At 61.0% G+C, this 114,242-nt stretch carries 107 protein-coding genes, 3 tRNA genes and 2 pseudogenes; 63 read left to right on the top strand and 49 right to left on the bottom strand.

Going from position 1 to position 114,242, the window contains the following annotated elements:
* The first annotated feature begins 1 nt into the window (after position 1).
* From FS767_RS05815 to csrA, 6 genes are all read left to right on the top strand, one after another.
* Positions 2 to 1,078 carry a nitronate monooxygenase family protein gene (locus tag FS767_RS05815; protein ID WP_144964543.1) on the top strand — a complete coding sequence of 359 codons (1,077 nt, stop codon included), beginning with the start codon at positions 2 to 4 and terminating at the stop codon, positions 1,076 to 1,078.
* Positions 1,079 to 1,185: 107 nt separating this feature from the next.
* On the top strand, positions 1,186 to 1,938 hold the full coding sequence (gene modA / locus FS767_RS05810) for a molybdate ABC transporter substrate-binding protein (RefSeq protein WP_144964542.1): 753 nt from the start codon (positions 1,186 to 1,188) through the stop codon (positions 1,936 to 1,938).
* Complete coding sequence (modB, locus tag FS767_RS05805; RefSeq protein WP_144964541.1) at positions 1,938 to 2,618, top strand: molybdate ABC transporter permease subunit; 681 nt, start codon at positions 1,938 to 1,940, stop codon at positions 2,616 to 2,618. The genes modA and modB overlap by 1 nt, the downstream gene beginning before the upstream one ends.
* Before the next feature lies 1 nt (position 2,619).
* Positions 2,620 to 3,711, top strand: a complete 1,092-nt coding sequence (gene modC / locus FS767_RS05800) for a molybdenum ABC transporter ATP-binding protein (protein WP_144964540.1) — start codon at positions 2,620 to 2,622, stop codon at positions 3,709 to 3,711.
* A gap of 71 nt (positions 3,712 to 3,782) precedes the next feature.
* Positions 3,783 to 4,805 carry a DNA topoisomerase IB gene (locus tag FS767_RS05795; protein ID WP_027916115.1) on the top strand — a complete coding sequence of 341 codons (1,023 nt, stop codon included), beginning with the start codon at positions 3,783 to 3,785 and terminating at the stop codon, positions 4,803 to 4,805.
* A gap of 254 nt (positions 4,806 to 5,059) precedes the next feature.
* Positions 5,060 to 5,251 (top strand): carbon storage regulator CsrA, encoded by a 192-nt coding sequence (gene csrA / locus FS767_RS05790; protein WP_058637808.1) that lies wholly within the window; start codon positions 5,060 to 5,062, stop codon positions 5,249 to 5,251.
* Between the two features lie 41 nt (positions 5,252 to 5,292).
* On the opposite strand, the gene FS767_RS05785 is transcribed toward csrA, so the two are convergent.
* From FS767_RS05785 to FS767_RS05775, 3 genes are read right to left on the bottom strand one after another with little or no spacing between them, the layout of a single operon-like run.
* Positions 5,293 to 5,646: a response regulator gene (locus tag FS767_RS05785; protein WP_144964539.1), complete on the bottom strand. Its 354-nt coding sequence runs from the start codon at positions 5,644 to 5,646 to the stop codon at positions 5,293 to 5,295.
* Between the two features lie 11 nt (positions 5,647 to 5,657).
* Entirely contained in the window at positions 5,658 to 7,103 is a 1,446-nt protein-coding gene (locus FS767_RS05780; protein ID WP_144964538.1) for an ATPase domain-containing protein, read from the bottom strand.
* A 10-nt stretch (positions 7,104 to 7,113) separates the two neighbouring features.
* A complete protein-coding gene (locus FS767_RS05775) occupies positions 7,114 to 8,268 on the bottom strand; it encodes a nitrogen regulation protein NR(II) (RefSeq protein WP_144964537.1) in 1,155 nt (384 codons plus the stop codon).
* 291 nt (positions 8,269 to 8,559) lie between these two features.
* Between FS767_RS05775 and FS767_RS05770 the strand changes: the two genes are divergently transcribed.
* Positions 8,560 to 8,644: transfer RNA gene (locus FS767_RS05770), tRNA-Leu, on the top strand.
* A 59-nt stretch (positions 8,645 to 8,703) separates the two neighbouring features.
* Here the strand turns inward: FS767_RS05770 and FS767_RS05765 are convergent.
* A complete protein-coding gene (locus FS767_RS05765; RefSeq protein ID WP_144964536.1) occupies positions 8,704 to 8,895 on the bottom strand; it encodes a hypothetical protein in 192 nt (63 codons plus the stop codon).
* A gap of 435 nt (positions 8,896 to 9,330) precedes the next feature.
* On the opposite strand from FS767_RS05765, the gene adhP reads away from it, so the two are divergent.
* Complete coding sequence (gene adhP / locus FS767_RS05760) at positions 9,331 to 10,341, top strand: alcohol dehydrogenase AdhP (RefSeq protein ID WP_144964535.1); 1,011 nt, start codon at positions 9,331 to 9,333, stop codon at positions 10,339 to 10,341.
* Between the two features lie 101 nt (positions 10,342 to 10,442).
* Here the strand turns inward: adhP and FS767_RS05755 are convergent, their stop codons facing one another.
* Positions 10,443 to 10,676 carry a hypothetical protein gene (locus FS767_RS05755; protein ID WP_144964534.1) on the bottom strand — a complete coding sequence of 78 codons (234 nt, stop codon included), beginning with the start codon at positions 10,674 to 10,676 and terminating at the stop codon, positions 10,443 to 10,445.
* A gap of 365 nt (positions 10,677 to 11,041) precedes the next feature.
* On the opposite strand from FS767_RS05755, the gene FS767_RS05750 reads away from it, so the two are divergent.
* The 5 genes from FS767_RS05750 (at position 11,042) to FS767_RS05730 (ending at position 14,224) form a co-directional block, all read left to right on the top strand.
* Entirely contained in the window at positions 11,042 to 11,263 is a 222-nt protein-coding gene (locus FS767_RS05750) for a hypothetical protein (protein ID WP_144964533.1), read from the top strand.
* A 36-nt stretch (positions 11,264 to 11,299) separates the two neighbouring features.
* Positions 11,300 to 11,536, top strand: coding sequence for a hypothetical protein (locus FS767_RS05745; protein ID WP_144964532.1), 237 nt, complete (start codon positions 11,300 to 11,302; stop codon positions 11,534 to 11,536).
* Between the two features lie 129 nt (positions 11,537 to 11,665).
* Positions 11,666 to 12,652, top strand: a complete 987-nt coding sequence (locus FS767_RS05740) for a DUF1852 domain-containing protein (RefSeq protein ID WP_144964531.1) — start codon at positions 11,666 to 11,668, stop codon at positions 12,650 to 12,652.
* A gap of 27 nt (positions 12,653 to 12,679) precedes the next feature.
* On the top strand, positions 12,680 to 13,720 hold the full coding sequence (locus FS767_RS05735; RefSeq protein ID WP_144964530.1) for a methionine synthase: 1,041 nt from the start codon (positions 12,680 to 12,682) through the stop codon (positions 13,718 to 13,720).
* A gap of 69 nt (positions 13,721 to 13,789) precedes the next feature.
* Positions 13,790 to 14,224, top strand: a complete 435-nt coding sequence (locus FS767_RS05730) for an N-acetyltransferase (protein ID WP_144964529.1) — start codon at positions 13,790 to 13,792, stop codon at positions 14,222 to 14,224.
* A 123-nt stretch (positions 14,225 to 14,347) separates the two neighbouring features.
* Here the strand turns inward: FS767_RS05730 and hcnC are convergent, their stop codons facing one another.
* The 6 genes from hcnC to FS767_RS05700 all read right to left on the bottom strand — a co-directional run bounded on the left by hcnC (position 14,348) and on the right by FS767_RS05700 (position 20,092).
* The gene (hcnC, locus tag FS767_RS05725; RefSeq protein ID WP_144964528.1) at positions 14,348 to 15,586 is read right to left on the bottom strand and encodes a cyanide-forming glycine dehydrogenase subunit HcnC; all 1,239 of its coding nucleotides are present in this window, start codon (positions 15,584 to 15,586) and stop codon (positions 14,348 to 14,350) included.
* A gap of 1 nt (position 15,587) precedes the next feature.
* Entirely contained in the window at positions 15,588 to 16,982 is a 1,395-nt protein-coding gene (gene hcnB, locus FS767_RS05720) for a cyanide-forming glycine dehydrogenase subunit HcnB (protein WP_144964527.1), read from the bottom strand.
* A complete protein-coding gene (locus FS767_RS05715; RefSeq protein ID WP_144964526.1) occupies positions 16,979 to 17,284 on the bottom strand; it encodes a (2Fe-2S)-binding protein in 306 nt (101 codons plus the stop codon). The genes hcnB and FS767_RS05715 overlap by 4 nt, the downstream gene beginning before the upstream one ends.
* Positions 17,285 to 17,497: 213 nt before the next feature.
* Complete coding sequence (locus FS767_RS05710; protein ID WP_144964525.1) at positions 17,498 to 18,193, bottom strand: lipopolysaccharide kinase InaA family protein; 696 nt, start codon at positions 18,191 to 18,193, stop codon at positions 17,498 to 17,500.
* A 206-nt stretch (positions 18,194 to 18,399) separates the two neighbouring features.
* On the bottom strand, positions 18,400 to 19,674 hold the full coding sequence (umuC, locus tag FS767_RS05705; RefSeq protein ID WP_144964524.1) for a translesion error-prone DNA polymerase V subunit UmuC: 1,275 nt from the start codon (positions 19,672 to 19,674) through the stop codon (positions 18,400 to 18,402).
* Positions 19,664 to 20,092, bottom strand: a complete 429-nt coding sequence (locus FS767_RS05700; protein WP_144964523.1) for a LexA family transcriptional regulator — start codon at positions 20,090 to 20,092, stop codon at positions 19,664 to 19,666. The genes umuC and FS767_RS05700 overlap by 11 nt, the downstream gene beginning before the upstream one ends.
* A gap of 103 nt (positions 20,093 to 20,195) precedes the next feature.
* Between FS767_RS05700 and FS767_RS05695 the strand changes: the two genes are divergently transcribed.
* Both FS767_RS05695 and trbK read left to right on the top strand, forming a co-directional pair.
* Entirely contained in the window at positions 20,196 to 20,915 is a 720-nt protein-coding gene (locus tag FS767_RS05695; RefSeq protein WP_144964522.1) for an SOS response-associated peptidase family protein, read from the top strand.
* Positions 20,916 to 21,037: 122 nt separating this feature from the next.
* On the top strand, positions 21,038 to 21,283 hold the full coding sequence (gene trbK / locus FS767_RS05690) for an entry exclusion lipoprotein TrbK (RefSeq protein ID WP_058637826.1): 246 nt from the start codon (positions 21,038 to 21,040) through the stop codon (positions 21,281 to 21,283).
* A gap of 221 nt (positions 21,284 to 21,504) precedes the next feature.
* Here the strand turns inward: trbK and FS767_RS05685 are convergent, their stop codons facing one another.
* Entirely contained in the window at positions 21,505 to 22,764 is a 1,260-nt protein-coding gene (locus FS767_RS05685) for an MFS transporter (protein WP_058603394.1), read from the bottom strand.
* A gap of 348 nt (positions 22,765 to 23,112) precedes the next feature.
* Between FS767_RS05685 and FS767_RS05680 the strand changes: the two genes are divergently transcribed.
* The gene (locus FS767_RS05680) at positions 23,113 to 24,495 is read left to right on the top strand and encodes a VOC family protein (RefSeq protein WP_144964521.1); all 1,383 of its coding nucleotides are present in this window, start codon (positions 23,113 to 23,115) and stop codon (positions 24,493 to 24,495) included.
* An 81-nt stretch (positions 24,496 to 24,576) separates the two neighbouring features.
* The gene (locus FS767_RS05675; RefSeq protein WP_144964520.1) at positions 24,577 to 25,464 is read left to right on the top strand and encodes a LysR family transcriptional regulator; all 888 of its coding nucleotides are present in this window, start codon (positions 24,577 to 24,579) and stop codon (positions 25,462 to 25,464) included.
* A 75-nt stretch (positions 25,465 to 25,539) separates the two neighbouring features.
* Here FS767_RS05675 and FS767_RS05670 read toward each other — a convergent pair whose 3' ends face one another.
* The 4 genes from FS767_RS05670 to sohB form a co-directional block, all read right to left on the bottom strand.
* On the bottom strand, positions 25,540 to 25,740 hold the full coding sequence (locus FS767_RS05670) for a hypothetical protein (protein ID WP_144964519.1): 201 nt from the start codon (positions 25,738 to 25,740) through the stop codon (positions 25,540 to 25,542).
* 213 nt (positions 25,741 to 25,953) lie between these two features.
* The gene (locus tag FS767_RS05665; protein ID WP_144964518.1) at positions 25,954 to 26,673 is read right to left on the bottom strand and encodes an RHS repeat-associated core domain-containing protein; all 720 of its coding nucleotides are present in this window, start codon (positions 26,671 to 26,673) and stop codon (positions 25,954 to 25,956) included.
* 1,063 nt (positions 26,674 to 27,736) lie between these two features.
* Positions 27,737 to 27,810: transfer RNA gene (locus FS767_RS05660), tRNA-Cys, on the bottom strand.
* 151 nt (positions 27,811 to 27,961) lie between these two features.
* Entirely contained in the window at positions 27,962 to 28,981 is a 1,020-nt protein-coding gene (sohB, locus tag FS767_RS05655; protein ID WP_144964517.1) for a protease SohB, read from the bottom strand.
* Positions 28,982 to 29,176: 195 nt separating this feature from the next.
* Between sohB and FS767_RS05650 the strand changes: the two genes are divergently transcribed.
* The 4 genes from FS767_RS05650 to FS767_RS05635 all read left to right on the top strand — a co-directional run bounded on the left by FS767_RS05650 (position 29,177) and on the right by FS767_RS05635 (position 32,333).
* Positions 29,177 to 29,887, top strand: coding sequence for a histidine phosphatase family protein (locus FS767_RS05650; protein ID WP_144964604.1), 711 nt, complete (start codon positions 29,177 to 29,179; stop codon positions 29,885 to 29,887).
* Between the two features lie 56 nt (positions 29,888 to 29,943).
* Positions 29,944 to 30,261, top strand: a complete 318-nt coding sequence (locus FS767_RS05645; protein WP_027916140.1) for an SCP2 sterol-binding domain-containing protein — start codon at positions 29,944 to 29,946, stop codon at positions 30,259 to 30,261.
* 199 nt (positions 30,262 to 30,460) lie between these two features.
* Positions 30,461 to 31,528: a phosphotransferase family protein gene (locus FS767_RS05640; RefSeq protein ID WP_144964516.1), complete on the top strand. Its 1,068-nt coding sequence runs from the start codon at positions 30,461 to 30,463 to the stop codon at positions 31,526 to 31,528.
* 37 nt (positions 31,529 to 31,565) lie between these two features.
* Entirely contained in the window at positions 31,566 to 32,333 is a 768-nt protein-coding gene (locus FS767_RS05635) for an SDR family oxidoreductase (protein ID WP_144964515.1), read from the top strand.
* On the opposite strand, the gene FS767_RS05630 is transcribed toward FS767_RS05635, so the two are convergent.
* A complete protein-coding gene (locus FS767_RS05630; protein WP_144964514.1) occupies positions 32,334 to 33,155 on the bottom strand; it encodes a bifunctional 2-polyprenyl-6-hydroxyphenol methylase/3-demethylubiquinol 3-O-methyltransferase UbiG in 822 nt (273 codons plus the stop codon).
* 104 nt (positions 33,156 to 33,259) lie between these two features.
* On the bottom strand, positions 33,260 to 33,610 hold the full coding sequence (locus FS767_RS05625; RefSeq protein ID WP_144964513.1) for a hypothetical protein: 351 nt from the start codon (positions 33,608 to 33,610) through the stop codon (positions 33,260 to 33,262).
* 116 nt (positions 33,611 to 33,726) lie between these two features.
* Here FS767_RS05625 and FS767_RS05620 point away from each other — a divergent pair, with 116 nt between their 5' ends.
* The 3 genes from FS767_RS05620 to FS767_RS05610 all read left to right on the top strand — a co-directional run bounded on the left by FS767_RS05620 (position 33,727) and on the right by FS767_RS05610 (position 37,541).
* The gene (locus FS767_RS05620) at positions 33,727 to 34,017 is read left to right on the top strand and encodes an RcnB family protein (RefSeq protein WP_058603420.1); all 291 of its coding nucleotides are present in this window, start codon (positions 33,727 to 33,729) and stop codon (positions 34,015 to 34,017) included.
* 153 nt (positions 34,018 to 34,170) lie between these two features.
* A complete protein-coding gene (locus tag FS767_RS05615) occupies positions 34,171 to 36,000 on the top strand; it encodes an SLC13 family permease (RefSeq protein ID WP_144964512.1) in 1,830 nt (609 codons plus the stop codon).
* 119 nt (positions 36,001 to 36,119) lie between these two features.
* Positions 36,120 to 37,541 carry a GGDEF domain-containing protein gene (locus tag FS767_RS05610; RefSeq protein WP_144964511.1) on the top strand — a complete coding sequence of 474 codons (1,422 nt, stop codon included), beginning with the start codon at positions 36,120 to 36,122 and terminating at the stop codon, positions 37,539 to 37,541.
* A gap of 658 nt (positions 37,542 to 38,199) precedes the next feature.
* On the opposite strand, the gene FS767_RS05605 is transcribed toward FS767_RS05610, so the two are convergent.
* Positions 38,200 to 38,553, bottom strand: coding sequence for an SH3 domain-containing protein (locus tag FS767_RS05605; RefSeq protein WP_144964510.1), 354 nt, complete (start codon positions 38,551 to 38,553; stop codon positions 38,200 to 38,202).
* 212 nt (positions 38,554 to 38,765) lie between these two features.
* Here FS767_RS05605 and FS767_RS05600 point away from each other — a divergent pair, with 212 nt between their 5' ends.
* The 4 genes and pseudogenes from FS767_RS05600 (at position 38,766) to FS767_RS05590 (ending at position 41,733) form a co-directional block, all read left to right on the top strand.
* Positions 38,766 to 38,951 (top strand): hypothetical protein, encoded by a 186-nt coding sequence (locus FS767_RS05600; protein WP_144964509.1) that lies wholly within the window; start codon positions 38,766 to 38,768, stop codon positions 38,949 to 38,951.
* Between the two features lie 409 nt (positions 38,952 to 39,360).
* Positions 39,361 to 39,894 (top strand): annotated as a pseudogene (locus FS767_RS23410) (MCP four helix bundle domain-containing protein); the annotation flags it as partial.
* 84 nt (positions 39,895 to 39,978) lie between these two features.
* A pseudogene (locus tag FS767_RS23405) lies at positions 39,979 to 40,986 on the top strand (methyl-accepting chemotaxis protein); the annotation flags it as partial.
* Between the two features lie 219 nt (positions 40,987 to 41,205).
* The gene (locus FS767_RS05590) at positions 41,206 to 41,733 is read left to right on the top strand and encodes a ProQ/FinO family protein (RefSeq protein WP_144964507.1); all 528 of its coding nucleotides are present in this window, start codon (positions 41,206 to 41,208) and stop codon (positions 41,731 to 41,733) included.
* A gap of 76 nt (positions 41,734 to 41,809) precedes the next feature.
* Here the strand turns inward: FS767_RS05590 and FS767_RS05585 are convergent, their stop codons facing one another.
* The 7 genes from FS767_RS05585 to nicC form a co-directional block, all read right to left on the bottom strand.
* Entirely contained in the window at positions 41,810 to 44,026 is a 2,217-nt protein-coding gene (locus tag FS767_RS05585; RefSeq protein ID WP_144964506.1) for a TonB-dependent siderophore receptor, read from the bottom strand.
* 195 nt (positions 44,027 to 44,221) lie between these two features.
* Positions 44,222 to 45,514, bottom strand: coding sequence for an OprD family porin (locus FS767_RS05580; RefSeq protein WP_144964505.1), 1,293 nt, complete (start codon positions 45,512 to 45,514; stop codon positions 44,222 to 44,224).
* A 135-nt stretch (positions 45,515 to 45,649) separates the two neighbouring features.
* Positions 45,650 to 46,963: an MFS transporter gene (locus FS767_RS05575; protein WP_144964504.1), complete on the bottom strand. Its 1,314-nt coding sequence runs from the start codon at positions 46,961 to 46,963 to the stop codon at positions 45,650 to 45,652.
* 211 nt (positions 46,964 to 47,174) lie between these two features.
* Positions 47,175 to 47,816 carry an N-carbamoylsarcosine amidohydrolase gene (locus tag FS767_RS05570; protein WP_144964503.1) on the bottom strand — a complete coding sequence of 214 codons (642 nt, stop codon included), beginning with the start codon at positions 47,814 to 47,816 and terminating at the stop codon, positions 47,175 to 47,177.
* 15 nt (positions 47,817 to 47,831) lie between these two features.
* A complete protein-coding gene (locus FS767_RS05565; protein ID WP_058603431.1) occupies positions 47,832 to 48,584 on the bottom strand; it encodes an Asp/Glu racemase in 753 nt (250 codons plus the stop codon).
* Between the two features lie 13 nt (positions 48,585 to 48,597).
* On the bottom strand, positions 48,598 to 49,404 hold the full coding sequence (nicD, locus tag FS767_RS05560; RefSeq protein WP_144964502.1) for an N-formylmaleamate deformylase: 807 nt from the start codon (positions 49,402 to 49,404) through the stop codon (positions 48,598 to 48,600).
* Positions 49,401 to 50,549 carry a 6-hydroxynicotinate 3-monooxygenase gene (gene nicC / locus FS767_RS05555; RefSeq protein WP_058637900.1) on the bottom strand — a complete coding sequence of 383 codons (1,149 nt, stop codon included), beginning with the start codon at positions 50,547 to 50,549 and terminating at the stop codon, positions 49,401 to 49,403. Before nicC ends, nicD begins: the two co-directional genes overlap by 4 nt.
* 326 nt (positions 50,550 to 50,875) lie before the next feature.
* Here nicC and FS767_RS05550 point away from each other — a divergent pair, with 326 nt between their 5' ends.
* From FS767_RS05550 to FS767_RS05535, 4 genes are all read left to right on the top strand, one after another.
* Positions 50,876 to 51,928, top strand: coding sequence for a 2,5-dihydroxypyridine 5,6-dioxygenase (locus tag FS767_RS05550; protein WP_028686518.1), 1,053 nt, complete (start codon positions 50,876 to 50,878; stop codon positions 51,926 to 51,928).
* A gap of 69 nt (positions 51,929 to 51,997) precedes the next feature.
* On the top strand, positions 51,998 to 52,474 hold the full coding sequence (locus FS767_RS05545) for a MarR family winged helix-turn-helix transcriptional regulator (protein WP_144964501.1): 477 nt from the start codon (positions 51,998 to 52,000) through the stop codon (positions 52,472 to 52,474).
* Positions 52,475 to 52,672: 198 nt separating this feature from the next.
* Complete coding sequence (locus FS767_RS05540) at positions 52,673 to 53,146, top strand: (2Fe-2S)-binding protein (RefSeq protein WP_144964500.1); 474 nt, start codon at positions 52,673 to 52,675, stop codon at positions 53,144 to 53,146.
* Positions 53,143 to 56,706, top strand: a complete 3,564-nt coding sequence (locus tag FS767_RS05535; protein ID WP_144964499.1) for a molybdopterin cofactor-binding domain-containing protein — start codon at positions 53,143 to 53,145, stop codon at positions 56,704 to 56,706. Before FS767_RS05540 ends, FS767_RS05535 begins: the two co-directional genes overlap by 4 nt.
* Before the next feature lie 2 nt (positions 56,707 to 56,708).
* On the opposite strand, the gene FS767_RS05530 is transcribed toward FS767_RS05535, so the two are convergent.
* The 8 genes from FS767_RS05530 to FS767_RS05495 form a co-directional block, all read right to left on the bottom strand.
* Positions 56,709 to 57,347, bottom strand: a complete 639-nt coding sequence (locus tag FS767_RS05530) for a TetR family transcriptional regulator (RefSeq protein WP_058603438.1) — start codon at positions 57,345 to 57,347, stop codon at positions 56,709 to 56,711.
* Positions 57,348 to 57,704: 357 nt separating this feature from the next.
* Positions 57,705 to 58,349 (bottom strand): 3-isopropylmalate dehydratase small subunit, encoded by a 645-nt coding sequence (leuD, locus tag FS767_RS05525; protein WP_144964498.1) that lies wholly within the window; start codon positions 58,347 to 58,349, stop codon positions 57,705 to 57,707.
* A gap of 6 nt (positions 58,350 to 58,355) precedes the next feature.
* Positions 58,356 to 59,759 carry a 3-isopropylmalate dehydratase large subunit gene (leuC, locus tag FS767_RS05520; protein ID WP_144964497.1) on the bottom strand — a complete coding sequence of 468 codons (1,404 nt, stop codon included), beginning with the start codon at positions 59,757 to 59,759 and terminating at the stop codon, positions 58,356 to 58,358.
* A 191-nt stretch (positions 59,760 to 59,950) separates the two neighbouring features.
* Positions 59,951 to 61,282, bottom strand: coding sequence for an MFS transporter (locus FS767_RS05515; RefSeq protein WP_144964496.1), 1,332 nt, complete (start codon positions 61,280 to 61,282; stop codon positions 59,951 to 59,953).
* Between the two features lie 86 nt (positions 61,283 to 61,368).
* Entirely contained in the window at positions 61,369 to 62,304 is a 936-nt protein-coding gene (locus tag FS767_RS05510) for a hydroxymethylglutaryl-CoA lyase (protein ID WP_144964495.1), read from the bottom strand.
* On the bottom strand, positions 62,301 to 63,491 hold the full coding sequence (locus tag FS767_RS05505; RefSeq protein ID WP_144964494.1) for a CaiB/BaiF CoA-transferase family protein: 1,191 nt from the start codon (positions 63,489 to 63,491) through the stop codon (positions 62,301 to 62,303). The genes FS767_RS05510 and FS767_RS05505 overlap by 4 nt, the downstream gene beginning before the upstream one ends.
* Positions 63,492 to 63,598: 107 nt before the next feature.
* The gene (locus tag FS767_RS05500) at positions 63,599 to 64,507 is read right to left on the bottom strand and encodes a LysR substrate-binding domain-containing protein (RefSeq protein WP_144964493.1); all 909 of its coding nucleotides are present in this window, start codon (positions 64,505 to 64,507) and stop codon (positions 63,599 to 63,601) included.
* Positions 64,508 to 64,668: 161 nt separating this feature from the next.
* Positions 64,669 to 64,756: transfer RNA gene (locus FS767_RS05495), tRNA-Ser, on the bottom strand.
* A gap of 133 nt (positions 64,757 to 64,889) precedes the next feature.
* Between FS767_RS05495 and FS767_RS05490 the strand changes: the two genes are divergently transcribed.
* From FS767_RS05490 to FS767_RS05455, 8 genes are all read left to right on the top strand, one after another.
* Positions 64,890 to 65,561: a Bax inhibitor-1/YccA family protein gene (locus FS767_RS05490; protein ID WP_023534840.1), complete on the top strand. Its 672-nt coding sequence runs from the start codon at positions 64,890 to 64,892 to the stop codon at positions 65,559 to 65,561.
* Positions 65,562 to 65,789: 228 nt separating this feature from the next.
* Entirely contained in the window at positions 65,790 to 67,169 is a 1,380-nt protein-coding gene (locus FS767_RS05485; protein WP_058603443.1) for a nucleobase:cation symporter-2 family protein, read from the top strand.
* A 68-nt stretch (positions 67,170 to 67,237) separates the two neighbouring features.
* Positions 67,238 to 67,630, top strand: coding sequence for a sulfurtransferase complex subunit TusD (gene tusD / locus FS767_RS05480; protein WP_058637907.1), 393 nt, complete (start codon positions 67,238 to 67,240; stop codon positions 67,628 to 67,630).
* Entirely contained in the window at positions 67,631 to 67,990 is a 360-nt protein-coding gene (tusC, locus tag FS767_RS05475; protein ID WP_144964492.1) for a sulfurtransferase complex subunit TusC, read from the top strand.
* Positions 67,990 to 68,286, top strand: coding sequence for a sulfurtransferase complex subunit TusB (gene tusB / locus FS767_RS05470; RefSeq protein WP_058603446.1), 297 nt, complete (start codon positions 67,990 to 67,992; stop codon positions 68,284 to 68,286). Before tusC ends, tusB begins: the two co-directional genes overlap by 1 nt.
* Positions 68,283 to 68,618 (top strand): TusE/DsrC/DsvC family sulfur relay protein, encoded by a 336-nt coding sequence (locus FS767_RS05465; RefSeq protein ID WP_144964491.1) that lies wholly within the window; start codon positions 68,283 to 68,285, stop codon positions 68,616 to 68,618. The genes tusB and FS767_RS05465 overlap by 4 nt, the downstream gene beginning before the upstream one ends.
* Entirely contained in the window at positions 68,615 to 69,616 is a 1,002-nt protein-coding gene (locus FS767_RS05460; protein ID WP_144964490.1) for a glycosyl transferase family protein, read from the top strand. Before FS767_RS05465 ends, FS767_RS05460 begins: the two co-directional genes overlap by 4 nt.
* A 94-nt stretch (positions 69,617 to 69,710) precedes the next feature.
* Positions 69,711 to 70,673 (top strand): glutathione S-transferase family protein, encoded by a 963-nt coding sequence (locus FS767_RS05455; protein WP_144964489.1) that lies wholly within the window; start codon positions 69,711 to 69,713, stop codon positions 70,671 to 70,673.
* A 27-nt stretch (positions 70,674 to 70,700) separates the two neighbouring features.
* On the opposite strand, the gene FS767_RS05450 is transcribed toward FS767_RS05455, so the two are convergent.
* Positions 70,701 to 71,483: an SDR family NAD(P)-dependent oxidoreductase gene (locus FS767_RS05450; protein ID WP_058603450.1), complete on the bottom strand. Its 783-nt coding sequence runs from the start codon at positions 71,481 to 71,483 to the stop codon at positions 70,701 to 70,703.
* Between the two features lie 87 nt (positions 71,484 to 71,570).
* On the bottom strand, positions 71,571 to 72,602 hold the full coding sequence (locus FS767_RS05445) for a sigma-54-dependent Fis family transcriptional regulator (protein WP_144964488.1): 1,032 nt from the start codon (positions 72,600 to 72,602) through the stop codon (positions 71,571 to 71,573).
* A 158-nt stretch (positions 72,603 to 72,760) separates the two neighbouring features.
* Between FS767_RS05445 and FS767_RS05440 the strand changes: the two genes are divergently transcribed.
* Positions 72,761 to 73,684, top strand: a complete 924-nt coding sequence (locus tag FS767_RS05440; RefSeq protein WP_058637914.1) for a LysR family transcriptional regulator — start codon at positions 72,761 to 72,763, stop codon at positions 73,682 to 73,684.
* A gap of 329 nt (positions 73,685 to 74,013) precedes the next feature.
* On the opposite strand, the gene FS767_RS05435 is transcribed toward FS767_RS05440, so the two are convergent.
* Genes FS767_RS05435 through FS767_RS05425 form a run of 3 tightly spaced genes read right to left on the bottom strand, consistent with a single transcriptional unit; the run spans position 74,014 to position 77,729 of the window.
* Positions 74,014 to 74,805 (bottom strand): SDR family NAD(P)-dependent oxidoreductase, encoded by a 792-nt coding sequence (locus tag FS767_RS05435; RefSeq protein ID WP_058603452.1) that lies wholly within the window; start codon positions 74,803 to 74,805, stop codon positions 74,014 to 74,016.
* Positions 74,806 to 74,817: 12 nt separating this feature from the next.
* Complete coding sequence (locus FS767_RS05430) at positions 74,818 to 76,698, bottom strand: TRAP transporter large permease subunit (RefSeq protein WP_058603453.1); 1,881 nt, start codon at positions 76,696 to 76,698, stop codon at positions 74,818 to 74,820.
* Positions 76,698 to 77,729, bottom strand: coding sequence for a TRAP transporter substrate-binding protein (locus tag FS767_RS05425; protein WP_144964487.1), 1,032 nt, complete (start codon positions 77,727 to 77,729; stop codon positions 76,698 to 76,700). Before FS767_RS05425 ends, FS767_RS05430 begins: the two co-directional genes overlap by 1 nt.
* Positions 77,730 to 78,117: 388 nt before the next feature.
* Here FS767_RS05425 and FS767_RS05420 point away from each other — a divergent pair, with 388 nt between their 5' ends.
* The 5 genes from FS767_RS05420 to FS767_RS05400 all read left to right on the top strand — a co-directional run bounded on the left by FS767_RS05420 (position 78,118) and on the right by FS767_RS05400 (position 83,198).
* Positions 78,118 to 79,287, top strand: coding sequence for an acetyl-CoA acetyltransferase (locus FS767_RS05420; protein ID WP_144964486.1), 1,170 nt, complete (start codon positions 78,118 to 78,120; stop codon positions 79,285 to 79,287).
* Positions 79,284 to 80,864 carry an acyl-CoA synthetase gene (locus FS767_RS05415; RefSeq protein WP_218571726.1) on the top strand — a complete coding sequence of 527 codons (1,581 nt, stop codon included), beginning with the start codon at positions 79,284 to 79,286 and terminating at the stop codon, positions 80,862 to 80,864. The genes FS767_RS05420 and FS767_RS05415 overlap by 4 nt, the downstream gene beginning before the upstream one ends.
* Positions 80,861 to 81,412, top strand: a complete 552-nt coding sequence (locus tag FS767_RS05410; RefSeq protein ID WP_144964485.1) for a hypothetical protein — start codon at positions 80,861 to 80,863, stop codon at positions 81,410 to 81,412. The genes FS767_RS05415 and FS767_RS05410 overlap by 4 nt, the downstream gene beginning before the upstream one ends.
* Entirely contained in the window at positions 81,409 to 81,807 is a 399-nt protein-coding gene (locus tag FS767_RS05405; RefSeq protein WP_144964484.1) for a PPC domain-containing DNA-binding protein, read from the top strand. The genes FS767_RS05410 and FS767_RS05405 overlap by 4 nt, the downstream gene beginning before the upstream one ends.
* Positions 81,808 to 81,872: 65 nt before the next feature.
* On the top strand, positions 81,873 to 83,198 hold the full coding sequence (locus FS767_RS05400) for an OprD family porin (protein ID WP_144964483.1): 1,326 nt from the start codon (positions 81,873 to 81,875) through the stop codon (positions 83,196 to 83,198).
* Positions 83,199 to 83,487: 289 nt separating this feature from the next.
* Here FS767_RS05400 and cysG read toward each other — a convergent pair whose 3' ends face one another.
* The 6 genes from cysG to FS767_RS05370 all read right to left on the bottom strand — a co-directional run bounded on the left by cysG (position 83,488) and on the right by FS767_RS05370 (position 91,127).
* Positions 83,488 to 84,879 (bottom strand): siroheme synthase CysG, encoded by a 1,392-nt coding sequence (cysG, locus tag FS767_RS05395; protein WP_028686533.1) that lies wholly within the window; start codon positions 84,877 to 84,879, stop codon positions 83,488 to 83,490.
* Complete coding sequence (gene serS, locus FS767_RS05390) at positions 84,880 to 86,160, bottom strand: serine--tRNA ligase (RefSeq protein WP_144964482.1); 1,281 nt, start codon at positions 86,158 to 86,160, stop codon at positions 84,880 to 84,882.
* A 29-nt stretch (positions 86,161 to 86,189) separates the two neighbouring features.
* Positions 86,190 to 86,564, bottom strand: a complete 375-nt coding sequence (gene crcB / locus FS767_RS05385; protein ID WP_027916182.1) for a fluoride efflux transporter CrcB — start codon at positions 86,562 to 86,564, stop codon at positions 86,190 to 86,192.
* Positions 86,561 to 87,886: a replication-associated recombination protein A gene (locus FS767_RS05380; protein ID WP_058603461.1), complete on the bottom strand. Its 1,326-nt coding sequence runs from the start codon at positions 87,884 to 87,886 to the stop codon at positions 86,561 to 86,563. The genes crcB and FS767_RS05380 overlap by 4 nt, the downstream gene beginning before the upstream one ends.
* A 12-nt stretch (positions 87,887 to 87,898) precedes the next feature.
* A complete protein-coding gene (gene lolA / locus FS767_RS05375; protein ID WP_058603462.1) occupies positions 87,899 to 88,522 on the bottom strand; it encodes an outer membrane lipoprotein chaperone LolA in 624 nt (207 codons plus the stop codon).
* Between the two features lie 61 nt (positions 88,523 to 88,583).
* Positions 88,584 to 91,127 (bottom strand): DNA translocase FtsK, encoded by a 2,544-nt coding sequence (locus FS767_RS05370; protein ID WP_178102715.1) that lies wholly within the window; start codon positions 91,125 to 91,127, stop codon positions 88,584 to 88,586.
* 444 nt (positions 91,128 to 91,571) lie between these two features.
* Between FS767_RS05370 and aat the strand changes: the two genes are divergently transcribed.
* From aat to infA, 3 genes are all read left to right on the top strand, one after another.
* Positions 91,572 to 92,252, top strand: coding sequence for a leucyl/phenylalanyl-tRNA--protein transferase (gene aat / locus FS767_RS05365; protein ID WP_144964481.1), 681 nt, complete (start codon positions 91,572 to 91,574; stop codon positions 92,250 to 92,252).
* Between the two features lie 56 nt (positions 92,253 to 92,308).
* Entirely contained in the window at positions 92,309 to 93,016 is a 708-nt protein-coding gene (locus FS767_RS05360) for an arginyltransferase (protein WP_058603464.1), read from the top strand.
* Between the two features lie 101 nt (positions 93,017 to 93,117).
* Entirely contained in the window at positions 93,118 to 93,336 is a 219-nt protein-coding gene (infA, locus tag FS767_RS05355) for a translation initiation factor IF-1 (protein ID WP_002553999.1), read from the top strand.
* Positions 93,337 to 93,421: 85 nt separating this feature from the next.
* On the opposite strand, the gene clpA is transcribed toward infA, so the two are convergent.
* The gene (clpA, locus tag FS767_RS05350; protein ID WP_058603465.1) at positions 93,422 to 95,692 is read right to left on the bottom strand and encodes an ATP-dependent Clp protease ATP-binding subunit ClpA; all 2,271 of its coding nucleotides are present in this window, start codon (positions 95,690 to 95,692) and stop codon (positions 93,422 to 93,424) included.
* Between the two features lie 30 nt (positions 95,693 to 95,722).
* A complete protein-coding gene (gene clpS / locus FS767_RS05345) occupies positions 95,723 to 96,085 on the bottom strand; it encodes an ATP-dependent Clp protease adapter ClpS (protein ID WP_023534830.1) in 363 nt (120 codons plus the stop codon).
* Between the two features lie 230 nt (positions 96,086 to 96,315).
* Here clpS and cspD point away from each other — a divergent pair, with 230 nt between their 5' ends.
* The 12 genes from cspD (at position 96,316) to FS767_RS23400 (ending at position 110,577) form a co-directional block, all read left to right on the top strand.
* Positions 96,316 to 96,576: a cold shock domain-containing protein CspD gene (gene cspD, locus FS767_RS05340; RefSeq protein ID WP_144964480.1), complete on the top strand. Its 261-nt coding sequence runs from the start codon at positions 96,316 to 96,318 to the stop codon at positions 96,574 to 96,576.
* A gap of 462 nt (positions 96,577 to 97,038) precedes the next feature.
* Entirely contained in the window at positions 97,039 to 99,264 is a 2,226-nt protein-coding gene (locus tag FS767_RS05335) for an NADP-dependent isocitrate dehydrogenase (protein WP_144964479.1), read from the top strand.
* Between the two features lie 95 nt (positions 99,265 to 99,359).
* On the top strand, positions 99,360 to 99,800 hold the full coding sequence (locus FS767_RS05330; protein WP_144964478.1) for an NUDIX hydrolase: 441 nt from the start codon (positions 99,360 to 99,362) through the stop codon (positions 99,798 to 99,800).
* Between the two features lie 58 nt (positions 99,801 to 99,858).
* Positions 99,859 to 100,983, top strand: coding sequence for a tRNA 2-thiouridine(34) synthase MnmA (gene mnmA / locus FS767_RS05325; RefSeq protein ID WP_144964477.1), 1,125 nt, complete (start codon positions 99,859 to 99,861; stop codon positions 100,981 to 100,983).
* Positions 100,980 to 101,606, top strand: coding sequence for a high frequency lysogenization protein HflD (hflD, locus tag FS767_RS05320; protein ID WP_027916192.1), 627 nt, complete (start codon positions 100,980 to 100,982; stop codon positions 101,604 to 101,606). Before mnmA ends, hflD begins: the two co-directional genes overlap by 4 nt.
* 273 nt (positions 101,607 to 101,879) lie before the next feature.
* Positions 101,880 to 103,250, top strand: coding sequence for an adenylosuccinate lyase (gene purB, locus FS767_RS05315; RefSeq protein WP_144964476.1), 1,371 nt, complete (start codon positions 101,880 to 101,882; stop codon positions 103,248 to 103,250).
* Between the two features lie 81 nt (positions 103,251 to 103,331).
* A complete protein-coding gene (locus FS767_RS05310) occupies positions 103,332 to 104,498 on the top strand; it encodes a cupin domain-containing protein (protein WP_144964475.1) in 1,167 nt (388 codons plus the stop codon).
* On the top strand, positions 104,491 to 104,925 hold the full coding sequence (locus FS767_RS05305) for a GNAT family N-acetyltransferase (protein WP_058603472.1): 435 nt from the start codon (positions 104,491 to 104,493) through the stop codon (positions 104,923 to 104,925). Before FS767_RS05310 ends, FS767_RS05305 begins: the two co-directional genes overlap by 8 nt.
* Before the next feature lie 300 nt (positions 104,926 to 105,225).
* Positions 105,226 to 107,196 (top strand): DNA topoisomerase III, encoded by a 1,971-nt coding sequence (locus FS767_RS05300; RefSeq protein WP_144964474.1) that lies wholly within the window; start codon positions 105,226 to 105,228, stop codon positions 107,194 to 107,196.
* 81 nt (positions 107,197 to 107,277) lie between these two features.
* Complete coding sequence (locus FS767_RS05295) at positions 107,278 to 108,651, top strand: glutamine synthetase family protein (protein WP_144964473.1); 1,374 nt, start codon at positions 107,278 to 107,280, stop codon at positions 108,649 to 108,651.
* Positions 108,652 to 108,784: 133 nt separating this feature from the next.
* On the top strand, positions 108,785 to 109,564 hold the full coding sequence (locus FS767_RS05290) for a TSUP family transporter (RefSeq protein WP_144964472.1): 780 nt from the start codon (positions 108,785 to 108,787) through the stop codon (positions 109,562 to 109,564).
* 239 nt (positions 109,565 to 109,803) lie between these two features.
* A complete protein-coding gene (locus tag FS767_RS23400; protein ID WP_144964471.1) occupies positions 109,804 to 110,577 on the top strand; it encodes an RHS repeat-associated core domain-containing protein in 774 nt (257 codons plus the stop codon).
* Here the strand turns inward: FS767_RS23400 and nudC are convergent.
* Both nudC and FS767_RS05275 read right to left on the bottom strand, forming a co-directional pair.
* Entirely contained in the window at positions 110,574 to 111,404 is an 831-nt protein-coding gene (gene nudC, locus FS767_RS05280) for an NAD(+) diphosphatase (RefSeq protein ID WP_144964470.1), read from the bottom strand. The two genes, FS767_RS23400 and nudC, sit on opposite strands and share 4 nt — an antisense overlap.
* Before the next feature lie 35 nt (positions 111,405 to 111,439).
* On the bottom strand, positions 111,440 to 112,252 hold the full coding sequence (locus FS767_RS05275) for a crotonase/enoyl-CoA hydratase family protein (protein WP_144964469.1): 813 nt from the start codon (positions 112,250 to 112,252) through the stop codon (positions 111,440 to 111,442).
* 184 nt (positions 112,253 to 112,436) lie between these two features.
* Between FS767_RS05275 and FS767_RS05270 the strand changes: the two genes are divergently transcribed.
* Positions 112,437 to 112,997 (top strand): lipocalin family protein, encoded by a 561-nt coding sequence (locus FS767_RS05270; RefSeq protein ID WP_058603477.1) that lies wholly within the window; start codon positions 112,437 to 112,439, stop codon positions 112,995 to 112,997.
* 30 nt (positions 112,998 to 113,027) lie between these two features.
* On the top strand, positions 113,028 to 113,987 hold the full coding sequence (locus FS767_RS05265; RefSeq protein WP_144964468.1) for an MBL fold metallo-hydrolase: 960 nt from the start codon (positions 113,028 to 113,030) through the stop codon (positions 113,985 to 113,987).
* Positions 113,988 to 114,242: the final 255 nt, after the last annotated feature.

Below are 114,242 nucleotides of genomic sequence, written 5' to 3'. Positions count from 1 at the left end.
CATGAGTCAGTGGCCCGATCGCCGTATTCTCGATTTGCTGGGTATCGAAAGGCCCATCCTTCAAGCGCCGATGGCTGGGGCATCTGGCACGGCGATGGCCATTGCGGTCAGCCAGGCCGGTGGTCTTGGCGCCCTGCCTTGCGCCATGCTCACCCACCAGCAGGTACGCGAGCACATCGCGGCCTTTCGAGCCGCCAGCCCTGGCCGCCCCCTGAACCTGAACTTCTTCTGCCATCAGGTACCGGCTTGCGATGCCGACGCCCTGACCGCGTGGAAGCAGGTGCTCGAACCCTTCTATCGAGCATTGGGGGCTGATTTCGAAGCACCTGCACCGGTATCCAACCGCGCCCCTTTCGACGAACAGAGCTGTCAGCTGGTTGAGGAACTGCGCCCTGAAGTGGTGAGTTTCCACTTCGGCCTGCCTCAAGCTGACCTGCTACGCAGGGTCAAAGCCAGCGGGGCCCGGGTACTGTCCAGTGCCACCACTGTCGAAGAGGCGCGCTGGCTACAGGACCGTGGCTGCGATGCGATCATCGCCATGGGCTATGAGGCTGGCGGACATCGCGGCATGTTCCTCAGTGAAGACATCACCACCCAAATCGGTACGCTTGCGCTGGTGCCGCAAGTGGCCGATGCCGTCGATGTACCGGTGATCGCGGCCGGTGGTATTGCCGACCATCGTGGTCTGCTGGCCGCATTGGCACTGGGCGCGTCTGCGGTGCAGATCGGAACTGCGTACCTGTTCTGCCCCGAGACCAACGTGTCGTCGTTTCACCGGCAGGCGCTGGACAGTGCGCCGGCCAGCGACACAGCCCTGACCAACCTGTTCACTGGCCGCCCGGCCCGCGGCATCAATAATCGCCTGATGCGCGATCTGGGCCCCATGAGCGCGCAGGCACCGCGGTTTCCACTGGCAGGTGGCGCGTTGATGCCGTTGCGGGCGATCACTGAGGCCCAAGGCGACAGTGACTTCAGCAACCTTTGGGCGGGCCAGGCACTGCGCCTTGGTCGGCACATGTCCGCTGCAGACCTGACCCGTGACATTGCAGACAAAGCACTGGCTCGACTAAGCCGCTAGCTGGACCGCACGAAACTTGCTCCAACCTCTATTCAACAAAAACAGCTGCAGGCAACTGGCGAAGCGCTATATAGTCAGGCACATAACGAAAACCAGGAGCTGTCCCAATGCGTTCTCGCCTGCCCTATCTAGCCGCCCTCGCCAGCCTGATCACGCTGAACACTGCCTGGGCCGACGAGGTCCAGGTGGCTGTCGCCGCCAACTTCACCGCGCCAATCCAGGCCATCGCCAAGGATTTCGAGAAGGACACCGGCCATACGTTGATCGCAGCCTACGGCGCTACCGGGCAGTTCTATGCCCAGATCAAGAACGGTGCCCCCTTCGAAGTGTTCCTGGCAGCAGACGACAGCACCCCGGCCAAGCTCGAGCAAGAGAACGCCATCGTGCCGGGCTCACGCTTTACCTACGCCATTGGCACACTGGCCCTGTGGTCGGCCCAGCCTGGGTATGTGGATGACAAAGGCGCGGTCTTGCAAGGCAATGCCTACAAGCACCTCTCGCTCGCCAACCCGAAGACCGCGCCGTATGGCCTGGCGGCCACGCAAGTGCTGGAAAAGCTCAAGTTGACAGAGGCGACGCGCGCCAAATGGGTCGAGGGTCAAAATATCACCCAAGCCTTCCAGTTCGTATCTACCGGTAATGCAGAGCTGGGCTTTGTGGCGCTGTCGCAGATCTTCAAGGATGGCAAGGTACAGAGCGGTTCGGCCTGGATCGTCCCGGCTTCCTTGCACGACCCCATCCGCCAGGACGCAGTGATCCTGGAAAAAGGCAAGGACAACCCGGCTGCCAAGGCCCTGGTGGACTACCTGAAGGGCCCCAAGGCAGCTGCGGTGATCAAAGCCTACGGTTATGAAATCTGATGCCGCTCGATGCCAGTGACCTTGGCGCCATCTGGCTTACCCTGAAGCTGGCCAGCCTGACCACCCTGATCCTGTTGATCGTGGGCACACCCATCGCCTGGTGGCTGGCACGCACCCGGTCATGGCTACGCGGCCCGATAGGTGCCATCGTTGCCCTGCCTTTGGTACTGCCGCCTACGGTGATCGGGTTCTACCTGCTGATTGCACTAGGGCCGCATGGCTGGCTTGGCCAGGCAATTGGAGCACTGGGCCTGGACAGTGTGGTGTTCAGCTTCTCGGGCCTTGTGATCGGCTCGGTCATCTACTCGATGCCCTTTGTGGTCCAGCCGCTGCAAAACGCTTTTGCCGCCATCGGTAAACGCCCCATGGAAGTGGCGGCCACGCTGCGCGCCGGGCCCTGGGACAGTTTCGTGCATGTGGCGCTACCACTGGCCCGTCCTGGCTTCATCACTGCCAGCATCCTGGGTTTTGCCCACACCGTAGGCGAGTTTGGTGTCGTGCTGATGATCGGTGGCAACATTCCCGACAAGACCCGCGTGGTGTCCGTGCAGATTTTCGACCATGTCGAGGCGATGGCCTACACCCAGGCTCACTGGCTTGCAGGCGCCATGCTGGTGTTCTCTTTCATGGTGCTGCTGTTGCTGTACGCAGGCAAACGCGGCAATGCGGGCTGGAACTGACATGACGCATTCGATCGTGGCACGCCTGAAACTGGCACGCGACGCTTTCACGCTGGACGTCGACCTGCAACTGCCAGGGCGCGGTATCAGCGCCTTGTTTGGGCACTCCGGGTCGGGCAAAACCAGTTGCCTGCGCTGCCTGGCCGGCTTGGAGCGCCCTGGTCAGGCGTATGTGCAAGTCAATGGCGAGGTCTGGGAGGACACCGCTCGCGGCTTCTTTCTACCGCCCCACCGGCGCCCGGTGGGCTACGTGTTCCAGGAACCCAGCCTGTTTGCACACCTGAGCGTACGTAGCAACCTGGAGTTCGGCTGGCGCCGTGTCCCGTCGAGCCAGCGCAAGGTAAGCCTGGAACATGCCAGCGAGCTGCTGGGCATCAGCCACCTGCTGGCGCGCCGACCTTCGACGCTATCGGGGGGCGAGGCGCAACGCGTCGGGATTGCCCGTGCGCTGCTCAGCAGCCCCCGACTACTGCTGATGGATGAGCCCCTGGCCGCTCTTGACGGGCCCCGCAAGCGCGAAATCCTGCCTTACCTCGAGCGCCTGCACGAGGAGCTGGACATACCCGTGGTGTATGTCAGCCACGCGCAGGACGAAGTGGCGCGCCTGGCTGACCATGTCGTTCTCCTGGAGCATGGGCGTGTGGTGGCAAGCGGTCCGGTTGCGCCTACCTTGGCCCGTCTGGACTTGTCGCTGGCCCAGGGCGAAGACGCCGGTGTGGTGCTCGAAGGCCAGGTGACAGGGCACGACCCGCACTACGATCTGCTTGAGCTGCGCCTGCCTGGTAACAAAGGGCTCGTCTTACGTTTCGCACACCCCATGCGCGCCCTGGGCAGCGCCTTGAGGGTCAAGGTCCATGCGCGCGACGTCAGCCTGGCGCTCACTGCTGACGGCACCTCAAGTATCCTCAACCGAGTGCACGTTCAGGTGCGCGATACCCACGCTGCCGACAACCCAGCTCACCTATTGGTCAGCCTGGATGCCGACGGTAGCATCCTGCTCGCGCGTATTACCCGTTTCTCGGCGGACCAGCTTGGGGTGCACCCAGGCCAGCGCCTGTATGCACAGATCAAATCGGTAGCATTGTTGAGCTAACGCGCAGAAATGGAGCAACGGCCAAGCGGCTGTTGTCCATTGATCAGTGACTTGATCGAGGCTTGCCGCCCATGCTCGACTGCCCGCTTCCCGAAACGCTGCATTACGTCGACGACAGCCAGCCCGGCTTGACTCGCCGCCGCTGGCGCGACCGCTTCATCTACCTGGACGCTAACGGTGAACGGGTGCGCGACCCTGAAACACTGGCGCGTATCGCTGCACTGGTGATCCCACCGGCCTACACCGATGTCTGGATATGCGCCGACCCGCAAGGGCACCTGCAGGCCACTGGCCGCGATGCCCGTGGCCGCAAACAGTACCGCTATCATGCCCAGTGGCGTGAAACCCGTGACCAGCACAAGTACGGCCGCATGCTCGCCTTCGCGCAGGCGTTGCCAAAGCTGCGCTCACAACTGGAAACCCACTTGTCTCGACCGGGCCTTGACCGTGAAAAGGTCATGGCCCTGGTGGTCAGCCTGCTGGACCATACCCTCATCCGCATTGGCAACCAGCGCTATATGCGCGACAACAAGTCCTACGGGCTGACAACCCTGCGTAATCGACATGTAGAGGTCAAGGGCAGTACCATCCGCTTTCAGTTCCGCGGCAAGCGTGGTGTCGAACACGATGTAACGCTGCGCGACCGACGCCTGGCGGCCTTGCTCAAGCGTTGCATGGAACTGCCCGGCCAGGCACTGTTCCAGTATCTCGATGCCGATGGCCAGCGTCACAGCATTGGTTCGAGCGACATCAATCAGTTTTTGCAACAGCTTACTGGCGCCGACTTCACGGCCAAGGACTACCGTACCTGGGCCGGCAGCAGCCTTGCGCTGGACTTGCTCAGGCCCTTGGCCTGGGAGCCGGAAACCGAGGCCAAACGCCAGGTCGCTGCCATCGTCAAGCAAGTCGCCTCGCGCCTTGGCAACACCCCTGCGGTGTGCCGACGTTGCTATATCCACCCAGCGGTACTGGAGCACTATACGCTCGGGCGCCTGGCCGCCTTGCCCAAGAGCCGAGTACGTAAGGGGCTGGACCCTGAAGAGGTTGCGTTGCTGGTCTTTCTAAAGGCATTGGAACAGCAGGCCGCACATTGAGCGCGTCTATCCAAGCGATGATGCAAAGATATTTCCCATTGAACGGCGCCCCCACTATCCTTGCGAACAAAGCACCTTGTCCGACGAAGCCTACATCGGGTGCGTGGCTGTCCATATACCCGCTGCGTGCCACAGATTTTGACATTCTGGGAATTACTAGGCTTTGGAAGCGTCTTTACTGAGAAGGAAAAGGGATAGGCTCCCACCGCCGGCTCACATGGCCTGCGGACTTTTTTACCACCAAGGAGAAGTACATGCTGATACTCACCCGTAAGGTTGGCGAGAGCATCGTCATCAACGACGACATCAAAGTCACCATTCTGGGCGTCAAAGGGATGCAGGTGAGGATAGGCATCGACGCACCCAAGGATGTTCAAGTTCACCGCGAGGAGATTTTCAAACGCATCCAGGCCGGTAGCCCAGCGCCTGAGAAGCAGGACGATTGATACTGATCATTCAAGCGGGCTGCAGGGATGCGCCCACAGCCTCAGCCGCTCAGTAGGCCACGCACGGTCGCAATCATCTCGCCCATGTCGAATGGCTTGTCGAACACTGCCGCGAACAAGGTCGGGCATCCCTCGCTAGCCTGGGCGCCGCTCATGAGGATGACCGGCAGCGTTTGCAACGCAGGGTCAGCCCGCATGGCACGCACCAGTTCCTGGCCATTGAGCACGGGCATCATGTAGTCGGTAATGACCAGCTGCACCTGCACCCGGTTGAGTACCTCCAGCGCTTTCTGGCCGTTACTCGCCTTTTCGATCGCATACCCTTCGTCCTCCAAAGCAAAGCCCAAGATGTCGGCTATCAGGTATTCGTCGTCGACGATCAGCACGGTCTTCATGTAACAGAAACCTACAGGCTCCCTTGCGCCACGGCTGTGCCAGAGAGAGCCCCACTAGTGCCTTCGAACGCTCTGCGCAGCGTGATTCCAGAGGAGGCGATCACAAGCTCATGCAAAGACGCGTCGTGAGCACTGTCGCGCACCTTGAGGATTGAGAGCATCCGGCGCAAGGTGCCGTCATGCTCCACGAATCGCATCAGCACCAGATTGTCGACGATGCTGGACAAGTCGGGCGCCGGCGCGCTGATTTCCGCACCGAAGATATCGCGCATTTCCCAGGTCAGCATCACGCTCACCTGGCGAGCGCGCAGCTCCCCGGTCAGCGCGCGAAAGAAGGCATTCAGGCGCCCGGGTTCGGTGGCCAGGCGGCTTAACGCGCCCAGGCTGTCGATCAGTACTCGCTTGGCGCCGGTTGCCTGGACCTGTTCGATCAAGCGCGCACCCAACTGGTCCAGCAGCACCTGCGTACCGGGCTCCCAGTACAGCGTCAGGCTCTGGGCCTGCTCCATGGCTGCAAAGTCGTACCCCAGTGAAGCCGCCTTGCTGCGCAGGCGATCGGGTGACTCGTAGAAGCCGAAATGCAGGCCAGGCGCCTGGGGCGTGCTGGCCGCCAAAAATGCCATGCCGAGCGACGTCTTGCCAATGCCAGAGGGACCGATCAGCAGCGTTACCGATCCAGCGGACAGACCGCCATCGAGCATGTCGTCGAGCGTCGACACACCGCTGCTGATTCGTGATGCGGCTGCATTGCAGGGCGCAATGGGCTTGGCGAACAACGACTCCAGACGCGGAAACACCGTCACACCGCTATCGTCGATCAGGCACTCGTGGCGACCGGACAAGGCGCCACTGCCACGGGTCTTGCGCAACTGAATCGTGCGAACGGCGCGGCTACCCACCATTTGCTCACCCAGCTCGATCACGCCGTCGACCATCGTGTGCTCAGGGCTGCCTTCCTCAAGCCGCGCGCTGGTCAACAACAGTACGGTGCAGCCGGCGAAAGCCGCATGACCTTGTAGTGCCGAGACGAATTTTTTGGTATCGAGCGATGTTTCGGCATGTACGCGAGCATTGAGTACGCCATCGACGATCAGCAAACTGGCCTTGTGTCGACTGATCTCCTGCCTGAGCAACCGGACAACGGCATCAAGGCCATCCTGCTCCAGGATGTCGAAGGCGCTGACGACTTGAATCTGGTCGCCGACCATCGACGGGTCGAAGAAGTCCAGCGTGCCCAGGTACTGAAATAACCGCTCATGGGACTCGCTGAGCAAGGTTGCCACCAGCGCCCGGCCCCCCTTTCGTACGTGCTCGCAGGCCAGTTGGTTGGCAAGAATGGTCTTGCCTGCGCCAGGTGGGCCCTGCACGATGTACGACGCCCCTGCCACCAACCCACCTTTGAGCAGGGCATCGAGCCCGTCGATACCTGTCAGCAATCGCTTGAGTGTCTGAGTCATGCTACGCCCCTTACGGCTCGATACCTGGCTGGTTTGAATGAACTGGCAAATAAAGCCGCATGCGGGTGCCGACGCCCAACTCGCTGTGCACGCTGATGGCACCGCCGCTTTGCCGGGCGAATCCATACACCTGGCTCAGGCCCAGGCCGGTACCCTTGCCGAAGGGCTTGGTGGTGAAGAAGGGTTCGAAAATACGTGGTAGCACATCCGCCGCCATGCCCTCGCCGCTGTCTTGCACCTCGAAGCACACGAAGCGGCCATGCAGGCCGTCGACCTCGCCTGTCAGCAACACCGCTTCGACGGTCAGGACAATGCGGCCCTCCTCGGCAATGGCATCCCGGGCATTGAACAGCAAGTTGAGCAGCACCATTTGTAACTGACCAGCATCCACTTCGATGCTGGGTAGATCAGGCTGTACCCGCGCATCCAGTGTGACCGAACTGGGCAGTGCATGAACAAGCAATCCATGGGTAGCGTCGATCAATTTGGCCGGCTCGATACAGGTCACCTCAAGCTTGCGATGACGGGCAAAGCTGAGCAGTTGACGGGTCAGGTCGGTGCCGCGTTGGCCAGCCTCGAGAATATTGTGCAGCATGCGCTGAGCGCGCTCTGGGTCGGGTGCGGCAAGGGCCAAGCGCGCAGAGCTGAGAATGATGGTCAACAGGTTGTTGAAATCATGTGCCAGCCCCCCGGTCAGCTGACCCAGCGCCTCGAGCTTCTGGGCCTCGAACAACTGCGCTCTGACGGCGTCCAGCTGCATCGCCGACTCGCGTCGATCGGTGATGTCCCGCGTGACCTTGGCAAGCCCGACGATCTGGCCTTGATCATCGCGCACCACATCGAGGGCCACCAGTGCCCAGAAGCGCGTGCCGTCTTTGCGCTGGCGCCACCCTTCATGCCGCGACACGCCGTGTTCAAGCGCTTGACGCAGCAATTGCTCCGGCTTGCCTTCGGCGCAGTCTTCAGGCGTGAAGAACAGAGAAAAATGACGGCCCACCACTTCATCGGCGCTATAGCCCTTGATTCTCTGGGCGCCAGCATTCCACGAGGCGATATGACCGGTGGTGTCCAGCATGTAGATGGCATAGTCCACCACGGACTGGACCAATTGCTCGTAACGATGAGCAGGCATTTCTGAATTGACCTGGCAATCAGTTGAAACCATGCGAGCTCCACCGGTACGGCAGGTAAACATAATCCAAACGACTACATCTCAGGCATTGACACACGCTGTTCACCGTCGTTGCGCAGTCGTCAGCCCGACCATCACATCCAGTGACTTGGCTAACATTGGGCCAAGCTCATGACACTGTCAATCGGCTGCTCGTGATGGGATGTGATGTGCGGAATACGGCAGCCAAGGTTGACTCTGCTATAACGGTGGGTTATAAAGCCGCCTTGATTGCACAGCCCTTCTGTCTGAAGCGAGCCGGCCACCCGTGGCCCTTTCAAACGTGCGAGTGTGGTGGAATTGGTATACACAGCAGACTTAAAATCTGTCGGCGTGAGCCTTGCGGGTTCGAGTCCCGCCACTCGCACCACATCCTGAAGAAGGCGCCCAGGGCGCCTTTTTTGCTGCCTGCCTTTTGCTGGCCTGCCATTACTCATCATCGCAGTCGTCGAACCACGCAGGATGATTGCGCTCGTCCTCTTCGAGCTCCTCAAACGACGACTCCTCGATCTCGTCTTGCGCCCCGTGAGCATCCGGCTCGAACGCGTCTCGTTCGTCATGAAAAAACTCATGATCCAGCAAGTGATCATGTTCAGGTTCGTGCAGTTCGTCGTCGTGCATATGGGCCTCAATTCAAGTGGCACGCTTGTATAGGCTCAACTGCCTCTGAGGTCAACGCCGCAGTGACTTAATCCCAGGTTAATTCCATGCGTCCAACGTAGCGGCTCTCCCTTCAAAACGTTCTTGGCCCGCTGGTTCCTGGCGGGCGTTTTTTTGTCGGTCGGTCAGCAGGGCCTGCCACTGCCGTCTCGTACATTTTCTTGGCGCCCGACGCATCCATCACCTTCCCTTCACGAAATGATGACATTCACCTTGGCAATCTGAACCTGCTCCGTATGTTCTTGCAGCCCGCCGCATTCTTGCCGCGGGCTTTTCTTTTTGTCCCCGCCCTCCACGCCCCTGCCTTTCTATGACCTGCGGCAGTTTTCCACTTGCACGCTGGCGCTATTGTGCGTGGGCTATTTTCAAGTCAACCGGATAGACACGGAGGTTCGCATGAAAGCTGCTGTCGTAGCCCCAGGCGGTCGCGTTGAGGTGGTCGAAAAATGTATTCGCCCACTCGAATACGGCGAGGCGCTGTTGAAAATGCAGTGTTGCGGCGTTTGCCACACTGACTTGCACGTCAAGAACGGCGACTTCGGCGATAAGACGGGTGTTGTGCTGGGCCATGAAGGCATTGGCGTGGTGCAGCAAGTCGGTCCTGGCGTAACGTCCCTCAAACCAGGCGACCGCGCCAGCGTGGCCTGGTTTTATGAGGGCTGCGGTCACTGCGAGTATTGCACCAGCGGCAATGAGACGCTGTGCCGACAGGTCAAGAACGCCGGTTACACCGTAGACGGTGGCATGGCCGAAGCCTGCATCGTCAAGGCCGACTACTCGGTAAAGGTACCGGAGGGGCTAGGGTCCGCCGAGGCCAGCAGCATTACCTGCGCAGGCGTGACGACTTACAAGGCAGTAAAGACATCCAATATTCGTCCCGGCCAATGGATCGCGATCTACGGGCTTGGCGGGCTGGGCAACCTGGCACTGCAATACGCCAAGAATGTCTTCAATGCCAAGGTCATTGCGGTCGATGTCAACGACGAACAACTGCGCTTTGCGACTGAAATGGGTGCCGATCTTGCCATCAACCCTTCCAGCCAGGATGCCGCGAAGGTCATCCAGGCACAGACCGGTGGCGCCCATGCCGCTGTGGTTACCGCCGTGGCCAAGGGCGCTTTCGATTCGGCCGTTGACGCGCTGCGTGCCGGTGGGCGACTGGTTGCGGTAGGGCTACCATCGGAAGCGATGAACCTGAACATCCCCCGCCTCGTACTTGATGGCATTGAGGTCATCGGTTCGCTGGTGGGTACGCGCCAGGACCTGCAAGAGGCCTTTCAATTTGCTGCCGAAGGCAAGGTGGTGCCAAAAGTCAGCCTGCGTCCCATCGAGGACATCAACCAGATTTTCGAAGAGATGCTCGATGGGCGCATCAAGGGCCGAATGGTGATTCAGTTCGAGGGTTGAACCAGGGGCACTTCACTCAAGCTCTGCGCAATAGGCAGCGGCCCTGTCCGTCAGGGTCGCAGGCCACTGCGGTGGCGGTTGTAGACTGATGAGCGCCGCGCTCAACGGCCATGACTTCGAACCGCATAGGCTGACGTGGTGGCTTTACGGCTGCGCCCCTCGTATACCCACACTTGAGATACTGGCAGCTGTGCCATGACCTCGGCATCCTCCGCTTCGGTATGCGGCTTCTTACCTGTGTCCTTGGCCTTTACACACGCCTGCACACGCTCACGCTCGTCCGATGCCGCCTTGAGCATCTTGTTCAAAGATTCGACCATGCTGGAATAGTCCATTGCCTGACTCCTTTGCGGAAGGTGTTCACCTGATGAGCCTGATCATAGCGAGCCAACCTTTCAGAAACTGGCAACGCAAAACGCAATAAATCGTGGGTCTCTTACTTGATGACCCCTACTGCCGCGCGAGGTTCAGCCAAAGCGATCAACAGGTACCTTGAGACTAGCAGCCCTTGCTGTGTTTATCTGTCTCGACATCACATCAGCCCTGGTCTACCCCGGCCTCGAACAGCTATCAGGTCTGTTACGTTCGTCGGAGAAGGTCACCAAGGGCCACATATTGCGCTCTACTTAGACAGGCATCCCCGTTTCCGGTCCAGCATCCACGGAACGTGGACGTCTCTGATTCAACAGGAGTCATTGTCATGACAGAAGAAGAAGCGCGCGATGTTGTAGAACGAATCCAACATGAACTCAGCCACCAGGCGCGGGTTGCTACGCGCATTGAAATACATGATTTGGGCCTGTGGGCGCGTCTGGAGAAGGCGCACTTCACAACAAGCACTCACGGCAACCTGTTGTTCGAAAAACCGGTCGTAATTGTACCCAAGTGTGATGCGTCCTACACCATCCTCTACACCTGTTGAGCCCACTCATTCAACCGTTCAATACAGGAGTCTCGGATGAGTATCCGTAGTCTTACGAGGAACCTGCCTGCCGATCCTTACAATCCAGGGTGGGTACTGGGGTGGGGCGTATTGAGAGACCGTCATCCGTGGCACTTTGTCGACGTTTACGCTGATCAGCGTACGGCCTATATCGAAGCCCAGCGCCGAGGGACGGGGTATGTGGTGGAATATGGCGCTCATCGCCTGGGCTCGAACGAATTTGTCTGTGGTGTCAGCCTTCCTGAAGGCTGACACGTGCGCCTGGCTTCATGAGCAGTCTTGATCCTGTGCTGAAATCAATTCAGTAGGGACACGTGTGCGCTCACTCTAAGATGGTCCCACCTTTACAGGGACAGACTCGACGAGTGGACCTCAATACTCATGACGCCTCAGGACATTACCTACTCGCTCAAACGCACGCGCTTTGACGAACATTATTGCCCGTGCCAAAACACGCGGCTGACCACTAACTTTGCCAACCTGGCCAGGGGTTCACGCCGCGAACAGAACCTTCGCCAAACACTGGACATGATCAATAATCGCTTCAACGCGCTGGCGCACTGGGATAACCCTGCCGGTGACCGCTACACCGTGGAACTGGACATCGTATCGGTGCACATGCGTTTCACAGCCGGGGACACGAATACGCCGCTGCCCTTGATCGAAATACTGTCCACTACGGTGATCGATCATCATGCAGGCAAGCATTTACCGGGTGTAGTCGGCAACAACTTTTCGTCCTACGTGCGCGATTACGATTTCAGTATCGTGCTGCCCGCCTATAACACTCATCGCCCGAACTTCAGTGCCCCTGCCGATTTTGGAGCGCTCCACGGCAAACTTTTCAAAGGGTTTGTGGGCTCAACCGTTTACCAGCAAAACTTCATCAAGCCGCCGGTCATTTGCCTGAGCGTGTCAAGTAGCAGAACCTATGAGCGCACGGGGCATTATCACCCCGTATTAGGGTACGAATACCGGCAAGACGAATATTCTTTGACCGATGCGTATTTCCAGAAAATGGGCTTGCGTGTTCGTTATTTCATGCCTGCCGGCAACAGGGCGCCGCTGGCCTTGTACTTTTCCGGCGACTTGCTCAATGACTACACCCCCTTGGAGCTGATCAGCAGCCTGAGCACGATGGAGACTTTTCAGAAAATCTATCGCCCCGAGATTTATAACGCCAATGCAACGGCTGGCGCCACCTATCAGCCCAGCTTGCAACACGAAGACTACTCCTTGACGCGCATTGTTTACGACCGTGAAGAGCGCAGCCGTTTGGCCATTGAACAAGGAAAGTTTGCTGAAGCCCACTTCATCAAGCCTTATCACACGCTGCTCGAACAATGGTCTGCACACTTCGCAGACTGATCGCCTCCTCGCACAAGGTCGAATTTCATGAACAAATTGCTTCCCACCTCTACCGCTGGCAGCCTGCCCAAGCCGACCTGGCTCGCTCAGCCCGAAACCCTCTGGTCGCCTTGGAAACTGCACGGCGATGCCCTGCTAGAAGGCAAGCAGGACGCACTGTGCCTGGCGCTGCAGGAGCAGTCGAGCGCTGGGATAGACATCGTCAGTGACGGCGAACAGACGCGCCAACATTTCGTGACCACCTTTATCGAACACTTGAGCGGCGTGGACTTCGAGAATCGGCAGACTGTACGCATCCGTGATCGCTACGACGCCAGCGTCCCGACAGTGGTGGGTACGGTCGCCAGGCGCAAGTCAGTGTTCGTCGACGATGCCAGGTTCCTGCGTAAGCAGACTCGACAGCCCATCAAGTGGGCGCTCCCAGGGCCCATGACCATGATCGACACGCTGTACGACAGCCACTACAAGAGTCGCGAGAAGCTCGCGTGGGAGTTTGCCGTACTGCTCAACCAGGAAGCCAGAGAGTTGGAAGCTGCGGGTGTCGACATCATCCAGTTCGACGAGCCCGCCTTCAACGTGTTCTTCGATGAAGTGAACGACTGGGGCATTGCCACGCTCGAGCGGGCACTGGAAGGCCTCAAGTGCGAGACAGCCGTGCATATCTGCTACGGCTACGGGATCAAGGCCAACACTGACTGGAAGAAAACGTTGGGTGCCGAGTGGCGCCAGTATGAAAAGGCATTTCCCAAACTCCAGAAATCCAGCATCGACATCGTGTCGTTGGAATGCCAGAACTCGCGCGTGCCCATGGACCTTATCGAGTTGATCCGCGGCAAGAAAGTCATGGTCGGCGCAATCGATGTGGCCACGCACACTGTCGAAACACCCGAGGCCGTTGCCGATACGTTGCGCAAGGCGCTGGCATTCGTAGACGCCGACAAGCTCTACCCCTGCACCAATTGCGGCATGGCGCCCCTGCCCCGCTCGGTTGCACAGGGCAAGTTGCGGGCTCTGAGTGCGGGTGCTGCAATCGTGCGGCAGGAATTGTCCGGTGCACAGCAACGATAAGCGCACGTCAGCTTGCATTTGACGTTTGGGTCGCTTAGGGTCCTGCGGCGTCAAACAGGAGGTCATGACATGCTACGCCCCTATGTTTTGCCGGATACCGGTGCGGTGCTGCAGATCTGGCTCGATGCGTCAGTCCAAGCTCACCACTTCGTGCCTCGCGCCTTCTGGGAGGGCCAGCTCGAAGCGATGCGGACCGTCTACCTGCCCGCCTCAGAGACGTTCGTTTTCGAGCGGCACGCAACCGTCGAGGGCTTCATTTCCCTGCTCGGGGAAACGGTAGCTGCGCTGTTCGTCGCACCTGCGTCACAAGGCATGGGCATTGGTAGCCGCCTGCTCGAATACGCCAAGCAGCGCTCGGCGCGCCTGGAACTGAAGGTGTACAGCGCTAATGAAAGCGCGGTCGCGTTCTACCAACGCTCGGGCTTTTCAATCGTGGCCAGCGGCAAGGATGAACACACCGGTGCCACTGAGCTGACCCTTCAGTGGCTGGCGGCGACGCCTTGAATCAATGGCTTGTGCCCTACTGCCTGCCGCACCCTTTGCCATGGCTAAATCGATCAGCACATCTTGATGCATTGCCTGAGGCACAGCCTGGCGAGCGGCTTTCACACGGCCCGCCAGGCCCTCTCATGCCGGCATCGCCACCTTGCTGAACCGCTCCGCCAGAAACGGGGTGATGTCCAATGGCAACGCCTCCTCGTGGATCACCTTGTCCAGCATTACCCCCGTGATCGCCGAGGTCAGCACCCCGGTGCGGAAATGCCCGCAGGCGTTGAAGTAACCCTGCATGTCATCCACGGGCCCGAGGATGGGTAGCTCATCGGGCGAGCCTGGCCGCAGGCCGGCCCAGGTACGCTTGAGGTTGACCTGTTCGAGTGCCGGCACGCAGCGTATGGCGCCCTGGACCAAGCTGCTTATCTCCGGGAAGGTCGTGGTGACATCGAAGCCTTTCTCCTCGGTGGTGCTCCCGATGAGAATCTCCCCATTGTCCTTCTGCGCCATGTAGCAGTCACTGGTGGTGATGCAGCCATCAAGCAGCTTGGGTAGGCGCTCGGTCAATACGATCTGCCCCTTGACGGGTTTGACGGGGATGGAGGTGCCCGTGGCCCACTCGCTCAATTCGGCGGCCCAGGCGCCGGCAGCATTGATCAGTGTGTCGCAGTGGAAGTCACCGGCCTGTTTGGTACGAACTCCTTTGATACGTCCGCCTTGGTGCAACACGTCGGTGACACGCGTATTGAGATACAGATCGACGCCATTTTGCCGCGCGCCTTCCATGTACGCGTCGCCCAGGCGAAACGGGCTGAGCTGGTGGTCGCAGAGAAACTCCAGCGCACCGTGCGCGCTTTCGGTGATCGATGGCTCCGCCTTGCGCAGTGCCTGGCGGTCAAGCCAACGGATCTGCGACTGCAGGTGAGGGATGTGCTTGACGATGTGCTCGGCGTAAAGCTGATCTTCATCGTCCTGGATCACGTACTTGAGCCCAGTGCGCTCGAACTTGAAGTCCATCCCGTGGCGCTCGATCAACTCCTGGTGCAGTTGCGGGTAAAGCGCGTTGGACTGCAGCGCCAGATCGAAGAAGCATTGCGGCAGGATATGCGGTGTGCTCGAGTCCACGGCCACCGCCGCGCCGTGGGCCTGGCGCTTGGCCTGGGAAGACAGCATGCGAAAGAAAATCACCCCACAGCCCAGGCCCACCGATTCGCCGATGGCCCACAGCCCACCTGCCGAGGCACGCGTGGCATTGCCGGGGCGCTTGTCGTCGATCAGGGCGATGCGCAGGTTGCCGCGCTTGGACAGCTGGTACGCGCAAGACGCGCCAATTACACCGGCACCGGCAATCACAATGTCATAGGTCTTGTTCATGTCAGGCCTCCGTGCCCACGTGCTTGAATGCCGAAAACGGTACCGGGTCTACTGGGAATCGAGGACGCAACCAACCTACGTCAGCGCGGCCAGTGGCGGCGCGCAGTCGATCGCTGCAATAGCCCACGCACATGCGCCCCTGACAATCCCCCATGCTCACCCGCGTGCGCATCTTCAGCCCGGCCATGTCTTGAACCCCCTGCTCCAATGCCAGATCGATGGCGTCGCGCGTCACCTGCTCACAGCGGCAAATCACTGTGTCAGCCTGTGGCAACTCGACCTGCGCTGGCCCCCGCGCGGTATAGCGCTCGACGCCGGAGCGGAAACGCTTGATGCCTGCCAATTGGCCCAGGTAACGCTCGCGCCGTTCAATGGCCTGCGCAGCGTTCAGCACGCCACGCTGCTGCAGAATTGACACAGCTGCGATACGCCCGGTCAGCATGGCCGCCTCCCCTCCGCGGATGCCGGCCATGTCGCCTGCCAGATGAATATGTTCCAGGCTGCTTTGCTGCCATGCGTTGCACTCGGCGCGCAGATAGCCATCGGCGCTGTAGCCATGGGCAAGGCCCAATTGCTGGCTGAGCTGCGTACGCGGAATGAAGCCGTAGCCTACCGCCAGCGTCTGCACCGACTCGCGGCGCATCTGGGTCATGTCCGCCCTCCAGGCATCGTCGTAGGGCGCCACGCTGACTTCGGCCAACTCACCTTCGCCCCGCGCCTGGACCACGCCCCAGCCGTAGTGCATGGGAATGCCGTGCAACTTCAGGTAGGCCAGCATGCTCAGGCCGTCGAGGAACAGCTGGGGCTTGTTCATCAGCGCCAGGCTCTGGCGCGCGATACGGTTGAACGCACAGGCCTCGTACACCCCCGCCACCTTGGCACCGGCGGCGTGCAACTGGCAGGCAACCAACGGCAGTAGCGGGCCTGTGCCAGCGATCAGAGTCGTGCCCAGTGGCTTGACCACGTTACTTTTAATCTGTAGTTGCAACCCGCCGAGCAGAATGACGCCCGGCAGGGTCCAGCCTGGAAACGGCACATTGCGTTCATGGCAACCGGCTGCCAGGATCAGCTGCTCGAAGGCCAGCGGCTGCAACTGCTCCTGCTCGTCGAGCACTACCAAGCTACGGTCATCACCGCCCACGACACGGCTATTGAGCCGCAGGTCGATAGACTGCGCACGGGCGGCGAAGTCGGTGTGAAGTTTACTCAGGGCTTTGCTGTAGCGAGCGCCCAGGTAGCCCAGGTCGACACCTGCGCGCAGCGGGCCACGATAGACCACCCCGCCGGGGCGCGATGCCTCGTCGATCAGCGTGCAGCGTATGCCGGCGTCTGCCAGCTCGATGGCGGCAGCCATTCCCGCCGAACCCCCTCCGACAATCACTGGATGCCCACTCATACCCGCGCCTCCCCGACAATCGCATTGACCCGGGTCTCAATGCGCATGCCAGCCCGCACCAGCGTCTGACAGGCGCGCCGCTTGGGGCGTCCATCGATAGCGACCAGACAGCAATGGCACACCCCCATGCCGCAGAAGGCGCCACTGACCTGGCCATGGTCGTTGAGGGCGAGCTGACGCACGCCCACGGCATTGAGCACACTCAGAACTGTTTCGCCAGGGGCGGCAGTCACGGCCTTGCCGTTGATGGAGAGGGGGATTTGTTCAGCTGGGAGTGGCTGTATATCGAGGGTTCGTTCCATGGAATGTCGTCTGCCTTCCGTGATTGAAAGACAGACAGACTACGGGAGGCGTCAGGCCGAAAAATTGACCTGGGACCAGGTTTTACAGCTTTTTTCAGGCCCTTCTCGAGCGCTGTAAGCGACCCCGCCCCGCGCTGAGGAACGTCTGTAAGCGAAGTCACCTTCTGCCAGTGGAATCAACGCTTCGGAGCCCCTGACACTTCTAACATGGCGTCAGAGAAATCGCTCCACATCCATGCCGAACACTTGCCGATACCCCCTGCAAAACGCCTCCCATTCGGTCGTTGCCCAGTCAGACCTGCGCTTGACCTGTCGTAAGTCGTGACGGCTAGCTTTCATCGCGGTCAGCCGCTGCCTGGCCTTTTCGAAATCCAGCAGCGCGATCTTGATGCCAGACTCGTCGAAGGCGACGAACACATGCTTCAAATACAGGCAACCATGCTGCCAACGCCCGAGATTCAGCGTGGCCAGCGCACGCCCATACGCCTCGAGAATGTCGTGGTGTAGCTTGGGCTCGATGGTCTTGTCCAAGCCCTGGAGGTAGAAGTCTTCAAGCGATACATAACCATCCAGCCCTGCCGTGACCATCACCGCTCGCCACTCACCGTCCTGCTTGTGGACGTCACTGTGCAGCAGTAACGGCGTAGCGACGCCCAGCGCTGCAGCGGCGCGCAGCGCCTTGGCCTCGCGGGCCACCGTCGGATAGCCGAACGGGTGGACCAGGCTGCGGTAGATATGGCCGACCTGCTGCTTCTTGTAGAACGTGAAGCCGTCGAGCTCGACCTTCAATACACCGCTCTCGCCGCCCCTGCGGACATTTGGCGGCTCCACCCACACCCCAGGAGCACTCAGAATGGCCTGCACCGGTGGATGAGAAGCCTCAAGGCCAGACGCGCTAACGTGTTTCATTAAAACCTACTGAATATTGAGCCACACTGCGGCAAGGGGCGAAATATATCAGTCAAATCTGAAAGAAAGCGATTATTGCGACACGGCGTTGATCGTTTTTTACAGGCATGAACGGACAAAACTGCGGGCGCAATCGCCATTGTCAGACAATCCGGCAACCATAAGCTTCAGCCGCGCCAGTTTGCCGATGTCGAGCCGCCTCCCGCTCAACCCCTGATAGTCCATAGCTGATCGATTCGGGTGGTGTAGGACTGGCTCATCATCTCCCGTTTCATGCCCCAGTCCGGTGCGGCTGGCACGCTGGCCGCACGGACCGTCCCCCTGCCCCAACGCTCATTGATACTGTCCATTACTTCCATGAGCCGATCACAGGCTGCCGATTGCCTGGGGGCGAACAAGTCACCCGAAAATTCACCCGGCTGACGCAGGTCCATCAGCAACACCTCCGCCTTGCTGTAACGAAGCCCCGGCCGGAAGATCCGCTCCACGGCATCGGTAGCCAATCGGGTCAGCAGCAGCGTGTCGCAGGTCGGATAGGGGAGCTCCACCCATGCGCCTTGGGCATGGTGCACTTCGTTCGGGTTGAACATGCCCGTGCGGATGCTCACCCGCATGCGCTTGCACACCGACCCCTGGGCCCTGAGCTTCTCGGCAGCACGGCCGACATAGGTGGCCACCGCCTGCTTGATCGGCGCCAGCTCGCTAAGGCGCATGCCGAACATTCGGCTGCTGCAGATTTCCTGCTTGGGCGGCTCGACATCGTCCAGTTCCAGGCAAGGAGTGCCTGCCAGTTCCCTGGCCGTTTTTTCCACCACCACGTTGAAGCGCTGCCGTAACGTCCAGGCATCGGCGCGGGCCAGATCCATTGCCGTACGAATGCCCATGGCCTCCAGGTGCGCGGTCATCTTGCGCCCGATGCCCCACACCTCCTTGACCGCGGTATTGCGCAGCACCCAGTCCCGTTTGACCGGGTCGGTGATGTCTACCACGCCGCCAGTGTGATTCTGCAGCCGCTTGGCAGTGTGGTTGGCCAGCTTGGCCAGGGTTTTGGTGCGTGCGATACCCACACCCACAGGAATGCCAGTGCACTGGGCGATGCGCAAGCGCAGCCGGTGCCCGAACCGCGTCAGGTCCTGACCCATGCCAGTGAGCTCAGCAAAACATTCGTCGATGCTGTAGACCTCGGTAGCAGGCACCATCGATTCGATCAGCGTCATCACCCGCTCGCTCATGTCGCCATACAACGCGTAATTGCTACTGAATGCCACGACACCGTGCCGGCGGAGTTTTTCCCGCGCCTGAAAATAAGGCTCGCCCATTTTCACGAATGGCTTGGCGTCATAGGACCGGGCAATGACGCAACCGTCGTTGTTGCTCAGCACTACGATCGGCGTCTTCGCCAGATCGGGCCGGAATACGCGCTCACAGCTGGCGTAGAACGCGTTGCAGTCGATCAGCGCAAATATCGGCTCACTGTGCATGGTCGCGGACGCTATAGCGCACCACGCCCCAAATGAGCAGATCATCGCCCTCCATGACATAGCGCGGCGGGTAGGCTCGGTTCTCGGACTTCAAGATCACCACACCGTCACGTCGGTGCAGGCGTTTGCACACCGGCTCACTGTTGATGGCCGCAATCACGATATCCCCGTGCTCGGCCTCGCGCCCTCGGTCCACCACCACGATGTCGCCCGAATAGATGCCAGCGCCTTGCATGCTGTCACCCTCCACTTTCACCAGATACACATGCGGTGCGCGGATGTCGAATAACTCATCAAGGGATATGTGGCCTTCAAGATGATCCGCGGCAGGCGATGGAAAACCGGCCGGAACGTAGTACGAATAAATCGGGAGTGGTTCAGAGCTGCCACATGGCGCGCCCAGGAAGGTGATGGTCATGAGAGAAAGTCCAATGCAAACTGTATGCATATACAGTTAAACTGGCATCGGCGAATGGGTCAATCCTGAACGTGTGAATTTCTGACGGACGAGAGGTGGATACATGTGCGGACGCTACTCGATCTACGAGTCGATGGATCACTACTTGCGACAACTGGCGCTGGATCTGGTCGTGATCAACGGCTATGACCATGAACCGATCGATCGCTATAACGTGGCGCCCTCTACTCGTGTCGAAGTTATACGCCAGGCTGAGGATGGCCTGCATGTAGACAACGTGAAGTGGGGATGGTCGCCTCACTGGGCCAAAGGCAAGCGACTCGACCCCATCAATGCCCGGGCCGAAACCGTAACCACTGGCAAGTTCTTCAAGAGTCTGTGGCCACATGCACGAGCGCTCGCCCCCGCCAATGGCTGGTTTGAATGGCTGCCAGATGCGCAAAACCCCAAGCGCAAGCAACCCTACTACATCACCAGTGCCGACGGTGCACCGCTCTACTTTGCCGCGCTTGCCGAAGTTCACCAGACCCTTGAACCGGACGAGCGCGATGGTTTCGTGATCATCACGGCAGCCGCTGACCAAGGCTTGATCGATATTCATGACCGAAAGCCCCTGGTGTTGGCACCGCACCTTGCCAGGGAGTGGTTGGACCCTGCCACTTCCGCGCAGCGCGCCGAGGCGATCGTGGCGGCAGGCTGCCGTCCGGCCACTGACTTTCGCTGGCATCCGGTCGACAAGGCCGTTGGCAATGTTCGTAATCAGGGTGCGCAACTGATAAGGCCGATTGCCAAAGAGAGCAGGCAGGGTGATCTCGAGTTTTGAATAGAACGTCATGCGGGGGTGTGCGAGCCAATAACACAGCTAGCGTGATAGTCTGCGCACCCGCAGGCTGGGTAGCAAACAGCTTGCACGCACTTTGAAAGAGACCGACGAAGGATTACGTCATGGACCGCAAACGCTCCCACCTCCTCCCGCTTGTTGGGTTGATTACCCTGCTGGCAGGCTGCACCGAAGAAAAAGTGCCCGAGCCAACGGCAGACAACTGTGGCCCGCAGCTGTACGAAAAAAACCTTGCCAGTTTGTCAAAGGAAGCCAACCGCAAGGAATTCATTGCCAACTGCGAGAGCTTCCTGGCAGCGAAGAAAATGACGGAATGGAAGTTCGAGAAAAGTCCAAAGGGCAAGTACTGATCGGCTGGCCCAGGTGATTGCGGATCCGGTGATCTAGCGCAGGGTCGCCACGCTTACAAACAGCAACGCCGCTTTTACAGGCGGCGTTTTCTAGCAGAATCAGCTGTCAGGTCTTCGTACGAGCACGCATTTAGCAAAATGCGGTGACTGCACGTGATCATTGCTCGAAACGTGAGTCAAGGTTTATCGAGCAAGCGCCCCACCCTATCGACTTTCACCGATCATTCCCGAGCCGGGTCGAATTGCTTCTCGCGGATGCACAGCAGCGGAATCATGCCGCAAAGGAAATACGCAGCGCCGACGATCAGGAAACCGACGCCGATCGAGCCTTGGCTGGCGAAGAAGCCGATGGCAGCCGGCGAGACCGCTGCACCAATACGCCCGATATTGTAGGCCCCGCCAACCGCAGAGCCACGGAACTTGGCCTCGAAGCTTTCCGTCATGTACGTGGCGTTGACGCTGTAAGGCACGCCATAGAGGAAGCCGAAGACGATCAATAGCCAGAGAATGTTTTCCGGCTGGTTGAACAGGACGATGATCGGCAGGAACAGCGCCGTGCCCAGGCAACCAGCGGCAAATACCTTGCGCCGCCCAAACTTGTCCGCCGCCATGCCGGCGATGACCTTGCCGAGGATCGAAGCGGTGTAGGTGCCGACCAGGAACGTGGTCATCTGCTTGAACGCCATGCCCAGTTCGGTTTCCAGGTAGCTGGGCATCCAGTTGTTGACGCCATAGTTACCGAACTGCAGGAAGCCGGCGGTCAGTGACCAAAGGACGAACATCTTTGCGGCATTGGGGTTGGCGAAGATCTGTTTGTACTTGCCGCCCTCTACGCGCTCACGCGCCTTGCGCTCTGCGCGATCAGCACTCTGCAAACGGGTCCAGGTAGAAGGTTCCGGCACCATCTTGTGCATCAGCAGGGCCAGAATCACCGGCGTGACACCCACGAAGAACAACGTGCGCCAGCCGTAGCTTGGCAGTATCCAGGCAGCGAGCAGCGTTGCAACAATATAGCCGACCGACCAGCCCGCTTGCAGGCTGCCCAGAACGGTATTTCGAAACCGGGTAGGTACGTACTCGGCCATGAGTGTATTACATGCAACGTACACCGAACCCAGGCCCAGGGCCGAGACAAAGCGGATGATCGCAAACTGCACATAGTTCTCGGTAAAGCCCAACAGCCCCGTACCAAGACTGAACAGCAGCACACTGAGCACCACGGTACGTACCCGCCCGAGACGGTCGGTCGCCCAACCACCGTAAATGCCCCCAACAGCCATGCCGGCCAGGGTGCAACTGCCGAGCATGCCTGCCTGCAGGCCAGTCAGGCCGAATTCCGTTTTGAGCGTGGCCAGGCTATAGGCCAGGATCATGACATCGGCGCCATCGATGACCATCGTCAGGAAGCAAAACACGAAGGCTGTGATCCAGGTCCGCTCGGTGGACGCGGCGGTGACCCCGGCGGGGTTAGGGTTGTGCATGTTTTATCCTTATTATGGCGGGTTACGGCGTGCCTGTTCCGGCACTACACGGCGCTGCGGCAACAGCGCGAGCGGCGGGCACAGCCCACCGCCAAGGCCGTCACAACCTGCGGTAAAACCTGTATTCACGCAAACGAAAAAATATCGGGCCTGCATTCCCGCTAGGAATGGCCTGGTTTGCAAGGCGCAGGCCGCTGTCGCTGACGACTTGGCATGCCGTGATACAGCAGGTGCATGTACCTGAGGCCAGGCATGCGAAAAAGTCAGGCAGCGATTCGGTTAATTCGTTTGCCAGGACGGCGCGTCACCGTGATCAATGCAGGCCTCGAATTTCCCAGGAGGCTCACCATGGACCCGGTCCGTTTCATGCACCCCGACGCAATCCGCGCGCTTTTCAGTACCGCCCTGTCAGCGATGTACAAGCAGGAGGTACCGCTGTATGGCGATTTGCTGGACCTGGTCGCCGAGGTCAATACCCAGACCCTGGCCGCCCAGCCCGCGCTGGCAGAACGACTGCGTAGCAGCGGTGACGAGCAACGCCTGAGCGTGGAACGCCATGGCGCTATCCGTGTTGGAACGGCCGAGGAGCTGCAAGGCTTGCGCCGACTGTTCGCGGTCATGGGCATGTCGCCAGTCGGCTACTACGACCTGAGCATCGCCGCCGTGCCGGTGCATGCCACTGCGTTCCGACCGATCGAGGCCGCATCGCTGCGCGCCAATCCGTTCAGGGTGTTCACCTCGCTGTTGCGGCTCGAATTGATCGAAGACCCACAACTGCGTGAACAGGCCTGCCAGTTGCTGAACGAGCGGACCATTTTCACCCCTGGTGTACTGGCGCTCATCGATCGCCACGAACGTGACGGCGGGCTTACCGATACGGACGCTCAAGCGTTCGTCCAAGAGGCGCTGGAAACCTTTCGTTGGCACCAGAGCGCGACGGTCAGCGCCCAGCAATACCGCGCCCTGCATGATCAGCATCGCCTGATCGCTGACGTGGTGGCGTTTCGTGGGCCGCACATCAACCACCTCACGCCCCGCACGCTCGACATCGACCGCGCGCAGGCCCAGATGCGTTCGCGCGGCATGACCCCCAAGGCAGTCATCGAAGGGCCGCCGCCGCGCCAATGCCCGATCCTGTTGCGTCAGACAAGCTTCAAGGCCTTGCAGGAAGCGGTGACCTTCGCTGGTGGTGATGGAGCCCCCGGGCATCACACGGCTCGCTTCGGAGAAATCGAGCAACGAGGCGCGGCGCTGACACCTGCGGGCAAAGCGCTGTATGACCGGCTGTTGAGCCAAGCCCGGCAATCCTTGGGCGCGGCACCCTGCGCGGACAATGCCGAGCAGTACGCGCACATACTCAACACAGTATTCAGCGCGTTTCCTGACGACTACGCCTCGCTGCGCACGCACAAGCTCGCTTACTTCAATTACTACGTGAGGGATGCGAGCAAAGCGCATGGGACGAATCTGGAAGCACTGATCGAACAAGGTGCAGTCGGCTTCGAGCCATTGGTGTATGAGGACTTCCTGCCTGTGAGCGCCGCCGGGATCTTTCAGTCCAACCTCGGCGAAAGCGCCAAGGCCGACGCCATTACGCAAGGTAACCAGCAGCAGCTGGAGGCAGCGCTGGGCGCTCGTGTGATCGACGAAACGACCCTGTACGCCCAGGCCCAGGCGCAATCCATCGCGTCCTGCCTGCATGCGCTTGAAATCCCAGCGACCAGCGCATAGATTGGCCGACCGCCCAGCCGTCCTGGTCCAGGCGGCTCGTCCGGCCTGCCTGGCCATAGATTTAGGTGATGCCTGCAAGCCATGCACAAGAAATTGCTTCCGTCGATGATGTCGCTGCAGTGCTTTGAATCCACTGCCCGTCATGCCAGCTTCACCCTCGCTGCCCGTGAACTGAACCTGACGCAAAGCGCCGTCAGCAAGCAGGTCGCTCAACTTGAGCAGATGTTGCAGCGCCGGCTGTTCAATCGGTTGCGTGGCGGCTTGCAACTGACCGCCGTGGGCGAGCTGTACCTGAGCGAAGTTGGCAAGATCTTGAGCCAGACGGACATCTCGACGCGCTTCATCCTGACGTTCGATGGCCAGGCAGAAACCTTGAGAATCGCGACCCAGCCGACATTCGGCTCGCGCTGGTTGATTCCTCGGTTGCCGGCATTCAGCGCAGCGTTTGCGCACGTACGGCTAAGCGTGCGCAATGAGCTGGAGCCATTCGACCTGTTGCAGGCCAAGGCGGACGTTGCATTCTTCTATGGACGCGGCACCTGGCCCGGCGCCCAATGCGTCGAGCTGTTTCGCGAAGACGTCGTGCCCGTGTGCGCCCCTGCTCTGCTGCTGCACCGGCCGCTGAAGGCTATCGATGACATTCACAGCCATACGCTCTTGCAGTGCGTTTCGCGACCCGAGGCGTGGCATGACTGGCTGGGCGCCCAGGCAATGACGTCTAGAAACAGCTACAGGGGCCCGCAGTTCGACACCTTCGACCTGTGCATTCGCGCAGCGATCGCAGGCTTGGGTGTGGCCTTGGTACCCAGGTTCATGGTGACAGAAGAACTGCAGCGCGGGGCCTTGCTGATTCCCCTGCACTACTATGCACCCAGCCCGGATGCTCACTACGTGGCCTATGCAACCCAGAGTCACGATTCACCGAAGATTCGCAATTTCGTGGACTGGGTGTGCGACCAGACGCCTTGAGCGGACCAGCGACAGGCCCCCATGCGCCGCCACTGTTGCAGGTACAGGGCAGTCAGCCACCTTACATGACCGGGGTTACCACTTGTCCGCCATGTAAAACATGCCGCCACCCAGCGCAGTCAGGAACAGCCCTCCCAGCACGTCTGTCAGGGGAGCTTGGCCATGAATGTAGGCTTCGATTTGAGTGGCAAGAAACAACACGGCCAATACCAGAACTACGGCCGATATGCGTCGCTGAATCTTGAACCTGGATTTTTCGGGGCCGATCCACCACATGCGCGTTTTCCTTGGGCGGGGTGAGTACTGAACTTTAGCTACATCACGAGCCCTTGGCCAACGGCGAGAGGTGAACGCTGCTGGCCAGTGACATCGACGCTGCGTTCATTCTTCAGGCGATAGCTTACTAGAATATCGCCGCAATGAAATCATTGAGATATGAAAGCGAGTGATCGGCACCAGGGCAAAATCAAGCACAACGCCTATTACAAACTAAGAAAACATATCAACCCATGGATCATAATCTATAGGAATGTCCGAATTTCCGCCTCCGCGTACCCGTCGCGCAATCACACCCATATTTTTAAAGTGGTTGATTACTGGCGCCAAGGTGTCTTTTTCCAACATGCTCGAGTAGTAATGCCCCGTGGTGCTGGAAAAAACGACGACACCTTTCCGAACAGCCACATAGCCCGCAGAAACCACACCCTTTTCTCTCCCAGCAAAATAGGTGAGCATTGGGTGAGGGAAAGAGTCAACCTCTTGATTTCCCGTTATGAACTCACCAGCGTTTGTCAACACGAACTTCCGCTCTACCCCTTTTAAAGCACCAAGATCTTTTCTACGAATAATAACCCTAAAATCACTAGCTCGAACATCTCCCTTGGCTTTGTACCGACGCAGCGCGGCCACTCTGTCTTCAGGATGGGCGTCAGTGAGCGTCGGTAGATGCTTATTTACTTTTGTATTTATAGAGCCTGACCGAAATCGAGCGACCGCTTTGATCACAGCCATTGAATAATGCCCAGTGGGGTCAACGTTGTTCACAGGATCGCCCACGAAGGCCGCATAGGCGTTATAACCTCCGGCGCTGAAAGGACACAGATTATCGGGCCCGTAAAATCTTCCCAATACTGGACTGTAGATACGATAGCCATTGCCAAAAAAATATCCGGAAAGGCTTTTAATGAAGAGTTCACCTGCATATGCCAATCAAAGCTCCTTACTCAACTTGGAATGTCCATAGGGAGTAAAGGGGACCCATCGCACTGCCTCGGCCAGATTAGACATGTCCGCAGAAGTCTCAGTTGAGCCAAGCAATCGACTGCTAATCATATCGAGCCTCCAACTATATCCAGAATGGACAAGCCTGCATGTAAGATTCCAGGTGACGACCATAGACAGCAGATCGCATCTTTACAACTGATAGAAATGTCAGGCGCCGAGGCCATTCGGATGCCTTTGATAGCAATACACAGGTGGCTTAGTTCAAACACGCCAAGCCTTTCCATCCAGCCTACCACGCCAAGAGACGGATTTTATGATTTGGCTGTTCATTGACTTAGCTACTCAGACTGGAAAGCACTAGGCAACGTTGAATGTTAGACTCTAAAAACGACGCCTGCCGGAGGGATGATGATATTCCTGCGAGCACAATTAATTCGCTCCATTTAGGCTCAGTACTAAATTTGTAGAAACTTAGTTATCACCCCGCATTCTCAGGGGTTTTGTTAGATCCCCGGCCATCAACAGAAAAAAGTTCTGTGAAGGCGAAGTGGCGCGAAATCTCGGACGAGGCTTGGGGCAAAAAATTATGCAGCAGTGATGTCGCTGGCTCGCGCCATGGGGTGTCTACGACGCCTTATTTCGTACAGTGCCTAATTTTAATGTAGTCACGGCGCCGGCAGAGCAGTATCACAGGGTCGTCATAAGGTAAGCCGCAAAGCCCTTGGCCACGCGCCAGGGCTTCAAGGCGGACAAGTGGTCGAACACTCGACTGGAGTTGCCTGCCAGCCCTGCAAGTACAAGGTAAACGACCCACTTTCGCAGCGCCCTTGAGATTTTTCTTTTCATGACTCGAAACAAAGGGCACGCCTCGGGAAAATCCTGCCGCTTGAAGCGAAGAAGCCCACATCATGCTGGGTTCCAACGTTGCTCTTTTAATTGCACGGGCTTGGGTATGAATAACAACATCCGACCCATGGCAACCGAAGGGCAAAACCCATAGGCATTAAAAAAGCCCCGCAACCTCAATGGCTGCGGGGCTTTCGAATGGTGGAGGCCGAGGTCGGAATCGAACCGGCGTAGACGGATTTGCAATCCGGAGCATAACCACTTTGCTACTCGGCCTCAAAGTCAGGATCTAGCAGCTTACGCTTCGCTATCTCCCCGAAACACCGCACCTTTAAAGCTTGCTGCGTTTCGATGGGCGCCATTATGTCTACATTCACTTAACCGTGCAACCCCCTGAACGAAAAAAAATTTCAGCAGGTTCAAGGTGTTAGCGCAGGCGGCCAAGTTTGCTCCACAACCCCACCAGCGTATTCTCCACGGTGCCGCTGGCCGCCATGCCAATACGCTCCTGTAGGCTCTTGCGCTCTGCGAAGTGCAGGTGGAACAGGTTGGCACTTCGCGCACGCTCGCTGAGGTATTCATCGCTGGTCTGCAACGTATCCACCAGCTTGCGGTTCAGGGCTGCAATGCCTAGCCACACTTCACCGGTGGCTACTTCATCAATGTGCAGCTGGGGGCGGTAGCGGGCGACGAAGTCCTTGAACAGTTGATGGGTCACATCCAGGTCTTCCTGAAACTTCTCCCTGCCCTTTTCGGTGTTTTCACCCAGCACGGTGAGGGTGCGCTTGTATTCACCGGCAGTCAGCATCTCGACATCGATGTCGTGCTTCTTCAACAGGCGATTGATATTGGGCAACTGTGCCACGACTCCGATGGAGCCGAGCACCGCAAAAGGTGCGCTGATGATCTTCTCGCCGATGCAGGCCATCATGTACCCGCCGCTTGCAGCCACCTTGTCGATGCACACCGTCAAGGGGATGCCGGCCTGGCGAATGCGGGCCAGCTGGGAGGCAGCCAGTCCATAGCTATGCACCAGCCCGCCCCCGCTTTCCAGACGCAGTACCACCTCGTCTTGAGGGGTGGCGAGGGTGAGCAGTGCGGTAATTTCGTTGCGCAGGCTTTCAGTTGCAGATGCTTTGATGTCGCCGTCGAAATCGAGCACGAAGACCCTGGCTTTTTCTTCTGCCTTGTCCTTGCGGGTTTTCTTTTCGGTCTTGGCCTGCTGCTTGCGTAACGCCTTGAGCTGAGCCTTGTCGAACAGGCCTGATTCCAACCGCTCGCGCAGGTCCTTGTAGAACGCGTTCAAGCGGGTAACCTGCAATTGCCCACCCGGTCTGCGCCGCCCTTTACCGCGCAAGCCGGCAATGGCCGACAGCACGATGAGAACAGCGATGACCAGGGTGGCGGTTTTGGCGAGAAAGCTTGCGTATTCGGCAAGGAACTCCACGGTGACTCCTTCGATAGCTGCGCCAGAGGGCGCGTGAATGGTACAAGCATACCGGTGCACCTAAAGCGCTGCCAGGGGATGTAAACGCTGGCAATACCTTTCAAACGACCTTTTCAAACGCTTGTATGTTTTTCGTTGACAGCGCCGTGCACCGCACCCTAACCTCGGCAGCAACCTTCAATGGCGGAAGCGTTCGTGGGCAACCTCTACCTGATTCGACACGGCCAGGCCTCCTTCGGCGCACAGGACTACGATGTGCTGTCGCCCGTTGGCGTGCGCCAGAGTCAGGCGCTGGGTGAGCACCTTGCTCAGCTAGGGGTACGGCTGGAGCGATGTGTGGCGGGCGATCTGCGTCGCCAACAGGACACTGCCCGCCTCGCCCTTCAAGCAATGCAGGCCGGTGGCAACGCCGTGCCGGCTGTTGAGACCGACGCGGCTTTCAACGAGTTCGACGCCGATGGGGTGATCCGTGCGCTGTTGCCTGGTTTGTCGATAGACGAGCCCAACGCGCCAGCAATCCTGAGCAACGTCGCGCAGCACCGCAGCGAGTTTCAGCGCCTGTTCGCGCTGATGGTGCAACGCTGGCAGGCAGGAACCCATGGCAGCGACGAGCTGGAAACCTGGGAAGCGTTCACTGCCCGCGTGCGCGAAGGGCTGAACCGCGTGCTGGACAGCGCAGGCAGTGGCGACAACATTGCCATTTTCACCTCCGGTGGCACCATTGCCGCCTTGCTGCACCTGGTTTCAGGCATTACCCCGGATCAGGCATTTGCCTTGAACTGGCAGATAATCAACACGTCGCTGAGCCAATTGAAGTTCAGAGGCCGCGACGTGGCATTGGCTTCTTTCAACAGTCAAGCCCATGTGCAACTGTTGAGGACGCCGGAGCTCATCACCTATCGGTGAGCCCGGCCTGTTGTGTCCCTGCGGGGACGTGAAAATCACTCTATAAGGAATGCGCCATGACCTCCGTAGCTGATGCCGTCAAAAAGATGCAGGAAAAATTCAACCCATCCGCTGCCCAAGGCCTGGACCTGGTATTCGGCTTCAACATCACCGATGAAGACAAGCACTACGCCCTGATCGTCAAGGACGGCACCTGCCAATTGCAGGAAGGCGAGAACCCAGACGCCAACTGCACGTTGGTGATGGACAGCGAAACACTCAAGGGCATCGTCAGCGGCGAAACCGACGGCATGCAGGCTTTCATGGGCGGTAAGCTGCGCGTGGAAGGCGACATGATGCTGTCGATGAAGCTCAGCGAACTGTTCCCATCCTGAGCAGCATCCCTGGATGACCCTGAACCGAAGCCCAGAAGGCTTCGGTTTTTTTTGGTCCGGCGCATACCGGCACGGCAAGCATCAAAGGCGTTGATCGACCAGCAACACCCTGGCCAATAGCGACCTGGGACGCTTGTCCCAACCGAGCGCAAGCATTAAATTGCAAAATAGTCCGCGTGACCGAGAATAAGGAAAACCCATGACGCTCACCGACGAGTCCACGCAAGTACGCTCCGGCGAAGAGCTTGACCTGGCAGCCATCGACCGCTACCTCAAGGCGCACATTGACGGCTTGACCGGTGCGCCCGCCGTCAGCCAGTTCCCGGGTGGTGCGTCCAACCTCACCTACCTGGTCAAATACGCTGACCGAGAACTGGTCTTGCGCCGTCCGCCGTTCGGGCAAAAAGCCAAGTCGGCGCACGACATGGGGCGTGAGTTTCGTATTCTCAACCAGCTCAATAATGGGTTCCCGTACTGTCCCAAGGCCTATGCGTACTGCACCGATACCCACCTGATCGGCAGTGAGTTCTACGTCATGGAGCGCGTAAAAGGAGTCATTCTGCGCTCGGACATCCCCGCTGCACTTAACCTCGATACTGCACGCACCACGGCGCTGTGCAAAAGCTTCATTGACCGCCTGGTGGACTTGCATCGCGTGGACTACAACGCCTGCGGCTTGAGCGACCTGGGCAAGCCGGACGGTTACGTGCAACGTCAGATTGAAGGATGGGCCAGCCGCTACGACAAGGCCATGACCCCCGACGCCCCGCGCTGGGAGCAGGTCAAAGCCTGGTTGCGCGAGAAAATGCCTGCCGACCACGTCACACCTTCAATCGTGCATAACGATTACCGGTTCGACAATGTCATCCTGGATGCCGACAACCCGATGCGCATCATTGGCGTGCTGGACTGGGAAATGGCCACCCTGGGCGACCCCCTGATGGACCTAGGCAACAGCCTGGCGTACTGGATCCAGGCAGACGACCCGGCGCCGGTACAACTGATGCGCCGTCAGCCGAGCAACGCGCCGGGCATGCTTACCCGGCGCCAGTTCGTGGACTATTACGCCGAGCGTGCAGGCATCGACCTGGACAACTTCGATTTCTACTACTGTTACGGTCTGTTCCGTCTGGCCGGCATCGTCCAGCAGATCTACTTCCGCTATTTCCATGGCCAGACCCAGGACAAGCGTTTCGCCCAATTCATTCACATGAACCGGCTGCTGGAGCAGATGACCTTGCAGGTCATTGCCAAGTCCAGCCTCTGATCACCAACACACCTTACGACAACAAGGGACCAGCAGCATGCCGCAGACCCACCTGTTCGACCTTCAGGGCAAGATCGCTTTTGTTTCCGGGGCCAGCCGAGGCATTGGCGAAGCGATTGCACACTTGCTGGCGCAGCAAGGTGCACATGTAATCGTCTCCAGCCGCAAGCTCGAGGGCTGCCAACACGTTGCCGATGCCATCATCGCCGGCGGCGGCAAGGCCACAGCAGTGGCGTGCCACATCGGCGAACTGGAGCAAATCCAGCAGGTATTCGCCGGTATACGCGAGCAGTTCGGACGCCTGGACATCCTCGTGAACAATGCCGCGACCAACCCGCAGTTCTGCAATGTGCTGGACACGGATCCGGCGGCATTCCAGAAAACCGTGGATGTGAACATTCGCGGCTATTTCTTCATGTCGGTGGAAGCAGGCAAGCTGATGCGCGAGCACGGCGCCGGCAGCATCATCAACGTGGCCTCGATCAATGGCGTTTCACCTGGCCTGTTCCAGGGCATCTATTCGGTGACCAAGGCGGCGGTTATCAACATGACCAAGGTGTTTGCCAAGGAGTGTGCGCAGTTCGGGATTCGCTGCAATGCCTTGTTGCCGGGCCTGACCGACACCAAGTTTGCATCGGCACTGGTCAAAAACGAAGCCATCCTCAATACCGCGCTACAGCAAATCCCCCTCAAGCGCGTGGCAGACCCGAAGGAAATGGCCGGGGCTGTCCTGTACCTTGCAAGCGACGCCTCCAGTTATACAACCGGGGCGGCACTCAACGTCGACGGTGGCTACCTGTCCTGATCAGGCTTTGACGGCTGTCAGGGTATAGCTCAGCGGCAGGCGGGCCGGTTGCTCGCGCAGCCGCCACTCCCCGTCCGGGCCCTTGGCCATTTGCCCCGGCAGCGCTTCCCATGGCACGCTTTGGTGTTCTACCAGCGCTGTGAGCTGCAACCCGTTGGCCATCAGCGCGGTGATCAACTCGCCCAGCCCGTGGTTCCACTCATGGGTCTGCGTGTTGGTCAATCGCTGCGAGGTTGACACATAGGTCTCATCGCTCTGCCATACAGTTGGTTGCTCGCATTCGAAATAGGGGTAGTCGAGCTGCAGGCGGTCCTGATGGCCCTCATTGACTGCCCAGAGCATGGGGTGCCCCTCGCGCAAGAAAAGCCGGCCGCCGGGCTTGAGCAGGGCCGCCACGGTTTGTGCCCACGGCGCAATACGGGGGAGCCAGCACAGGGCGCCGATGCCGGTATAGACCAGATCGAAGGTACCTGCTGGTAACACCTGGGCTGCGCCGTACACGTCGGCCTGATGGTAGTCGATGGGCGTAGCGCACAGGGTCGCCAGCCGCCGGGCTTGCGCCAGGGAGGCCGGGGAGAAGTCCAGGCCGCACACATCGGCGCCCAACCGGGCGAGCGAGAGCGTGTCTGTGCCGATGTGACACTGCAGATGCACCGCCCTCTGCCCCTCGACATTGCCCAGCCTCGGCAGGTCGAACTGGACAGTCTGTGAAAGGTGCGCAGGGTCTTGGACGTACTGATCGAACTGGTAGTCCTGTGAGGCTGCGTGCAGCGGTGCACGCTCGTCCCAATTGGCCTGGTTCAGCTGTAACGAAGGGTTCACGGCGACATCCTTGATGGGCGATGGCACATGCTAGCGGCCGATGCCACGCACATGACAGCGTACGGATGCAAAAAAGTGTAAAGCCCTGGCTTGCCCTTTACCCATCAAAGACAGGTTGCGGCCGCCGCCCGGCGCTGCAACGAGACGCCGTTGTCGTTCTGTGAGTAGTAGTCGATACGCGTACCGCCGTCCTGCGGGTAGACATCGACGAACGTCTCGGCCTCGCGGGTATAAACCGTAAAGCCGCCTTGCTTGCGCGGCTCCAGGTAGCCGCTGGCGTCCTGGCCGAACACGCGCTCTTCCTGCCACCCGTACTGGATGCACTGGGCAACGCGTTCAGGCGCCTTGCGCGAGTTCATGTGCGTAGTGGGTTGGCCGCTGCGGGCCGCATCCATGGTCGCAGAAGCACAACCGACCAGCAGCACGGCTGCGGCCACGGGCAAAATCACACGCATGGTCCATCCTCTAAATCATTAAGAAGGAGGCGACTCTAGCACTGGCATGGACGAGAGTGAATTGTGGCGCGACTTCCGCTGTCCTAGCACAAACACCACGCAACAAGGAAACCGCCATGAAACTGCACTACCTGCTCCTCGCTGCCCTGCCCTGCCTGCCGATGGTCGCCACTGCAGCAACGTCCACCGACGATAGCGTGCAGAATTCGGCCACCCACAACCGTGAACTGAAAGAAGGCGACAAAGCCCCGGATCAATACAAGCGCGACGAAGCGGCCATCAAGGACTGGAAAGCCAAAGGCCTGCCAGCACCGGAAAAAGAAAGCCATTGGGTACGCATGGGCGATCGCTACGTCCTCGTACAAACTACCAATGGCGTGGTTCTGGCCATCCAGCACGTCAAATGACCCATTGCCCGGCGGGTGCCTGACACCCGCCGGGCAAGCCCCCGCGTCGCCCCTCCTCGTTAAACACTGCAATACATCAACACCTCGTACACGCTCAGGTGGCACACTACCGGCTATTGTTCATGTGCCCTGTGTGAAGGAACACCTCTCCCGATGAATCTAGAGCTGACATGGGTGCTGGCCCTGCTTGCCATTGTCGTCGTGCTGTTCATCATCAACCGTCCACGCATGGATGTCGTAGCGCTGCTGGTGATCGTAGCGTTGCCACTGTCGGGCGTGCTGACGATCGAACAAGCGCTGGCAGGTTTCAGCAACCCGAACGTCGTGCTCATCGCTGCCCTGTTCGTCATCGGTGAAGGCTTGGTGCGCACCGGTATCGCTTATCGCATCGGTGAATGGATGAGCGAACGGGCAGGCAACAGCGAGGCGCGGCTACTGGTACTGCTGATGGTCGCGGTGGCCGGCCTGGGTTCGGTCATGAGCTCCACGGGGGTAGTGGCCATCTTCATACCGGTCGTGCTGAGCATTGCTGCGCGCCTGAAGCTCTCGCCCAGCCGCCTGATGATGCCGCTGAGTTTTGCCGGCCTGATCAGTGGCATGCTCAGCCTGGTGGCGACCCCGCCCAACGTGGTGGTGCACAGCGAACTGGTACGCCATGGTGAACAAGGCTTCTCGTTCTTCAGCTTCACGCCCTTCGGGTTGGTGGTCCTGGTACTGGGTGTGGGCTACATGCTTCTGACGCGACACTGGCTCAATGGCGAGGTGCGCAAGGACGGACGTGTCGAGACCCGGCGCACTCTGCTGGACCTGGTTCTGGACTACAAGCTCAATGGTCGCGAGCGTCGCTTGCGCATTCGCCCCCATTCACCGCTGATCGGCCATACCCTGGGCGAGCTGGAGCTGCGTACCCGCCACGGAGCCAACGTCATCGGTATTGAACGTCAGCACAAGTTCACCACGCGCGTTATTGCGCCAGACTCCAACACCGTGCTGCACCAGGGGGATGTGCTGCTGCTGGACCTGTTTGCCAACCGCGACGATCTGCGCAGCCTGTGCCAGACCATGCAACTGGAACCCTTGCACTTCAAGGCCGCCTACTTCATCGACCAGTCGCAGGAGGTAGGCATGGCCGAGGTGTCCCTGCCGCCGGGCTCGCAACTGATCGGCAAGAGCATCCTGGAGCTTGGCTTTCGCTCGCGTTACGACCTCAACGTGGTGGGCCTGCGGCGCGACCAGGCGGCCGTGCAAGACCAGTTGGTCGAAGAAAAGCTGCGTCTGGGCGATACCCTGCTAGTGGTCGGGCCGTGGAAGGCAGTACGCCAGCTACAAGGCAAACCGCGCGATTTTCTGGTGTTGAGCTTGCCGGCCGAGGTCGATCTGGTGGCACCTGCTCGCCGGCGCGCGCCCCAGGCGTTGCTGAGCCTGGCAGTGATGGTTGGCTTGATGGTCAGTGGCGCGGTCCCCAATGTCATAGCAGCGCTCATTGGTTGCCTGTTGATGGGCGCAGGCCGCTGCATCGACATGAACAGCGCCTACCGTTCGATCCATTGGCAAAGCCTGATCCTGATCGTGGGCATGTTGCCCTTTGCCCAGGCCTTGCAGAAAACCGGTGGCATAGACCTGGCAGTCGGGGCGCTGGTGAATGTGCTGGGCGACGCCGGGCCCAGCGCCATGCTGGCCTGCCTGTTCGCGGTCACGGCTGTGATCGGGCTGTTTATCTCCAACACGGCGACCGCGGTGCTGATGGCGCCGGTTGCCATCTCGACCGCGACGCAGCTGGGCACGTCGCCCTACCCCTTTGCGATGACGGTGGCGCTGGCGGCCTCGGCGGCCTTCATGACGCCGGTGTCTTCGCCGGTGAACACGCTGGTGCTGGGCCCAGGGCAATATCGGTTTGCGGACTTCGTGAAGATAGGGGTGCCGTTCACGCTGCTGGTGATGGGGGTCACGGTGGTCATGGTGCCGTGGTTCTTCGGGCTGTGAGGTTGGCGGCACGCGCAAAACCTTCCAGCTGGGCAGATTGACATCAACTAGCCGGAACAACACACTGATGCGCAATTGCCCCAGGTGCGTTCAGCGGTCGTCCTGGATATCGTTTCCGCTTGCCGGTCGAGCCCATGGTTTTTCCAGCCCAATCGCGCTTGTTGCCCTACGCCGCACTGTTCAGCCTGACCTTCGCGCTTACCATTGGCGGCATCCTGGCTCGCCCGATCGAATCCCTGTCCTTGTTCTGGCCAGTCAATGCCGTACTGGCAGGTGTGTTGCTGCGCTATCCACGCCAGGCAACAGTGTCCGGGTTCGTGCTGATGTGGTTGGCCATGGTTGGCGCCGACCTGCTCTGTGCCAGTGCCTTGGCGCCGGCGCTGTGGTTCAACCTATGCAACATGGGCGTTGTGGTCACCCTGTGGCAATTGCTTTCGCGCTTGCCGCGCCTGCATCGGCGCATGCGCACGCCCCATGGGGTGCTGTGCGTATTTGGCGCCTGTGCGGCCGGGGCCTCAGTGGCTGCGAGCCTGGCCTCGGTGATGGCCGCGCCCTGGTTCGAGCAGTCCCTGCGCAGCACCTGGCTGGCGTGGTTCAGCGAGCAGTTTTCCACCGCGGTACTGGTATTGCCGGTGATGCTCACCGCACCGGCAGCGCGTACCTTGTTGCGGGGCGGGAGCCAGAAGATTCGCCTCGCCCCGCTGTTGGTCATGCTGGTGTCGCTGGCGTTCAGCATCGCGTTCGGCGGCCCCGGCGCCATCGCGTTTCCGATCGCCGCCCTTTTGTGGTGTGCCTGGACGTACTCGCCCTTTCTGGTTTCGTTGTTGACGCTGACAGCCGGTAGCACACTGATCGTTGCCGTAGCCCAAAGCCTCATGCACTTCAGCGTGCCGCAGAGCGAGTCGGGTGTGACGGCGCTGATGTCTGCGCGCCTGGGCATAGCGATGCTGGTATTGGGGCCGCTGGTGGTGGCCTGCGTGACCCAGGCCAATCGCAGCCTGCTTGCGCGTTTGGCACACCAGGCCACCACCGACCACCTTACGGGTACCTTGAGCCGCAGCGCCTTTACCCAGCGTGCAAACGCACTGCTGGAAAGTCGTCAGCATCAGCAGTTCCTGCCACTGACGCTGATGATGCTGGATATCGATCACTTCAAGTCCATCAACGATGCCCACGGGCACGCTGTCGGCGACCAGGTGCTGCGCCAGTTCGCCGATGCGTTGCAGGAGCAGTTGCACAGCGGCGAAGTATTCGCGCGCATGGGTGGCGAGGAGTTCGTGATCATCGTGCCAGGGCTTGCACCGGACAGGGCGCAATTTACGGCCGAGCGCCTGCGCCGTGCCGTTCAGGACCTTCAGGTGGAGCAAGCCGGGCAGCGTTTGCAGATCACGGTCAGTATCGGTCTGGCAGGCTGCGACGAAGGCATGCCGACGCCAGACCTGACCGCATTACTGGCCAGCGCCGACAAGGCGCTGTACCTGGCCAAAGCGAAGGGACGCAATCGCGTGGAGCAAGCTGAGCCGCAGCGTCGAGCCATTTGAGCCTACTGTTGTGCGCTCACTGACATCAGTAGCTTCGACCGGCAGCTCAAGACTAACGCCTGCACATCAAGCCGTTCGCTCAGGCGGTTTAGGCAAAGATCCTGTGTAATGGACCTGTCCAATTACGCAGTCCAAAAGCCAGACAAAATGTTGCTCAATTTCTGCTCAATTTAACGGAGCCCGCCGGGCGCTTGGGTTGCAGCACGTTATCCACAGACCTACCCACTTTTTCTGTGGACAGATTTCCCAACCTGGAGAACGACTTATCGCACTTCGACCCTTGAACGAATGAGCTGTGCACAGCGGGGGCTGTGAAGACACCAGGCTTGAAGAATGACAGGTGAGCAGCGCTGGGCTGCGGCACAAACCAAAAGCCCGCCTGGGCAATGGAACCCGGCGGGCTGGAAGGAGGGAAACGCTCATGCGATCAACTGGGAGGAATGGTTCCCAGCAGCCCGATCATGATGGTCAACAGCAGGAAACCACCCAGGAACAGCGCCAGCTTGCTCATTGAAACCTCGACAGTGTGATACGGAATGACGTCATTTTCCGTTTTTCACTGATACGGTTACAGATTCAGGTTTATAGAAAAAAAGCAGATCAGATGAAGGGTAGGCACCCTTCGTACCCGTCCATCCCGCCGCTGGTTCGCTTACATTCATATCAGTTGCTGGAGCTTGCCGGCAGGCAACCATCCCAGCTCACCATCCCCGTGACGACGACACCACAGCCAGCCGTTGAGCAGATGCAACTGCTGCACCAATTGACCCGGGTCCACATCCAGCTCATGGGCGCAATAGTGATCCAACGCCCTACCCTGATTGAAATCCAGGCGTTCGATAAGCTGCTCCGGTACCCAACCCGGCTCTTGGCCCGTGCAACTGCACAAGTACCAGTCCTGCATGCCCGGCTCACTCTCGTAACGCGGGCCCACTTCCAGCAGCGTGCCTTGAGCGAAACGAAGGGGGCGTCGGTAAGCACTGCGATGTCGCTCGATCACGATGAAATGCACAGGCCTCTCCTTGGCCGGAAACCTCCGAGCCTAGCAGAAGCTGTGGAAGTTGCTGCTTTGCGGCCTCTTTGTAGGAATATTTGTCGCGTAATGTAGGAGATTTCCTCAGGCTTCATTTCCGCTGTATGAAAGATCAGTTTATGGGATGGATCTGAGCTGTTACGGTCAGCCTTTCCTACAACAGCAAGGACGCTATTCGTTAAGAGAACTATATGGACGACTACAATGAGCCGGCGTTGCGACTTCAAAAAACCCTGTTGAACCTGCGCCGCGAGCGGGACAAGCTCAGCGGTGAAGGCAAGCACGAAGAAGCGAGCGCACTGGCGGTATCGATAGCGCGAATCGAAACCACACTGGCACAACTACCGGCTGCGTTTAAGCCTGAGACGCTGCAATAGCCCCCTGGTCCCGGCCTTCCAAGAGGGTCGGGGCTGCCCGTGGTTCCTGAAGCTCACAGCAAGAGGCCGGCACTCGCCTGCCTTCAACCGAACCTGGGTTAAAGAATACTTCGAAGACCTGTGGTCGATCTGATCAACATTTGATTGATCCAGATCAATGCGAAATAAATTGTTACCTAAACAGCACTGCGCGGTAACGAAAAAAATAGGCTCGCTGCTTGCTGAAAGTCACTCAATTGAGCGGTCGGATGGCGGACTGCGCCGTTCGTAGACTGCTTATGTTTATTCTTAAAGTTTATTGCCCAAGGTGCCGATAGCTGTTTCAACGAGAGGGCTGCAGCCTTATTACCACGGTCACCCTGCTGGACTTGCTTAGCCTAGCAAGCATTGCTACACCAAGGAGCTACACATGTATTTTCGGAACTTGAAAATTGGCACACGCGCGGCGGTCATCTTCACGCTGGTCGCCCTCCTCGTACTGATCCTGGGGCTGGCATCGTTGTACCGCATGCACACGATGGACAAGGCCACTGACGAAGTGCGCACCGAATGGTTACCCTCAATCATGCTGCTGGACGAGGTCAGCATGAACCTGGGCCGCGCCCGAGCACTGACCTTGCGCAGCGTTTTGGAAGAAAGCCCCAGCGCCAGGGCCGCGACACTGGACAAGATCGCGGAGATCTCCAAGCACTACCAGGAACAAATCGAAACCTACAAGGCAACAGCGACAGAGGAACGAGACCGAGCCCTGTACGACGCATTTCTGGCCAGAAGCGCGACCTACCATACGTTGCAGGACGCGATTCTTGACGCCGTACGTAGGAACGACATTGCAGAAGCGACTCGCCTGGTCAATGGTGAACTGGCCAACTACGCCGACGCGATGATGAAGTCGCTGATCGAGCTGACCCAGTACAACTCCAACGGCGCAACCAACGCCTCCCAGGTCAGTACTGACGCCTATGAGCAGTCCTTCTCGATTATCACGGCGACGATCGTCGGCATCATCGTACTGATGATCGCGCTGGCCATCCTGCTGACCCGCAGCATCGTGCGGCCTTTGAGCGAAGCGGTGGCCGTCGCCGAGCGGGTAGCCTCGGGTGAGCTCAACCAGGTCATCAAGGTGACGGGTAGCGATGAGCCCGCGCTGTTGTTGCACGCCTTGTCCAGAATGAAAGACAGCCTGCGCGAGACGATTGCCGGTATCGCTGCCGCCTCCGACCAGCTCGCCTCGGCGTCCGAAGAGCTGTTCACGGTGACCGAAGACACCAGCCGCGGCTTGCATCAGCAAAGCGCTGAAATCGACCAGGCGGCCACGGCGGTGAACCAGATGACCGCAGCGGTGGAGGAAGTGGCCAGCAATGCCGTCAACACCGCCGATGCCTCCAAAGGTGCAGACCAGACCACCCGTGAGGGTCAGCAACGGGTCAACGATGCGCTGCAGTCCATTGGTCAGCTCGTTGGCGATGTCACGACCACTTCGCAGGAAATCGAACAGTTGGCCACCAGCGCCAACGAGATCAGCCGGGTACTGGATGTCATCGGCTCGATCGCAGGCCAGACCAACCTGCTTGCGCTCAACGCTGCCATCGAGGCTGCGCGCGCCGGTGAAGCCGGCCGCGGGTTCGCCGTGGTCGCCGATGAAGTCAGGGCGCTGGCGCATCGAACTCAACAATCGACCGCCGAGATCGAAGGCATGATCACAGGCATCCAGTCGGGCACCGAGTCTGCAGTCGGAGCCATGCACGCCAGCAAGGGGCGCGCCTCAGGTACTCTGGAAATCGCCCAATCCGCAGGTCAGGCACTGAACACGATTGCCGAGGCCATTTCGTCCATCAACCAACGCAACCTGGTGATCGCCAGCGCCTCCGAAGAGCAGGCCCAGGTGGCCCGCGAAGTGGATCGAAACCTGGTGAACATCCGGGACCTGGCGATGCAGACCTCGGCCGGCGCGAACCAGACCAGCGCCGCCGCCCAGGAATTGTCACGCCTGGCTGTAGACCTGAACGCGATGGTCGCCAAGTTCAAGGTGTAGGGCTTGATGACAGAAGGGCTGCGGCCTTTCGGGAAAGCTTGCACCGTGCCCCTGGGGCAGGTATTTGCGCCATTGTGTGCGCAATTACCGCTGTCCTGGAGCAAGGCCATCGTGAGTTTCTGTAAAAAAAGCGACGATTTGTGCCTTTTGGGCTGCTCACCGGGGCTGCATCGCATATCCTTGCACCACGCAATCAACCTTGAAGCAGTGAATTGAACGATGAGCTTTGAACAACTGGCAGCGCTACGGGATCGCCTGCGGGCTGAAAAAGAGCAGCAACAGGCAAGCGCCCCAGCGCCGGCCAAGCGCAAGCCGCCCCAGAAGACCAAGCCGCGCGAACTGGACCCGGCAGTGGCCGCCATCTGGCCCCTGCAGAAGCACTTCCCGTTGGCCTTCCCCGTCAACCCTGCGCCGAAGGTGCCGCTCAAGGAGGGCATCTTCAAGGATGCCGAGCAACACCTGGAGCTGCTGGGCATCACCCGTGAGCAACTGAAGCTGGGCATTTCCACCTGGTGCCGGGGCAACCGCTACTGGACCAGCATGGTGGAAAACGCCCCGCGCCTGGACCTTAACGGCCAGCCGGCAGGCGTGGTGACTGCCGCCCAGGCGATCCACGCCAAGCGTCAGGCAGCCCAACAGCGTAACCAGGAACGCCGCAAGCGGGCCCAGGCCAAGGCACAGACCGCAGCGCCTGCAGAACAGGGCCAGGCTGCAGTCGAGCCGGCAGTGGAACAGGCCGCTGAGTAAAGGCCTGGTCTGAGCAGCGCCCACCGCCCGTTCGCCGAGCGCGCAGGTGGTGGGCGCTGCGGGCTAGCACATGGTCTCAGAGTCTCCAATCCAGGCTGACCATCATCGTGCGTGGCTCACCGTGGTACACGCCGTTGTAGAAGCCGACGTTGTTGTAGTAGTGCTCGTCGAACAGGTTCTTGACGTTGACCGAAGCGCTCAGGTGCTCATCGATCTGATAGCGCGCCATCAGCCCAACCACCGAAAACGCCTTCTGGCCGATCTCATCCTTGGCCGTGATGATTCGATCACCGTCGCGCCCCACTGGTCGGTTGGCCAGCCTGAAATTGTCGCTCTGCCAGTCAAGGCTTGCCCCCACGGTCAATGCCGGGGTTAGGGCATAGGTGCTGGACAAGCGCACCAGGTTCAAGGGTTGCTCGGTGTTCTTTCGCTTTTTCTCGGCCGTGGCTGCATGCGTATAGCTGTAGCCCAGGCTCATCTGCCACCCGGTCATCACCTCGCCTGCAACTTCAGCCTCGAAGCCTTCGACAACTACGCCCTTGCCACCGCTTTTGTAAAACACCTCGTTGCCATTGGGCGGCACAGAATCGTCCTGTTCCGCCACGTTGTCCTGCTTGCTGCGAAACACTGCCGTGCTCAGGTTCAGGCGTTCGGCGAACAGGCTGCCTTTGAGGCCCACTTCATAAACCTTGCCTACGATAGGCTCAAGGTATTGCTTGTTGACGTCCCTCACGGTCTGCGGGTTGAAGATATCGGTATAGCTGACATAGGCGGTGAACTGATCGGTCAGATCGAAGAGTACGCCGGCATAGGGCGTCCATTGATCATTCTGGATCTGCTTGGTAGTAGACTGATCGGCGACTTCCAGGGCATCACCGTAATCCCACTCCCGCTGCTGCGTCTGCCAACTGCCGTAGCGGCTGCCAATCACGATATGCAGGCGATCCGTAGGGTTCAGGCGTGTTGCAATGTAGCCGGCCTTCTGACGAATGCTGGAGCGCGAGCTGTCTAGCCCGGTTTCGAGGTCATAGAACGTAGGGGTGGCCCCCATGTACTTCCAATCCGCAATATTTTCGTAACCGTCGGGTACCGGCAGACCAAGGCGATAAGGTTCACTGTCGCGTCGTCGCGACTCGCCGTAACCGATCATGAAATCATGGCTACGGCCTAACAATTGGAAAGGGCCCGCGAGGTTGAAGTCCAGCGCGTCCATCTGCTCGGAGCCCCCGAAGTGCGAGTACCAGGCTTTCATGCCACTACGGTCGGTCTCAGGGAAACCATTGCCCCCATAGTAGACCTTTCCGTCGCTGTCGCTTTGCCGGTGGGTGTACGCCACTTTCATCACCCAGTCGTTGCCCAGGTACTGGTCGAGGGTAGCGAACACCGTCTGGTCTTTGAGTGGCCAGGAAGACCACGGTGCACTGAGGTTGGTGGAACGGGGCAAGTTGGCTTTGCTGCCGTCGGCGTTCCAGAACGGCACCGTGCCCCATGATGACCCTTGCACATGCTTGTTCTGATAGTCATACCCCACCGCCAGCACGGTGCTTGGGGTCAGGTCGGCTTCGAGCACGCCGTAGGCCACTTCACGCTGGGTGGCGTATTTGTCCATGAATGACTTGTTGTCGCGGTACGCCAGCACGGTGCGTCCGCGCAGACGGCCGTCCCAGCCCAGCGGGCCACCGACGTCCAGGTAGCTGTAATAATTGTCGAAACTGCCCCCACTCACGCCACTTTTTACCGCCAACGCGTGCGTCGGGCGCTTGCGAACCATTGCAATGGTCCCCGAGGGATCGCCGGCGCCTGTGGTCAGGCCGGTGGCCCCACGCACGACTTCGATTCGATCGTAGATGATGGTGTCCGAGTCGGACTTGAGCCCCGAGAAGGTGTTGAGCATGCCATCAATCTGGAAGTTGGTGATTGCGTAACCACGCGAGTAGTAGCTCGGTCGCTCCGAGTCGTTACGTTGTACCGTGACCCCCGTGACGTGAGCCATGGCCTCGGACAGGCTGTTGAGCTGGAAGTCGTCCAGTTGCTGACGGGATATGACCGAGACCGACTGGGGTGTTTCCTTGATCGAGAGGTTCAACCGGGTGGCTGCGCTCATGCTACCGGTGGTGTAGGAGCCACTGCGCTCGGTGACGCTGCCAAGGCCGGTGGCAATCACATCGGTTGCGCCCAGCTCGAGCACGGCCTCGTCTCGTCTTGCCTGGGTATCGGCGAAGGATGGCGGGCAGATCAAGCAAGCGTACAGGCCAAGGGTGAATGTGGTGGGGTTGGAAATGGACGGGGGCATTGCGGGCTGACTCCTTGCGCGTGAAAATCCGTGCGCGCAAATCTACATCATAATCATCCTCATATGATAATTAATCTCATAAGATACACCCTTAACGCTGCACCTGGGCGGGGCTGTACACCTGGTCGCTTGGAGCCGGCCAGGTGCACCCCTGAGGTATCGTTCTGTGTACTTGCCTGAAGTCGCATGCAGCTTCTAGAACAGCTTTACCGTATAGCTGAGCACCACGCGGTTCTCGTCGATATCGGTTCGGTAATTGGAGCGAGCCATCACATTGCGTACACGCACGCCGAGCCCCTCCAGCGGCCCACTTTGCACCACATAGGCCAGGTCCAGGTCTCGCTCGCGGTCGCGCCCTTCAAAGCCCAGCCCGGTTTTGACATCCCGGCCTTGTACGTAGCGCAATGTCGAGGTAAGCCCAGGAATTCCCCATGCCGCGAAGTTGTAGTCATGCCGCACCTGCCAGGAACGCTCCCCTGGCGCCGAGAACTCGTAGGTCGGCAGGGTATTACCCATCGGGTTGGTATTGGCGCCCACCTGAATGAAACCGTCCTCACCGCCAATTTGCTGGTAGCCCACGTAAAACGTATGCCCGCCCGTTCTCGCCGAGAACAGGCTGAACAGCGCATGGTTGTCATAGTTGCCGGCAAGCTTGCGGCCATCCTCACGCTCCTGGAAATAGCCGGCATTCACCCCCAAGGTCCAGTTACCCAGGGGCTCGGCGTGCTTGAGGCTGTAGAACCGCTGCTGGTAGATATCCTGCAGTTGTGCCTGCCAGACCCCCACGCTGGTGCGGTTGTCGTTGAAGGCATAGTCGGCGCCCAGGTAATTGAAGCGGTCACTGGTAAAGCGGGCCAACCGCGCGGGGTTGATGGGGTCGTTGACCAGCGCATACATTTTCTGACTGTTGGACGAATCGCGCAGGCTGGTGGAGCGAAATTGGCCAGCGCTGAGCGTCAGCCCCGCAAATTCGTGCGACTCCAGCATTGCGCCCTGGTAGGTCGGCGGCAGCAGGCGCAGGTCGCTGAACAGCAACACAGGCAGATTGGGCATCAATTCGCCCACCTTAAACTCAGTCTGGGAAACCTTGAACTTCAGCGCCGCGCCCACGCGGCTGTACTGGTCGGCGGACGTGCCGCTGTCAAGGCTTGGCAGTAGGCCTGAGCGTGCGTGCTCAGGGCTGCTGTCGAGTTTGAAACCCAACAGGCCGATCACATCGAGACCGGCACCTATGACGCCCTGGCTATAACCTGAACTGGCGTTGAGGATGAAGCCCTGCGCCCACTCCTGAGTGCGCGATTGGGTGCTCGCCCCCTTGATATCGCCGTAGTCTCGGCTGAAGAAATAATTGCGAGCCTGGAGGGTCGCACGGGCGCCTTCGATGAAACCGACCTCTTCAGCCGGTGCCTCGATGCACAGCGCGGCTGCGATGCAGCCGCCGGCCAGGCGTGCTTTCGGGAAAAAACGCGGTGCAGTGCAAACGTGCATGGGGCAATTCCTGAATGTCGGGCAGCAGCAATCCACCGGCGACACAGACGTCCGCCGACGTGCAGATTGCATTGAGAATGGGTGGGCAGGCCGGCACCGGCCCGCCTGCCCTACCGGGCGTGAAGCGCCGGACCGCTAGCGGTTTACCAGCTTCGCTGGCAGGGCGATGACCAGGAAGCAACTCAGGAGCAGGCAGCCCGCGAACACCCACAGCGCCGCGTGGGAAGTGCCGGTCCAGTCGGTGACCAGGCCCATCAGCGAGTTGCTGACCAGCCCGGCGATGTTGGCCACCGAGCAGGCCAGGGCAAACCCGGTGGCGGCCGCGGTCCCTTTGAGGAAGGTCGCCGGCAGGCTGAAGAACACCGGCACCGCACCAATGATCGCGGCCGAGGCGACTGCGAACAGGAATACGGTCATGACCAGGTTCTGGCTGAACAACGTGCTACTGGCCATGGCGATGGCGCCGATGATGAAGGGGACGATGATGTGCCAACGACGCTCACGGTGACGGTCGGAGCTGGCGCCGATCATCAGCATGCCGGCCAGTGCGGCCAGACTCGGGATGGCAGTGAGCAGGCCGATATGAAACGTGTCGCTCACCCCTGCATCGCGGATGAAGGTCGGCATCCAGAAGCCCATTGCGTAGGCGCTGAGCAGGATCGAGAAATCGATACCGCCAAGCATCCACACCTTGAGGTTGAAGAACCCGTCACGGAAACTGTGCTTGCTGTCCTTGCCCTCTGCATCGTCCGCGGCAAGGTCTGCTGCCAGCTGAGCCTTGTCTTCGCTGGACAACCACTTGGCCTGCTGGAAGTGATTGGGCAAGGCCCAGAAGGTCAGAATGCCGAGCAGCACGCTGGGGATCGCCTCCAGCAAAAACAGCCACTGCCAGCCATGCAGGCCATGCACCTGATCGAAATGCCCCATGATCCACCCCGAGATCGGTCCACCAATCACGCTCGACAGCGGCAGCCCGATCATGAACAGGGCAATGATGCGCCCACGCCGGTACGTGGGGTACCACATGGTCAGGTAGAACAGCACCCCTGGCAAAAAGCCTGCTTCGGCAGCCCCGAGCAGGAACCGCAGGATATAGAACTGGGTGGTGGTGCTGACGAACATGGTGCACGCCGACAACAGCCCCCAGGTGATCATGATGCGGGCGATCCACAGCTTGGCGCCGACGCGCTGCAGGATCAGGTTGCTGGGGACCTCGAAAATGATGTAGCCGACGAAGAACAGCCCGGCACCCAGGCCATAGGCGGCAGTGCTGAACTGCAGATCCTCGAGCATCTGCAGTTTGGCGAAGCCGACGTTGATACGGTCCAGGTAGGCGGCAAGGTAGCAAAAGCACAGGAAGGGAATGAGCCTCCAGGTGATCTTGCTGTACAGCGCTTTGGTGCCCTGATCGAGGTCGCTATGGACCGTGGTTGCATTCGCAATTGGCATTTCCTGTCTCCTGGCGGGCGACTTTGTGGTTGTTTTTAAGGCCAGCAGTTTTCGACGCACCAGTACCGTCGCGCGCTACACGCGACATGCCCAGGCCACGTCTGAAAAAACCCCGAGTGCTCCTGCGGGGCGACCACCCGGACAGCAGGCGATCATGAACGTGCTTCCGGCACCGTTCCTCGATTGTTATTGGGTAGGCCCCCTGCCGGTGTCAGCCGGTCAATTGCCTGAATTGCGCCATCGCTTCCTGGCGGGAAACCACATCGCCGTACTTACTGTCGATGTCGAACAGGTTGGCGTGGTGCGGGTCATCATGGCGATCACCCACACATTCACGCACCACGATGGTTCGAAAGCCATGCTGCATCGCATCGACCGCGCTGGCGCGGATGCAACCGCTGGTGGAGCAGCCGGCCAAGACCACGGTATCCACCCCTTGGGCGTGCAGCAGCGGCGCCAGGCTGGTGCCGAAGAAAGCGCTGGCGTACTGCTTGCTCAGCACCAACTCCTCCGGCTGTGGGGCAACGGCGTCGCAGAACGCAGCCAGGGGGTTGCCCTCGACCATGTCCTTCATCACCGGCGCCTTGCGCACCCAGACACCGCCATCGACAAAATGCGGAGGCTGGTAGCGGATGTTGGTATGCACCACCAGAATGCCGCAATCGCGGGCTAGCGCCAGCAGGTCTGCGGCCTGTTCCACTGCCGCGACGACGCCTGGGGCGTACAGCGCAGCCCCCGGCGTGGTGTAGCCCTGCATGAAGTCGATCATCAGCAGCGCCGGTGCGCGACCAAAGCCGATACGCTGCCCCCATACACCCTGATAGTTGTCCCGAGCACTTTGTGCCTCGCTCATGTCCACCTCCCGATTTCAATAAGCGCCCGACAGCAAGGCACCGGCACCTGGCACCACCGCTTCCAGGTCCAGCGCCTTGAGCATGGCGTAGGTGGTGGCGATGGCAGCGGTGACCACAGGCTTGCCGGTCTGTGCCTCGACCTTGGCCACAGCCGGCAACGACTGCATCTGCACGCAGGCCGACAAGACCACCACATCCACCCCTTCAAGGTTCATGCCGGCTACGATGCCTGGCAGGTTGGCGGGGTCGTGACGGGCTACGGCCAGGTTGTCGGGGATCTCCAGGGCGCGCCAGTCCTGCACCTCAAAGCCTTCTTCGCGGATGTAGTTCACCACGAGCTCGGTCAGCGGCTTCATGTACGGGGCGACGATGGCGATGCGCTTGGCCTTCATCACATGCAAGGCTTCGACCAGCGCTCCGGCACTGGTGATGACCGGCGCCAGTGCGTCGTTGTCAGCAGTCGCCTGCCTGAGGCGCTGTTCGGATTGCCGGTGATAGCCAAGGCCCATGGCCATGATTGCCACCAGGCAGGCGTAGCCCAGTACATCGACCTTGGCATCGGACAGCTCCAGCGCACAGCGGTCGGACTCGGCATCCATGGCCGCCAGCTCTTCCTTTCTCACCTGCTTCATGCGCATGCGGCTGGAATGAAAGGTAAAGCGCTCCGGGCGGATGGCTTGGCGCGCGTTGAGCATCGCCGGTATCTCGGTTTCCATGGTGGTGTTGGAACTCGGCACGATCTGGCCGATGCGGTATAGCGTGGTCATGTCTGGTGCTCCTTCAGGCAACGGATCGGTCGAGGAAAAGGCCGAATGCGGCAAAGAAACCATCGAGATCGTCCCAGGGGATCATGTGGCCAGCGTTGGCAACCTGTACGACCTGGATGTCTGGCTTGAGCTCACGGATTTCAGCGATGTCGCACGGCTCGATCACCCCGCCGCGCCCAGCCACCATCAACAACGCCGGTTGGCGTACGGCGGGCAGATACTGATGGATGTCCACCTCATGGAAGTCGTCGAAGGCCCGCACGATCGCAGGCTCGTAGCAGGTGTGCAGCCACTCGGCCCTGAGCGCCAGCTGCTCGTCGCTCCAGGTGGCGCAATAGGTGCGCATGTCCTCGCCACTCATACCCAGGCTGGCCTGGCGAATGGAGTCGACATACCAGGGCAGCTTGCTTGGGTAAGCGCGGCGCCCTGGCCCGGATACCGGTGGGTCGACCAGCACCAGCTTCTGCAGGCCTGGCGCGCCGCTGGCAGCGGCACGAATCGCAAACCGTGCGCCCATCGAGTGGCCGATCAGGTGATAACTGTCCAGGCCCAGCGCGGCGGCAAAGGCGGGAATGTCGCTGGCACAGGCATCGGTGCCATAGTCCAGATCAGGGCCACTTGACGACAAACCGCGCCCGCGCACATCCAGCACGTAGGTATCGAAGTGCTGGCCAAGGCGCTCTGCGACAAACCCCCAGGTGATGGCCGGGCTGGTGATCCCCGGCACCACGATCAGCGCATGCCCCTTGCCGCCATAGCGCAGGTAATGCTGACGGATGCCATTGGCACTTACATGACCGCCGTCGAGGAAGGTAGTCATGCGGCCTCCCCGCTCTTGAGCGGCTGGCCATAGAGGTCATAGCCGTATACCCAGGCCGGATCCTCCTGCGTATAGAGCCAAGTGTTGGCATTGGACACCGACTGCACCTGCGAGGCTCGCTCTTTACGGTTGGCCTCGTACAGGGCAAAGGCGGTGCGGTGGTCCGACAAACCGGTCTCCTGCAAGCAGCGGGTCAACATGGCCGCATCCTCGATGGCCATGCAGGCGCCCTGGGCCATGTGCGGTTTCATCGGGTGACAGGCGTCGCCGAGCATCACCAGACGCCCACGGCTCCAGAGCGGCAGCGGGTTGCGGTTGCGCAGCGGCCACTTGGTGATCGATTCGGTGGCATCGATCAGCTTCTGGACGGTGGGGTGATAGCCCTCGAAGGCAGCGCGCATTTCTTCCTGGCTGCTGTCCACGTAGGCGCCCTGGAAGTCCCACGCTTCGTGGGGCACACCGGTCACGAAGTAGTATTCGTCGCGCTTGGCCGTGGTGTAGTAGACCATCATGTGCCGGTCTTCGGACCACCACTTGACGCAGGGCTCGAATGCGTCGGCATGCTGCGCCAGGTTTACCCCACGGATCAGCGCACGGTGCGCCACCCAGCCGCTGTAGTTCGGCGCTTCGGCACCGAGCAATTCTTCGCGGATCTTGGAGTGGATGCCGTCGGCTCCGATGACGATGTCCGCGACCGTGTGGGTGCCATCGGCGAAGTCCAGACGCACCTGATCACCCGCGTCGATGATCTTTTCCAGGCGCTTGCCGAAGTGCACGGTGCCGGGCTTGATGGCGTCGATCTGCAGCGCATGCAAGTCCCCCCGGTGGATGGTGATGTAGGCCGCCCCGTATTCGCGGCGAGCATGCTCACCTAGTGGGATACGCGAGAGGTAATCGCCGCTCTGACCGTCGCGGCTGAACCAGAAGTCCGGGTGCGAGCCCATCAGCTCCAGCTTCTGTTCCAACCCCATCCGCCGAAAGATCTTCATGACGTTGGGGCCGATGTGGATACCGGCACCCAGGCGGGTGAACGCCGGGGCCTGTTCGTACACCTCGACATCGAAGCCGGCCTGCTGCAGCAACGTTGCCGCTGCCGCCCCACCTAAACCCGCGCCGACGATTGCGATTTTTTGGCTTCCCCGCATGGAGAGTCTCCTGTTGTTCTGATGTGTGGCAAGCGGCATGGCCGCGAGCCATTTACAGCGTATACACTTTAAATGGCGCTTAGGAATAGGCTCGTGAAAATATTTTCAAACAGATGATCGAATCTTAAAATGACTAGAACGTTACCAATTAATGGGGCTTTGGGTTGAATGGTAACGCTTGAAAGATCACTTGCGTCGATCCGATGAATGCGCTTTCATCGAATAAGTTATCGTGTACACACTATTGTTTTGCACCATGACAAAGCGTCGGGCACTGCGATGGTGCACCGCTTTATTCCGCCAGAGGCCGTCCAGGAGAACCCACGATGCCGGTGAGCAATGCACAATTGACCCAGATGTTCGAGCACGTACTGAAGCTGTCCCGGGTGGATGACACCCAGAGCGTTGCCGTCCTCAAGAGCCATTACTCCGATCCGCGCACGGTCAACGCCGCGATGGAAGCGGCGCAGCGACTCGGGGCGAAGGTCTACGCCGTGGAATTGCCGGCATTCAATCACCCCACTGCCATGGGCCGTGACATGACCGCCTACTGCGGCGACACGGCACTGACCGGCAACCTCGCGGCGCAGCGCGCACTGGAAGCCGCCGACCTGATCGTCGACACGATGATGCTTCTGCACTCCCCCGAGCAGGAGCAAATTCTCAAGACCGGCACTCGCATTCTGCTGGCGGTGGAACCCGCCGAAGTGCTGGCGCGCATGCTGCCCAACGAGGACGACAAGCGCCGGGTACTGGCTGCCGAAACCCTACTCAAGCAGGCGCGCAGCATGCATGTGCGGTCCAAGGCTGGCAGCGACTTCCATGCACCGCTCGGCCAGTATCCGGCAGTCACCGAGTACGGCTACGCCGACGAGCCAGGGCGTTGGGATCACTGGCCCAGCGGATTCCTGTTCACCTGGCCGAACGAGGACAGCGCCGAGGGCACGCTGGTCCTGGATGTAGGCGACATCATCCTGCCGTTCAAGAACTATTGCCGTGAGCGCATCACGCTCGAGATTGAAAAGGGCTTCATCACCGGCATTCATGGCGGCTTCGAGGCCGAGTACCTGCGCGACTACCTCAAGTACTTCAACGACCCGGAGGTCTACGGCATCTCGCACATCGGCTGGGGCTTGCAACCGCGCGCCCAGTGGACTGCCATGGGCCTGCACGACCGCAACGACGGGATGTGCATGGATGCCCGAGCGTTCTACGGCAACTTCCTGTTCTCCACGGGCCCGAACACCGAAGTGGGCGGCAAGCGCAAGACCCCTTGCCACCTGGACATCCCGCTGCGCAATTGCGATATCTACCTGGACGATCAGGCCGTGGTCATGGCCGGGGACGTGGTCGCGCCCCAGCAATCACTGGCGCGATAACGGTTATACTGGCCGGGCGCTCCGCTATTGGCGGCCGGCCAGCTCCTTTCCACCAGCCCAAGCCCTCCCATGCCGAACAAGACTTCCCCCAGCAGCCCCCTCCACGACACCGCCCCTTACGACGTTACCGAACAGGTGGGCCACTTACTGCGCAAGGCTTACCAGCGGCACACGGCGATCTTCCAGCAGCAGGCGTGCGACCCACAGTTGACCTCCATTCAATTCGTCACCCTGTGCGCCCTGCGCGACCATGGCCCCAGCTCTCAGGCCGAGTTGATCAAGGCCACGGCCGTGGACCAGGCGACCATTCGCGGCATCGTCGAGCGCCTGAAAGCCCGTGAACTGGTACAGCTCGCGCCAGACCCGGGAGACAGGCGCAAGGTGATCGTCACGCTCACCGACAGCGGTGCGGCATTGCTCGATACGATGATCCCTTGCGCCCGGCAGATCAGTGAACTGAGCATGGGCAGCCTCAATGCCGCTGAGCGCGTGGCCATCTTGTACCTGCTGCGCAAAATGATCGACAGCGACGACGGCACGGCCTGAGTCGCACTACGGCTGGACAGCCCCTCTTCTTACGGCCTGCCTGAGCCACCGATTCGGTGAGCTCATTGCCCCTGCCCTGCTCATCCGTATCCCTGGCCTGCTTCTTGCTCATTCATTTCATGTAGTGAGTACTTACCGAAATGCACGCCACCTGTGGGTGCTTCGGTAGCGCAAGTCACCTCCAGAGATGAGCCCATCATGCAAACAACCCTCTGCGTGCAGGTCAACGGCCAGTCGTTCGACGTCGACGCCCCGCCTGAAACGCCCTTGCTGCTGATCCTGCGCAACGACCTGTGCCTGAACGGCCCCAAGTACGGCTGTGGCCTGGGTGAATGCGGCGCGTGTACGGTGATCATCGACGGCGTGGCCGCTCGCTCCTGCATCATCCCCCTGGCCGGGGCCGTCGGCCGCAAGATCACTACCCTCGAAGGGCTGGGCTGCAAGCGTGCGCCGCACCCTGTGCAGCAGGCGTTCATCGACGAGCAGGCAGCCCAATGCGGCTACTGCATGAACGGCATGATCATGACCGCCACGGCCCTGCTCGATCGAATCCCCCAGCCCAGCGATGAGCAGATTCGCAACGAACTGTCCGGCAACCTGTGCCGCTGCGGCACCCACGTCGAAATCCTGCGCGCCGTGCGCCGCGCCGCCGACACCCGGAGGAAAGCATGAACCACTCGCAACAGGTGCCCAGCCGTGACCAACTGCTGGCCAAGACCGGCGTGCTGCTGATCGTCGATCAGATCACCCCGCCTTCCGGCCCGGTGGCCAAGGGTGTAACGCCCGTGGCCCGGGAGCGCGAACTGGCGCTGTTTATCGCCGTCTGCGACGACGGCAGGGTCTATGCCTTCAATGGCCACGTCGACCTGGGTACCGGTATCCGCACCTCGCTGGCGCAGATCGTCGCCGAAGAGTTGAACCTGCGCATGGACCAGGTGCACATGGTGCTGGGCGATACCGAGCGGGCGCCCAACCAAGGCGCGACCATCGCCAGCGCCACCCTGCAGATTTCAGCCGTGCCCTTGCGCAAGGCTGCGGCGACTGCACGCCGTCATTTGCTGCAACGGGCGGCGCTGCGCCTTGGGTGCGAGCCCGCGTCGCTGCGTATCGAAGAAGGCACGGTAATCACCAACGACGGCACCACGCTGAGCTACGCCGAACTGGTAGCGGGTGAAAACCAACGGTTGCACATTGCCGAGGATGCGCCGCTCAAACCCATCGAAGACTACACGTTGGTCGGGCGCAGCACCGCCCGCGTGGACATTCCCGGCAAGGCCACCGGTGAACTGACCTACGTTCACGACATGCGCCTGCCCGACATGCTGCACGGGCGAGTGATTCGTCCGCCCTATGCTGGCCACGACAGCGGCGACTTCGTGGGCAACAGCCTGCTGGCCGTCGATGAATCATCCATTGCCCACGTACCGGGCGTCGTGGCGGTGGTCGTGATCCGCGATTTCGTAGGCGTGATTGCCGAGCGCGAGGAGCAGGCCATCCGGGCTGCTCAGGACCTGAAAATCAGCTGGAAGCCCTTTACCGGCAAGCTGCCCGACCTGAGCGATGTAGCCCAGGCCATCCGCGACAACCCAAGGGTTCAACGCACGGTGCTGGACCAAGGCGATGTCGATGCCGGCCTTGCCAATGCCAGCCAGCGCCTGAGCCGTACCTATTTATGGCCGTATCAGCTGCATGCTTCGATTGGCCCATCGTGCGCGCTGGCCGACTACACGCCTGGGCAGATCCGCGTGTGGTCCGGCACCCAGAACCCACACCTGCTGCGCGCTGATCTGGCCTGGCTGCTGGCCTGCGGCGAGGAGCGCATCGAAATCATCCGCATGGAGGCTGCCGGTTGCTATGGCCGCAACTGCGCCGACGATGTCTGCGCCGACGCCGTGCTGCTGTCGCGCGCCGTGCAACGCCCTGTGCGGGTACAGCTGACCCGCGAGCAGGAACACGCCTGGGAACCCAAGGGCACAGCCCAACTGATGGAGATCGACGGCGGCCTGAACGCCGATGGCAGCGTGGCTGCCTATGACTTCCAGACCAGCTACCCGTCCAACGGCGCGCCTACCTTGGCCCTGCTGCTCACCGGGGCGGTGGAACCAGTACCGGCCCTGTTCGAAATGGGCGACCGCACGTCGATTCCACCGTATGACTACGAGCACATGCGCGTGACCATCAACGATATGACGCCGCTGGTGCGCGCTTCGTGGATGCGCGGCGTATCGGCCATGCCCAACAGCTTTGCCCACGAGTCATATGTCGATGAGCTGGCTTTCGCAGCGGGTGTCGATCCGGTGGAATACCGCCTCAAGCACTTGTCCGACCCACGTGCCATCGACCTGGTCAAGGCTACCGCCGCGCGCGCCGACTGGCAGCCGCATACCCAGCCCATGCAAAGCCAGGGCGAAGGTGACGTGCTGCGTGGGCGCGGCTTTGCCTACGCGCGCTACATCCACAGTAAATTCCCAGGCTTTGGCGCCGCGTGGGCGGCCTGGGTGGCTGACGTAGCCGTTGACCGGCGCACCGGTGAAGTCGCCGTCACCCGTGTGGTGATCGGGCATGACGCCGGGATGATGGTCAACCCCGAGGGCGTGCGCCACCAGATCCACGGCAATGTCATCCAGTCCACCAGCCGGGTGCTCAAGGAGCAAGTCAGTTTCGAAGAGTCGACCGTGGCCAGCAAGGAATGGGGCGGCTACCCGATCCTGACCTTCCCCGAGCTGCCTGCCATCGACGTGATGATGCTGCCGCGTCAGCACGAAGCACCGATGGGCAGCGGCGAATCGGCTTCGGTACCCAGTGCCGCGGCCATTGCCAACGCCATCTTCGACGCCACCGGGATCCGCTTTCGCGAGCTGCCGATCACTGCCGAGCGGGTGCGGGCCGCCCTGGGTGGCGATGGCCAGGGGCCTGGGCCAGCGGCCCCGGCGCAGCCTGCAAGCAAACGCGCCAAGTGGTGGTTCGGCGGCTTGGCCGGGGTGTTGGGCGCAGCCCTGGGCATGCTTGCCACCGCCCTGCCCTGGCGCAGTGAAATCGCACCGGTTACCCCGCCCGGCGCTGGCAGCTGGAGCGCCGCGATGCTCGAACGCGGGCGCCAGGTGGCTGCGGCCGGCGATTGCGCCGTGTGCCATACGGTCAGCGGTGGCAAGGTCAATGCCGGCGGTCTGGCCATGCAGACGCCCTTCGGCACGCTCCACACCACCAACATCACGCCCGATCCGGAAACCGGCATTGGCCGCTGGTCATTCGCCGCCTTCGAACGGGCCATGCGTGAAGGCATCAGCCGTGATGGCCGTCACCTGTATCCCGCATTTCCCTATACCTCGTTCCGCGCCATCAACGATGCCGACATGCAAGCACTGTATGCCTACCTGATGTCGCAGCCTCCGGTACGCCAGCAAGCGCCCACTAACCAGATGCGCTTCCCGTTCAACCAGCGACCGCTGATGGCTGGCTGGAACGCCCTGTTTCTGCAGCGCGGGGAATACCAGCCAGACCCGCAACGCAGCGCTCAGTGGAACCGCGGCGCCTACCTTGTCGACGGCCTCGGCCACTGCACGGCCTGCCATTCACCGCGCAACCTGATGGGCGCCGAGAAAGCTGGCAGCAGCTACCTGGCCGGAGGGATGGTCGATGGCTGGGAAGCACCGGCCCTCAATGCACTGGGCAAATCAACCACCCCGTGGACTGAAGACGAGTTGTTCAACTACCTGAGTACTGGTTTTTCTGAAAAGCATGGGGTGGCGGCAGGCCCCATGGGCCCGGTGGTCAGCGAGCTGGCGACGCTGCCCAAAAGCGACGTGCGTGCCATCGCCCACTACCTCAGCTCACTCGATGGCGAACCTCAGTCGCAGGCGGCCAAGGCCCCGCAGCCGGCTGAAATCCACGTGTCATTGAGCAATGGCGAACGCGTGTTCAAAGGCGCCTGCATGGCCTGCCACAGCGATGGACAGGGGCCGAAACTGTTTGGCGTCAGCCCGTCGATGGCGGTGAACAGCAACGTTCACAGCGAGCTGCCAGACAATCTGCTACGGGTGATACTGCACGGCATCCCTACCCCAGCCACCCGCGACCTGGGCTACATGCCGGGCTTCAAGGGCAGCTTGTCGGACCGCCAGGTAGCCGATCTTGCGGCGTACCTGCGCCAGCGCTTTGCAGGTGACAAGCCCGCCTGGCCAGGGCTCGCCGCCAAGGTCGCGCAGGTGCGCGCCAACCCAGGCAGCCATTGAAGTCACAGGCGCAGGCCGCGCAGGACAAGGTCGCTGATGAAGGCCAACCAGTCGGCCTTGGCCTTGGGGTCAGCCAGGTCCACGGCCAGGAACGAACTGAGCGTGTGGCGGTTGGAGTTGTAGAAATAGCAGAGCGAAGCAATCATCAGGTAGGCGTGGGTAATGTCGATGTCGTCGCGAAACAGGCCCTTCGCCTGGCCCGCGTCGATGATCGGCCGCAGCACGCCAACCGCCTCGCCCGACAAGGCCTTGAGGTTCTGCGACTTGCGCGCATGCTCGCCTTGGTGAAGGTTCTCGGTCGCCAGTAGGGTGACGAATTCGGGGTGTTGCACGTAGTAATCCCAAATGAATGCCACCAGCGTGCGCACCGCCTGTTCAGGGTCGGCCAGGTCCAGTTGCAGCCCGGCTTCGGCCTGGTTGAAGCTGGCATAGATGTGCTCCAGCACACTGATGAACAGCTTTTCCTTGTTGCCGAAGTAGTAATAGATCATTCGGTCGTTGGATTTGGCCAGGGTAGAAATCTGCTCGACGCGCCCACCAGCGAAGCCTTCCCGGCTGAAGACCTGTACGGCCGCCTTGAGGATGTTGTCTCGGGTGCGGTCGGCCTGTTGGGCACGGATACCGGTTTTGCGCGTTTGCATGGAAGTCCCTGTGGGCTGGGCAGAGGGTTCACACTGCCATAGATGGTACTCAATGCGCGAGTTTACGGGCGGGCTCAAAAGGATGAGCGAAGTGGCGAAAGGCGCGGAGCTGGGTTGGGCACACTGCAGTGCAGCAGGCGGCCGAGCGTGCAAGTGAACCCCTGAACGGTCTCGCCATAGACGGTGGTTGCCTCGATAGAGCCCTGACAGTTCAGAGCCCTGTTGACAGAGGCCATGACGACTGACTTGAAGTCGGAAAATTGCAGTTGATCGATGTAGCCGATCAATCAGCATGGCTTACTGCCTGCAAAAAACCTCCCCCCGTGCTGCGCACGGAAGGAGACAGAGATCGCAGGTCTAGATGCGTCCGAACAGCCACGGCTCCAAGGCCATCCGTTCGTTCTCGAACGCCTGTATAAGGTCCGACTGGAGTAGCGTCATACCCACCTCGTCCAACCCGTTTAGCAAGCAGTGCTTTCGAAACGGATCCAGATCGAACGCGATGTGTTCCCCCCGTTCATCGGTGATCGTCTGCTGTTCCAGGTCGATTTCCAGTTGATGATGGGGTCGGTCTTCAACTGCGGCGAACAAACTGTCGATTGTGGTCGGGTCCAGGATGATGGGCAGAATGCCGTTTTTGAAACAGTTACCGTAAAAGATCTCGGCAAAACTTGGAGCAATGATGGCCCTGATACCCCAATCGTGCAAAGCCCAGGGCGCATGTTCACGACTGGAACCACAACCAAAATTGTCCCGTGTCAGCAGGATGCCTGCGCCTTCATAGCGAGGCTGATTCAACGGGAAGCTCAAGTTGAGTGGCCTTTGGCTGCAGTCCTGATAGGGCTGCCCATGGTCAAGGTAACGCCACTCATCAAACAGGTGCTGACCAAAGCCTGTGCGCTCGATGATCATCAGGAACTGCTTGGGCAGAATGGCGTCAGTGTCCACATTGGCACGATCCAACGGCACGACTTTGCTTTTCAGATTAGTGAAGGCTTGCATGACGGCCTAGAGACCTCCGACATCGACGAAATGACCGGCAATGGCGGCGGCGGCGGCCATTGCCGGACTGACAAGGTGGGTACGTCCACCGGGCCCCTGACGACCCTCAAAGTTACGATTCGAGGTGGAGGCGCAGCGCTCACCGGCCGTCAACCTGTCCTCGTTCATTCCCAGACACATCGAGCAGCCAGCATCGCGCCATTCAAAACCGGCTTCAATGAAAACCCGGTCAAGCCCTTCGGACTCCGCTTGCGATTTGATCAAACCCGAACCCGGCACTACCAGCGCTTGCTTAATGGAGGGGGCAACCTTCTGTCCAGCCACGATAGAGGCAGCCAGTCGAATATCTTCGATTCGAGCGTTGGTACACGAGCCGATAAAGATTTTATCCAAGTGGATATCCCGTATTGCCGTACCCGGTTGCAAATCCATGTACTTCAACGCGCGGTCGATGCCTTGCCGTTTGACCGGATCAGGCTCCTCTTGCGGTGATGGGACGCACCCATCTATGTCCACGACCATTTCTGGAGAAGTCCCCCAGGTCACATGAGGTCTGACCGCGGTCGCATCCATGCGAATTTCAGCATCGAACACCGCGCCGGTGTCGCTGCGCAATGTGCGCCAGTAACGCTCGGCGTCATCCCATCGCGAGCCAGTTGGCGCCATTGGCTTGGCTCGAATGTAGGCTGCAGTGGTATCGTCGAATGCCACCATGGCACACCGCGCACCCGCCTCGATGGCTAGGTTGCAAAGCGTCATCCGTGCTTCCATCGTCATGCGTTCGACCGTAGCACCCGCGAATTCGATGGCGTAGCCGGTAGCCCCCGCGGTGCCAATCTTCCCGATCAGCGCCAACGCGATATCCTTCGACGTCGTGAAGGGACGAAGTTGTCCTTCTAGAATGACGCGCAGGGTCTTGAGCTTTTTCATTGAAAGGCATTGCGTTGCCAGCACATGCTCGATTTCCGAGGTGCCGATTCCAAACGCCAGCGCGGCAAAGGCCCCATGGGTCGTCGTGTGGGAGTCGCCGCACACGATCGACATGCCAGGAAGGGTTAAGCCTTGTTCAGGGCCAACGACATGAAGGATGCCTTGGCGATGATCGTCCATGCCAAAGAGCGTGATGTTGAATTCTGAACAGTTTCGCTCCAGTGCATCGACCTGGCGCCGTGCAATAGCATCGGTAATGCCTTTATGGCGATCGACGGTGGGAACATTATGATCCGCCGTGGCCAGGACAGAACTTTCACGCCACGGCCGAAGCCCATTCATTCGCAGTGCGTCGAATGCCTGCGGGCTGGTAACTTCATTGATCAATTGAAGATCAATATAGAGCAATGTGCGTCCATCACCCGTATCAAGCACTGCGTGACGACGCCACAGTTTCTCAAAAAGTGTAATCGGGGTCATTCTACATCTCTCACATGGAGTCAGCGAACCCGGTTCCGTCCTCGGCCCTGCGGGGGGATAGGTGAAACGAAACCGGACACGCAGACGCGGGAAGTACGTAAGGGTGCCTCTACTGAGAAACCGACCTTTTCGTACTGAAATAGAATCGGGTACTGAGCTGCCAAGTCATTGCGGGTTGGCGCTAAAAACCTTCACTTTTTATCCGACGTCCTCAGGCTCTGCGGCAGCGCCCAGATAAGCAGCGCGGCGGCAATCAAGCAGGTAGTACCGATCAGATAAAGCGCCGGGGTGGTGCTGCCGGTCATGTCTTTTATGAAACCGACCATCACCGGGCTGACGATGCCACCCACCTGTCCCATTGTGTTGATCAGCGCAATCCCTGCGGCAGCGCCGGCCCCTGCCCCGGCCAGCAATTTGGGTGGAAGCGACCAGAACGTGGGAATGGCGGCAATGATGCCTGCACCCAACAACGCCAGAGAGATGGTGAGGTACAGGACATGTGCTTCGAAGAAACCCGCGCTGAAGAAGCCAACCGAGCCGATCACGACCAAGGCGCACACAAATTTTCTTCGCTCACCGGTGGCATCGGACAACCGCCCTACCAACACCATGCTGATCGCGCCGCACACGTACGGCACCGCCGTCAGCAAGCCGATGGTTGTAGCACTTTCGATACCAGCGCTGCGGATGAGCTGCGGAGCCCAGAAGTTCAGACCGTATGAAGCGACCTGGATCAGGAAGTAGATGAATGCCAGCATCAGGAACCCTGGAAGGCGCAGCGCCGTCAGCAGAGACCCTTCATGGGTGTTCACTGCATGGCTCGCGATTCGGCTGGCAAGATAAGACTTCTCCTGCGCACTCAACCAACTGGCGTCACTGATGCGGTCTTTCATTGTGACCAACACCACCAGCCCCAGGGCAATGCAGGGAAGGCCGCCCAACAGGAAAAGCCAGTGCCAACCACGCATATCGAACAGCCCATCCATGTGCCCAAGCACCAAGCCGGAAACAGGAGCGCCAATCAGCCCTGCAAAAGCCGACGCCAAGAACAGCATGGAGGTAATACGGCCTCGATAGTGCTGCGGGAACCAAAGCGTAAGGTAATAAAGGACGCCAGGCGCGAAGCCTGCTTCCATGGCGCCGATCAAGAAACGCAGTAGGTAAAATTGCCATTCTGCCGTCACGAAGATCATCAGCGCCGTTGCCAATCCCCAGGACATCATGATCCTGGCAATCCAGCGCCGCGCGCCGACCTTATATAACATCATGTTGCTTGGAACTTCGAACAAGACATAGCCTACAACAAAAAGGCCCGCCCCGAGCCCATAGGCAGTGTCGCTCAAGCTAAGATCCGCTTGGAGCTGAAACTTCGCAAAACTGATGTTGATACGATCAAAGAATGCAAACAGATAACAAATCATGATCAGCGGCATCAGGCGCCATGCAACTTTCGATATCAACTTCTTTTCGTCGATGACGGCACTCGTAATGCCGTCATCCGGCACAGAAACGGAAATAGACATTTGAAATTCTCCAGGCGAGCTTCGCGAACAGTAAGCTCTGATTGTTTTTGTTATCTGGCGAGCGACGGTAGTCGCTTGGTCAGGGATCAGCCGAAACGTGGAGGCAAGGGGTGAAGGTCACAATTTCGGCCTGCCTTCGCCACTTGTCCCGGCATCTCGTGGCCCAGCAGGGCAGGCAACGAGCGGGACAACGTGAGCAGGTGCGCAAGGTCAATACCTGTGTCGATTCCGACTTCATCACAAAGGTTGACCAAATCTTCGGTGCATATGTTTCCTGAAGCACCGGGTGCGAAAGGACAGCCGCCAAGCCCGCCCAACGAAGCATCGAAGCGGCGCGCGCCGGCCTCATAGGCTGCCAACACATTGCTCAAGCCAAGGCCTCGTGTGTTGTGAAAGTGCAGGGTCAGCTGTGATGCAGGCACCTGAGTCAGCACCCTGCTCACGAGCCGGTGGACCTGGCGGGGGTTGGCCATGCCCGTTGTGTCCGCCAGGGTAATGCCTTGCATGTCGAGGGCTTGGTAAGCATCAATCAGGCGCATCACGACATCTTCATCGATGCGGCCCTCGAAGGGACAACCGAACGTTGTCGCCACTGTGCCGTTCAAGCTGATCGAGCTGCCTTGCACGAGCGAAACCACCTCGTTGAAAGCAACCAGTGACTGCGCTGGCGTCATGCGCATGTTGGCCATGTTGTGGCTTTGGCTGGCTGACAATACCAAGTTCAACTCGTCAGCATTGGACGCTATGGCTCGCTGGGCCCCTTTCAGGTTGGGAACAAGCGCCACATAAATCACACCCGGTCGACGCGCTATCCCCTGGAATACCGCTTCCCCATCACGCAGCGCAGGAATGGCCTTGGGAGATACGAACGAGCCGGCTTCAATGCGAGTGAAACCACAGACGGAGAGCTCGTCAATCAGCTTGATCTTGTCTGCCGTCTCGACCCAGGTTGGTTCGATCTGCAGACCATCACGGGGCGAGACTTCTTGGACGACAAGTCGCTCGGAGTAGTTTGTGATCATTGCACCACCCCCTCGTCCTTCAGGCGTTGAATGGCCTCATCAGGCAATCCCAAGCCTCCAAGAACAGACTGGGTATGTTGCCCAAGGCCAGGGCCCTGCCACTTGACACCCCCTGGGGTGTCCGACAGCTTTGGCACGATCCCAGGCATTTTGACCATCGTTCCATCGGGCAGCTGCGCATTCAAAATCATGTCGCGTGCCTGATAGTGTGGGTCGGCTACGATGTCTGCTGCGCTATAGATTCGCCCCGCAGGCACTTCTGCTTTTTCCAGGGCTTGAAGGACAGCCTCGATCGGCAGCTTGGAACTCCACTGGGTGATCGCTTCATCCAGCAGCTCACAGTGGGCAGCTCGACCATCGTTGTGTTCGAACCTTGGGTCGCTTGCCAGATCTGGCCGGCCAATTGCAGCCATCAGGCGCTTGTAGATCGGATCGCTGTTGCCGGCGATCACAACATAGCCCTGGTCCGCCGTCGGGTAGGTATTGGAAGGCGCAATGCCCGGCAAGGCGCCTCCGCTACGTTCGCGAACATGCCCAAGCATGTCGTACTCCGGTATCAGGCTTTCCATGACGTTGAATACGCTTTCTGCAAGAGACACATCCACGACCTGTCCATCACCTTGACAGGTCTTGACACGCAGTACGGACATCAACGCACCGATGACCGCGTGCATCGAGGCCAGCGAGTCCCCCAGGCTTACCCCTACACGTGCCGGTGGAACGCCAGGCGTACCCGTGGTGTAGCGGATACCACCCATGGCCTCACCGATGGCACCAAAGCCGGGCCGATCTTTGTAGGGCCCCGACTGTCCATAGCCCGAAATACGCACCAGGGTCAGCTTTGGATTGAGCGCATGGAGCACGTCCCACCCAAGGCCGAGTTTTTCCAGCGCCCCAGGCCGCAGGTTCTCGATCAGAACGTCAGCGGTTTCGACCAACTGCTTGACGATGTCGATGCCAGCGGCTGACTTCAGGTTCAGGGCGATGGACTTCTTGTTCCTCGATTGCAGGTACCACCACAGCGACGTCCCCTCGTGCAGTTTTCGCCATTTACGAAGAGGGTCTCCCTGCCCCAGCGACTCGATCTTGATTACCTCGGCGCCGAACTCGGCCAACATGCGGGCAGCGAACGGGGCAGCGATAAGCGTACCGATCTCGATCACCCGAAGTCCGTTGAGAGCAGTCATGGTGCAACCTCTGTTTCTTGGAATTTGTACCAAGACTAGGGGTTCACGCTGAGCGAACGCCAACGGTATATAGGAAAGTGTCGTTCGCGTTTCGCGAACGGCTGATCCTAGCGTGGCTGTTGCAGATGGTCGAACAGCAGTTGGCTGACGGGTGACAAGGCTTCTCGCTCACGCACCAGCAATACCAAGGTTCGGTCGGCCCACTCGTCGCTCAGTTGCACAGCCGTCAGGCCCAGTCCTCGGCCAAAAAGCTCGAAGGCCTTCAGTGGCAAGATGCCGATGCCCATGTCGGCTTGCACCATACGGCACATGGCGTCAAAACCAGGCACATGAATGCGTAGACGAAGGGGTTGCCCCAAAGCCTTTGCTGCCACATGGATTCGATTATTGATGGAGCTGGCCGAATGCAGCCCTATGTGGTCAAACATCAGCGTTTCAAGAAAATCGACCTGATCATGCTCTGCCAGCGGGTGGTCACTGCGGGTTACCACCACCAGTCGATCATGCCGATAGGGGACCGTGTACAGGCCCTGGCTGTCGCTGTCCATCGAACAGATACCCAGGTCCGCGACGCCGTCGATGATCCCCTGTACAACGCCATCGCTTGGGCGCTCCTCCAAATCCACCTTTACCTGCGAGTGGCGCAGGACAAAATCATGCAGATCTTCGGGCAGAAACTGAATGATCGCAGACAGGTTCGCGAGCATCCGCACATAGCCCCTGAGCCCCTGCAAGTGTTCACCCACCTCGATGCCGACTTTCTCGACTTCCGTGAGGATGCGTCGAGCGTGGTGCAACAATGTCTCACCCGCGGCAGTCAGATCCATGCCTTTGGCTGTGCGGGAGTAAAGCGGGACACCCAGCGCCTCCTCCAACTCCATCAGGCGCTTGCTGGCGGCCGATACCGCAATGGCCTCCCTTGCGGCTGCGCGCGTCAGCGTTCCTTCTTCATGAACAGCGACGAAGAGCTGCAGAGTGATCAGGTCCAAACGTCGGATCAGTTGCTTGTGAAGCATTAGGTTTACCCTGCTCATCGGCTGCGACAAGATCAGGCCCGACGTTCAGCGCATCCAGTTACGAGCGGAGATAAATCCGTCGAAGCCGACCTGATGAAAGGGGATGCAAAATAGACGGGCACAAAAAAGCCCTGATAAATCAGGGCTTTGATGAAGAATAGTGGCGGAAGCGTAGAGATTCGAACTCTAGGATAGTTGCCCATCGACGGTTTTCAAGACCGTTGCCTTAAACCACTCGGCCACGCTTCCAGCTGCTTTGCGGCCGCCATAATACCGGAATGAAACACGCTGTCAAACTCTCTGTGTCGCGGGTTGCAGGAGCTCTGGTAGACTCCTACCATCTTCGACGTTTCATATCACAGGTTCACCAAGGAGTGTCGCCATGCGCGAACAGGATTATGCCGTACACCACGGCCAGCAGGTCGAGCAGCAGGAGATCAGCAAGGTCCTGCGCAACACGTACAGCCTGCTGGCACTTACCCTCGCATTCAGCGGCCTGATGGCCTTCATCTCACAACAGATGCGGTTCGCCTACCCGAACGTGTTCGTCGTGCTGATCGGCTTCTATGGCTTGTTCTTCCTCACCGCCAAGCTGCGCGACTCGGTATGGGGCCTGGTTTCCACCTTCGCCCTCACCGGTTTCATGGGCTTCATTCTCGGCCCTATCCTCAATCGCTACCTGGGTATGAGCGGCGGCGCCGAAGTGGTCAGTTCCGCCTTTGCCATGACGGCGCTGGTATTCGGTGGCCTGTCGGCCTACGTGCTGATCACCCGCAAGGACATGAGCTTCCTCAGCGGCTTCATTACCGCCGGCTTCTTCGTCCTGCTGGGTGCGGTCGTGGCCAGCTTCTTCTTCCAGATCAGCGGCCTGCAACTGGCCATCAGCGCCGGCTTCGTGCTGTTCTCGTCGGTGTGCATCCTGTTCCAGACCAGCGCCATCATCCACGGTGGTGAACGCAACTACATCATGGCGACCATCAGCTTGTACGTTTCGATCTACAACCTGTTCATCAGCCTGCTGCAGCTGTTCGGCATCATGGGTCGTGACGACTGATCCAACGTTGTGTCCAAAGAAGCCCGCTTACGCGGGCTTTTTTTTTGCCTGCGGTTTTTACCGAACATACACGGTCTCAAAGCGGTACAGCGCCCAGACTTATTGACCTAAAAGTCAGGTAACAAAGGCGATGATCGTCGAACAGGCGGCTAACCGGTATTCCCCTACCGCATTCCCTATTCTGCCCGTAGAATGCGCTCCTTTTTTATAGACGGGCAGCGCTGCGCAATGAGCTCACAGGAACACAGCCCAGGTGCAACAGCGCCTGACAATGAACTGGTACTGGGTCTGGAAGACAAGCCACGGCTGCTCATCGGCTTGCTGGCAGCACTGCAACACCTGCTGGCGATCATTGTGCCGATCGTCACCCCTGGCCTGCTGATCTGCCAGGCACTGGGCGTCTCTGCCCGCGATACCAACCTGATCGTGTCCATGTCCCTGGTCATCTCCGGCATCGCCACCTTCATCCAGTGCAAACGCTTCGGCCCTTTCGGTGCCGGCTTGCTGATCGTGCAAGGCACCAGCTTCAACTTCGTCGGCCCGCTGATTGCCGGCGGGGCCTTGATGGTCAAGCAAGGCACGCCTGTGGAAGGCGTCATGGCCGCCATTTTCGGCGTAGTCATCGCAGGCTCTTTCGTCGAGATGGGCGTGTCTCGCATCCTGCCCTTCGTCAAACGGCTGATCACTCCGCTGGTGACCGGCATCGTGGTGCTGATGATTGGCCTGACGCTGATCAAGGTCGGCCTGATCAGCATGGGCGGTGGTTTTGGCGCCATGGCCAACGGGACCTTTGCCAACGGCGAAAACCTGCTGCTGTCAGGCGTGGTGCTGGCGATCATCGTCATCCTCAACCGCATACCGGTGGTCTGGCTGCGCAGTTGCGCCATCGTCATCGCGCTGGCGGCGGGCTATGCCCTGGCCGGCTATCTGGGCCGCCTGGACTTCACCGGCATGCACGAGGCGGCGCTGTTCCAAGTGCCGACACCCTTGCACTTTGGCCTCGGTTTTTCCTGGGCACTGTTCATCCCGATGCTGGTGATCTACCTGGTGACCTCTCTGGAAGCCATCGGTGATGTAACCGCCACCAGCAAGGTCTCGCGCCAGCCCGTGGAAGGCCCGGTGTGGATGCAGCGCATCAAGGGTGGCGTGCTGGTCAACGGCGCCAACTCACTGCTGGCTGGCGTGTTCAATACGTTCCCAAGCTCGATCTTCGCCCAGAACAACGGCGTCATTCAGCTGACCGGTATCGCCAGCCGTCACATCGGCGTATGGATTGCGGGGATGCTGATACTGCTGGGCTTGTTCCCAAGCGTTGCCGGGGTGATTCAGGCGGTTCCAGAGCCTGTGCTGGGCGGCGCGGCCATGGTCATGTTCGGCGCAGTGGCAGCCTCGGGTATCAATATCCTGGCCAGCACCCGGCTCGATCGCCGCGCCTTGTTGATCATCGCCGTATCGCTGGCCTTGGGCCTGGGCGTGGCGCAGGTACCCGAATTCCTTGCCCATATGCCAGCGGCGATTCGCAACGTGATGGAGTCAGGAGTTGCTACCGGAGGCATCTGTGCCTTGGTACTCAACTGGTTCCTGCCCGAGGGCAAGGAAAAGGCCTGACTACCACAGGCCTGCAGCAGCCAGGCCTTTTTGTTTATCATGGCGCGATTCCATAGCACGAGTTCGCCATGAAATTTGCTATCGCGGTGTTTTCCCCCGCACAGGCACCCGCTTCGCGCCGGGCGCTGCGCTTTGCCGAGGCAGCGCTGGCTGCCGGGCACGGCATCACCCGCTTGTTCTTCTACCAGGACGGGGTGCATAGTGCATCGTCCAACGTGGTAGCCCCTCAGGACGAACAGGACATTGCGCAGCAATGGCGCACGTTCGTTCAGGCCAATCAGCTCGATGCAGTGGTGTGCATCGCCGCCGCCCTGCGTCGTGGCGTACTGGACGAACGCGAAGCCAGCCGCTATCAACGGCCTGCCGTGAATCTGCAGCAACCCTGGGAACTGTCCGGGCTTGGTCAGTTGCATGAAGCGGCGCAAACGGCCGACCGGCTGATCTGCTTTGGAGGCGACTGAATGGCCAAGTCCATGTTGATCATCAGTCGCCAGGCGCCCTGGAGCGGGCTGTCTGCCCGCGAAGCGCTGGATATCGTCCTGGCCGGCGGCGCCTTCGATCTGCCGCTGGGCGTGCTGTTCCTGGACGATGGCGTGTTCCAGCTGGCCTGCGACCAGCACCCCACCGCCCTTGAGCAGAAAAACCTGGCTGCCAACCTGCAGGCACTGCCCATGTTCGGCGTAGACGCGTTGTATGCCTGTGGCCACAGCCTGGGACGGCGCGGCATGACGCACGCAAGCCTTGGCCTGCCGGTAGAGGTACTTGACGATGCGCAGCTTGCGGCTTTGATCGCACAGTTCGACGAAGTGGTGACGCTCTGATGACAACCTTGCATGTAATAGCCCACTCCCCGTTTGGTGACGAACGCCTTCACAGCTGCCTGCGCTTGCTCGGCAGCGAAGACGCCGTGCTGCTGTGTGGCGATGCGGTCTACGCCCTGCTCCCAGGCAGCGAGCCGTTGCGTTTGCTGGAGCAGGCCCAGTTAATCGGTCGCCTTTATGCACTGGAAGAAGACATTCAGGCCAGGGCCATTGCGCCCTCGCTGGCAACGACGGTCGACTACCCAGGCTTCGTTGCGCTGTCCCTGCACCATGACAAGGTCAACAGCTGGTTATGAACACGCTCGATATCGAAGGCAAGGCCATTGCTCTGGACAAGGACGGCTTTCTGGTCAACCTTGAGGATTGGTCACCGGCCACCGCGCAAGGCCTGGCCACCCGCGAAGGCATTGACCTGACGCCTGACCACTGGGAAATCCTGTCAGTGCTGCGCGCGTTCTACCAGGAGTATCAGCTCTCGCCCGCCACGCGCCCCCTGATCAAATACGCAGCGCTCAACCTGGGCCCGGAAAAGGGCAACAGCGCCCATCTCAATCGCCTGTTCAATGGCACTCCCGCCAAACTTGCCGCCAAGCTGGCGGGCCTGCCCAAGCCGACCAATTGCATATGACCAGCCTACGCCCGCTTACCCTGGAAACCCCCGCTGAACACCCCTTCGCCGAGTACGTGCGCATCCTCGGCAAAGGCAAGCGTGGCGCGCGCGGCCTGACACGCGAAGAAGCCCGCGCCGCCATGACCTTGGTGCTTGAGGGTAAAGTCGAAGACGCGCAGCTGGGCGCCTTTCTCATGCTGCTACGGCACAAGGAAGAAAGCGCAGAAGAGCTCGCCGGCTTCACCGAAGCGCTGCGCGCGCACCTGCAAGCGCCTGCCATTGCCGTGGACATCGACTGGCCGAGCTATGCCGGCAAGAAGCGCCATCTGCCCTGGTACCTGTTGGCCGCCAAGTGCCTGGCCGGCAATGGGGTGCGTATCCTGATGCACGGTGGCGGTGCGCACACCGCAGGCCGCCTGTACAGCGAGCAACTGCTCGCGCTGCTGCACATTCCCCTGTGCCGCGGTTGGCAGGCCGTCAGTGAGGCCCTGGAACAGCACCACCTGGCCTTTTTCCCACTGCAGGACTGGGCGCCTGAACTTCAGCGCATGATCGACCTGCGGAACATTCTGGGCCTGCGCTCGCCGATCCACTCCCTCGCACGGGTGCTGAACCCGCTCGGCGCACGCTGTGGCCTGCAGAGCATCTTCCACCCGGGTTACCAGGCCGTACACCGCGAGGCCAGTCGCTTGTTGGGCGATCATGCGATCGTGATCAAGGGTGATGGTGGCGAAATCGAGGTGAACCCGGATGTGACCAGCCATCTCTACGGCACCACTGACGGCAAGGCCTGGGACGAAGAATGGCCTGCGCTGAGCGAGCGGCGCCACGTCAAGCCGGCAGCGCTTGAGCCTGAGCACATGCTGGCCTTCTGGCGAGGTGAGGTTGAAGACAGCTATGCCCACAAAGCAGTGCTGGCCACCATGGCGCTGGCGCTTCGCGGGTTGGGGCAAGACCGCGAGCAGGCGTTTGCCCGTGCGCAAGCGTGGTGGGCTGACCGCAATCGATCGATTTAACCGATCATACCGCTCCACTCTTTGCGCTATTGGTTCGAACGTCTTTCTCTAGACTGGGCTCCAACGACAAATCGCTTTTGTTAAGGAGCTCATCATGGGCCTGTTGGTCGACGGTCGCTGGCATGACCAGTGGTACGAAAATGGTAAGGACGGCGCGTTCAAGCGTGAGGACTCACAGCGGCGCAACCCATTGCCTGCCGCTGAGCCGGGGCGTTACCACCTGTATGTATCGCTGGCCTGCCCCTGGGCTCATCGCACCCTGATCATGCGCGCGCTCAAAGGCCTCGAGCCGCTGATCGACGTGTCGGTGGTCAGCTGGTTGATGCAAGGTGACGGCTGGACCTTCGACCGCCAGAACGGCTCTTCGGGCGATCACCTCGACGGGCTCCAGTACCTGCACCAGCGCTACACCCAGGACGACCCTCACTACACCGGGCGCGTGACCGTACCGGTGCTGTGGGACAAACAAGAGAACCGCATCGTCAACAACGAGTCGGCGCAGATCGTGCGGATCTTCAACCATGACTTCAATTCGCTGACCGGCAACCTGCTCGACTTCTACCCGCAACCGTTGCGAGCGGACATCGACGCCTTGAACGAACGCATTTATCCGGCGATCAACAACGGCGTTTACCGCGCCGGCTTCGCGACGACACAACAGGCCTACGAAGCGGCCTTCGACGAGGTGTTCAGCGAATGGGATCACCTCGAAGATGTGCTTAGCCGACACCGCTACCTGGCAGGCGAGTACCTCACCGAGGCCGACGTACGCCTGTTCACCACGGCGGTGCGCTTCGATGCCGTTTATCACGGCCATTTCAAGTGCAACCTGCGCCGCCTAAGCGACTATCCCAACCTGACCCACTGGCTGCGCGAGGTGTATCAATGGCCAGGGGTAGCCGACACGGTGAACATGCAGCACATCCAGAATCACTACTACCTCAGCCACACCACCATCAACCCCAACGGCATCGTGCCAAAGGGGCCGCTTTTGGACTTCAGCCTCCCCCATGATCGCGCTCGCTTGCCCGGCAAGGGTATATGGGGTGGTAGCTGAACTAGCCTGTGCCCTGCCCAGACCGAATCAGTCGCGCATGAACCCGCCATCGACGTCCATGATCTCGCCGGTCACGAACCCGGCCTCTCGCGAGGCCAGGAAGCATACGGCGGCGGCGATGTCGCGGGGCGTGCCGGCGCGGCCAAGCGGCATCTGTGCGAGCACTTCGGCCCTGGCCTGAGGCGCCAGCGCGCTGGTCATCTCGGTGTCGGTCAGTGCCGGCGACACGGCGTTGACGGTGATGGCATAGGGGCCGGCTTCTCGCGCCAGTCCTTTGGTCAAGGCGATCACCGCGCCCTTGGCCGCCGCGTAGCAGCTATTACCCAGCAAGCCACCCCCACGCTTGCCCGCCACCGATGCGATATTGATGATGCGCCCGCTCTGGCGCGCCATCATGCCCGGCAGCACGGCCTTGGCGCAGAAAAACACGCTGTTCAGGTCAATGGCCATCACCCGGTTCCATTCCGCGGTGGTGACCTCCAGCAAAGGGCCAGTCGAGACGATGCCTGCGTTGTTGACCAGGATGTCGACCCCTCCCAACAAGGCTTCCACTTGGTTCACCATGGCCTGAACCTGAACCTCATCGGCAACATCCGCTCCCACGCCAACCGCCTCGATCCCGGCTTCTCGCAACCGAGCCGCAGCCGCCTCGGCAGCCTCGGCATCCAAATCGCACACCCCTACTCGGGCACCGGCCTGGCCCAGTGCCGTGGCGATCGCATGACCAATGCCACGGGCGGCGCCCGTTACTAGGGCCGTGCGGCCGGTCAGGGTGAAATTGAGTGCAGCATGCACAACGGGAGTGCTCATGGTCGTCATCCATCGAAAATGGCCGCAGCCAGGCGCGCCTGCTCATTGTTAGCAGGCGGTCGTCAAAGGTACTGGAGGGTCAGGGCATCACGCGGTGCCGCAGGCGCCGAGCGCCAACTGCTCCTTGAGCGGGGGAATGTCCAGCCGGCGCATCACCCGGTACAACGAGGGCCGGCAGATCCCCAGAACGCGGGCCGCCGCCGACATGTTCCAGCGGCAGCTCTGCAAGGCCTGTAACACGTCACTGCGCTCATCGCCTGAAGGCGCTGCCCGGCGGATGGGCGTGATGTTGGCAGGCAACGCAGCCGGGGTCTGGCACTGCTCGATGAAGTCCAGCGGCAGATCGCTGCGCAGCATGCGCGGGCCTTCCATCACGGCGCAGGCGTAACGCACGACCGCCCGCATCTGGCGCAGATTCCCCGGCCAGGAGTGGGCCATCAGCAAGCTCCACACCTGCGCCAGTACCTGGCGTGGATCACAGCCTGGCAGTTCATGGGCCACCATGTTGCACAACAACTCGCCACGGTCCTGGCGCTCGCGCAGCGGCGGTAACTGCACCACGCCCGTGGCGATGCGATAGAACAGGTCCTCGCGGAAACTGCCCTCGGCAACCCGTGCCGAGAGGTCCTGGTGTGTCGCGCAGACCAGCGCGAAGTTGACTGGGATGCTGCGCTCGGCACCCAGGGGCGTTACCTCACGTTCGGCAATCACCCGTAGCAGGCGCGTCTGTTGTTCCAGGGGCATGTCGCCGATTTCATCGAGAAACAGCACGCCGCCATCGGCTTGCTGAACCTTGCCTTTCTTGCCGCCCGGTAAAGCACCCGAGAACGCCCCGCGGCTATAGCCGAACAGCTCGCTTTCGATGAGGGTTTCGGGAATGGACGCGCAATTGAGCGCCACCAGTTGTGCACCGCGGCGTTGACTGTGCGCGTGCAGGGCGCGGGCGAGGATTTCCTTGCCGGTACCGGTCTCCCCGCGGATCAGTACGGCAATGCCACGCTCCATTAGCCGCAAGGCCCGGTTAAAGGCCTGACGCACCACAGGGTCACTGTCTTGAGCGATGTTGCACGCCTCCACGACGGGTTGGGGCGCACGAACGGCAGGGTTACAAGCGGTCATTAGCGTCACCTTTTTCTTGTTCTATAGCTTTTGACTATGTCGACTGGCGGGCTTGTGACGCCGCCTCGGCCGAATGACGTTGCACGGTTCACATTAGGGAGGCGCAGTTATATTTTCCAATACATAATCATGCATCGACTGATACCTTCGAGAGCATCATGATCGAGCTCAGGCATCTGCAGTATTTCCGCACGCTGGCCGAAACCCTTCACTTCGGCCGAGCGGCCGAGCGCCTGCATATTTCACAGCCACCGCTGTCGCGGCAAATTGCGCTTCTGGAGGAAGAGCTAGGGGTCAAGCTGTTCGACCGCTCCCGGCGCAGGGTCGAGCTGACGGAGGCCGGCCAGCGCTTCTACCTTGATACCGGGACGGTGTTCGCAGCCTTCGAGCAAGCCAAGCGCAATGCACTGGCCGCCGCGCGCGGTGCGGCGGGGGCACTTTCCGTGGGGTTCATGATGTCCACCGCCTACAGCATCACACCGGCGATCACCCGCCGTTATGCCGCGCTGTTCCCCCAGGTGAACTTGAAGTTGACCGAGACGCTGCCACTGGACCTGGCCCAGGACATTACCAGTGGCAACAAGGATGTAGCGATCATGTACCGGCCTCAGGACTGCACAGGCCTGGAAACCGTCACGCTGTACCGTGAGGAAATGACCCTGGTACTGCCGCCCGGCCACCGCCTGGCCGAGCAAACCGTCGTGGAGCCACGTGAGCTTGCCGGTGAAACCTTCATCATCGTGCCACGGCGTATTGCCCCTGCCCTGCATGACATGATCTGCAACTACTGCCTACAGCATGGAGTCACCCCCAACATCGGCCTTGAGATCAACATGCAGCAGACCATCGTCAACCTGGTGGGCGAAGGCCTGGGGGTAGCGATGGTCCCCCGGTCGATGCGCAACATGCGCCTGGCCAGTACCAGCTTCAGGCCCCTGCGCGAAGCACCGGTGATCGAAGTGGTGGCCGTGTGGAAGGCCGACAATCACAACCCCTGCATCGCCACCTTCGTCGAAACGGCCTTGCAAGCCGGAGAACAGGCGACCCGAGAGGATGAGGCGCAACGCGGTTCAGAGCAGTGAGTATCTGGTCTGGAGGCCGGCGACCTGTGATGTGGGGCTGAAATTCTGGGGCTGCTGTGCGGCCCATCGCGGCGCAAGGCCGCACACAGAGGGGCAAGGCTTCGAGGGGGAAAGCAATACCTGTGAGAGCGAAATTCTGGGGCCGCTGTGCGGCCCATCGCGGCGCAAGGCCGCTCCCACAGGGGGCAAGCTTTCGGGGGGAAAACAATAGCTGTGGGAGCGGCCTCGTGCCGCGATGGGCCGCACAGCGGCCCCAGAATTTCAGCATCCAAACCTGTCGAAACCCGTTCACCGCTACGACCCCGCCACCTCCCCCACGCAGCCCCCGCTCAAATCTCCAGAATCCCGGACGCCATGAACCCCCCATCCACCGGGATCACATGCCCACTGATGTAAGACGCATCATCGGACGCAAGAAACGCTACCGCCCCCGCCATCTCCGCCGGTGTGCCGTAACGGCGCAAAGGCACCGCACGGGCATAGGATTCGCGTGTCGCCGCAGAATGCAGTGCCTGTGTCAAAGGCGTGTCCACCGGGCCCGGGGCAATGCCGTTGACCGTGATGCCATGTTCGGCCAGCTCGATCGCCATCTGCCGAGTCAGGCCGATCACCGCTGCCTTCGACGTGCCATACGCAGTGCGCCCCATGCTCGCCCGCATGCCGCTGATGGAGGCAACGTTGATGATGCGCCCCCACCCGTGCTCGCGCATCACGTGAGCAGCCTGCTGGCTGCACAGCAGTGTGCCGGTCAGGTTGACGTTCATCAGCCGCTGCCAGCCTTCCAGGTCCGTGTCCAGAAACGACTGGGTGCGGGCGATACCGGCATTGTTGACCAGTACATCACAGCGTCCACAGCGTGCACGCAGCTCATCGAACAACGCCGTGATCGACGCTGCGTCACCAATGTCGATCGCCAGCGCCAAGGCATCGATGCCCTGCTCGCGCAACCCCTCCACCCTGAGTTCGGCAGCCTGCAGGTCGATGTCGGCCACCACTACCGTGTGGCCATCATGCCCCAGGCGTTCGGCGATGGCCGCACCGATCCCCATGGCCGCACCGGTGACCAGCGCCACGCGGCCCACGGCAGTTGCAGGCAAAGTCTTTTTTGCAAGTTGGCTCATGTCAGCGCTCTCTTAAAGGAAACCGATGGAAATCCATGGGAAACAGGCAACGATCACCAACGCCACCAGCAACGCCCCGAGGTACCCCCAGACGCGGCGAATGACATGATCGGACGACGTCTTGCTGATGGCGCAGGCAGCGTAGAAACCCACACCCAAGGGCGGTGCGAACAACCCGATGCCCATGGCCAGGATCACGACCATGGCGTAGTGCACCGGGTGAATGCCGAGCATTTCGGCCAGGGGGAACATCAGCGGGCCGAACAGCACGATGGCCGGGATACCCTCCAACACACTGCCCAGAATCAGGAAGGTGAGGATGGTGACCACCATAAAGCCCATCACCCCGCCTGGTATCTCCTCGATCAGTTCCACCAGCGACTGCGAGAAGCCCGACTGCGTCAGCGCCCAGGCCATCGCCGAGGCCATGCCGATGATCAGCAGGATCGCCCCGGACAAGGCCGCCGCTTCCAGCAACATCGGGTACAGCCGGCGCCATTCGATATGGCGCATGAACAGGTGCATCACCAGCCCCACCAGCACCACGTAGGCCACACCAATGGTCGAGACCTCGGTAGCGGTGGCCGCCCCTTCCAGCACCGCCACCCGGATCAGCAACGGCAGCGCCAGGGCCGGCAGGGCAATCAGGAACGTCTTGGCCACGCGGGACAAAGGTGCCCGCGCAATCGCCGGCGCCTCGTCCTTGCGCGAGCGCCACCAGCACACCACCGCAATGGCCAGGGTGGCCACCACCGCAGGCATCAACCCGCCGATGAACAGCGCCGTGATCGACACGCTGCACACCGCACCGATGGTGATCAGCACCAGGCTCGGCGGTATCGTCTCGGTCATCGCCCCCGTGGCCGACAACAGCGCTGCCAGCTCTTCCGGCTTTGAGCCGCGCCGCTTCATTTCAGGAAACAACGCCGGAGCCACTGCGGCCATGTCGGCCACCTTCGACCCTGAAATACCCGACACCAGGAACATCGCCCCCAACAGCACGTACTGCAGACCGCCACGCACGTGCCCCAGCAGCGAAGCCATGAAATCGATCAGCGTGCGGGCCATGCCCGACAATTGCAGCACCACACCCAGCAACACGAACAGCGGCACGGCCAGCAGGACCATGTGGGACATGCCCTCGTCCATGCGGCCGACCACGATCGACAGGGGCGCGTGGGTCGCCAGGGCCAGGTAGGCCATGGTCGCCGTGCCGAACGCAAAGGCGATAGGGATGCCGCCAAACACGCAGGCGCCCAGCAGCACCAGGAAGAACACCACCAGGTTGTAGTTGCCCATCGCTGCCAGTATGGGCTGCGCCAGCCACAAGGCCGCGGCCACCGTGGCCACCACCGCCAGCCCGGCCATGAACTGGCGCACGGTCGAATAGCGGGCCATACGCGCGACGGCCGCCAGCAGCATCAGCACAGCCCCTACCGGCAGCGCTGCAGCACGCACGCCGTCGGGAATCCCCAGCGCCGGTGTGGTGATCCACATCTGTTCATGGGAATGCTGCATGGCCGGCGAGATGATCATCGCCACGAACAGGCAGACGATCAGCGCCGACAAGGTTTCGCTGAATCCGCGCCAAGCCTGCGGCAGCTTGTTGACCAGCGCCGACATGCGCATGTGCTCGCCACGGTCCAACGCCAGCACCGCGCCGAACATGGCTAGCCAGATGAACAGTGACGAGGCCAGTTCGTCGGACCAGACCAACGGGCTATGCAGCACGTAGCGGGCAATCACGCCGGCCAGCAGCACGAAGGTCTCGATCACCATCAGGGCAACCGCGATCACGCCCACCAGGCGCATGGCCCACTGGTTGAGGCAGATGAGCACCCGGGCCGGCAGGCGCTGCGAAACGGTGGAGGCCGGTAGCGCTGGCGCGCGCATCACGCCAGCTTCCCGGCATATTGCTCAAGGATGCTCCAGGCCTGGTCGCCGAACTTGTCGTGCCAATCGGCGTAGTAATTGGCACTGCGCAGCTTGTCGCGAAACGGATCGGCAGGCACCTCGACCAGTTCCAGGCCTTGCCCTTTCAAGGTATCGCGGGTACTGCCTTCGAGCTTGGCCAGGTCCTGGCGTTGACCCATCACCGCCGCGTCGATGTGCTTGCGCAGGATCGCCTGCATATCCGCCGGCAGGCGCCCGATCGAGGCACTGTTGCCGAGCATCCAGAAGCCATCCCACACGTGATTGGTCAGCGAGCAGTACTTCTGCACTTCATACAGCTTGGCCGTCGACACCAGGGTCATGGGGTTCTCCTGCCCTTCGACGATGCGGGTCTGCAAGGCCGAATACACCTCGGCGAAGTTGATGCTGGTCGGCGCAGCATCCAGGGCGCGGAAGATCGACATGATGATCGGGCTAGGCGGAACACGCAGCTTCATGCCGCGCAGGTCGTCTGGGCTTGCGACCGGCCGTGTGCTGGTGGTGGTGACGCGAAAGCCGTTGTCCCACATGTGGTCGAATGCGAACAGAGTGCCGGTCTTGGCGATCTCCGCACGCACATGCTCGCCCAAGGCACCGTCCATGGCGCTCCACACTTGCTGGTAGTCCTTGAACGCAAAGCCCACGGCGCTGATCTGCACCGATGGAACCATGGTGCCCAGGATCACGGGCGAGAGGGAAAACAGATCGACCGCACCGGAGCGCACCTGGGCAAGGGTATCGGTGTCGCTGCCCAGCTGGCTGCTTGGAAACACCTGCACCACCAACGCGCCGTTGGTCTCCTCCTTGATGGCCTTGGCCATGGCCCGAGCACGCACGTTCATGGGGTGGCTGATGGGCAGGTTGTTGGCAAACTTGAGTTTGAAGTCGGCAGCCCGGGCGCCAGTGCTGTACAGGCCCAAGCCGGCAGCGGCGACGGCGGCCGATGCCAGGGAGGCCGTCTTGATGAAGGAACGGCGGGTGAAATCGCTCATGAAGCTCTCCTGACCTATTTGTTCTTATTGATCGAGTGGGATACGGCGATGGTGCAGATGACATTGCAATTGAGGTGCCACACTCAAGCGGGTGCACGGGATAGCGTAGTGGGCATCCACAAAGCGCGCTTAACTGACTGATTTTGAAGTGCTAAATAAAATCTCCCGGGGCGTGGTGCTGCGCCAATGGGCATCTCGGGCCTGCTTGAGGGTGTAACAGGTGTCTCCCTTGAGTGTCGCCTGCCACGTCACTGCGACACCTGTAGCACGTGTTCGCTACCCGCAGCCACCGTCGAACGTGCCACGAATGCGCATGGCAGAGCGCTTGCCGCAGGTCTGGCACCGTTCTTGCCATCGACCTCGCCAACCCCGAGCGAGGATTACTCTCATGCATTCACCCCTCATCAACGGCTGGTACCACGCCCCCTTCGGCAAGTTTCCCGACATCGACCCCGAGCGCATGATGGCTGACGCGGCCCTGGGCGCCCTCAACCACGCAGGGCTCGATGCGCAGCAGATCGATTCGGTACACGTCGGCCACTTCAATGCAGGGTTTCTCTACCAGGACTTTCCATCCGCGCTACTCGCCAATCACTTGCCAGCGCTGCGTTTCACCCCGGCCGTGCGCGTGGAGAACGCCTGTTCCACCGGTTCGGCAGCCATTCACTCGGCCTTGCACGCCGTACTGAGCGGACAATCGCGCCATGCTCTGGTGGTGGGTTTTGAGAAAATGAACAGCCTGCCCACCGCCGAGGTGGGCAAGATCCTGCTCAAGTGCTGCTACACCCCTGAAGAAGCCAACATCGAGAGCGGCTTTGCCGGGGTGTTCGGCAACATCGCCAGCGCCTACTTCGAACGCTACGGTGATCAGTCCGATGCACTGGCCATGATCGCCGCCAAGAACCACGCCAACGGCGCACTCAACCCGTATGCGCACATGCGCCGCGACGTGGGCTACGACTTCTGCCGCACACCTTCGGACAAGAACCCCTTCGTGGCGGGCCCCCTCAAGCGCAGTGACTGCTCGCTGATCAGCGACGGCGCGGCCGCCCTGGTGATCAGCCGGGGCGATCAACCGACCGGGGGCGGTCAAGCCGTTCGTTTTCGCGCGGCCGTCCAGGTCAACGACTACCTGCCATTGTCACGGCGCGACCCCACGGTCTTCGAAGGCGCTGCACGGGCCTGGCAGCAGGCGCTGAGCCAGGCGCGCCTCACACTGGACGACCTGTCCCTGGTGGAGACCCATGACTGCTTCACCATCGCCGAGCTGCTCGAATACGAGGCCATGGGCCTGGCCGAGCGCGGTCAAGGCGCACGGGTGATCGCCGAGGGCGTGAGCCGCAAGGACGGCAGGCTCCCGATAAACCCCTCCGGTGGCCTCAAGTCCAAGGGCCACCCCATTGGTGCGACCGGGGTCTCGATGCACGTGATGGCGGCCATGCAGCTCACCGGCCAGGCCGGCGACATGCAACTGCCGCGCGCAGACCGGGCTGGCGTGTTCAACATGGGCGGGGCGGCCGTGACCAACTACGTGAGCATTCTGGAGAGCGTGCGATGAACGGAATCGACAATGTCATGAACCTGGGGGAGCTACTGGCCCAGGTGGCTCGGCGTTTGCCCGATCTGCCAGGCTTCATTCGCGGCGAGCAACAGGTGTCCTGGCGTCAACTGCTGCACCGTGTAGACAGCGTCGCTGCCGCGCTGCGTGCACGCGGTCTGGGCAAGGGCGACCGCTTGCTGGTGCACTCGCGCAACAACCTGCCGCTATTCGAAAGCGCCTGGGTGGCCTTTCGTCTAGGGATGGTCTGGGTGCCCACCAATGTGCGCATCACCCCCCCTGAAGCTGCCTACCTGGGCAGTTCCAGCGGCGCAGTGGCGATGCTCTACGACGAGGGCTTTGGCCATTACGTGGACGCTGTGCGCCAGGCATCACCGGCACTGCGGACCGTGATTGCCATGGCTGCGCCCCGCGCGGGTGAACTGGCCTATGATGCCCTGCTCGATGAAGGCGCCCCGCTTCAGCCTGGTTTTCGCCCGGCCGAGGTGAACTACAACGATCCGCTGTGGTTCTTCTACACCTCCGGCACCACCGGGCACCCCAAGGCAGGGGTACTGACCCACGGGCAAATGGCGTTCGTGGTCAACAACCACCTGGCCGACCTGATGCCCTGCCTGAGCCAGCAGTCACGCTCGCTGGTGCTGGCCCCCTTGTCCCACGGGGCCGGTATTCATGCACTGGTCAACGTAGCCCGGGGTGCTGCCTGCGTACTCCCTGTCGGGGACCGGCTGGACTGTGACGAGGCCTGGCGCCTGGTGCAGCAGCACCGTATCGACAACCTGTTCACCGTGCCGACCATCGTCAAGATGCTTACCGAAGACCCGGCCGTCAGCCGTTACGATCACAGCAGCCTGCGCTACGTGATCTACGCAGGTGCCCCCATGTACCGCGCCGACCAGTGCCATGCGCTGCGCACTTTGGGGAAAGTGCTGGTGCAGTATTACGGCCTTGGGGAGGTCACCGGCAACATCACGGTGCTGCCCGCCGACTGCCATGATGCCGACGATGGCCCTCAGGCCAAGGTCGGTTCCTGCGGCTACCCACGTACCGGCATGCAGGTGGCCATACTCGATGAACAAGGCCGCGAGCTGCCCACGGGTACGGACGGCGAAATCTGCGTGCGCGGCCCGGCCGTGTTCGCCGGCTACTACGACAACCCCCAGGCCAATGCCGAATGCTTCCGCCATGGCTGGTTCCATACCGGCGATCTGGGGCATGTGGACGAGCACGGTTTCCTGTTCATCACCGGGCGCGCCTCGGACATGTACATCTCCGGCGGCTCGAACGTGTACCCGCGCGAAGTGGAGGAAGCGTTGCTGACGCACCCTGCCGTCACCGAAGTGGCCGTGCTCGGCATGCCGGACGACAAATGGGGCGAATGTGGTTGCGCGGTGATCGTCACCACTGCCCAGGTCAGCGATGACCAATTGCTCGCGCACCTGGAGCCCCGCCTGGCACGCTACAAATGGCCCAAGCATTTTGTGCGCTGGCATGAGATGCCAAAGTCCGGCTACGGCAAGATCGTCAAGAAACACATCCGCACGTTGCTCGAGACCGGCACGGAGCAACCGGCATGACGCCCCATTTCGAACTGCGCGGCGGGGTGCGCCACTTCAACCATGCAGGCCCGGCCCGCCTACCCAGGCTGCTCGACTGTGAAGTCGCGTGCAGCCATGAGTTGCGCGTCGAGCTTGCCCCCGGCAGCCAGGTGGGCGAAAGCCTGCTGTCAGTGCTCGAGCGCTGTCGCTACCAGAGTGCAGTCGGCCGCGTGTTGTGGGGCAGCGCGTGCGCCTTGGCCTACCACCGCATGGTGACCACAAGCGACAGCCAACGCCCTTACGACTACGGCAAGCCCGTGGTGCTTACAGGCCCTGTCACCTTCATCAGTGGTGCATTGACTGTCGGCAGGGATGCCAGCGGCGCCCCGCTGCTGCATTGCCATGCCGGCATGCTCGACAGCCTTGGGCAACAGCACGGCGGGCACCTGGTATTGCAGCGAGTCGTGGTCGGGAGCGAACCCCTGGTGCTGCGGCTATGCCTGTTCGAGCATGTCGCCTACCAGGTACAGCCAGACACCGAGACCCAATTCAACCTGCTGCACCCTGTGCTCAAGGAGGCCTCATGACACCTGCCCTGCCCACCACTACCACGCAGGTCCAGCAAGGCCGTCTCGGGCGGCTGGTAGTCGCCCGCCTAAAGCCAAACGAGGATGTGATCGACAGCGCCGAAGCCCTCTGCGCCAGCCACGGCATCGCCTGCGCCGTGGTCCGTGGCGGGCTGGGCAGCCTGATCGACGGCGAACTGCGTTACCACGGCGAGCACGGCCATCAAGCCATTCATGTACCCGGGCCCGGTATCGAGATCCTCAGCCTGAGCGGTGAGGTCATCGCCGGCCGAAGCCACCTTCAGGCAGTGCTCGCCGACGCCGACGGCAAGCTCTTCGCCGGCTGCCTGCAACGGGGTCGGAACCTGTCCTTCATTACCGTGGAGCTCACCCTGCAAGAGTGGCTGCCGGACTGACTACCCACACTGCAGCACCCTTTGCGCCTGCTCTCTGGGCGCCTATCACCCTCAGGAAGAAAACAATGACAAGAAAGCCCTACGTGCCCCTGTACCTACTCACCTTGACCACCCTGGCCGTTCCGGCTGCCAAGGCGGCCTTCATCGAGGACGGCAAAGCCAACCTGCACCTGCGCAACTACTATTTCAACAACGATTACCGCGACCGCCCCGGCCCTGCCGGCCAAAGCAAGACAGCCGAATGGGCGCAGGGCTTCATGCTCGACTACAAGTCCGGTTTCACCGAAGGCACCGTGGGGTTCGGCGTTGACGCCCTCGGCTTGCTGGGCCTACGCCTGGATGGCGGTGCAGGCAATCACAGAGGCAGTTCGATGATTCCGGATGCTAGCGATGGCAGCGCGGTGGACGAATGGAGTCGCCTGGGCTTGACCGGCAAGGTCCGTTTTTCCCAGACCGAGGCACGCTACGGTACGCTGCAACCGAAACTGCCAATTCTGGTGGCCAACGATGGGCGCTTGCTACCGCAGACCTTCGAAGGCGGGATCGTCACCTCGAAAGAAATCGATGGCCTGACCCTGACCGGAGGCCGCCTGGAGCATACCACCGGCCGGGGCTCGACCAACCGCTCAGGCCTGGCCGTGGCAGGGGGTACACGCGAGAGTAATGCGTTTGTGTTTGCCGGGGCCGATTACCAGCTCACCCCCGCCTTGAAGCTGCAATATTACGGCGCCCAGCTGGAGGATTACTATGTCCAGCATTTTGCGGGGCTCGTGCACACCTGGGCCCTGAGCGACAACCAGTCGCTGACCACCGACCTGCGCTACTTCAAGACCGACGCGGATGGACGCAACGACTCAGCCAGCGGGCGCGCGGCAGGGTATCGCGTCACCGGCCTGGGCGATACCGCAGGCAAGATCGACAATGACACCTGGAGTGCCATGTTCACCTACGCCATAGGTGGCCACTCGGTTTTGCTTGGCCATCAGCGGGTCTCGGACAGTGGCAACTTCGTGCAGATCAACCAGGGCAATACAGGCGAAGGCGCAGCTGGCTCGAGCCTGTATCTGTTCACTGACCGGCTGGTGACCAGTTTCACCCGGGCAGGTGAACGCACCACCTTCGGCCAATACAGCTACAACTTTGCGGCATTGGGCATGCCCGGCCTGATTGCCTCGCTCACCTACCTCAAGGGCACGCACATCCGTACCGCTGCCGGCGGTGACGAGAAGGAATGGGAACGTGACATCGCCCTGGACTATGTGGTGCAGGACGGTGCGCTCAAGGGGCTGGGCTTGAGCTGGCGCAACGGCATGCTGCGCAGTGGGTTGCCCAGCGAGTGGGCACAGGATCAGAACCGGGTGACCGTCAGCTACACCGTGCCGTTGTTCTAGGGCACGGATGTCCGTGTTCACGCAGCCTTGTGTGTGCCCAGCCTTGTGTGTGCTCAGCCTTGTGTGTGCCAAGCCTTGTGTGTGCTCAGCCTTGTGTGGGAGCGGCCTCGCGCCGCGATGGGGCGCGAAGCGGCCCCAGGATTTCAGCGTCGCCGCTAACGTTGCCGGGGCCGCTTTGCGGGCCATCGCGGCGCAAGGGCCGCTCCCACAGGGGCTGCATTAGATCTGCAGGCTTGAGGATCATGAGGGACAACTGCCTTGCTCACCCCCTCAAAGCGTTCGCAGACTGTCAGCCGTGCTGTGCGCCCTCGAACCACGCCAGCTTCTCGCGCAGTTGCACCACCTCGCCCACGATCACCAAGGTAGGCGCATGCACTTCATGGCGTGCAACCAGCGCTGGCAAATCGGCCAAGGTGCCGGTGAACACACGCTGGTTGCGCGTCGTGCCTTGCTGGATCAACGCGGCCGGGGTGCTCGCTGCCCGCCCGTGGCGGATGAGTTCTTCGCAGATGGTCGGCAAGCCGACCAGGCCCATGTAGAACACCAGCGTCTGGGCAGGCGCGACCAAGTCGTCCCAAGGCAGGTTGCTGCTACCGTCCTTCAAGTGCCCGGTGACAAAGCGCACCGACTGGGCGTGATCGCGGTGGGTCAGCGGGATGCCGCCGTAAGCGGCACAACCGCTGGCAGCGGTGATACCCGGCACCACCTGGAACGGGATGTTGTGCTCGGCCAGCTCCTCGATCTCCTCGCCGCCACGGCCGAAGATGAACGGATCACCGCCCTTCAGACGCAGCACGCGCTTGCCTTGCTGGGCAAGGTCCACCAATAGCCGGTTGATCTGATCCTGGGGAACGGCGTGCTCTGCACGACGCTTGCCGACATAAATGCGCTCGGCATCTCGGCGGCACATGTCGATGATCGCAGGCGCCACCAGGCGGTCGTACAGCACCACATCGGCCTGCTGCATCAACCGCAGCGCGCGGAACGTCAGCAGGTCCGGGTCTCCCGGGCCAGCACCGACCAGGTAGACTTCGCCGCCCTGCTGCACCGGTGCGCCATCGACCATCGCCTGCAACAAGCGCTCGGCCTCTGCGCCCTGCCCGGCCAGTTGGCGTTCGGCAATCGGCCCCTGGAAGACGGTCTCCCAGAAACCCCGGCGCTGGTTTACATCTGGGTACAACGACTTGACCGTGTGCCGGAAACGCGCCGCCAACCCGGCCAACTCACCGTAGGCAGCAGGGATCCAGGCTTCGAGCTTGGCCCGGATCAAGCGTGCCAGGACCGGGGCATCGCCCCCGCTGGACACCGCGATCACCAAAGGCGAGCGGTCGACGATGGCCGGGAAGATGACCGTGCACAATGCCGGCGCATCGACCACGTTGACCGGCAGGCTCAGGGCCTGGGCATCGGCCGATACCTGGGCATTGAGCCCAGGATCGTCCGTGGCGGCGATCACCAGCCGGCAACCTGTGAGGTCACCCGGCTGGTAACCGCGCACCAGCACCTGGCCACCGCCTTCACGCGCCATGCTGGCCAGCTGGCCATCGATTTCTGGCGCCACCACACGCAGCGCGGCGCCAGCATCAGCCAAAAGACGCGCCTTGCGCAACGCGATCTCGCCACCACCAACCACCAGCACCAAGGCGCCCTGCAGTTTGTGGAACAGCGGCAGGTAGTCCATTTAGCGGATCACCTCAACGCCACCCATATAGGGCTTGAGCACTTCGGGCACCCGGATCGAGCCGTCGGCCTGCTGGTAGTTTTCCAGCACCGCGACCAACGTGCGGCCCACGGCCAAACCGGAACCGTTGAGGGTGTGCACCAACTCCGGCTTGCCGGTTTCCGGGTTGCGCCAGCGCGCTTGCATGCGGCGGGCCTGGAAGTCGCCGCAGTTGGAGCACGAGCTGATCTCGCGGTATTTGTCCTGGCTGGGCACCCACACTTCCAGGTCAAAGGTCTTGACGGCGCTAAAGCCCATGTCACCGGTGCACAGTGCCAACACGCGGTACGGCAACTCGAGCAGTTGCAGCACACGCTCGGCATTGGCCGTCAGGCCTTCGAGCGCTTCCATCGACTTACCGGGCTCCACCACCTGCACCATCTCGACCTTGTCGAACTGGTGCTGGCGGATCATGCCGCGCGTGTCTCGGCCCGAAGCACCGGCTTCACTGCGAAAGCACGGCGTGTGCGCCACGAACTTGAGCGGCAGTTGCTTGGCGTCGAGAATTTCCCCAGCCACCAGGTTGGTCAGCGACACCTCGGCGGTCGGGATCAGGTAGAAGTCCGCCTCGCCTTCGCGGGTGATCTTGAACAGGTCTTCCTCGAACTTGGGCAACTGACCAGTGCCCTGGAGGGCTGGCGCCTGCACCAGGTACGGGGTGTAGTGCTCTTCGTAGCCATGCTCACCGGTGTGCAGGTTGATCATGAACTGCGCCAGTGCGCGGTGCAGGCGTGCGATTGGGCCGCGCAGTACGGCAAAACGCGCGCCAGAGAGCTTGGCCGCCGCTTCGAAGTTCAGGCCGCCGCTGATTTCGCCCAAGGCGACGTGGTCCTTGATCTCGAAATCGAACGACTTGGGGGTGCCCCAGCGACGCACTTCGACGTTCTCGTCTTCGCTGGCACCGACCGGCACACTGGGATCGGGCAGGTTGGGAATGGTCAGCACGATGCTGTCCAGTTCTGCCTGGATACCGTCCAGCTCGGTTTTACCGGCGGCCAGTTCATTGGCCATGCGCTCCACATCAGCCATCAGCGGGGCAATGTCTTCGCCCTTGGCCTTGGCCTGGCCGATGGATTTGGAACGGGCATTACGCTCGGCCTGCAGTTGCTCGGTACGGGTCTGCACCGCCTTGCGGCGCTCTTCCAGTGATTCGATGCGCGCGACATCCAGGCTGAAGCCACGGGAGGCCAGGCGATCCGCCACTTCCTGAAGTTGGCCGCGTAACAGTTTGGAATCGAGCATATCGTTCTCTCGTTATGTGTAGGTGTTGGTCAGAATCGGGTGAGGGACAATCCTGCCCAGGTCGCGAGCAGCCCGCCCACGACACTGATGGCCGAATAGCCCAACGCCAGAGGCACCTGCCCGCTTTCCAGCAAGCGTACGGTGTCCAGCGAAAAAGAGGAAAACGTGGTCAGGCCGCCCAGAAACCCCACGATCAAACCAGCCCGCAACTCGGCCGGGACCATGGGTTTGTGCAAAAACAGGCCATACAGCAGGCCGATCAACAAGCAGCCCACCAGGTTGACGGCAAGCGTACCTATATAGAAGTGCCGCGGCCAGTGGGCGACCACCCAATTGCCTGCGGCAAAGCGCAACAGAGTCCCGGCAATACCGCCGGCACTGACGGCGGCGATCAGCGTGATCATGGCTTTCTCCGCTGTCGCGGGCTGCTGCGATCAAGATCGGCCAAATGCCGGAGTTTTTCGCCAATCTTGAGCTCGAGCCCGCGCGGCACGGGTTGATAATACTGGCGTGGTTCCAGCGCTTCGGGAAAGTAGTCTTCACCGGCTGCATAGGCATCCGGTTCGTCGTGGGCATAGCGATACTCATCGCCGTAACCCAGCTGTTTCATGAGCTTGGTTGGCGCATTGCGCAGGTGCAGCGGCACCTCCAGCGAACCATGCTCGGCCGCCTCGCGCAGGGCGGTCTTGAAACCGACGTAAACGGCGTTGCTCTTTGGAGCGCAGGCAATGTAGGTGATGGCCTGTGCCACTGCCAGCTCACCTTCAGGGCTGCCCAGCCGCTCCTGCACGTCCCAGGCTGCCAGGCACAGGCTCAGGGCGCGGGGGTCGGCGTTACCAATGTCTTCGCTAGCCATGCGCACCACCCGGCGCGCAATGTAGAGGGGGTCGCAGCCGCCATCGAGCATGCGCGCAAACCAGTAGAGCGCCGCGTCAGGGTCCGAACCCCGTACGGATTTATGCAACGCCGATATCTGGTCATAGAATGCTTCCCCGCCCTTGTCGAACCGGCGACGGCTGTCTCCGAGCAGGCTTTGCAGCAGATCGACGTCGATCTCACTGCCATCCTCGGCCAGGTCAGCGGCGTTTTCCAGGAAGTTGAGCATGCGCCTTCCGTCACCATCGGCGGCGGCCCTGAGCATGTCGAAGGCCTTGTCGCCAACGCGCAAGTGACGTTTGCCTAGCCCCCGCTCCTCGGTGAGGGCGCGGTCTACAAGCTTGCGCAGCGCAGGCTCGTCAAGGCTCTTGAGCACGTAGACACGCGCCCGTGACAACAGCGCGTTGTTCAGTTCAAAGGACGGGTTTTCGGTGGTAGCCCCGATGAACAGCAAGGTGCCGTCTTCCACGAAAGGCAGGAAGGCATCCTGCTGAGACTTGTTGAAACGGTGCACTTCGTCGACGAACAGGATGGTACGACGCCCGTACTGGCCGGCCTGCTGCTTGGCCACTTCCACCGCCTGGCGGATTTCCTTCACGCCCGCCAGTACCGCCGACACCGTTTCGAAATGCGCGTCGCAAAATTGCGCCAGCAGCCGCGCCAGGGTCGTCTTACCAACCCCCGGCGGGCCCCAGAAGATCATGGAGTGCAGTGCGCCCTGCTCCAGTGCTTCACGCAGCGGTTTACCGCGGGCAAGCAGGTGCTCCTGGCCGACATACTCGTCCAGGTTGGACGGGCGCAGACGGGCGGCCAGGGGCTGGGCGACAGGTTCGCTTCGAAACAGGTCCATGACAGGCTCTGGTTACTCCTTGATGACGTCTGCACCTTTGGGGATGTCGAACTTGAAGGTACTGTCCGCCACCGCCTGATTGGCCTTGACGCCATTGAACAGGATGTTGGTACGCTGGCCAACGCTGTCGATCAGCTGCATGTCATTGATCAGCCCCTTGCGGAACGATACACGCAGCGAGTCGAACAGGGTGTCCTTGGTCTTGGGCTTGAGGGTAAAGTCCATCACATCGCCCTGCTGACGGGAGACGATATCGAAGCTCTGGCTGATCTTCGACACATCACCGGAAAGCAGCAGCGCCGGCGTCTGGTTCAGGCGCACGTCGAGTTTCTTGACGGTAGCCTGCTCGAGGTCCGGGTCCCACAGGGTGACGTTCTTGCCGTCCGATACCACCACCTGCTCCTGGGGCGCATTGGTGTGCCAGTAGAACAGGCCTGGGCGCTTGACCGTCATCTTGCCGGACGTTTCCTGCAGGCTGGTGCCGCCTGCATCCAGGGTCAGCTGGGAGAAATTGGCTTCGATGGTCTGCGACTTTTCCAGCAACTGGGTCAGGCGCTGGACATCCTGCTCGCCGGCGAACGCCGAGACCGGGCCCAGGGCAAGGGCCGAAACCAACAGCATGCGAATAGCGCGCATGGGAATCCTCATTGAGCGTTGAATGGGCCGAGCACCACCGTTGGCGCCCGGCAGGGTGATATCAATCGCGTGGGCCGCCTGGGGCAATCACTTCCCGCGAGCCGTTGCTGTTCATCGGAGTGACCACGCCGGCCATCTCCATGGCTTCGATCATACGGGCCGCCCGGTTGTAGCCGATCTTGAGCTTGCGCTGCACGGCGGAAATGGACGCGCGGCGGCTCTCGAGCACGAACTGTACGGCTTCGTCGTACAGGGCATCGCTTTCGGAATCGTCGCCATCACCACCGCCACTGCCACCTTCGAAGCCGCTGCCGGCTTCTTCAACACCGTTGAGGATGTCGTCGTTGTAGTCAGGGGCGCCGCGCTGCTTCCACGCCTCGACCACACGGTGCACTTCGTCATCGGACACGAATGCGCCATGGACCCGGATCGGCAGGCTGGTGCCAGGCGGCATGTACAGCATGTCACCGTGGCCCAGCAACTGCTCGGCACCGCCCTGATCGATGATGGTACGCGAGTCGATCTTGCTCGACACCTGGAACGCCATGCGCGTCGGGATGTTGGCCTTGATCAGGCCGGTGATCACATCCACCGAGGGTCGCTGGGTCGCCAGGATCAAGTGGATACCGGCAGCCCGCGCCTTCTGCGCGATGCGTGCGATCAGCTCCTCGACCTTCTTGCCGACGATCATCATCATGTCGGCGAATTCGTCCACCACCACCACGATGGTCGGCAGCGTCTTCAAGGCAGGCGGTTCATCCTCCATGCTTTCGCGGCGATACAGCGGGTCGTGGATGATTTCGCCGGCTTCCTGGGCATCCTTGACCTTGCGGTTGAAGCCCGCCAGGTTGCGCACGCCCATGGCGGCCATCAGTTTGTAGCGCCGCTCCATTTCCGCCACGCTCCAGCGCAGGGCATTGGCCGCGTCCTTCATGTCGGTGACCACGGGGCACAACAAGTGCGGAATGCCTTCGTAGATCGACAATTCGAGCATTTTCGGGTCGATCATGATCAGCCGCGCATCCTCGGGGCTGGATTTGAACAGGATCGACAGGATCATCGCGTTCACGCCCACCGACTTACCCGAGCCGGTCGTACCCGCCACCAGCAAGTGCGGCATCTTCGCAAGGTCGGTGATGACCGGTTTGCCGCCGATATCGTGGCCCAGGGCCAGGGTGACCGGCGACTTCTGTTCGTCGTACTGCGGGGTGGCAAGTACTTCGGAGAAGCGCACCATCTGGCGATTTTCGTTGGGAATCTCGATACCCACAGTGGTCTTGCCCGGAATCACCTCGACCACCCGCACACTGGTCACGGCGAGCGACCGCGCCAGGTCCTTGGCAAGGTTGGCGATGCGGCTCACCTTCACCCCGGCGGCCGGCTGGATTTCGTACCGGGTAATCACAGGCCCTGGATGAATGGAGTCCACCGCCACCTCGACACCAAACTCCTTGAGCTTGATTTCCAGCAGTTGACCAACACCAGCCAAGGACTCGGGGGAATACTCGATCTTTTTCTGTTCAGCCGGGTCCAGGATGGAAATCGGCGGCAAGGTGCCTTCCACTGCGCTGTCGATGAATTGCGGCGCCGGGGTTTCTCTGGCGATGCGCTTGACTGGCTCGGGCGCCTTGGCAGCCGAGGGTGGCACGATGTTGGAGATCAGGGCCGGCACGACCGCTGGCGCGGGCGCCGAAGGCCGGGCCGGTGCCGATTCGCGTGTGATCACAGGTTCGCGCTGCACCACCCCTTGCTCACGCGCAACCGGGTCGCGCATCGTCACAGGCTCACCGCCCAGGGTCGGTTCGCGCGGCTCGGGCTGAGCAGGCGCAGGCTCGCGCTTGAACAAGCGCTCGCGCAGTGCAGGCTTGGCCGGCTCACGGGGTTCGGGCGCCACAGGCTTGGCCTTGACGACGGGCTCGTCCTCGCGCAACTGCGCTTCCAGGCGCTTGCGTTCGTTACGCGCCTCCCACCAGCGCGAGGCCGCGCCCTGCACTAGTTCCAGCAGATCCAGCGTGATCTTGCCGGTCATGTCCATCACCTTGAACCACGACAGGTCGGTGAACACCGTCAGCCCGAACAGGAACAGGGCGATGAACATCAGGGTGCTGCCCTGCACATTCAGGAAGTTGCGAGCCAGGTCGCCCAGGCTTTCGCCCAGGGCGCCGCCGGCCGAGAACGGGATGCTTGCCGGAGGATGGAAATGGATATGGGCCAGCGCGGCCCCGGACAACACCAGGAATATCAGGCCTATCAACCGCCAGGAGAACAACCAGCCGCTCCAGTCCCAGGGCTGGTGGCGCTGGCGGAAAATCTGCCAGGTCTTGATCGCCAGCAGCAACGGGAAGATGTAGGCGAAGTAGCCCAGCACCATGAACAGGATATCGGCGAAATAGGCGCCGGCTCGCCCGGCGGCATTCTGCACCTGGTCGACGGTGGCGGTGTGGCTGAAGGCCGGGTCCGAGGTGTCGTAGGTCAGCAGCGCCATCCACAGGTACAGGCACAGGGCGCCGACAGCGATCAGCGCACCCTCCTTGAGACGGTAGTGCAGCTGCTGCCGCCACAGGGGCACGGGCAAGGGAGCTGGGGTTGCGGTGGATTTCTTCAAAACGCGTCTATTCCTGCGCGTGGTGCGCGTCCAATAGTGATCGGCCAGGGCCGCAGCCAACGGATCACTACTTTTAACATTACTGCCCGCCAGCCGCCATGGCGGCACGCCGTCTGGGGATCTGGCCGGGGGCGACTTTCCAATAGCTGCAATTTGAGCACGCATTGTCTTCTGTGACAAAGGCTTATGCTGTGTTTTTGCACAGGTGTGACAGCAAATGTCGCCGATGGTGCCGGCCATAGCTGCATTGTGTCCGAAATTGCCCAGATCACTGCGAGACACTGCCTACACCGGCCCTGCCCATGGCCCGCAGTTCAGCACGAGCCACCCGATCACTGGCGCAGCGATCAACCACGCAGCGCCCAATCGCGACCTCGAAGCGATTGACCCCATTTGCCCATCGCGCCATGCTGGCCACCCCCCTCCCCTACCGCATGACCCACCATGTTGACCTGGCTGAAACGCGATTCCTTGACTTTCCCTGCGCTGGACCGCGCCTTGCAAGAGCCCAACGGCCTGCTCGCCGCAGGCGGCGACCTGACGCCCGAGCGGCTTGTCCAGGCTTACCGTCACGGCTGCTTTCCGTGGTACCAGGATGGCCAGCCGATCCTGTGGTGGTCGCCTGACCCGCGCACCGTGCTGGCGCCTGCTCGATTGCATGTGTCGCGTTCGTTGGCCAAATGGATGCGCCAAGGCCGCTACCAGGTCAGCTTCGACACCGACTTCGCCGCAGTCATCGCAGCCTGCGCAGCGCCGCGCGATTACACCAACGGCACCTGGATCACCGACCCCATGCGCATGGCCTACTGTGAACTGCACGCACGCGGTATTGCCCATTCGGTCGAAGTTCGCCAGGACGGTGAGTTGGTGGGCGGCCTGTATGGCCTGGCCATGGGGCAGCTGTTTTTCGGGGAATCCATGTTCAGCCGCGCGGACAATGCCTCGAAGGTTGGCTTCGTGACGCTGGTCCGGCACCTGGAAGCAGCCGGCTTCGTGCTGATCGACTGCCAGATGCAGACCGATCATCTGCTAAGCCTGGGGGCCCACGCTATCAGTCGGCGTGAATTCGCAGACTACCTGGTACGCCACCTCGATCAGCCCAATACCGCCACCTGGGTTTGCTAGGCGCGTTTTCCACACCTGGCTTACACTTAGGCAAAGTCTCACCGAAGGGGTTGACCATGACAGAGTTGGCGCGGTTGAAGTTCTATGCCACTCAACCCCACACCTGCAGCTATCTGCCCGACGAGCAGGCCACCACGTTGTTCCTGGATCCCAGCCAGCCAATGGACGTTAACGTGTATGCCGACCTTTCGGAGATGGGATTTCGCCGCAGTGGCGATCACCTTTATCGCCCTCATTGCCAGAACTGCAACGCGTGCGTGCCTGCGCGCATACCGCCGGCACGGTTTGTCCCCAGCCGTCAGCAGCGTCGAATTCTCAAGCGCAACGCCGATGTGACGGTCACCGCTGCACGCCCTGCTTTCAAGGAAGAGTATTTCGATCTGTACCGGCGCTACATTGAGGCGCGTCACGCTGATGGGGACATGTATCCACCCAGCCGCGATCAGTTTTCCACGTTCCTGGTTCGCCAATTGCCGTTTTGCTGGTTCTACGAATTTCGCGCCAGCGGCCGGCTGCTGGCAGTCGCCGTCTGCGACCTGCTGCCCAATGGCCTTTCTGCCGTGTACACCTTCTACGAGCCTGATGAAGAGCGCCGCAGTCTGGGACGGTTTGCCATCCTCTGGCAGATTGGCGAGGCGTTGCGACTCGATCTGGACGGCGTTTATCTCGGCTACTGGATCAAGAACTGCAAGAAAATGAACTACAAGACGCAGTATCGGCCTATCGAGTTGTTGATAAACCAGCGTTGGGTTGCCCTCAACTGAAAGCATTGGCTTGACACACAGTTTTCGGGCATAATCCACGCCACTTTTTTGCCCGGTGCGGTTATGCGTCGGGCCAACACTGGATCCGAGGGCTCTACTGCATGTCGAAAGAAGACAGCTTCGAAATGGAAGGCACTGTCGTCGACACCCTGCCCAACACCATGTTCCGCGTGGAGTTGGAAAACGGGCACGTCGTAACCGCGCACATCTCCGGAAAGATGCGCAAGAACTACATCCGTATTCTCACTGGCGACAAGGTTCGCGTCGAGCTGACGCCGTATGACCTGAGCAAGGGCCGCATCACGTACCGTGCGCGCTAAGCTCCAGCCATGAAAAAGCCCGGCATGTGCCGGGCTTTTTTGTGCCTGTGTGGATAAGGAAGGGGCCGCATGCGGCCCCTGAGGCTTAGGCCACCTCGGCAGTGGTCTCGTAGTCGAAGACCAGTTCGCCATCGCGCAGGTCCACGTGCACCACACCGCCGTGCTCGGCCAATTCGCCGAACAAAATCTCCTCGGCCAGGGGCCGCTTGATCTTGTCCTGAATCAGTCGACCCATCGGCCGCGCACCCATCTGCACGTCGTAGCCCGACACCGCCAGCCAGCCACGCGCCGCGTCGCTGACCTCCAGAAGCACGCGCTTGTCCTCAAGTTGCGCCTGCAGCTCGATGAGGAACTTGTCGACGATACTCTTGATGGTCTCGGTGCTCAGGCGGCCGAACTGGATGATGGTATCCAGACGGTTGCGGAACTCCGGTGTGAAGCTCTTGCGGATGACCTCCATGGCATCGGACGCATGGTCCTGGTGGGTAAAGCCGATGGATGCCCGCGCAGCGGTTTCAGCACCCGCGTTGGTGGTCATGATCAGGATCACGTTGCGGAAGTCCGCCTTGCGCCCGTTGTTGTCGGTCAGGGTGCCGTGGTCCATGACCTGCAGAAGCAGGTTGAAGACTTCCGGGTGGGCCTTCTCGATCTCATCGAGCAGCAACACGCAGTGCGGCTGCTTGGTGATGGCCTCGGTCAACAGACCGCCCTGGTCGAACCCGACGTAGCCAGGTGGCGCACCGATCAGGCGCGACACGGTGTGACGCTCCATGTATTCGGACATGTCGAATCGCACCAACTCGACCCCCAGTGCCTTGGCCAACTGGCGCGCTGCCTCGGTCTTGCCCACGCCGGTAGGGCCGGCGAACAGGAACGAACCCACAGGCTTATCAGGCGACTTGAGCCCTGCACGCGACAGCTTGATGGCGGTCGCAAGCGAATCAATGGCTGCGTCCTGACCGAACACCGTCAGCTTCAGATCCCGCTCCAGGTTACGCAGCAACTCCTTGTCGGAGCTGGTGACATGCTTGGGTGGAATACGGGCGATCTTGGCGACGATGTCCTCGACCTGAGGGACGTCGATCCGCTTCACGCGATTGGCCTCAGGCTGCAGGCGCTGGTAGGCGCCGGCTTCGTCGATGACGTCGATGGCCTTGTCGGGCATGTGCCGGTCATTGATGTAGCGCGAGGCCAGTTCCGCCGCTGCACGCAAAGCTTCGTCGCTGTACTCGATGTTATGGTGGCTTTCGAAACGCCCCTTCAGGCCGCGCAGGATACCAACGGTATCCTCCACGGAAGGCTCACTCACATCGACCTTCTGGAAGCGCCGCGCCAGCGCCCGGTCCTTCTCGAAAATCCCGCGGAATTCCTGGAACGTAGTGGAACCGATGCAGCGGATTTCGCCCGACGACAACAACGGCTTGAGCAGGTTGGAGGCATCCATTACGCCGCCAGACGCTGCGCCGGCACCAATGATGGTATGGATTTCGTCGATGAACAGGATGGCCTGTGGCCGCTTGCGCAGCTCACCGAGCAGCGCCTTGAAGCGCTTCTCGAAGTCGCCGCGGTATTTGGTACCGGCCAGCAAAGCACCCAGATCAAGGGAATAGACCACGCTCTGAGCCAGCAGATCAGGCACCTGGCCGTCGACGATGCGCTTGGCCAGGCCCTCGGCAATGGCAGTTTTGCCCACGCCGGCCTCACCTACCAGCAGGGGGTTGTTCTTGCGGCGCCGAGCCAGGATTTGCGCCACGCGCTCGACTTCCTGTTCGCGCCCAACCAACGGGTCGATGCGCCCGGCGCGGGCCAACTCGTTAAGGTTGCTGGCGTAGGCGTCCAGTGGATTGCTCGAAGAGGTGGTTTCACCGCCCTCATCGTCCGGCATTTCCTGGTCGCTGTCCGAATGCGGCCCATGGCCGGGCACCTTGGAGATGCCATGGGCGATGTAGTTGACCACATCGATGCGGGCAACGCTCTGCTGCTTGAGCAGGAACACGGCCTGGCTTTCCTGTTCGCTGAAGATCGCCACCAGCACATTGGCACCGGTGACCTCGCGCTTGCCGGAGCTCTGCACATGGAACACCGCACGCTGCAGCACACGCTGGAAGCCCAGGGTCGGCTGCGTCTCGCGGTCTTCGTCGCTAACGGGAATCAAAGGGGTCGTAGAATCGATGAACTCTTGCAGGTCATGCTTGAGCTTGTCGAGATTGGCGCCACAGGCGCGCAGAACGGTCGCGGCAGCCTCATTGTCAAGGAGGGCCAGCAGCAGATGCTCGACCGTCATGAATTCATGACGCTTCGAACGGGCCTCCTTGAAGGCAAGATTGAGGGTGACTTCGAGCTCGCGGTTTAACATAGCTTCACCTCATACCCAAGTGGTCGGCGATTAACCGTCCTTCTCGATTTCACAGAGTAGCGGATGCTGGCTTTCCCTGGCGTATTGGTTGACCTGCATGGCCTTCGTTTCGGCGATGTCGCGGGTAAACAATCCGCACACTGCCCGCCCCTCGGTATGGACGGTCAGCATGATCTTGGTCGCCAGCTCGCGGTTCAGATTGAAGAACGTTTCGAGCACTTCGACGACGAAATCCATCGGCGTGTAGTCATCGTTGAACAAAACCACCTTGTACATAGGCGGCGCCTGCAGGATCGGCTTGGCTTCCTGAACCGCCAGACCAGCGCCATCGTCCTCGTTGGATTGAGGGCGATCCTGATTGAATGTTAGTCGAATCTGGCTGTGTGCATGCATGGAAAGAATTTCATCACATCGACAGGATAAGGTTATGGGTTGACCCTGCAGCAAGCGGTACGGCCTGGCCGCTGCATGACCTTGACTATCGGCAAAACGGTGTTACAACCAATAGGAACACACCGTGGTCAATAAAGATCCGCGCAGCCAACCCGATTTTTTCCGAAGGTTCGTATGCGGATGAAGTGGATGATACTCCAGTGATGGAGTCCTTGCAGAGGGACATAGGGATGGCAAACGGTAAAGTCAAGTGGTTCAACAACGCCAAAGGGTATGGATTCGTGGTCGAGGAGGGCAAGAGCGAAGACCTCTTTGCCCATTTTTCCGCGATCCAGATGGACGGCTACAAGACGCTCAAGGCCGGGCAGTCCGTACAGTTCGACGTCATCCAGGGCCCGAAAGGCCTGCATGCTGTCAACATCCGTACCCAGGAAGCCGCGCCGGCGCTGTCACGTGACGCGACGCCGGTAGTCAGCACTGTGGGTGCGTGACGCCCGTATTTCCATCCTCGGAGTACCGTACGCATAATGACCACCAGCGTGCGGCGTATCTGTACGCATGAAGTTACAAATTCGTCATTCTGACCCCTCTTAGCGCCTGCACGGGCCGCGATGCTGCTCTGTGCGACAACCGGTCACATTGTCGCTACGTCTTTGGTCTTATAAATGGGCCGATATCACTCAGTCTTGATGATTAGGCTGATTGGTTTGATATACTGCCCCGCGACCGCAGGGTCACCGGGGCGATCCCTAGGAAAATGCGGACCGTCCCAGGCCATCTCAGGCCAATAAGCCCGGGTTGTTACCGCAGCTCGGCACTTGACGCTCGACTGATGCATCCACCATCACAGCTCGCAGCCTCTCGACTTTCCGCCCATGGCGCTGCCAGGGCGGTGCGCCTACCCGGTGCACCACGAGACTCGAGCACGCTCAGCACACAGAGAGTTAGCCCGCATGCCCACCCGTTCCAAGATCATCTATACCTTCACCGACGAAGCTCCTGCCCTCGCCACCTACTCGCTGCTGCCGATCATCGAAGCCTTCACCGCTTGCGCTGACATTGCCGTCGAAACCCGCGACATCTCCCTGGCAGGCCGTATTCTTGCAGCCTTCCCGGAGCAACTCGGCGCAGAGAAACAGGTAGGCGATCACCTGGCGGAACTGGGCCAACTGGCCACCACCCCCGAAGCCAACATCATCAAGCTGCCTAACATCAGCGCCTCGGTCCCGCAGCTCAAGGCTGCGATCAAGGAGCTGCAAGGCAAGGGCTTCAACATCCCGGACTACGCCGACGAACCGGCTACCGCCGAGGAAAAGGAATCGCGCGCCCGCTACGACCGCATCAAGGGTTCGGCCGTGAACCCGGTCCTGCGCGAAGGCAACTCCGACCGCCGCGCACCGCTGTCGGTCAAGAACTACGCACGCAAGCACCCTCACAAGATGGGTGCCTGGGCGGCCGACTCCAAGTCGCACGTGGCTCACATGAACCAGGGCGACTTCTACGGCAGCGAGAAGGCTGCACTGATCGAGGCTGACGACAGCCTGCGCATCGAACTGGTCGGCGCCGACGGCACCACCACCGTCCTGAAAGAAAAAACCGCCGTCAAGGCAGCTGAGATCATCGACTGCGCCACCATGAGCCGCAAGGCCCTCAAGGCCTTCGTCGCCGAGCAGATCGCCGACGCCAAGGCATCCGGCGTGCTGCTGTCGGTGCACCTGAAAGCGACCATGATGAAGGTTTCCGACCCGATCATGTTCGGCGTCATCGTCGAAGAATTCTATAACGATGTACTGGCCAAGCATGCTGCTGCCCTGGCTGAGGTAGGCTTCAATGCCAACAACGGCATCGGCGACCTGTACGCCCGCATCAAGGACCTGCCAGCCGAGAAGCAGGCCGAAATCGAAGCGGACATCCAGGCCCTGTACGCCGACCGCCCTGCCCTGGCGATGGTCAACTCCGATAAAGGCATCACCAACCTGCACGTGCCAAGCGACGTGATCGTCGACGCCTCGATGCCGGCCATGATCCGTGATTCGGGCAAGATGTGGAACAGCGCAGGCGAGCTGCAGGACGCCAAGGCGATCATTCCGGACCGCTGCTACGCGGGCATCTACCAGGCCACCATCGAAGACTGCAAGGCCAATGGCGCCTTCGACCCGACCACCATGGGCAGCGTGCCGAACGTTGGCCTGATGGCGCAGAAAGCCGAGGAATACGGCTCCCACGACAAGACCTTCCAGATCAAGACCGATGGCGTCGTGCGCGTTGTCGACACCAAGGGCAACCTGGTGCTGGAACAGCAGGTCGAAGCAGGTGACATCTTCCGCATGTGCCAGGTCAAGGATGCGCCGATCCAGGACTGGGTCAAGCTGGCCGTCAACCGCGCCCGCCTGAGCGATACCCCGGCCGTGTTCTGGCTGGACCCGGCTCGCGCCCACGACAGCGCCATGATCGAGAAGGTGCAAACCTACCTCAAGGACCACGATACGTCCGGCCTTGATATCCGCATCATGTCCCCGGTCGAGGCCATCAAGTTCTCCCTGGCTCGCATCCGCGAAGGCAAGGACACCATCTCGGTGACCGGCAACGTGCTGCGCGACTACCTCACCGACCTGTTCCCGATCATGGAACTGGGCACAAGCGCCAAGATGCTGTCGATCGTGCCGCTGATGAATGGCGGCGGTCTGTTCGAAACCGGCGCTGGCGGCTCGGCACCCAAGCACGTGCAGCAGTTGGTGGAAGAGAACTTCCTGCGCTGGGACTCGCTGGGTGAATTCCTGGCCCTGGCCGCGTCCCTGGAGCACCTGGGCAACACCTACGAGAACCCACGCGCCAAGGTGCTGGCCCAGACCCTGGATCAGGCGACCGGTAAGTTCCTGGACACCAACAAGTCGCCTTCGCGCAAGGTCGGCGGCATCGACAACCGCGGCAGCCATTTCTACCTGACCCTGTACTGGGCACAAGCACTGGCAGCCCAGGATGACGATGCGGCCCTGAAAGCTCGCTTCGCCCCGCTGGCCAAGGCCCTGAGCGACAACGAAGAAAAAATCGTTGCCGAACTCAACGCGGTCCAAGGCAAGCCAGTTGACATTGGTGGCTACTACGCCCCTGACGCCGACCTGACTGCCAAGGTCATGCGCCCAAGCCAGACCCTGAACAGCGCCATAGCTGCCCTGTAAGGCTCGCTTGACGTAACCCACGAACCCCGGCCACGCACCGGGGTTCGTGCTTTCTGGGCCGCAGAACGGCCAACTCGCTCACCCTGGAGCATTGCATGACCTGGCACCCCCATATCACCGTCGCCACCGTTGTCGAAGACCACGGCAGGTTTCTGTTTGTCGAAGAGTTCAAGGCCGGGAAACATGTTTACAACCAGCCTGCCGGTCACCTGGAACCCAATGAAACCCTGGCCCAGGCGGCGCTGCGTGAAACCCTGGAAGAAACGGCCTGGGAGGTCGAGCTGACCGGACTGGTTGGCATCTACCTGTATACGGCCCCGAGCAACGGCGTGACCTACCAGCGCATCTGCTTTGCCGCCCGCCCGGTCCGTCATCGGGTCGACAGCCCCCTGGACAGCGATATCGAGCGCGCCTTGTGGCTGACGCGTGACGAGCTGCTCGCCGACCCCGCGCGCTGGCGCAGTGAACTGGTGCCACGCTGCCTTGACGACTACCTGCAAGGCCCGCTGCATAGCCTCGACCTGCTGCGCGACTGACGCGCCGCTGCGGGTTTGGTAGTATCGGCGTTTTTCCTCTTGATCTACATCGGTAACCATGACCAGCCCAGCACTCAAAGACCCCGCCAAGACCCGCGTCATCGTCGGCATGTCCGGCGGCGTGGACTCTTCCGTCTCCGCCCTTCTGCTCATGGAGCAGGGCTACCAGGTGGAAGGGCTGTTCATGAAGAACTGGGAAGAGGACGACGGCACCGAATACTGCACGGCCCGTGAAGACTTGGCGGATGCCCAGGCTGTTTGCGACCGCATCGGCATCACCCTGCACACCGCCAATTTCGCGGCCGAGTACTGGGACAACGTCTTCGAGCACTTCCTTGAGGAATACAAGGCCGGCCGCACCCCGAACCCCGACATCCTCTGCAACCGTGAGATCAAGTTCAAGGCATTCCTGGACTACGCCCTGTCCCTGGGCGCCGACCTGATCGCCACCGGTCACTATGTGCGCCGCCGCGACACGGGCGAGCTGACCCAACTGCTCAAAGGCCTGGACCCGAACAAGGACCAGAGCTATTTCCTGCATGCCGTGGGCGGCAAGGAAATCGCCCGCACCTTGTTCCCGGTGGGTGAGTTGGAAAAACCCGAGGTGCGCGCCATTGCCGAGAAACACGGCCTGGCCACAGCCAAGAAGAAAGACTCCACCGGCATCTGCTTCATCGGTGAGCGGCGTTTCAGCGACTTCCTCAAGCAATACCTGCCGGCTCAACCCGGCGACATCGAAACCACCGACGGTGAAGTGATCGGTCGCCATCATGGCCTCATGTACCACACCATTGGCCAGCGCCAGGGCTTGGGCATCGGCGGCCTGAAGGATGCCGGGGACGAGCCTTGGTATGTACTGCACAAGGACCTGACCCGCAATGTGCTCGTGGTCGGCCAAGGCAATGAACACCCTTGGTTGTTCTCCCGCGCCCTGCTGGCTTCCGAAATTTTCTGGGTAAACCCGGTCGACCTCGACAGCCCACGCCAGCTCACTGCCAAGGTTCGCTACCGACAACACGACCAGCAGTGCACCCTTCACCGCACGGCCACTGGTTATCGGGCCGTGTTCGAAGAGCCGCAGCGCGCCGTTACGCCTGGCCAGTCGGTGGTGTTCTATGACGGCGAGGTTTGCCTGGGCGGCGGTGTGATCGAAGCAGCCGAGCCTTGGAGCCCACGCTCGTGAACCGCGTGCAGGAACAATTGATCGCGCTGGGTGGCGTGTTCCAGGCAGCCGTGCTGGTGGACCGCATCGCCCGCACCGGGCAGGCCAGCGAAGCCGATATCGGCTGCATGCTGGGCAGCCTGCTGGTGCGCGACCCCAAGGATACGCTGGAGGTATTCGGTGGCGACGACCTGAACCTGCGCGACGGTTACCGCGCGCTGGTCGGGGCGCTGGAGCGCGACCCCAGCAGTCTGCAGCGCGAGCCTTTGCGTTATGCCTTGTCAATGCTGGGCCTGGAGCGGCAGTTGAACAAGCGCGGCGACCTGCTCGAGACCATCGGCAACCGCCTGCCGCAGATCCAGTCCCAGGCCGATCACTTCGGCCTGGTGCACGAGAACGTCATCGCTTCAAGCGGCGCGCTGTACCAGGACACCTTGAGCACCTTGCGTCAGCGCATCCAGGTGCACGGCGACATGCGCTTCCTGCAACAGCCCAACAACGCCTCCAAGATCCGTGCGTTGCTCCTGGCCGGTATCCGCGCTGCACGGCTATGGCGCCAGCTGGGCGGGCACCGCTGGCAATTGGTGTTCAGCCGGCGCAAATTGCTCAACGAGCTTTACGACATGATGCGCACAGCGCCCTGAAACCGGCGCGCAAACGCTCTGATGCGCAGACGCAAACGCTCCTGGCTGACCACACGCCTTATAGGGGGGCCTTGTGCCCCGATGGGCTGCACGGCAGCCCCAGCGCGCGCTGATAGCGATGAATTTATGCCGGCGTCCCCGCTACCGAATCGGTGCAGCGCCCGCTCAGCAAACCGAGCAGATTCAAGCAACCTTTGGTCAGCCCCCCGACTCCAGCGCATTTTTCATGTATGATATGCGCCCTCCAAAAGCCTGACTGTCCGAGAACACCCCATGCAGCTTTCTTCGCTCACTGCGGTTTCCCCTGTAGACGGCCGTTACGCCGGCAAAACCCAGGCCTTGCGCCCCATCTTCAGCGAATTCGGCCTGATCCGTTTCCGCGCCCTGGTCGAAGTGCGCTGGTTGCAGCGCCTGGCCGCCCACCCGCAGATCAGCGAAGTGCCGGCGTTCTCCGCCGAAGCCAACGCGCTGCTGGACAACCTGGCCACCGATTTCAAGCTCGAGCACGCCGAGCGAGTCAAGGAAATCGAGCGCACCACCAACCACGACGTCAAGGCGATCGAATACCTCCTCAAGGAGCAGGCCGCCCAGCTGCCTGAGCTGGCCAAGGTCAGCGAATTCATCCACTTCGCCTGCACCAGCGAGGACATCAACAACCTGTCCTACGCCCTGATGCTGCGCGCCGGCCGTGACGAGGTGCTGTTGCCGCTGATGCGCCAGATCGCCGACGCCATTCGCGCCCTGGCCCATGCCCACGCCGACGTGCCGATGCTCTCGCGCACCCATGGCCAGCCTGCCTCCCCGACGACCCTCGGCAAGGAGCTGGCTAACGTCGTGTACCGCCTGGAACGTCAGATCGCCCAGGTCGCTGCCGTGCCGCTGCTGGGCAAGATCAACGGCGCCGTGGGCAACTACAACGCCCACCTGTCGGCCTACTCGCAGATTGACTGGGAGCAGAACGCCCGCGCCTTCATCGAAGACGAGCTGGGCTTGCAGTTCAACCCCTACACAACCCAGATCGAGCCGCACGACTACATCGCCGAGCTGTTCGACGCCATCGCGCGCTTCAACACCATCCTCATCGATTTCGATCGGGACGTGTGGGGCTACATTTCGCTGGGCTACTTCAAGCAGAAGACCGTTGCCGGCGAAATCGGCTCTTCGACCATGCCGCACAAGGTCAACCCCATCGACTTCGAAAACTCCGAAGGCAACCTGGGCATCGCCAACGCCCTGTTCCAGCACCTGGCCAGCAAGCTGCCGGTTTCGCGCTGGCAGCGTGACCTGACCGACTCCACCGTGCTGCGCAACCTGGGCGTGGGCTTTGCCCATAGCGTCATCGCGTATGAAGCCAGCCTCAAAGGCATCGGCAAGCTCGAAGTGAACCATGCCCGCATCGCTGCCGACCTGGATGCCTGCTGGGAAGTGCTGGCCGAGCCGATCCAAACCGTCATGCGTCGCTTCAACATCGAGAACCCCTACGAGAAGCTCAAGGAGCTGACCCGCGGTAAAGGCATCACGCCAGACGCCCTGCTCAGCTTCATCGATGGGCTGGACATGCCCGCCGAAGCCAAGGCCGAACTCAAGCAACTCACCCCCGCTACCTACATCGGTAACGCGGCAGCGCAGGCAAAACGCGTCTAACGCGCGCTCTGCGCCCAACGCCCGGCCTGGCCGGGCGTTTTTATTCCCGTCTGAAAATTACGTTTTTTCAATAGGTTGAAGATGAATCCTGATACTCCACTGCAGCTGCTGGGCGGCATTACGGCCCGTGAATTCATGCGCGACTACTGGCAGAAAAAGCCGCTGCTGGTGCGCCAGGCATTCCCCGATTTCATCAGCCCGATCGATCCGGACGAGCTGGCTGGCCTGGCGCTGGAGGATGAAGTCGAGTCCCGTATCGTGCTCGAGCACGGCGCGCACCCGTGGGAGATGCGCCGCGGCCCGTTCAACGAGGACACGTTTGCCGAGCTGCCAGAACAGGACTGGACGCTGCTGGTACAAGCCGTAGACCAGTTCGTGCCGGAAGTGGCAGAGCTGCTGGAGAACTTCCGCTTCCTGCCCAGCTGGCGCATCGACGACGTCATGATCAGCTTCGCAGCCCCCGGCGGCAGCGTTGGTCCGCACTTCGACAACTACGACGTGTTCCTGCTGCAAGGCCATGGGCAACGCAACTGGAAGATCGGGCAGATGTGCGACAGTGACAGCGCCCTGCTCGAGCACAGCGACCTGCGCATCCTGGCCGATTTCGAGCAAAGCGGCGAGTGGACCCTGGAGCCTGGCGACATGCTGTACCTGCCGCCGCGCCTGGCTCACTACGGGGTTGCCGTGGACGATTGCCTGACCTACTCGGTCGGTTTCCGCGCACCGAGCGCCGCCGAGGTGCTCACCCACTTCACCGACTTCCTCGGCCAGTTCCTGCCGGACGAAGAGCGCTACAGCGACGCCGATGCACAGCCGGTCAGCGACCCTCACCAGATCCAGCATGATGCCCTGGACCGCCTCAAGGCCCTGCTGGACAAGCACATGGGGGACAAGGATTTGCTGTTGACCTGGTTTGGCCAGTTCATGACCGAGCCGCGTTACCCCGAGCAGATCGTTGGCGAAGAATTGTCCGAGCAGGAGCTGCTCAACGCCTTGCAGCAGGGCGCCATCCTGATTCGCAACCCGAGCGCTCGCATGGCCTGGTCCGAGTTCGAGAGCGACTTGTTGCTGTTCGCCAGCGGACGTAGCTGCCCACTCCCTGGAAAGCTGCGCGACCTGCTCAAGCTGGTATGCGTTGCCGACGCCCTGCATATCGAGAACCTCGGCCAGTGGTTGCAGGATGAAGATGCAGTGATGCTGATCCAGCAGTTGGTCAAGCAAGGCAGCCTGGGTTTTGCCGATGAATAAGATTCGGGTGCGCCTGGCCGACTGGGTCAAGGACAACGCCGACATTCGCCGCATCCGTGAGGCGGTGTTCGTCGCCGAGCAGCACATACCGGTCGAACTGGAGTTCGACTCCGAAGACCAGGATGCCTTGCATTTCCTGGCTCTGGAGGGCGACTACCCGATCGGCACCGCGCGCTTGCTCGCCGATGGCACCATCGGCCGAATCTCGGTGCTCAAGGATTGGCGCGGCTTGAAAGTGGGCGACGCGCTGGTCAATGCCGTCATCACCGAAGCGCAAGGCCGTGACCTCAAGCCGCAGCGGCTGAGCGCGCAGGTGCACGCCACACCGTTCTACGAGCGGCTGGGCTTCAAAGTGGTCAGCGAGGAGTTTCTTGAAGCCGGCATCCCTCACGTAGACATGGTGCGCGAGTCGCACTTGCCTTCGTGAAACGTGCCAGGCCTGCGTGCGTCTGAACCACGGCGTGGTGGGGCGACTGCCGCTCTTGTCCATACAGGAGCGGCTCGAGCTCACGTGCGCACTCGCGCCGGTCAGAAGCTGGCATGCCGGCCGCACGCTTACCGGTAGCCGTATCCGATCCCGCTGATATCGCGCCAATCCTGTGCCGGCTTTTATCGGCCGGCACATCCGGATACGCCTTGCACTGTACATCCATCCACATAAAACTTGCCTACTTCGTTGCGCACCCGCATCCTAGCGCTCATATCCATCGATGAAGCGTCAGTGGCCATGCGGCTGTTTCTGTGTGAAAAACCCTCCCAGGCAAAAGACATCGCCAAAGTGCTCGGCGCCAATCGCAAAGGCGATGGGTGTTGGCAAGGCACCGACGTGTGCGTGACCTGGTGCATTGGCCATCTGCTGGAAACGGCCCCACCCGACAGCTATGACGAGCGCTACAAGCGCTGGACCCTGGCCGACCTGCCGATCATCCCGCAACAGTGGAAGATGCTGGTCAAGCCCAAGACCGCCAGCCAGTACAAGGCGGTCAAGCGTTTGTTGGGCGAAGCCCGCGAGTTGGTCATTGCAACCGATGCCGACCGCGAAGGCGAAATGATTGCCCGCGAGTTGGTCGAACACTGTCGCTACCGTGGCCCGGTACAACGCCTCTGGTTGTCCGCGCTCGATGATGCGTCGATTCGCAAGGCGCTGGCCCGCCTGCTGCCGGGTCAGGAAACCTTCAACCTTTACCACTCGGCGCTGGGCCGTTCACGTGCCGACTGGCTGATCGGGATGAACATGAGCCGGCTGTTCACGCTGCTTGGGCGTCAGTCCGGCTACCAGGGCGTACTCCCGGTGGGTCGCGTGCAAACGCCGACCCTGCGCCTGGTAGTGGACCGAGACCGCAGCATCGCACAGTTCGTACCCGTGCCCTTCTGGGCCATCGATGTCCGTCTAAGCCACGCCAACCAGGCGTTCATGGCCCAGTGGCGGGCGCCGGAGGACGCCTGCGACGACCAGGGGCGCTGCCTGAACCAGGCATTGGCGCAGCAAGCGGCCGCCGCCATCGAGCAGGCCGGTGTTGCCCAGGCCGTGAAAGTCACTACGGAACGTATGCGCGAAGCCGCACCCCTGCCCTTTGACCTCGGTACCCTGCAAGAGCTGTGCTCGAAAAAGTTCGGCCTGGGCGCTCAGGAAACCCTGGATATCGCCCAGGCGCTCTACGAGACCCACAAGCTGATCACCTACCCGCGCAGCGACTGCGGTTACCTGCCGCTGAGCCAGCACGGGGAAGCGCCGGCCATTCTGGCGGCGCTGCAGCGGGCCGATGCCAGCCTGGCCCCCTTGCAACCTCATCTTGAGCCCCAGCGCCGTTCACGTGCCTGGAACGATACCAAGGTCAGTGCCCACCACGGCATCATACCGACGGTCGCCGCCAGCGACCCAGGGCGCCTGCCAGCCAAGCACAAGTCGGTGTACACCCTGATCCGCGCGCGTTACCTGGCACAGTTTCTACCCCACCATGAATACGACCGCACCCAGGCAGACTTCGACTGCGCAAACCACGCCTTGCGCGCCGTGGGTAAGCAGATCGTCGAGCCAGGCTGGCGTCGCGCCCTGCCAGAAGCGTTGACGCCAGCCAAGGGCCGCGAAGCCGCCCCGCCCCAGGTAATCCCAACGTTGCGCGAAGGCCAAGCCTGCGCGGTCCAGGATGTCCAGCTCAAAGACCTGTGGACCCAACCACCCAAGCCCTTCACTGAAGGCGACCTGATAAAGGCCATGAAGAACGTGGCCAAGCTGGTGGACGACCCTCGGCTTAAGCAGAAGCTCAAGGAAACCACTGGGATCGGTACCGAGGCCACCCGTGCCAGCATCATCCAGGGCCTGCTGGACCGAGGTTACCTGGTCAAAAGTGGCAAGGCGCTGGCAGCAACGCCTGCCGCTTTCAGCCTGATCGACGCCGTACCCCGCGCCATCGCCGACCCCGGCACCACTGCCATCTGGGAGCAGGCACTGGACATGGTGCAAAGCGGCGACATGAGCCTGGAAGAATTCGTGGCCCGGCAATCGGCCTGGATGGGCAAGCTGGTAGAACGTTGCCGCGGCCTGCGCATGACCATTACTGGGCCGGCGGCGGGCGCTGCCCCGCCCTGGAAGAAAAAGCGCAGAAGCAGCGGTAAGGCCCGATCAACGTCAGGCAAGGCAGCAGGCCCCAAAAGTGGCGCAAGTAAAGCCAGGCAACCGAGGAAGAAGCCCACATGAACCTGTGGGTGCAGGCCATAGCGGGCGGATTGGGCGGCATCTGCTAGATTTCCCTGGACCTGTTTCACTGTGGAGTTGCCCATGAGCCTGGACTCGGAACGCACGCCTGCGCAAACGAGCTTCCCGAATGTACTTGCTGAAGTTCGCACCTTTCGTGCCCGGTATCCCGACGTGCGCCATGTCGACCTGATCAGCCTCGACATCCCAGGCCATTTCTATGGCAAGCGCTACCCGATCGACATGCTTGAGAAGGTCGCCGCCGGTAGCCCGCTCAAACTGCCCCAGAACGCGGTGCTGCTCGGCACCCAGGGTGGCCTGTTCCAGATCGGCGACTATTGCTTCAACGACGGCGACCCTGACGCCCTGCGCCGGCTGGTGCCCGGCACATTGAAGCCCGTCACATGGGAAGCGCAGCCCTTGGGGCAGATGCTGATCAGCAGCGACGCAACGCCAGCGCCCATCGCGTTCGAGCCTCGTGAGGTGCTGGCGCGTGTTCTGCAACGCCTGGCACGCCGCGGGATTCATCCGGTCGTGGCGTTCGAGCTGGAGTTCTATCTGTTCGACCGCGCGCTCAAAGCGGGCCTGCCGCAGTTTCCTCGCGACCCGCTGAGCGCCGATGAGGACGACCAGCCCAACTTGCACATCGAGCGCTTGAGCCGCTTCGCAGACGTACTGCATGACATGGTTGCCACAGCCAACGTGCAGGGCGTGGATGCCAACGTCATCACCGCCGAGCTGGGGCCAGGCCAGTTCGAGATCAATTTCGGACACTGCACCAACGGGCTGCAAGCGGCGGACTGGGCGGCGTTGTTCAGCCGTAGTACGCGCGGTGTAGCACGCAAGCACGGCCACCGCGCCTCGTTCATGAGCAAACCCTACCTGCATGCGCCCGGCAGTGGCATGCATGTGCATGTCAGCCTGTATGACGAGGGAGGCAACAACCTGCTGGCCGCCGATGGTCAGCGTCCGCTGCGCCATGCAGTAGCCGGATGCCTGTCTCTGCTGCCCCATTGCATGCCAATCTTCGCCGCCAACCACAATGCATTTCGCCGTTACGGCGCCATGGTCAACGCCGCCAGCCGGGCCAGCTGGGGGTACGAAGACCGCGATGCCTGTATTCGCATCCCCGAATCCGATGCCCGCAACTTGCGCATCGAACATCGTCTGGCCGGCGCCGATGCCAACCCCTACCTGGTGCTGGCCGCCATCCTGTGCGGCCTGGAGCAGGGCCTTGACGCCGCGCAGGAGCCCATCGCACCGTTGAACGACGACCGCACCAGCGGCATCGACTTTCCCAAGGACATGCTCAGCGCAGTGGCGGCCATGCAGCACGCGCCTGCGGTGATCGAAGGCTTGGGGGCCGAATTCGTCAGGGTGTACTGCGAAAACAAGCGCCAGGACCACCTGGCGTTCATGCATGAGATCAGTGCTCGCGAGTACCGCTGGTTCCTGTGATCACGACCGTATCGTGCTGGCGCGGGTACCTCGATCAACACCCGCGTTGGCACTTGCACGGTGGGGGTATTAACATGTCCCGCTTATCGCGCGGCGTTTTGTCGCATACCCTCACATTGCCTGCCAGATTCCCATGCCTTTCGAACTTACCGTAGAACCTTTGACCCTGCTCATCCTGGCAGTGGTCGCTTTCGTCGCCGGTTTCATCGATGCCATCGCTGGCGGCGGCGGCCTGCTGACCACGCCCGCCCTGCTGACAGCGGGCATGCCGCCTCACCTGGTACTGGGCACCAACAAGCTCAGCTCTACGTTCGGCTCGGCCACGGCCGGCCTGACGTACTACAGGCGTAAGCTTTTTCACCCGGTGCAGTGGCGTCGTGCCCTGTTCGGCACCTTGGCCGGGGCCCTGCTAGGGGCGGTCGTTGCGCACTACATGCCCGCCGAATGGTTGAACAAGATGCTGCCGGTGATCGTGTTCGCCTGCGGCCTGTACCTGTTGTTCGGCGGCACGCCAAAGGCGCCACTGGACGCCGATGCCCCGATTCGCAAGAAGTGGCAGCTGCCGCAAGGCCTGACCCTGGGTTTCTATGACGGCGTGGCTGGGCCGGGTACAGGTGCGTTCTGGACGGTCAGTACCCTGCTGCTCTATCCCATCGACCTGGTTCGCGCCAGTGGCGTGGCCCGCAGCATGAACTTCGTCAGCAACATCGCAGCCCTGACGGTGTTCGTGATTTCCGGGCAGGTGGACTACATCGTCGGCCTGTGCATGGGCCTGTCGGTCATGGTCGGCGCCTTCTTCGGCGCCAGAACGGCAATCAGCGGCGGCAGCAAGTTCATCCGCCCTGTGTTCATCACCGTGGTGCTGGCCCTGACCGTGCGCCTGGCCTGGCAGCACTGGTTTGGCCAGGTGTGACGGCGCTAAGCTTGTGTGAAAAGCCTTGACGCTCGGTGATGCTGCATTGAAAAAAGCCTTGGCTGACCTTCATCTCAAGACCTTTCACACAGACTTCAAGGTCCTATCAATGAGCTTTGAGTTTCAATAGTCAATTGTGTGGAGGACTGCGAGCACAGCGCTACTGCCATTTTTACTAGTTTCCAAATCGCTCCGGCCTAGCTGATAGTCATGAAACACACTCACCCTGGTCGGTAAACATGCCTAACTCACATGATCGCTCAAGCTATACGTGCTATGGGTTTTGCGCTGCGGGCGCGTCACGGCCGTTAACTCTTGGTTTTACCGGGCATTGGCTAGACGCTGTGACGCGCTGGTACCACTTGGGTAACGGCTACCGCGTGTATAATCCGAAGCTGATGCGGTTCTATACGACGGATAATTTAAGTCCTTTTTTATCCGGCGGGATCAATACGTATTCTTATTGTGGCGGAGATCCGATCAACAATATTGATCCTTCAGGACACTGGCCTTGGCCCTGGCGTAAAGTCGAACCGAAATATTCTTTGACGAAGATTAAACGCACAGATGCTGATGCGGTCACCAAAGCCTACAGTGGGTGGTACCACCATCCAGAAGCAAATGGATGGGATGCTGAAATGGCCATCAAGCTTCCCAAAAGAATTGAAAAAATGACCCACTATTCAAGACAGTTAGAGCTGGCAAGTAACGCTGAATCTGACGTTCCAGAAGCCTATGCAGCCCATAAGCTGAAAAGCGTGAGTAAAAAAATAGCTCAAAGCCGAGATCGCTTGAGCCGGCTCAAACGCGAATTACCAATCCATGCTAGGGAAGTAGCAGAGAGCATGGTCGGCCGCCCACCAGATCCGCCGCAATACAGTGAAATAGGCAACGATGCTGTAGTACCTCATGACGTTGCTGCGGCAGCGGCAAATTATTACATTCGCATGGCCCTGTCCTTGCATGATGCTCCACCTGTCTATCGTAAGGGCAGCCAAAATTCGAGTACCTAGCTCGGCAAGACAGGCTTTTGTCTCCCCAGGCGACGCGCGACATAAAGATCAATCAGGTAACGGGCAATCGACCGCCCCGCCGGCAGCGGCGGCAGGTCGTGCACATTGAACCAGCGGGCGTCCTCGATTTCATCCGGCTGCATGACGATGTCGCCACTGGCGTATTCGGCATGAAAGCCCAGCATCATCGAGTGTGGGAAGGGCCAGCACTGGCTACCCACGTACTGTATGTTCTGGACCTCCAGCGCCACCTCTTCGCGCACCTCGCGCACCAGGCAGTCTTCGGCCGACTCGCCGGGTTCGGCGAAGCCTGCCAGGGTGCTGTACACACCTGCCACGAAACGCGGCGAGCGCGCCAACAGGATCTCGTCGCCCCGTGTAATCAACACGATCATGCTGGGCGAGATGCGCGGGTAGCTGCGCAGGTCGCACGCGCTGCAGTGCATGGCGCGCTCCCAGCGGATTTGTGACATGGGCTGGCCGCAACTGCCGCAGAACCGATGTTCGCGCGCCCATGTGCCGACCTGCGCGGCATAACCCAGGACCGTGTAGGTCTCGGCATCCCCTTCGAGCATGAACGTGCGCAGGCCGCGCCAGCTGCAACCGGCTATTGGGCCGGCCTTGGCGAGCTCAAGTAGAAACACCGGCTGGCCGTCGAAGTGGCCGATGCCGTGCTCGCACAGCACATCCAGCCCCTGGCGCTTGAGCCAGTCGCGCTGGAACAACGCGCCCTCTTCTCCAACCAGAAAACCCTCCGGGCTGTGGGCCACGGCCAGTCCGGCGGGCGTTTGCGGGTCGAGTACTGCGGTCGTCCAGCGTGCTGACATAAGGGCATTCCTGTGAGGTGCGCCCGTCGACTCTGTCAGTCGGCGAACGACGGTTTGTGTTTGTTCATGTGTGCAGCCATGGCCAGGCGCATGTCTTCGGACTGCAACATCGCCGCATTCCAGGTGGCGATGTACTCGAGGCCGTCGTCGATGCGGTGATCACGCATGTAGCTGAGCATGTGCTTGGTACCCGCCACGGCGATCGGTGATTTGGCGGCGATGTCCCGGGCAATGGCGAACACACCTTCGAGCAAGGTGGCCTGGTCATCGTAGACCCGGTTCACCAGGCCGATGCGCAGCGCCTCTTCGGCTTCGACGGTGCGTCCCGTGTAGGCCAGTTCCCGCATGATGCCGTCGTTGATGATGCGTGGCAAACGCTGCAGTGTGCCGACGTCCGCGGCCATGCCCATGTCGATTTCCTTGATGGAGAACTGCGCGTCACGGCTGCAATAGCGCATGTCGCAGGCTGACAGCAGGTCGATGGCCCCGCCGATGCAGTAGCCCTGCACCGCTGCCAGCACGGGCTTGCGGCAGCGGTCGACGGCGTTGAACGAGGCTTGCAGGCTCAGGATGGTCTTGCGCAACGTCCGGGCGTTGCGCGAAGGGTCCTTGCCCATCTGCCCCGCGACCGAGGCCAGCATGGCCAGGTCGATACCGGCCGAGAAATGTTTTCCAGCGCCGCTGATGATTACGGCCCGTACCGCGTCGGTGTCATCCACCCACTGGAAGATCTCGATGATTTCCTCCCAGAACGCGGCATTCATGGCGTTGAGTTTTTCCGGGCGGTTGATCTGAACGTGGGCAATGTTCTCGTTCAGCTCGACCTTGAACGCGCTGTACTGGGTCACGGGCGACACTCCTGTGGGCTCTGGCAATGACAGCGATGGTAGCGCAGCCCGGTTGCCGTGCGTCTGCCAAAAGCGGGACTGCCGGAACGGGCGGACGGTGGAGGCCTGGCAACGAACGCGCGTACAACTTTTGCTCAAGGCAGGCATCGAATCTGTGTAAGCACTCACTCTCAGGAGAAACACAATGGCGATACGCAAGGCATTGATGCTTTCCTGCATGGCCCTTGCCCTGGTTGGCTGCGCCGGCAATGATCACCCTGCCCCACCGCGCACGCAGCAGGTGGACCTGCAACGCTACCAGGGCACCTGGTACGAGCTGGCAAGGTTGCCGATGTTCTTCCAGCGCAACTGTGTGCAATCAGAAGCCCACTACGCCCTGCGCACCGATGGCCGAATCGATGTGACCAACCGCTGCAGGGAGAAAGACGGCCAGTGGAACGAGGCCAAGGGTATCGCCGAAGCTCAGCAGCCGGGCAGCACCGACAAGCTCTGGGTACGCTTCGACAACTGGTTCAGCCGCCTGGCGCCTGACCTGACCAAGGGTGAGTACTGGGTGCTCTATCACGACAAGGACTACCGCGTAGCGCTGGTCGGCCATCCTAACCGCGAGTACCTGTGGTTGCTGTCCCGCACCCCGGCCATTCCGGACAAGACCCGTGACCAACTGCTGGACATTGCCCGCGAGCAAGGCTATGACACCAGCAAACTGGTCTGGCGCCAGGCTGACAGCACAGGCGTCGAATAAGACTTTGATGGCGCATGACAAGGAGTAGACATGGACCTGCTGTTTCTGGGCACCAGCGCCGGTGCCCCGACCAAGGCCCGCAACGTCAGCGCAACGGCGCTGCTGGAGGCGACGGGTAAACGCTGGTACTTGATCGATTGCGGTGAGGGCACTCAGCATCGTCTGCTGCACACACCGCTGTCGACCCAGGACCTGGGCGGCATTTTCATCACCCATGTACATGGCGACCACTGCCTGGGTTTGCCCGGCCTGCTGGCCAGTGCAAGCATGAACGGGCGGCGCCAACCGTTGGATGTGGTGTTGCCCCGGGCCTTGCACGATTGGGTGCGCGTCAGCTTGGCGGTTACCGACAGTCATCTGTCCTTCGATCTGCGGCTGTTGCCCGTCGAAGAGTTCAGTGGCTGGCACAACGCGGCCGTAACGGTGAGCACCGTCACTTTGTCGCACCGCGTGCCTAGCGTGGGCTACCTCTTCGAGGAGCGCTGCCCCGAGCCACGGCTGGACAGCAGGCGCCTTGACGCCGAAGGCGTGCCTCGTGGGCCGCTGTGGGGGGCGCTGGCAAAAGGCCTGGCAGTGAATCACCAAGGTCGTGAGCTGCAAGCGGCGCACTACCTTCAGCCGGGTCGAGCTGCCCGCCGCATCATAATCTGCGGCGACAACGACACGCCCGAACTGCTGGCCGAGGCAGCGGCAGGTGCCGATGTGCTGGTGCATGAGGCGACCTTTACGCAACCTGCGGTGGAGCGATCCGGCGTGACGTATGGCCATAGTACTGCGGCGGCAGTGGCTCGGTTTGCCGAAGCGGCCGGAGTGCGTAACCTGGTGCTGACGCACTTCAGTGCGCGCTACCAGGCCGACAATCGGCGCAGCCCATCGATTGATGACATCAGGCAGGAGGCTGCCCTGCATTATGCCGGCAACCTCACATTGGCCGCGGACCTTCAGCGGTATCACTTGGGGCGCGAGGGTGTTTTGTTGCCAGTCGATTGAGCGGCCTGCATGTGCCCGGGTGGTATTGGTATGGGTATGAGCCGCCTTGGACTTCCTGGGTGAATTATAGATCGTGGGGTCCGCTGCGCGGCCCATCGCGGCCGGTCCGGCGCTCCGGCTAGGCCGCTCCACAATGGATCTGCGTAGTCCTCACATTTCTGCAAGCACCGCTACCCGTTGTGGGAGATTCTATGGTTCTCAGCAAGCCAGTTTCCCCTTTCTGGTGACATATTCGTCCTGATTTCTCATCAGGGC

The organism is Pseudomonas sp. DE0010 (assembly GCF_007680745.1).
GTDB lineage: Bacteria > Pseudomonadota > Gammaproteobacteria > Pseudomonadales > Pseudomonadaceae > Aquipseudomonas > Aquipseudomonas parafulva_B.
This window is presented reverse-complemented; position numbering and strand designations above follow the sequence as displayed.

Bases quoted from the DNA above. Each gene is read 5' to 3' on its own strand.
- FS767_RS05425 (WP_144964487.1), bottom strand. From the start codon at position 77,729: ATGAGCGATTTCACCCGCCGTTCCTTCATCAAGACGGCCTCCCTGGCA.
- modB (WP_144964541.1), top strand. From the start codon at position 1,938: ATGCCGCTCGATGCCAGTGACCTTGGCGCCATCTGGCTTACCCTGAAG.
- FS767_RS05295 (WP_144964473.1), top strand. From the start codon at position 107,278: ATGAGCCTGGACTCGGAACGCACGCCTGCGCAAACGAGCTTCCCGAAT.
- FS767_RS05465 (WP_144964491.1), top strand. From the start codon at position 68,283: ATGAACACGCTCGATATCGAAGGCAAGGCCATTGCTCTGGACAAGGAC.
- FS767_RS05780 (WP_144964538.1), bottom strand. From the start codon at position 7,103: ATGACTCAGACACTCAAGCGATTGCTGACAGGTATCGACGGGCTCGAT.
- clpS (WP_023534830.1), bottom strand. From the start codon at position 96,085: ATGCATGCACACAGCCAGATTCGACTAACATTCAATCAGGATCGCCCT.
- FS767_RS05330 (WP_144964478.1), top strand. From the start codon at position 99,360: ATGACCTGGCACCCCCATATCACCGTCGCCACCGTTGTCGAAGACCAC.
- FS767_RS05740 (WP_144964531.1), top strand. From the start codon at position 11,666: ATGACGCCTCAGGACATTACCTACTCGCTCAAACGCACGCGCTTTGAC.
- FS767_RS05335 (WP_144964479.1), top strand. From the start codon at position 97,039: ATGCCCACCCGTTCCAAGATCATCTATACCTTCACCGACGAAGCTCCT.
- FS767_RS05510 (WP_144964495.1), bottom strand. From the start codon at position 62,304: ATGATCACAAACTACTCCGAGCGACTTGTCGTCCAAGAAGTCTCGCCC.
- FS767_RS05580 (WP_144964505.1), bottom strand. From the start codon at position 45,514: ATGCACGTTTGCACTGCACCGCGTTTTTTCCCGAAAGCACGCCTGGCC.
- FS767_RS05680 (WP_144964521.1), top strand. From the start codon at position 23,113: ATGGACCCGGTCCGTTTCATGCACCCCGACGCAATCCGCGCGCTTTTC.
- hcnC (WP_144964528.1), bottom strand. From the start codon at position 15,586: ATGAACAAGACCTATGACATTGTGATTGCCGGTGCCGGTGTAATTGGC.
- FS767_RS05645 (WP_027916140.1), top strand. From the start codon at position 29,944: ATGACCTCCGTAGCTGATGCCGTCAAAAAGATGCAGGAAAAATTCAAC.
- FS767_RS05710 (WP_144964525.1), bottom strand. From the start codon at position 18,193: ATGAAACACGTTAGCGCGTCTGGCCTTGAGGCTTCTCATCCACCGGTG.
- FS767_RS05500 (WP_144964493.1), bottom strand. From the start codon at position 64,507: ATGCTTCACAAGCAACTGATCCGACGTTTGGACCTGATCACTCTGCAG.
- FS767_RS05815 (WP_144964543.1), top strand. From the start codon at position 2: ATGAGTCAGTGGCCCGATCGCCGTATTCTCGATTTGCTGGGTATCGAA.
- FS767_RS05670 (WP_144964519.1), bottom strand. From the start codon at position 25,740: ATGTGGTGGATCGGCCCCGAAAAATCCAGGTTCAAGATTCAGCGACGC.
- FS767_RS05415 (WP_218571726.1), top strand. From the start codon at position 79,284: ATGAACGGAATCGACAATGTCATGAACCTGGGGGAGCTACTGGCCCAG.
- infA (WP_002553999.1), top strand. From the start codon at position 93,118: ATGTCGAAAGAAGACAGCTTCGAAATGGAAGGCACTGTCGTCGACACC.
- FS767_RS05750 (WP_144964533.1), top strand. From the start codon at position 11,042: ATGACAGAAGAAGAAGCGCGCGATGTTGTAGAACGAATCCAACATGAA.
- clpA (WP_058603465.1), bottom strand. From the start codon at position 95,692: ATGTTAAACCGCGAGCTCGAAGTCACCCTCAATCTTGCCTTCAAGGAG.
- FS767_RS05685 (WP_058603394.1), bottom strand. From the start codon at position 22,764: ATGCACAACCCTAACCCCGCCGGGGTCACCGCCGCGTCCACCGAGCGG.
- cspD (WP_144964480.1), top strand. From the start codon at position 96,316: ATGGCAAACGGTAAAGTCAAGTGGTTCAACAACGCCAAAGGGTATGGA.
- FS767_RS05300 (WP_144964474.1), top strand. From the start codon at position 105,226: ATGCGGCTGTTTCTGTGTGAAAAACCCTCCCAGGCAAAAGACATCGCC.
- FS767_RS05565 (WP_058603431.1), bottom strand. From the start codon at position 48,584: ATGACCACGCTATACCGCATCGGCCAGATCGTGCCGAGTTCCAACACC.
- modC (WP_144964540.1), top strand. From the start codon at position 2,620: ATGACGCATTCGATCGTGGCACGCCTGAAACTGGCACGCGACGCTTTC.
- hcnB (WP_144964527.1), bottom strand. From the start codon at position 16,982: ATGAGTGGGCATCCAGTGATTGTCGGAGGGGGTTCGGCGGGAATGGCT.
- FS767_RS23400 (WP_144964471.1), top strand. From the start codon at position 109,804: ATGCCTAACTCACATGATCGCTCAAGCTATACGTGCTATGGGTTTTGC.
- FS767_RS05695 (WP_144964522.1), top strand. From the start codon at position 20,196: ATGTGCGGACGCTACTCGATCTACGAGTCGATGGATCACTACTTGCGA.
- FS767_RS05430 (WP_058603453.1), bottom strand. From the start codon at position 76,698: ATGCGCGCGCCAGCGCTACCGGCCTCCACCGTTTCGCAGCGCCTGCCG.
- FS767_RS05380 (WP_058603461.1), bottom strand. From the start codon at position 87,886: ATGGACCTGTTTCGAAGCGAACCTGTCGCCCAGCCCCTGGCCGCCCGT.
- FS767_RS05535 (WP_144964499.1), top strand. From the start codon at position 53,143: ATGAACCACTCGCAACAGGTGCCCAGCCGTGACCAACTGCTGGCCAAG.
- FS767_RS05420 (WP_144964486.1), top strand. From the start codon at position 78,118: ATGCATTCACCCCTCATCAACGGCTGGTACCACGCCCCCTTCGGCAAG.
- FS767_RS05490 (WP_023534840.1), top strand. From the start codon at position 64,890: ATGCGCGAACAGGATTATGCCGTACACCACGGCCAGCAGGTCGAGCAG.
- leuC (WP_144964497.1), bottom strand. From the start codon at position 59,759: ATGACCCCGATTACACTTTTTGAGAAACTGTGGCGTCGTCACGCAGTG.
- FS767_RS05600 (WP_144964509.1), top strand. From the start codon at position 38,766: ATGGACGACTACAATGAGCCGGCGTTGCGACTTCAAAAAACCCTGTTG.
- serS (WP_144964482.1), bottom strand. From the start codon at position 86,160: ATGCTCGATTCCAAACTGTTACGCGGCCAACTTCAGGAAGTGGCGGAT.
- crcB (WP_027916182.1), bottom strand. From the start codon at position 86,564: ATGATCACGCTGATCGCCGCCGTCAGTGCCGGCGGTATTGCCGGGACT.
- trbK (WP_058637826.1), top strand. From the start codon at position 21,038: ATGGACCGCAAACGCTCCCACCTCCTCCCGCTTGTTGGGTTGATTACC.
- FS767_RS05590 (WP_144964507.1), top strand. From the start codon at position 41,206: ATGAGCTTTGAACAACTGGCAGCGCTACGGGATCGCCTGCGGGCTGAA.
- FS767_RS05270 (WP_058603477.1), top strand. From the start codon at position 112,437: ATGGCGATACGCAAGGCATTGATGCTTTCCTGCATGGCCCTTGCCCTG.
- FS767_RS05505 (WP_144964494.1), bottom strand. From the start codon at position 63,491: ATGACTGCTCTCAACGGACTTCGGGTGATCGAGATCGGTACGCTTATC.
- nicC (WP_058637900.1), bottom strand. From the start codon at position 50,549: ATGCGGGGAAGCCAAAAAATCGCAATCGTCGGCGCGGGTTTAGGTGGG.
- mnmA (WP_144964477.1), top strand. From the start codon at position 99,859: ATGACCAGCCCAGCACTCAAAGACCCCGCCAAGACCCGCGTCATCGTC.
- FS767_RS05405 (WP_144964484.1), top strand. From the start codon at position 81,409: ATGACACCTGCCCTGCCCACCACTACCACGCAGGTCCAGCAAGGCCGT.
- FS767_RS05615 (WP_144964512.1), top strand. From the start codon at position 34,171: ATGAATCTAGAGCTGACATGGGTGCTGGCCCTGCTTGCCATTGTCGTC.
- tusC (WP_144964492.1), top strand. From the start codon at position 67,631: ATGGCCAAGTCCATGTTGATCATCAGTCGCCAGGCGCCCTGGAGCGGG.
- FS767_RS05360 (WP_058603464.1), top strand. From the start codon at position 92,309: ATGACAGAGTTGGCGCGGTTGAAGTTCTATGCCACTCAACCCCACACC.
- FS767_RS05570 (WP_144964503.1), bottom strand. From the start codon at position 47,816: ATGAGCGAGGCACAAAGTGCTCGGGACAACTATCAGGGTGTATGGGGG.
- FS767_RS05460 (WP_144964490.1), top strand. From the start codon at position 68,615: ATGACCAGCCTACGCCCGCTTACCCTGGAAACCCCCGCTGAACACCCC.
- modA (WP_144964542.1), top strand. From the start codon at position 1,186: ATGCGTTCTCGCCTGCCCTATCTAGCCGCCCTCGCCAGCCTGATCACG.
- FS767_RS05575 (WP_144964504.1), bottom strand. From the start codon at position 46,963: ATGCCAATTGCGAATGCAACCACGGTCCATAGCGACCTCGATCAGGGC.
- FS767_RS05785 (WP_144964539.1), bottom strand. From the start codon at position 5,646: ATGAAGACCGTGCTGATCGTCGACGACGAATACCTGATAGCCGACATC.
- aat (WP_144964481.1), top strand. From the start codon at position 91,572: ATGTTGACCTGGCTGAAACGCGATTCCTTGACTTTCCCTGCGCTGGAC.
- FS767_RS05450 (WP_058603450.1), bottom strand. From the start codon at position 71,483: ATGAGCACTCCCGTTGTGCATGCTGCACTCAATTTCACCCTGACCGGC.
- FS767_RS05265 (WP_144964468.1), top strand. From the start codon at position 113,028: ATGGACCTGCTGTTTCTGGGCACCAGCGCCGGTGCCCCGACCAAGGCC.
- FS767_RS05515 (WP_144964496.1), bottom strand. From the start codon at position 61,282: ATGTCTATTTCCGTTTCTGTGCCGGATGACGGCATTACGAGTGCCGTC.
- FS767_RS05530 (WP_058603438.1), bottom strand. From the start codon at position 57,347: ATGCAAACGCGCAAAACCGGTATCCGTGCCCAACAGGCCGACCGCACC.
- FS767_RS05620 (WP_058603420.1), top strand. From the start codon at position 33,727: ATGAAACTGCACTACCTGCTCCTCGCTGCCCTGCCCTGCCTGCCGATG.
- FS767_RS05550 (WP_028686518.1), top strand. From the start codon at position 50,876: ATGCCGGTGAGCAATGCACAATTGACCCAGATGTTCGAGCACGTACTG.
- FS767_RS05745 (WP_144964532.1), top strand. From the start codon at position 11,300: ATGAGTATCCGTAGTCTTACGAGGAACCTGCCTGCCGATCCTTACAAT.
- FS767_RS05755 (WP_144964534.1), bottom strand. From the start codon at position 10,676: ATGGACTATTCCAGCATGGTCGAATCTTTGAACAAGATGCTCAAGGCG.
- FS767_RS05735 (WP_144964530.1), top strand. From the start codon at position 12,680: ATGAACAAATTGCTTCCCACCTCTACCGCTGGCAGCCTGCCCAAGCCG.
- FS767_RS05640 (WP_144964516.1), top strand. From the start codon at position 30,461: ATGACGCTCACCGACGAGTCCACGCAAGTACGCTCCGGCGAAGAGCTT.
- FS767_RS05585 (WP_144964506.1), bottom strand. From the start codon at position 44,026: ATGCCCCCGTCCATTTCCAACCCCACCACATTCACCCTTGGCCTGTAC.
- FS767_RS05310 (WP_144964475.1), top strand. From the start codon at position 103,332: ATGAATCCTGATACTCCACTGCAGCTGCTGGGCGGCATTACGGCCCGT.
- purB (WP_144964476.1), top strand. From the start codon at position 101,880: ATGCAGCTTTCTTCGCTCACTGCGGTTTCCCCTGTAGACGGCCGTTAC.
- adhP (WP_144964535.1), top strand. From the start codon at position 9,331: ATGAAAGCTGCTGTCGTAGCCCCAGGCGGTCGCGTTGAGGTGGTCGAA.
- FS767_RS05400 (WP_144964483.1), top strand. From the start codon at position 81,873: ATGACAAGAAAGCCCTACGTGCCCCTGTACCTACTCACCTTGACCACC.
- FS767_RS05715 (WP_144964526.1), bottom strand. From the start codon at position 17,284: ATGGAACGAACCCTCGATATACAGCCACTCCCAGCTGAACAAATCCCC.
- FS767_RS05485 (WP_058603443.1), top strand. From the start codon at position 65,790: ATGAGCTCACAGGAACACAGCCCAGGTGCAACAGCGCCTGACAATGAA.
- tusD (WP_058637907.1), top strand. From the start codon at position 67,238: ATGAAATTTGCTATCGCGGTGTTTTCCCCCGCACAGGCACCCGCTTCG.
- FS767_RS05795 (WP_027916115.1), top strand. From the start codon at position 3,783: ATGCTCGACTGCCCGCTTCCCGAAACGCTGCATTACGTCGACGACAGC.
- csrA (WP_058637808.1), top strand. From the start codon at position 5,060: ATGCTGATACTCACCCGTAAGGTTGGCGAGAGCATCGTCATCAACGAC.
- tusB (WP_058603446.1), top strand. From the start codon at position 67,990: ATGACAACCTTGCATGTAATAGCCCACTCCCCGTTTGGTGACGAACGC.
- FS767_RS05775 (WP_144964537.1), bottom strand. From the start codon at position 8,268: ATGGTTTCAACTGATTGCCAGGTCAATTCAGAAATGCCTGCTCATCGT.
- leuD (WP_144964498.1), bottom strand. From the start codon at position 58,349: ATGCAAGCCTTCACTAATCTGAAAAGCAAAGTCGTGCCGTTGGATCGT.
- FS767_RS05675 (WP_144964520.1), top strand. From the start codon at position 24,577: ATGCACAAGAAATTGCTTCCGTCGATGATGTCGCTGCAGTGCTTTGAA.
- FS767_RS05730 (WP_144964529.1), top strand. From the start codon at position 13,790: ATGCTACGCCCCTATGTTTTGCCGGATACCGGTGCGGTGCTGCAGATC.
- FS767_RS05445 (WP_144964488.1), bottom strand. From the start codon at position 72,602: ATGACCGCTTGTAACCCTGCCGTTCGTGCGCCCCAACCCGTCGTGGAG.
- nicD (WP_144964502.1), bottom strand. From the start codon at position 49,404: ATGACTACCTTCCTCGACGGCGGTCATGTAAGTGCCAATGGCATCCGT.
- FS767_RS05455 (WP_144964489.1), top strand. From the start codon at position 69,711: ATGGGCCTGTTGGTCGACGGTCGCTGGCATGACCAGTGGTACGAAAAT.
- FS767_RS05435 (WP_058603452.1), bottom strand. From the start codon at position 74,805: ATGAGCCAACTTGCAAAAAAGACTTTGCCTGCAACTGCCGTGGGCCGC.
- FS767_RS05290 (WP_144964472.1), top strand. From the start codon at position 108,785: ATGCCTTTCGAACTTACCGTAGAACCTTTGACCCTGCTCATCCTGGCA.
- FS767_RS05625 (WP_144964513.1), bottom strand. From the start codon at position 33,610: ATGCGTGTGATTTTGCCCGTGGCCGCAGCCGTGCTGCTGGTCGGTTGT.
- umuC (WP_144964524.1), bottom strand. From the start codon at position 19,674: ATGCACAGTGAGCCGATATTTGCGCTGATCGACTGCAACGCGTTCTAC.
- lolA (WP_058603462.1), bottom strand. From the start codon at position 88,522: ATGCGCGCTATTCGCATGCTGTTGGTTTCGGCCCTTGCCCTGGGCCCG.
- FS767_RS05410 (WP_144964485.1), top strand. From the start codon at position 80,861: ATGACGCCCCATTTCGAACTGCGCGGCGGGGTGCGCCACTTCAACCAT.
- nudC (WP_144964470.1), bottom strand. From the start codon at position 111,404: ATGTCAGCACGCTGGACGACCGCAGTACTCGACCCGCAAACGCCCGCC.
- FS767_RS05635 (WP_144964515.1), top strand. From the start codon at position 31,566: ATGCCGCAGACCCACCTGTTCGACCTTCAGGGCAAGATCGCTTTTGTT.
- FS767_RS05545 (WP_144964501.1), top strand. From the start codon at position 51,998: ATGCCGAACAAGACTTCCCCCAGCAGCCCCCTCCACGACACCGCCCCT.
- FS767_RS05540 (WP_144964500.1), top strand. From the start codon at position 52,673: ATGCAAACAACCCTCTGCGTGCAGGTCAACGGCCAGTCGTTCGACGTC.
- FS767_RS05700 (WP_144964523.1), bottom strand. From the start codon at position 20,092: ATGACCATCACCTTCCTGGGCGCGCCATGTGGCAGCTCTGAACCACTC.
- FS767_RS05765 (WP_144964536.1), bottom strand. From the start codon at position 8,895: ATGCACGACGACGAACTGCACGAACCTGAACATGATCACTTGCTGGAT.
- FS767_RS05440 (WP_058637914.1), top strand. From the start codon at position 72,761: ATGATCGAGCTCAGGCATCTGCAGTATTTCCGCACGCTGGCCGAAACC.
- cysG (WP_028686533.1), bottom strand. From the start codon at position 84,879: ATGGACTACCTGCCGCTGTTCCACAAACTGCAGGGCGCCTTGGTGCTG.
- FS767_RS05305 (WP_058603472.1), top strand. From the start codon at position 104,491: ATGAATAAGATTCGGGTGCGCCTGGCCGACTGGGTCAAGGACAACGCC.